This window comes from Halobacteriovorax sp. YZS-3-1 (genome assembly GCF_047084945.1).
In the GTDB taxonomy this organism is placed as follows: domain Bacteria; phylum Bdellovibrionota; class Bacteriovoracia; order Bacteriovoracales; family Bacteriovoracaceae; genus Halobacteriovorax_A; species Halobacteriovorax_A vibrionivorans.
The window spans coordinates 1-115,343 of sequence record NZ_JBKIYI010000001.1; the positions used below are offsets into that span (position 1 = coordinate 1).

The 115,343-nt window shown below is 35.1% G+C and carries 112 protein-coding genes, 1 tRNA gene and 1 other RNA gene (1 of these 114 running past the window's edge); 27 read left to right on the top strand and 87 right to left on the bottom strand.

Features of this window, described 5'->3' with window-relative positions; genetic code table 11:
* Window positions 1-94: 94 nt before the first annotated feature.
* Window positions 95-170, bottom strand: a tRNA-Ala gene (locus tag ACMAZI_RS00005).
* A gap of 176 nt (window positions 171-346) precedes the next feature.
* Between ACMAZI_RS00005 and ACMAZI_RS00010 the strand changes: the two genes are divergently transcribed.
* Window positions 347-922, top strand: coding sequence for a peptidylprolyl isomerase (locus tag ACMAZI_RS00010; protein WP_114706221.1), 576 nt, complete (start codon window positions 347-349; stop codon window positions 920-922).
* Window positions 923-979: 57 nt separating this feature from the next.
* Here the strand turns inward: ACMAZI_RS00010 and ACMAZI_RS00015 are convergent, their stop codons facing one another.
* From ACMAZI_RS00015 to ACMAZI_RS00055, 9 genes are all read right to left on the bottom strand, one after another.
* Entirely contained in the window at window positions 980-1,162 is a 183-nt protein-coding gene (locus ACMAZI_RS00015) for a hypothetical protein (protein ID WP_114706220.1), read from the bottom strand.
* A 17-nt stretch (window positions 1,163-1,179) separates the two neighbouring features.
* Entirely contained in the window at window positions 1,180-1,464 is a 285-nt protein-coding gene (locus tag ACMAZI_RS00020) for a cytochrome C oxidase subunit IV family protein (RefSeq protein ID WP_158536808.1), read from the bottom strand.
* Between the two features lie 19 nt (window positions 1,465-1,483).
* Window positions 1,484-2,170: an SCO family protein gene (locus ACMAZI_RS00025; protein ID WP_114706218.1), complete on the bottom strand. Its 687-nt coding sequence runs from the start codon at window positions 2,168-2,170 to the stop codon at window positions 1,484-1,486.
* A 21-nt stretch (window positions 2,171-2,191) separates the two neighbouring features.
* Entirely contained in the window at window positions 2,192-3,070 is an 879-nt protein-coding gene (locus ACMAZI_RS00030; protein ID WP_114706217.1) for a c-type cytochrome, read from the bottom strand.
* A 10-nt stretch (window positions 3,071-3,080) separates the two neighbouring features.
* Entirely contained in the window at window positions 3,081-3,650 is a 570-nt protein-coding gene (locus tag ACMAZI_RS00035) for a heme-copper oxidase subunit III (protein ID WP_158536807.1), read from the bottom strand.
* 17 nt (window positions 3,651-3,667) lie between these two features.
* On the bottom strand, window positions 3,668-5,407 hold the full coding sequence (locus ACMAZI_RS00040; RefSeq protein ID WP_114706215.1) for a cbb3-type cytochrome c oxidase subunit I: 1,740 nt from the start codon (window positions 5,405-5,407) through the stop codon (window positions 3,668-3,670).
* 29 nt (window positions 5,408-5,436) lie between these two features.
* A complete protein-coding gene (locus ACMAZI_RS00045) occupies window positions 5,437-6,243 on the bottom strand; it encodes a cytochrome c oxidase subunit II (RefSeq protein ID WP_114706214.1) in 807 nt (268 codons plus the stop codon).
* Between the two features lie 77 nt (window positions 6,244-6,320).
* Complete coding sequence (cyoE, locus tag ACMAZI_RS00050; RefSeq protein ID WP_412474015.1) at window positions 6,321-8,072, bottom strand: heme o synthase; 1,752 nt, start codon at window positions 8,070-8,072, stop codon at window positions 6,321-6,323.
* Window positions 8,073-9,065: a COX15/CtaA family protein gene (locus ACMAZI_RS00055; RefSeq protein WP_114706212.1), complete on the bottom strand. Its 993-nt coding sequence runs from the start codon at window positions 9,063-9,065 to the stop codon at window positions 8,073-8,075.
* Window positions 9,066-9,125: 60 nt separating this feature from the next.
* On the opposite strand from ACMAZI_RS00055, the gene ACMAZI_RS00060 reads away from it, so the two are divergent.
* From ACMAZI_RS00060 to ACMAZI_RS00070, 3 genes are read left to right on the top strand one after another with little or no spacing between them, the layout of a single operon-like run.
* The gene (locus ACMAZI_RS00060) at window positions 9,126-10,220 is read left to right on the top strand and encodes a tryptophan 2,3-dioxygenase family protein (protein ID WP_114706211.1); all 1,095 of its coding nucleotides are present in this window, start codon (window positions 9,126-9,128) and stop codon (window positions 10,218-10,220) included.
* A 1-nt stretch (window position 10,221) separates the two neighbouring features.
* Window positions 10,222-11,364, top strand: a complete 1,143-nt coding sequence (locus tag ACMAZI_RS00065; protein ID WP_120404074.1) for an aminotransferase class V-fold PLP-dependent enzyme — start codon at window positions 10,222-10,224, stop codon at window positions 11,362-11,364.
* 8 nt (window positions 11,365-11,372) lie between these two features.
* Window positions 11,373-12,164, top strand: a complete 792-nt coding sequence (locus ACMAZI_RS00070; RefSeq protein WP_114706209.1) for a hypothetical protein — start codon at window positions 11,373-11,375, stop codon at window positions 12,162-12,164.
* On the opposite strand, the gene ACMAZI_RS00075 is transcribed toward ACMAZI_RS00070, so the two are convergent.
* The 8 genes from ACMAZI_RS00075 to ACMAZI_RS00110 form a co-directional block, all read right to left on the bottom strand.
* A complete protein-coding gene (locus tag ACMAZI_RS00075) occupies window positions 12,136-12,669 on the bottom strand; it encodes a DUF420 domain-containing protein (RefSeq protein ID WP_120404073.1) in 534 nt (177 codons plus the stop codon). The two genes, ACMAZI_RS00070 and ACMAZI_RS00075, sit on opposite strands and share 29 nt — an antisense overlap.
* On the bottom strand, window positions 12,656-12,937 hold the full coding sequence (locus tag ACMAZI_RS00080; RefSeq protein WP_162929484.1) for a hypothetical protein: 282 nt from the start codon (window positions 12,935-12,937) through the stop codon (window positions 12,656-12,658). The genes ACMAZI_RS00075 and ACMAZI_RS00080 overlap by 14 nt, the downstream gene beginning before the upstream one ends.
* Before the next feature lie 53 nt (window positions 12,938-12,990).
* Complete coding sequence (locus ACMAZI_RS00085) at window positions 12,991-13,629, bottom strand: heme-copper oxidase subunit III (RefSeq protein WP_199506617.1); 639 nt, start codon at window positions 13,627-13,629, stop codon at window positions 12,991-12,993.
* Between the two features lie 17 nt (window positions 13,630-13,646).
* The gene (locus ACMAZI_RS00090) at window positions 13,647-16,475 is read right to left on the bottom strand and encodes a c-type cytochrome (RefSeq protein WP_114706206.1); all 2,829 of its coding nucleotides are present in this window, start codon (window positions 16,473-16,475) and stop codon (window positions 13,647-13,649) included.
* A 30-nt stretch (window positions 16,476-16,505) separates the two neighbouring features.
* Complete coding sequence (locus tag ACMAZI_RS00095) at window positions 16,506-17,582, bottom strand: hypothetical protein (protein WP_205570963.1); 1,077 nt, start codon at window positions 17,580-17,582, stop codon at window positions 16,506-16,508.
* A 31-nt stretch (window positions 17,583-17,613) separates the two neighbouring features.
* On the bottom strand, window positions 17,614-18,396 hold the full coding sequence (locus ACMAZI_RS00100) for a cytochrome b N-terminal domain-containing protein (RefSeq protein ID WP_103218399.1): 783 nt from the start codon (window positions 18,394-18,396) through the stop codon (window positions 17,614-17,616).
* A gap of 29 nt (window positions 18,397-18,425) precedes the next feature.
* On the bottom strand, window positions 18,426-18,923 hold the full coding sequence (locus ACMAZI_RS00105) for a ubiquinol-cytochrome c reductase iron-sulfur subunit (RefSeq protein WP_114706205.1): 498 nt from the start codon (window positions 18,921-18,923) through the stop codon (window positions 18,426-18,428).
* Between the two features lie 116 nt (window positions 18,924-19,039).
* On the bottom strand, window positions 19,040-19,912 hold the full coding sequence (locus tag ACMAZI_RS00110; protein WP_120404071.1) for a HEAT repeat domain-containing protein: 873 nt from the start codon (window positions 19,910-19,912) through the stop codon (window positions 19,040-19,042).
* Window positions 19,913-20,002: 90 nt separating this feature from the next.
* Between ACMAZI_RS00110 and ACMAZI_RS00115 the strand changes: the two genes are divergently transcribed.
* The gene (locus ACMAZI_RS00115; RefSeq protein ID WP_412474014.1) at window positions 20,003-20,548 is read left to right on the top strand and encodes a hypothetical protein; all 546 of its coding nucleotides are present in this window, start codon (window positions 20,003-20,005) and stop codon (window positions 20,546-20,548) included.
* 98 nt (window positions 20,549-20,646) lie between these two features.
* Here the strand turns inward: ACMAZI_RS00115 and ACMAZI_RS00120 are convergent, their stop codons facing one another.
* Complete coding sequence (locus ACMAZI_RS00120; protein ID WP_114706202.1) at window positions 20,647-21,972, bottom strand: hypothetical protein; 1,326 nt, start codon at window positions 21,970-21,972, stop codon at window positions 20,647-20,649.
* Complete coding sequence (locus tag ACMAZI_RS00125; protein ID WP_412474013.1) at window positions 21,973-23,154, bottom strand: thiolase family protein; 1,182 nt, start codon at window positions 23,152-23,154, stop codon at window positions 21,973-21,975. It abuts the gene before it with no gap.
* Between the two features lie 82 nt (window positions 23,155-23,236).
* Here ACMAZI_RS00125 and ACMAZI_RS00130 point away from each other — a divergent pair, with 82 nt between their 5' ends.
* Together ACMAZI_RS00130 and ACMAZI_RS00135 are read left to right on the top strand one after the other, a co-directional pair.
* A complete protein-coding gene (locus ACMAZI_RS00130; RefSeq protein ID WP_120404068.1) occupies window positions 23,237-23,662 on the top strand; it encodes a hypothetical protein in 426 nt (141 codons plus the stop codon).
* Window positions 23,663-23,680: 18 nt separating this feature from the next.
* A complete protein-coding gene (locus ACMAZI_RS00135) occupies window positions 23,681-24,112 on the top strand; it encodes a FliG C-terminal domain-containing protein (protein ID WP_114706199.1) in 432 nt (143 codons plus the stop codon).
* Here ACMAZI_RS00135 and ACMAZI_RS00140 read toward each other — a convergent pair.
* The 7 genes from ACMAZI_RS00140 to glmU all read right to left on the bottom strand — a co-directional run bounded on the left by ACMAZI_RS00140 (window position 24,107) and on the right by glmU (window position 33,628).
* Window positions 24,107-24,484, bottom strand: coding sequence for a hypothetical protein (locus tag ACMAZI_RS00140; RefSeq protein ID WP_114706198.1), 378 nt, complete (start codon window positions 24,482-24,484; stop codon window positions 24,107-24,109). The two genes, ACMAZI_RS00135 and ACMAZI_RS00140, sit on opposite strands and share 6 nt — an antisense overlap.
* Window positions 24,477-24,920: a Crp/Fnr family transcriptional regulator gene (locus ACMAZI_RS00145; RefSeq protein WP_114706197.1), complete on the bottom strand. Its 444-nt coding sequence runs from the start codon at window positions 24,918-24,920 to the stop codon at window positions 24,477-24,479. The genes ACMAZI_RS00140 and ACMAZI_RS00145 overlap by 8 nt, the downstream gene beginning before the upstream one ends.
* Window positions 24,901-25,809 carry a hypothetical protein gene (locus tag ACMAZI_RS00150; protein ID WP_412474012.1) on the bottom strand — a complete coding sequence of 303 codons (909 nt, stop codon included), beginning with the start codon at window positions 25,807-25,809 and terminating at the stop codon, window positions 24,901-24,903. The genes ACMAZI_RS00145 and ACMAZI_RS00150 overlap by 20 nt, the downstream gene beginning before the upstream one ends.
* Entirely contained in the window at window positions 25,806-28,055 is a 2,250-nt protein-coding gene (locus ACMAZI_RS00155; protein ID WP_412474011.1) for a hypothetical protein, read from the bottom strand. The genes ACMAZI_RS00150 and ACMAZI_RS00155 overlap by 4 nt, the downstream gene beginning before the upstream one ends.
* Window positions 28,056-28,072: 17 nt before the next feature.
* A complete protein-coding gene (locus ACMAZI_RS00160; protein ID WP_334677710.1) occupies window positions 28,073-30,310 on the bottom strand; it encodes an ATP-dependent helicase in 2,238 nt (745 codons plus the stop codon).
* Window positions 30,311-30,328: 18 nt separating this feature from the next.
* A complete protein-coding gene (gene glmS, locus ACMAZI_RS00165) occupies window positions 30,329-32,158 on the bottom strand; it encodes a glutamine--fructose-6-phosphate transaminase (isomerizing) (RefSeq protein WP_120404064.1) in 1,830 nt (609 codons plus the stop codon).
* An 81-nt stretch (window positions 32,159-32,239) separates the two neighbouring features.
* The gene (gene glmU, locus ACMAZI_RS00170; RefSeq protein WP_412474010.1) at window positions 32,240-33,628 is read right to left on the bottom strand and encodes a bifunctional UDP-N-acetylglucosamine diphosphorylase/glucosamine-1-phosphate N-acetyltransferase GlmU; all 1,389 of its coding nucleotides are present in this window, start codon (window positions 33,626-33,628) and stop codon (window positions 32,240-32,242) included.
* A gap of 206 nt (window positions 33,629-33,834) precedes the next feature.
* Between glmU and lon (ACMAZI_RS00175) the strand changes: the two genes are divergently transcribed.
* From lon (ACMAZI_RS00175) to ACMAZI_RS00185, 3 genes are all read left to right on the top strand, one after another.
* Window positions 33,835-36,258: an endopeptidase La gene (gene lon, locus ACMAZI_RS00175; RefSeq protein ID WP_114706191.1), complete on the top strand. Its 2,424-nt coding sequence runs from the start codon at window positions 33,835-33,837 to the stop codon at window positions 36,256-36,258.
* Between the two features lie 61 nt (window positions 36,259-36,319).
* Entirely contained in the window at window positions 36,320-36,715 is a 396-nt protein-coding gene (locus ACMAZI_RS00180) for a response regulator (protein WP_114706190.1), read from the top strand.
* Between the two features lie 30 nt (window positions 36,716-36,745).
* Window positions 36,746-37,072 (top strand): hypothetical protein, encoded by a 327-nt coding sequence (locus ACMAZI_RS00185; RefSeq protein WP_133296892.1) that lies wholly within the window; start codon window positions 36,746-36,748, stop codon window positions 37,070-37,072.
* Between the two features lie 2 nt (window positions 37,073-37,074).
* Here the strand turns inward: ACMAZI_RS00185 and ACMAZI_RS00190 are convergent, their stop codons facing one another.
* The 17 genes from ACMAZI_RS00190 to ACMAZI_RS00270 all read right to left on the bottom strand — a co-directional run bounded on the left by ACMAZI_RS00190 (window position 37,075) and on the right by ACMAZI_RS00270 (window position 51,349).
* Complete coding sequence (locus tag ACMAZI_RS00190; RefSeq protein WP_412474009.1) at window positions 37,075-37,287, bottom strand: hypothetical protein; 213 nt, start codon at window positions 37,285-37,287, stop codon at window positions 37,075-37,077.
* Window positions 37,288-37,434: 147 nt separating this feature from the next.
* Entirely contained in the window at window positions 37,435-38,505 is a 1,071-nt protein-coding gene (locus ACMAZI_RS00195; RefSeq protein WP_114706187.1) for a PQQ-dependent sugar dehydrogenase, read from the bottom strand.
* Between the two features lie 45 nt (window positions 38,506-38,550).
* Window positions 38,551-39,915 carry an aldehyde dehydrogenase family protein gene (locus ACMAZI_RS00200; RefSeq protein ID WP_114706186.1) on the bottom strand — a complete coding sequence of 455 codons (1,365 nt, stop codon included), beginning with the start codon at window positions 39,913-39,915 and terminating at the stop codon, window positions 38,551-38,553.
* 89 nt (window positions 39,916-40,004) lie between these two features.
* Window positions 40,005-40,190, bottom strand: a complete 186-nt coding sequence (locus ACMAZI_RS00205; protein ID WP_114706185.1) for a hypothetical protein — start codon at window positions 40,188-40,190, stop codon at window positions 40,005-40,007.
* A gap of 152 nt (window positions 40,191-40,342) precedes the next feature.
* On the bottom strand, window positions 40,343-41,329 hold the full coding sequence (locus ACMAZI_RS00210; RefSeq protein WP_412474008.1) for a hypothetical protein: 987 nt from the start codon (window positions 41,327-41,329) through the stop codon (window positions 40,343-40,345).
* 176 nt (window positions 41,330-41,505) lie between these two features.
* Window positions 41,506-41,700: a hypothetical protein gene (locus ACMAZI_RS00215; RefSeq protein ID WP_114706183.1), complete on the bottom strand. Its 195-nt coding sequence runs from the start codon at window positions 41,698-41,700 to the stop codon at window positions 41,506-41,508.
* A gap of 13 nt (window positions 41,701-41,713) precedes the next feature.
* Window positions 41,714-43,345 (bottom strand): RHS repeat domain-containing protein, encoded by a 1,632-nt coding sequence (locus tag ACMAZI_RS00220; protein ID WP_114706182.1) that lies wholly within the window; start codon window positions 43,343-43,345, stop codon window positions 41,714-41,716.
* 90 nt (window positions 43,346-43,435) lie between these two features.
* Window positions 43,436-44,326, bottom strand: coding sequence for a type II secretion system F family protein (locus ACMAZI_RS00225; protein WP_114706181.1), 891 nt, complete (start codon window positions 44,324-44,326; stop codon window positions 43,436-43,438).
* 16 nt (window positions 44,327-44,342) lie between these two features.
* Entirely contained in the window at window positions 44,343-46,589 is a 2,247-nt protein-coding gene (locus ACMAZI_RS00230) for an ATPase, T2SS/T4P/T4SS family (protein ID WP_334677716.1), read from the bottom strand.
* Entirely contained in the window at window positions 46,589-48,073 is a 1,485-nt protein-coding gene (locus ACMAZI_RS00235; RefSeq protein ID WP_158536806.1) for a pilus assembly protein N-terminal domain-containing protein, read from the bottom strand. Before ACMAZI_RS00235 ends, ACMAZI_RS00230 begins: the two co-directional genes overlap by 1 nt.
* A gap of 41 nt (window positions 48,074-48,114) precedes the next feature.
* Window positions 48,115-48,930 (bottom strand): Flp pilus assembly protein CpaB, encoded by an 816-nt coding sequence (gene cpaB, locus ACMAZI_RS00240; RefSeq protein ID WP_114706178.1) that lies wholly within the window; start codon window positions 48,928-48,930, stop codon window positions 48,115-48,117.
* Window positions 48,931-49,033: 103 nt separating this feature from the next.
* Window positions 49,034-49,549, bottom strand: coding sequence for a hypothetical protein (locus tag ACMAZI_RS00245; RefSeq protein ID WP_114706177.1), 516 nt, complete (start codon window positions 49,547-49,549; stop codon window positions 49,034-49,036).
* Window positions 49,550-50,071, bottom strand: a complete 522-nt coding sequence (locus ACMAZI_RS00250; protein ID WP_412474007.1) for a hypothetical protein — start codon at window positions 50,069-50,071, stop codon at window positions 49,550-49,552. It lies immediately after the preceding gene.
* Window positions 50,064-50,372: a hypothetical protein gene (locus ACMAZI_RS00255; protein WP_114706175.1), complete on the bottom strand. Its 309-nt coding sequence runs from the start codon at window positions 50,370-50,372 to the stop codon at window positions 50,064-50,066. Before ACMAZI_RS00255 ends, ACMAZI_RS00250 begins: the two co-directional genes overlap by 8 nt.
* On the bottom strand, window positions 50,342-50,848 hold the full coding sequence (locus tag ACMAZI_RS00260) for a prepilin peptidase (RefSeq protein WP_114706174.1): 507 nt from the start codon (window positions 50,846-50,848) through the stop codon (window positions 50,342-50,344). The genes ACMAZI_RS00255 and ACMAZI_RS00260 overlap by 31 nt, the downstream gene beginning before the upstream one ends.
* A 6-nt stretch (window positions 50,849-50,854) precedes the next feature.
* Entirely contained in the window at window positions 50,855-51,067 is a 213-nt protein-coding gene (locus ACMAZI_RS00265) for a Flp family type IVb pilin (RefSeq protein ID WP_114706173.1), read from the bottom strand.
* Between the two features lie 90 nt (window positions 51,068-51,157).
* The gene (locus ACMAZI_RS00270; RefSeq protein ID WP_114706172.1) at window positions 51,158-51,349 is read right to left on the bottom strand and encodes a Flp family type IVb pilin; all 192 of its coding nucleotides are present in this window, start codon (window positions 51,347-51,349) and stop codon (window positions 51,158-51,160) included.
* Between the two features lie 234 nt (window positions 51,350-51,583).
* Between ACMAZI_RS00270 and ssrS the strand changes: the two genes are divergently transcribed.
* Together ssrS and ACMAZI_RS00280 are read left to right on the top strand one after the other, a co-directional pair.
* Window positions 51,584-51,757: non-coding RNA, 6S RNA (gene ssrS, locus ACMAZI_RS00275), on the top strand.
* A gap of 79 nt (window positions 51,758-51,836) precedes the next feature.
* Complete coding sequence (locus ACMAZI_RS00280) at window positions 51,837-52,367, top strand: hypothetical protein (protein ID WP_114706171.1); 531 nt, start codon at window positions 51,837-51,839, stop codon at window positions 52,365-52,367.
* A gap of 2 nt (window positions 52,368-52,369) precedes the next feature.
* On the opposite strand, the gene ACMAZI_RS00285 is transcribed toward ACMAZI_RS00280, so the two are convergent.
* The 3 genes from ACMAZI_RS00285 to ACMAZI_RS00295 form a co-directional block, all read right to left on the bottom strand.
* Entirely contained in the window at window positions 52,370-53,350 is a 981-nt protein-coding gene (locus ACMAZI_RS00285) for a sugar nucleotide-binding protein (protein WP_133296891.1), read from the bottom strand.
* Window positions 53,351-53,447: 97 nt separating this feature from the next.
* On the bottom strand, window positions 53,448-54,281 hold the full coding sequence (locus tag ACMAZI_RS00290) for a flagellin (RefSeq protein ID WP_114706169.1): 834 nt from the start codon (window positions 54,279-54,281) through the stop codon (window positions 53,448-53,450).
* 243 nt (window positions 54,282-54,524) lie between these two features.
* On the bottom strand, window positions 54,525-55,373 hold the full coding sequence (locus ACMAZI_RS00295; protein ID WP_114706168.1) for a flagellin: 849 nt from the start codon (window positions 55,371-55,373) through the stop codon (window positions 54,525-54,527).
* A gap of 243 nt (window positions 55,374-55,616) precedes the next feature.
* On the opposite strand from ACMAZI_RS00295, the gene ACMAZI_RS00300 reads away from it, so the two are divergent.
* The gene (locus tag ACMAZI_RS00300) at window positions 55,617-56,609 is read left to right on the top strand and encodes a GNAT family N-acetyltransferase (RefSeq protein ID WP_412474006.1); all 993 of its coding nucleotides are present in this window, start codon (window positions 55,617-55,619) and stop codon (window positions 56,607-56,609) included.
* Between the two features lie 4 nt (window positions 56,610-56,613).
* Here the strand turns inward: ACMAZI_RS00300 and ACMAZI_RS00305 are convergent, their stop codons facing one another.
* Complete coding sequence (locus ACMAZI_RS00305; protein WP_412474005.1) at window positions 56,614-58,326, bottom strand: ABC1 kinase family protein; 1,713 nt, start codon at window positions 58,324-58,326, stop codon at window positions 56,614-56,616.
* 90 nt (window positions 58,327-58,416) lie between these two features.
* Between ACMAZI_RS00305 and ACMAZI_RS00310 the strand changes: the two genes are divergently transcribed.
* Genes ACMAZI_RS00310 through ACMAZI_RS00335 form a run of 6 tightly spaced genes read left to right on the top strand, consistent with a single transcriptional unit; the run spans window position 58,417 to window position 63,102 of the window.
* Window positions 58,417-58,908 (top strand): hypothetical protein, encoded by a 492-nt coding sequence (locus tag ACMAZI_RS00310; RefSeq protein ID WP_114706165.1) that lies wholly within the window; start codon window positions 58,417-58,419, stop codon window positions 58,906-58,908.
* Complete coding sequence (locus ACMAZI_RS00315) at window positions 58,909-59,208, top strand: hypothetical protein (protein WP_199506615.1); 300 nt, start codon at window positions 58,909-58,911, stop codon at window positions 59,206-59,208.
* 11 nt (window positions 59,209-59,219) lie between these two features.
* Window positions 59,220-59,696 (top strand): transcription elongation factor GreA, encoded by a 477-nt coding sequence (gene greA, locus ACMAZI_RS00320; protein WP_120404057.1) that lies wholly within the window; start codon window positions 59,220-59,222, stop codon window positions 59,694-59,696.
* Window positions 59,683-61,761, top strand: a complete 2,079-nt coding sequence (locus tag ACMAZI_RS00325; protein ID WP_158536805.1) for an ATP-dependent DNA helicase RecG — start codon at window positions 59,683-59,685, stop codon at window positions 61,759-61,761. The genes greA and ACMAZI_RS00325 overlap by 14 nt, the downstream gene beginning before the upstream one ends.
* A gap of 38 nt (window positions 61,762-61,799) precedes the next feature.
* The gene (locus tag ACMAZI_RS00330) at window positions 61,800-62,237 is read left to right on the top strand and encodes a hypothetical protein (RefSeq protein ID WP_114706162.1); all 438 of its coding nucleotides are present in this window, start codon (window positions 61,800-61,802) and stop codon (window positions 62,235-62,237) included.
* Window positions 62,230-63,102, top strand: coding sequence for an alpha/beta fold hydrolase (locus ACMAZI_RS00335; RefSeq protein ID WP_158536804.1), 873 nt, complete (start codon window positions 62,230-62,232; stop codon window positions 63,100-63,102). The genes ACMAZI_RS00330 and ACMAZI_RS00335 overlap by 8 nt, the downstream gene beginning before the upstream one ends.
* On the opposite strand, the gene ACMAZI_RS00340 is transcribed toward ACMAZI_RS00335, so the two are convergent.
* Complete coding sequence (locus ACMAZI_RS00340) at window positions 63,088-64,317, bottom strand: TIGR04552 family protein (RefSeq protein ID WP_158536803.1); 1,230 nt, start codon at window positions 64,315-64,317, stop codon at window positions 63,088-63,090. The two genes, ACMAZI_RS00335 and ACMAZI_RS00340, sit on opposite strands and share 15 nt — an antisense overlap.
* 44 nt (window positions 64,318-64,361) lie before the next feature.
* Here ACMAZI_RS00340 and ACMAZI_RS00345 point away from each other — a divergent pair, with 44 nt between their 5' ends.
* From ACMAZI_RS00345 to ACMAZI_RS00365, 5 genes are all read left to right on the top strand, one after another.
* The gene (locus ACMAZI_RS00345; RefSeq protein WP_412474004.1) at window positions 64,362-64,880 is read left to right on the top strand and encodes a phosphatidylglycerophosphatase A; all 519 of its coding nucleotides are present in this window, start codon (window positions 64,362-64,364) and stop codon (window positions 64,878-64,880) included.
* Between the two features lie 179 nt (window positions 64,881-65,059).
* Window positions 65,060-66,172, top strand: coding sequence for a recombinase RecA (gene recA / locus ACMAZI_RS00350; RefSeq protein WP_114706159.1), 1,113 nt, complete (start codon window positions 65,060-65,062; stop codon window positions 66,170-66,172).
* 69 nt (window positions 66,173-66,241) lie between these two features.
* Entirely contained in the window at window positions 66,242-66,817 is a 576-nt protein-coding gene (locus ACMAZI_RS00355; protein ID WP_334677725.1) for a regulatory protein RecX, read from the top strand.
* Window positions 66,795-68,516, top strand: a complete 1,722-nt coding sequence (locus ACMAZI_RS00360; RefSeq protein ID WP_334677727.1) for an ABC transporter substrate-binding protein — start codon at window positions 66,795-66,797, stop codon at window positions 68,514-68,516. Before ACMAZI_RS00355 ends, ACMAZI_RS00360 begins: the two co-directional genes overlap by 23 nt.
* Before the next feature lie 145 nt (window positions 68,517-68,661).
* On the top strand, window positions 68,662-69,060 hold the full coding sequence (locus ACMAZI_RS00365; RefSeq protein ID WP_114706156.1) for a hypothetical protein: 399 nt from the start codon (window positions 68,662-68,664) through the stop codon (window positions 69,058-69,060).
* Here ACMAZI_RS00365 and ACMAZI_RS00370 read toward each other — a convergent pair.
* Window positions 69,057-69,302 carry a hypothetical protein gene (locus tag ACMAZI_RS00370; RefSeq protein ID WP_120404052.1) on the bottom strand — a complete coding sequence of 82 codons (246 nt, stop codon included), beginning with the start codon at window positions 69,300-69,302 and terminating at the stop codon, window positions 69,057-69,059. The two genes, ACMAZI_RS00365 and ACMAZI_RS00370, sit on opposite strands and share 4 nt — an antisense overlap.
* 419 nt (window positions 69,303-69,721) lie before the next feature.
* On the opposite strand from ACMAZI_RS00370, the gene rpoZ reads away from it, so the two are divergent.
* A complete protein-coding gene (gene rpoZ, locus ACMAZI_RS00375) occupies window positions 69,722-69,934 on the top strand; it encodes a DNA-directed RNA polymerase subunit omega (RefSeq protein WP_021267614.1) in 213 nt (70 codons plus the stop codon).
* 50 nt (window positions 69,935-69,984) lie between these two features.
* On the opposite strand, the gene lon (ACMAZI_RS00380) is transcribed toward rpoZ, so the two are convergent.
* The 20 genes from lon (ACMAZI_RS00380) to ACMAZI_RS00475 all read right to left on the bottom strand — a co-directional run bounded on the left by lon (ACMAZI_RS00380) (window position 69,985) and on the right by ACMAZI_RS00475 (window position 94,459).
* Window positions 69,985-72,471 carry an endopeptidase La gene (gene lon / locus ACMAZI_RS00380; RefSeq protein ID WP_120404050.1) on the bottom strand — a complete coding sequence of 829 codons (2,487 nt, stop codon included), beginning with the start codon at window positions 72,469-72,471 and terminating at the stop codon, window positions 69,985-69,987.
* A 15-nt stretch (window positions 72,472-72,486) separates the two neighbouring features.
* Entirely contained in the window at window positions 72,487-72,972 is a 486-nt protein-coding gene (locus tag ACMAZI_RS00385; protein ID WP_114706152.1) for a hypothetical protein, read from the bottom strand.
* Window positions 72,973-73,045: 73 nt separating this feature from the next.
* The gene (locus ACMAZI_RS00390; RefSeq protein WP_114706151.1) at window positions 73,046-73,729 is read right to left on the bottom strand and encodes a hypothetical protein; all 684 of its coding nucleotides are present in this window, start codon (window positions 73,727-73,729) and stop codon (window positions 73,046-73,048) included.
* 39 nt (window positions 73,730-73,768) lie between these two features.
* Window positions 73,769-76,315, bottom strand: a complete 2,547-nt coding sequence (locus tag ACMAZI_RS00395; RefSeq protein ID WP_412474003.1) for a hypothetical protein — start codon at window positions 76,313-76,315, stop codon at window positions 73,769-73,771.
* A 114-nt stretch (window positions 76,316-76,429) separates the two neighbouring features.
* Window positions 76,430-76,831, bottom strand: a complete 402-nt coding sequence (rpsI, locus tag ACMAZI_RS00400) for a 30S ribosomal protein S9 (protein ID WP_114706149.1) — start codon at window positions 76,829-76,831, stop codon at window positions 76,430-76,432.
* A gap of 15 nt (window positions 76,832-76,846) precedes the next feature.
* The gene (gene rplM / locus ACMAZI_RS00405) at window positions 76,847-77,284 is read right to left on the bottom strand and encodes a 50S ribosomal protein L13 (protein ID WP_114706148.1); all 438 of its coding nucleotides are present in this window, start codon (window positions 77,282-77,284) and stop codon (window positions 76,847-76,849) included.
* 238 nt (window positions 77,285-77,522) lie between these two features.
* Entirely contained in the window at window positions 77,523-80,372 is a 2,850-nt protein-coding gene (locus ACMAZI_RS00410; protein WP_412474002.1) for a POTRA domain-containing protein, read from the bottom strand.
* Window positions 80,360-84,310: a translocation/assembly module TamB domain-containing protein gene (locus ACMAZI_RS00415; protein WP_412474001.1), complete on the bottom strand. Its 3,951-nt coding sequence runs from the start codon at window positions 84,308-84,310 to the stop codon at window positions 80,360-80,362. The genes ACMAZI_RS00410 and ACMAZI_RS00415 overlap by 13 nt, the downstream gene beginning before the upstream one ends.
* The gene (locus tag ACMAZI_RS00420) at window positions 84,310-85,215 is read right to left on the bottom strand and encodes a hypothetical protein (protein WP_412475101.1); all 906 of its coding nucleotides are present in this window, start codon (window positions 85,213-85,215) and stop codon (window positions 84,310-84,312) included. The genes ACMAZI_RS00415 and ACMAZI_RS00420 overlap by 1 nt, the downstream gene beginning before the upstream one ends.
* Before the next feature lie 145 nt (window positions 85,216-85,360).
* Entirely contained in the window at window positions 85,361-85,933 is a 573-nt protein-coding gene (gene efp / locus ACMAZI_RS00425) for an elongation factor P (RefSeq protein ID WP_114706144.1), read from the bottom strand.
* Window positions 85,934-85,942: 9 nt separating this feature from the next.
* A complete protein-coding gene (locus ACMAZI_RS00430; RefSeq protein WP_412473999.1) occupies window positions 85,943-86,377 on the bottom strand; it encodes a type II 3-dehydroquinate dehydratase in 435 nt (144 codons plus the stop codon).
* Window positions 86,370-87,230 carry a tetratricopeptide repeat protein gene (locus tag ACMAZI_RS00435; protein WP_114706142.1) on the bottom strand — a complete coding sequence of 287 codons (861 nt, stop codon included), beginning with the start codon at window positions 87,228-87,230 and terminating at the stop codon, window positions 86,370-86,372. Before ACMAZI_RS00435 ends, ACMAZI_RS00430 begins: the two co-directional genes overlap by 8 nt.
* Entirely contained in the window at window positions 87,231-89,036 is a 1,806-nt protein-coding gene (gene pilQ, locus ACMAZI_RS00440) for a type IV pilus secretin PilQ (RefSeq protein WP_412473998.1), read from the bottom strand.
* A 68-nt stretch (window positions 89,037-89,104) separates the two neighbouring features.
* Entirely contained in the window at window positions 89,105-89,551 is a 447-nt protein-coding gene (locus ACMAZI_RS00445; protein ID WP_412473997.1) for a hypothetical protein, read from the bottom strand.
* Window positions 89,544-90,200, bottom strand: coding sequence for a type 4a pilus biogenesis protein PilO (pilO, locus tag ACMAZI_RS00450; RefSeq protein ID WP_412473996.1), 657 nt, complete (start codon window positions 90,198-90,200; stop codon window positions 89,544-89,546). The genes ACMAZI_RS00445 and pilO overlap by 8 nt, the downstream gene beginning before the upstream one ends.
* On the bottom strand, window positions 90,200-90,832 hold the full coding sequence (locus tag ACMAZI_RS00455; protein WP_412473995.1) for a PilN domain-containing protein: 633 nt from the start codon (window positions 90,830-90,832) through the stop codon (window positions 90,200-90,202). The genes pilO and ACMAZI_RS00455 overlap by 1 nt, the downstream gene beginning before the upstream one ends.
* Window positions 90,829-92,001, bottom strand: a complete 1,173-nt coding sequence (gene pilM, locus ACMAZI_RS00460) for a type IV pilus assembly protein PilM (protein ID WP_412473994.1) — start codon at window positions 91,999-92,001, stop codon at window positions 90,829-90,831. Before pilM ends, ACMAZI_RS00455 begins: the two co-directional genes overlap by 4 nt.
* A gap of 63 nt (window positions 92,002-92,064) precedes the next feature.
* On the bottom strand, window positions 92,065-92,838 hold the full coding sequence (locus tag ACMAZI_RS00465) for a prepilin peptidase (RefSeq protein WP_412473993.1): 774 nt from the start codon (window positions 92,836-92,838) through the stop codon (window positions 92,065-92,067).
* Window positions 92,838-93,605, bottom strand: a complete 768-nt coding sequence (locus tag ACMAZI_RS00470) for an ABC transporter permease (RefSeq protein WP_412473992.1) — start codon at window positions 93,603-93,605, stop codon at window positions 92,838-92,840. Before ACMAZI_RS00470 ends, ACMAZI_RS00465 begins: the two co-directional genes overlap by 1 nt.
* On the bottom strand, window positions 93,602-94,459 hold the full coding sequence (locus ACMAZI_RS00475; RefSeq protein ID WP_412473991.1) for an ABC transporter ATP-binding protein: 858 nt from the start codon (window positions 94,457-94,459) through the stop codon (window positions 93,602-93,604). Before ACMAZI_RS00475 ends, ACMAZI_RS00470 begins: the two co-directional genes overlap by 4 nt.
* 47 nt (window positions 94,460-94,506) lie before the next feature.
* Here ACMAZI_RS00475 and ACMAZI_RS00480 point away from each other — a divergent pair, with 47 nt between their 5' ends.
* Window positions 94,507-95,166, top strand: a complete 660-nt coding sequence (locus ACMAZI_RS00480; RefSeq protein ID WP_412473990.1) for a hypothetical protein — start codon at window positions 94,507-94,509, stop codon at window positions 95,164-95,166.
* Between the two features lie 31 nt (window positions 95,167-95,197).
* On the opposite strand, the gene ACMAZI_RS00485 is transcribed toward ACMAZI_RS00480, so the two are convergent.
* The 15 genes from ACMAZI_RS00485 to ACMAZI_RS00555 form a co-directional block, all read right to left on the bottom strand.
* Window positions 95,198-95,821, bottom strand: coding sequence for a type IV pilin protein (locus tag ACMAZI_RS00485; protein ID WP_412473989.1), 624 nt, complete (start codon window positions 95,819-95,821; stop codon window positions 95,198-95,200).
* A 199-nt stretch (window positions 95,822-96,020) separates the two neighbouring features.
* Window positions 96,021-97,235 (bottom strand): type II secretion system F family protein, encoded by a 1,215-nt coding sequence (locus ACMAZI_RS00490; protein ID WP_120404033.1) that lies wholly within the window; start codon window positions 97,233-97,235, stop codon window positions 96,021-96,023.
* An 8-nt stretch (window positions 97,236-97,243) separates the two neighbouring features.
* The gene (locus ACMAZI_RS00495; protein WP_120404032.1) at window positions 97,244-98,383 is read right to left on the bottom strand and encodes a type IV pilus twitching motility protein PilT; all 1,140 of its coding nucleotides are present in this window, start codon (window positions 98,381-98,383) and stop codon (window positions 97,244-97,246) included.
* A gap of 22 nt (window positions 98,384-98,405) precedes the next feature.
* Window positions 98,406-100,082, bottom strand: a complete 1,677-nt coding sequence (locus tag ACMAZI_RS00500) for a GspE/PulE family protein (RefSeq protein WP_205570962.1) — start codon at window positions 100,080-100,082, stop codon at window positions 98,406-98,408.
* Window positions 100,083-100,156: 74 nt separating this feature from the next.
* Window positions 100,157-100,837, bottom strand: coding sequence for a hypothetical protein (locus tag ACMAZI_RS00505; protein WP_412473988.1), 681 nt, complete (start codon window positions 100,835-100,837; stop codon window positions 100,157-100,159).
* Window positions 100,830-101,750, bottom strand: a complete 921-nt coding sequence (locus ACMAZI_RS00510; protein WP_114706128.1) for a bifunctional riboflavin kinase/FAD synthetase — start codon at window positions 101,748-101,750, stop codon at window positions 100,830-100,832. Before ACMAZI_RS00510 ends, ACMAZI_RS00505 begins: the two co-directional genes overlap by 8 nt.
* A complete protein-coding gene (locus ACMAZI_RS00515) occupies window positions 101,737-103,395 on the bottom strand; it encodes a BatD family protein (RefSeq protein ID WP_114706127.1) in 1,659 nt (552 codons plus the stop codon). The genes ACMAZI_RS00510 and ACMAZI_RS00515 overlap by 14 nt, the downstream gene beginning before the upstream one ends.
* On the bottom strand, window positions 103,395-105,170 hold the full coding sequence (locus tag ACMAZI_RS00520) for a VWA domain-containing protein (RefSeq protein ID WP_412473987.1): 1,776 nt from the start codon (window positions 105,168-105,170) through the stop codon (window positions 103,395-103,397). Before ACMAZI_RS00520 ends, ACMAZI_RS00515 begins: the two co-directional genes overlap by 1 nt.
* Window positions 105,170-106,159 carry a VWA domain-containing protein gene (locus tag ACMAZI_RS00525; protein ID WP_114706125.1) on the bottom strand — a complete coding sequence of 330 codons (990 nt, stop codon included), beginning with the start codon at window positions 106,157-106,159 and terminating at the stop codon, window positions 105,170-105,172. The genes ACMAZI_RS00520 and ACMAZI_RS00525 overlap by 1 nt, the downstream gene beginning before the upstream one ends.
* Complete coding sequence (locus ACMAZI_RS00530) at window positions 106,149-106,913, bottom strand: hypothetical protein (RefSeq protein WP_412473986.1); 765 nt, start codon at window positions 106,911-106,913, stop codon at window positions 106,149-106,151. The genes ACMAZI_RS00525 and ACMAZI_RS00530 overlap by 11 nt, the downstream gene beginning before the upstream one ends.
* Window positions 106,910-107,755, bottom strand: coding sequence for a DUF58 domain-containing protein (locus ACMAZI_RS00535; protein ID WP_114706123.1), 846 nt, complete (start codon window positions 107,753-107,755; stop codon window positions 106,910-106,912). Before ACMAZI_RS00535 ends, ACMAZI_RS00530 begins: the two co-directional genes overlap by 4 nt.
* A gap of 1 nt (window position 107,756) precedes the next feature.
* Complete coding sequence (locus ACMAZI_RS00540; RefSeq protein ID WP_114706122.1) at window positions 107,757-108,704, bottom strand: AAA family ATPase; 948 nt, start codon at window positions 108,702-108,704, stop codon at window positions 107,757-107,759.
* Window positions 108,694-109,872, bottom strand: coding sequence for a class I SAM-dependent rRNA methyltransferase (locus ACMAZI_RS00545; RefSeq protein ID WP_114706121.1), 1,179 nt, complete (start codon window positions 109,870-109,872; stop codon window positions 108,694-108,696). The genes ACMAZI_RS00540 and ACMAZI_RS00545 overlap by 11 nt, the downstream gene beginning before the upstream one ends.
* Window positions 109,872-110,654, bottom strand: a complete 783-nt coding sequence (locus ACMAZI_RS00550; protein ID WP_114706120.1) for a hypothetical protein — start codon at window positions 110,652-110,654, stop codon at window positions 109,872-109,874. Before ACMAZI_RS00550 ends, ACMAZI_RS00545 begins: the two co-directional genes overlap by 1 nt.
* Window positions 110,655-110,694: 40 nt before the next feature.
* The gene (locus tag ACMAZI_RS00555) at window positions 110,695-111,996 is read right to left on the bottom strand and encodes a hypothetical protein (protein ID WP_412473985.1); all 1,302 of its coding nucleotides are present in this window, start codon (window positions 111,994-111,996) and stop codon (window positions 110,695-110,697) included.
* Between ACMAZI_RS00555 and ACMAZI_RS00560 the strand changes: the two genes are divergently transcribed.
* Window positions 111,995-114,334: an endonuclease MutS2 gene (locus ACMAZI_RS00560; RefSeq protein ID WP_412473984.1), complete on the top strand. Its 2,340-nt coding sequence runs from the start codon at window positions 111,995-111,997 to the stop codon at window positions 114,332-114,334. The genes ACMAZI_RS00555 and ACMAZI_RS00560 overlap by 2 nt on opposite strands.
* On the opposite strand, the gene lepB is transcribed toward ACMAZI_RS00560, so the two are convergent.
* The gene (gene lepB, locus ACMAZI_RS00565) at window positions 114,331-115,056 is read right to left on the bottom strand and encodes a signal peptidase I (RefSeq protein WP_120404023.1); all 726 of its coding nucleotides are present in this window, start codon (window positions 115,054-115,056) and stop codon (window positions 114,331-114,333) included. The two genes, ACMAZI_RS00560 and lepB, sit on opposite strands and share 4 nt — an antisense overlap.
* A protein-coding gene (locus tag ACMAZI_RS00570) for a penicillin-binding transpeptidase domain-containing protein (protein ID WP_114706116.1) crosses the window boundary here: on the bottom strand, window positions 115,057-115,343 show its 3' portion. The gene runs 946 nt beyond the window's last position; only the last 287 of its 1,233 coding nucleotides appear in the window; the start codon falls outside the window, past its right edge; its stop codon occupies window positions 115,057-115,059.

Genomic DNA, 115,343 nt, shown 5'->3' on the forward strand with positions numbered 1-115,343 from the left:
AAAACTTTTTTTGGATTTCTTCTCATCTTGATTGCTACCGAAGCAGCAAATCTTTTATACTATATTCAAATGTTAAAGAGCCTCTTGAAATAAATGGTGGACATGACAGGAGTCGAACCTGCGACCCCCTGCGTGCAAAGCAGGTGCTCTCCCAACTGAGCTACACGCCCACAAGATTTCGCATCAACTGTTTTGCAGTGATGTTTGTCGTTCATCTCTCAAGGTGAAACGTAATTTATGTCTTCTCGTTTTATATGTCAATACACTTTTTTCTTTTTTTTAACTTTTTTTTGCATTTTTTTTTATTCCCTATCATAATTTCATATATACAAGGAGTTTCTCAATAATGGCTATTGCAAAGTTTGTAAGAATAACACTGTTTCTATGCTTTATTTTAGGTTGTACTAAAAATACAGAGCAAAACCCGCAAGAAAATACATCGGACAAAAAGGTCGATGTCTTTAAAATAAAAGTTGATCGTACTGGATTATCTGAATCTGAAGGTATTATTAAGACTTCTCATGGTGTAATCACCTTTAAATTCTACCCGAAAGTGGCTCCTAATACCGTTGCACGCATTATTCAACTTATTCAAAGTGGTTTTTATGATGGTTTATCTTTTCATCGTGTTGTGCCTGACTTTGTTATACAAACTGGTGACCCGACAGGTACTGGTACAGGGGGTTCCGGCCAAAAGCTACAAGCAGAATTTAATAAATTAAGTCATGTTAAAGGAACAATGGCCATGGCACGTACTTTAACAGATGAAAATAGTGCCGACTCGCAGTTCTACATTGCTTTAACAGCACTTCCACACTTAGATAAAAAGTATACTGTATTTGGACAAGTTGTTGATGGATTAGATGTTTTAGATAAAGTCAGAAAGGGCGATAAGATAATTAGTATCGAATATATAGAGTAAAGTTTTTAAAAAGAAATTTATGCATAAAAAAAGCCTACTGATTAGTAGGCTTTTTTATTATTTTCCATGTCTCTTTTTATCTTTTGTGTAAATGAAGGTTTTTAGAACTAATAGCATAAGGATTAAAAAACCAATAATCCAAGTAGTCTTTGCAGTGAATTGGCCATCTTTTACTGGTAATGGTTCTTTCTTACTTGCTTGTGTTTCAGTCGTTGTATTCGTATTTGTATTTTCAGACATACAAACTCCTTTTTGTCCTATCTAAACATTGATTCTAAAATAAGTACTGTCGCATATACACCAGCTGAAATTGGAATAGCTGCGATAAAACGAGTCCACTTTGTTTCTTCGTTTAAGTGCATGAAGTAATAAGCAACAAGAAATGCTTTTCCGAATGCTAAAAGAATTAAAGCAGAGTCGCGGTAGATCTTTGCAATATTAGTCATACCAGGAATGATAAGTTCTACAGCAGTTAGAAACGCAAGTACGAAGAAAATAAAGATATAAAGTTTCTTATGTGAATGATGTGCACCTTCGGCCATTTTATTCTCCATTTTTATATTAGTTTTTTGAATATTCTTTTCTATTTACTAGTAAGCCAACATCGATCATTAATTTATTAATGTCTTTCTTTGTTGAATCATAATAACCTCTGACGTTTCCTGTTCCATCAACTAGAACTAACTTCTCAGAGTGTGCAATATCAAACATTGTAACAGTTTCACCGTTAACATTTCCTTTAACTTCTTCCATCTCACCCATGGCAACTCCGAAGCCATCAATAATTGTAGCTTGAAGGTCTTTAGTTTCACCAGTTAAGAATGTCCAAACATAAGGATTCGCTTGATGTTTTCTTGCATATTTAAAAAGAGTTTTTGGTTTGTCAGTATCTGGATCAACAGTAAAAGAAACAAGAGCAACTTTTTGTCCCAGTCCTCTTACTCTTTTTTGAATCTTTTGCATTTCAGCTGTTAATCTCAAGCAACTTGAAGGACATGTTGTAAAAATAAAGTTTGCAATATAAACACGACCTGCAAGTTCTTTCGAACCAAATGTTTTTCCAAAACTATTCACAAGTGAATAGTCTGGAAGCTTCTTTAAGACAGGCAGCTCTTGTGGTAACTCTCTTGTTACCGACTTAATAACCGGAACAGAGAAGAAATAAAGAACAAATACTAACCAAAATGCTTTCTTTGAAATAAGCACTTCGAATAAGTTATTTGATCTTTTTATACCTAGAGTTGCCATCTTATCGATTCTCTTTTTTTGTTATTGGTTTTTAATACGATCCATTAACTCTTTACGAGCATCTGTATTCTTTAAACTCTTTAAGTAATGAACGTAATGAGCAACTGCCCAAATTTGATCATCAGTTATTGTTCCCTTCCAAGCGGCCATTGCTGTACCACCAACACCAGCAGCTAAACGTAGAGCGATTTCTTCAACAGTATCTGCTGAACGAATTGAGTTCCAAGTGAATTCAGGTGGAAGTGATTTAAATCCCCATTCCGTTTCTTGAAGCTTAACTTGGTAGTCAAGTTCAGTGAAGTCATCTTCCCCCATTCCAGTAAGCTCTGCTAGCTCCTCTTTTGGAACATAAGCTCTGTGACAAGACCAGCACATTGCATCGGCGTGATATACTTTCTTACCTTCCTCAATGGCAGCTTCTAAGTGAGCTACACCATATGGATTTTTAGTTAAAATAACTTGCTCACCAAGCTTCTTATCTTTACCTTCCCAAACATCTGGAGCAAATGTCTTGATGTATTGAACTACTTCAAACATTTGATCTTTTGTAAGGTCCCAAGGAAGCATTGCTGTTCCATGTAGTCCTTTTTCAAGGATTGTATAAAGATGTTTATCATGTGGAAGTTCTCCTGATGGAACAAGACCAAATTTAAAGACACCTTTTGTAAAGTCACGCGGTGGAACTTTCATTGACTTAGCTGCAACACCTTTTCCATCACCGTTAACACCGTGACAGGCCATACAGTACTCAGTATAAATTTGTTTCCCTCTATTAAGAACTTCACTCTTAACATAGAGACCACCTGCGAATACTTTATCTTCTTTAAAATGGTTTTCCTGGCATGAAACCAAAGATAAAATTGTAAACATTGCTGTTAAAGTTAATGCCATTTTCTTCATAGCTATCCTCTTAAAATACAAACATAACGATAAACATTACTAACCATACGACACCAAGAAAGTGCCAAAACTTAGATACATTCTGTACCCAAGTTATTTTCTCAACACTGTAACCTTTTGCAGCTACAGGAAGTAGAAATAATAATGCAATTAAACCTGCAACAATATGCGCAGCATGTGTCCAAGTTAATGCATAAAATAATGATGGAAAAACACCGCCTGAGGCGTGTAATCCCATTGCGGCCATTGAGTTCCATAGTTGTAACTGTACAAACATAAACCCAAGTCCTAATAAGAACGTTAAACCAAAGTAAGCTCTCATGGCCTTAAGGTTCTTTTTTTCAAAAGAAGACTCAAAAAGAACAAGAGTTGCAGAACTTAACGCAATTATAAACGTACTCACCATTGGAATTGTCAGAGGGATTCTCGGCATTCCCATTGGTGGCCATACATCAACAGTAAAGCGATATACAGAATAGCCAAGTAACATCGAAGCAAAGAGCATCGTAAAAGAAACAAGGATAACGATCATCGCAATTGATGATGTTAACTTTCTTGCCTCAATGTCTTTATTCGTCATAACCTGGCTCATTCTAATTATGCCTCAACTATTTCTTCAGTTTGGTATTGGAAATCCTTACCTTCTGGAAGATTAGGGTTTCCTAGCTCGTGTGGCCCACATTTAACAACAGGAATTTCCTTGAAGTTATAAACCGGTGATGGTGATGGGATAGTCCACTCAAGTGTACCTACATTCCATGGGTTATTAGGTACTGGCTCTTTTTCTTTCTTAAAGAAAATTGTGTACACAAAATTAATAACAAATGGAATCTGCCCAAGCCCCATAAGTAGAGCTGAGTAAGTAATAAATGTATTAATAGGAATCATTTTTTCCATGAATTCATATACGAATGGATTGTATAGACGTCTGTGCATTCCAGCGTAACCAACAATCATCATTCCCATGAAAACACCATTTAGACCAATCATTGTGATCCAAAAGTGTACCTTACCCCAGAATTCATTTAGGAATTTACCAAACATCTTTGGCATCCAGAAATAAATAGCAGCGTAACCACCAAGTAGAACCGAAGCGGCCATAGTGTAATGGAAGTGACCTACTACGAAGTAAGTATCGTGAAGGTAAAGGTCAGTTGTAACTGTAGCTAGGTATAGACCAGTTAAACCACCAAGACCAAATACGAATACAACACCTAGAGAGAAAATCATTGGTGTATCAAATCTAATTGACCCTTTCCAGATTGTTCCTAACCAGTTAGCAAAGAAAATTGCTGATGGAATCGAGATCGTCATTGTAAGAGTCATAAACGTTTGAGTTAAAAGTGGACTCATTTGAGTCGTATACATATGGTGACCATATACAAGCGTTGAAAGTATTGTAATTGAAGTCATTGAAAGCGCAGTTGCTTTCGCACCAAATGCTGGTTTTCTTGCAAAGAAAGAAAGTAAATCAGATACAATCCCCCAAGCAGGAAGAATAAGAATATAAACTTCAGGGTGACCAAAGATCCAAAAAACGTGTTGGTAAAGAATTGGGTCACCTGTCCCAGTTGTTGCTGCTGCACCAGCTAGGAAGAATGTCGTTCCAAATACACGGTCAAAAATAAGAAGAAGTAGACCTGCACCAAGAACTGGTAAGAAGATCGCGTTTAGAATAGCTGTAAGCCATAGACCCCAAACAGAAAGTGGCATATCAAAATATCCCATACCTGGAGCTCTAAGAACGATAACCGTAGTAATATAGTTAACAGCACCCATTGTTGAAGAAACACCCAGTAGGAAAAGCGCTAAAGACCAAAGAGTTTGACCTGCACCTGGTGATCCTATCAGTGTTGATAACGTTGGGTATGAAGTCCAACCACCTGCAGCTGCACCTAATGGTAAACATAAAGATGCCACAAGAATTAATGCAGAAGCTGCTGCAATCCAAAAAGATAGCATATTAAGTAGTGGGAAAACCATATCTCGCGCACCAATCTGTAGAGGAATAAGGTAATTACCAAATGCCCCAATAAGAATAGGTGTAATTGCGTAGAAAATCATGATCGTACCGTGCATTGTAAATAACATCGCGTACGTATCTGGTGGAACAACTCCTCCCGTTGAAGGGAAAAGAAGGTGACCAAGTACTGGGAATGCCTCTCCTGGAAACGCTAGTGTCCAGCGAATCATTAGGGCCATCATCCCACCTAAACCTAGACCAATGATTCCATACCAAAGAAATTGCTTTCCGATCACTTTGTGATCAAAAGAGAAAATATACTTTGAGATAAAAGTCTTTGGCTCTGAGTGAATATGTTGCTCGAAAAATGCCATTTTATATTCTCCTAAAAATTATTTTAAAATTAATACTGCCACTTCCAACCCCAGAATAATTCAGGGTTTTCAGGATCATTCTCTTGAAGAGCTTTCTCTTGTGCTTCTGCAAGCCATACTGCGAAGTCTTCTTGTGAATAAGTAGTCAGAGAAGCTTTCATTCTATAGTGATATGTTCCACACATCTCTGCACATGCAATATCCCAAGTTCCCGCTTTTGTAGGCTCCCACCACATACGAGTTAAACGACCAGGAATAGCATCAACTTTACGACGCGCATTTGGAAAGTATAGAGAGTGAATTACATCTTTAGAAAGAACTTGAATAACAACCTTACGATCAGTAGGAAGTCTAAGATCATTTAATTGCACAACATCGTCTTCTGTGTTGAAAACGTTATCTGCACCGGCATATCTAAAGTGCCATGCCCACTGCTGCCCAAGAGCTTGAATTCGAAGTGGATTCTCATCAGCTTTTGGCCACTTTGCAAAAACGTTTACATAATCATCGTTTGAAATTCTTGTAATGTTCATATCGATTCCTAGGAATACCGATAGACCAATTACAGTCGCAATGATGATATGAATTTTCTTGTTTCCGTAAGTGTAATACGGCTTCGGGTGTCTCTTAGCTGCGTATTTATAAGAGAAACCAAAAAGACCAATACAAACTAATGCAAAGAAAAATAAGTTCATATAAGTCGTGTAACCAAATAACCAGTCAATTAAATGACCGTTAACTGAGATGTCTTCTGGAGGAGTCATTCTCTCCCAAAGACTCATCTGCTTAGAAGTTGTGCTAACAACTGCAGCATAAACAGGTGTCAAAAATCCCATAGACCTTCCTTCTATTGAAATACCTAATTAAATTGAATTGCTAAATTTTAACCCTTTTTTATAACATTTTCCACGATTTAGCTAAGGAAAATCATCAAGGATAACAAGAGAGGTAAATAGATTATAGAACCCCAAAAATATTGTCGGGCCCAAGCCACATAACTCTCCTCGTCATCAATGAAAAAACTTTGCAAACTTTGAGCAAAAAATAATCCATTAACAATTATCGAAGCTATAAAAAAGTTCTTTGAATTGAGATCGAAAAAGTATCCGCTGACAGCAGATAGTGCTAACAAAAATGTCCAAACAGCAATACAGATCTTCATCTTAGTAATTGAATAGAAGTGAGGATAGACCTTAATATCACCTTCAGCATAGTCTTGTTTATGATAGATTGAGATGGCCATGAAGTGTGGGATCTGCCAAATAAATAAAATTGTAAAGAGTAAAATGGCAAGGCCATCAATCTCACCAGTGACAATTGTGCGGCCCATAACTGGTGGAATTGCTCCCGGTAATGCCCCTACAAATAACGCGGCAGGACTCTTTCTTTTCATAGGTGTATACACATATAGGTAAGAAAAAAATGCCAACGCACCGAGCAATGCCGTCGCAGTATTAACAAAAAAGTACGTTGCGAGAAAACCAACTATAAATAAAATCCATCCCTGAATAAGAGCATAAATCGGCTTTACTCTTCCAGCAGGTAGCGCTCGATCTTTAGTTCTAACCATATTGGCATCAACATCAATTTCCATATAGCAATTAATAGTCGTGGCCGACATTACAATTAAAATCGAAAAGACTAGTGCATTAACTAGATAGAAAAAGTCGATATACTCACCAGTTAACAAGATTCCAGAAATGATTGTCGAAACGACTAATAACCCAAGCCTAGGCTTCGTGAGGCTTAACATATCACTTGCAAATGTATGCTGGTATCCACCAAGATTTACTTCTTCGAACTTTTTAAACCATTGAAATAAAAAGATTAAGTTTAAACTTATTAGTACGGCCAATAACAAGTGAAGAACTTGGAAGTAAGTCGTATCAGTTAATAAGAACAATCTCTTTGCATTAAATAAATGGATTAAAAATAAGATAACTAAACTTGAACTTAAAAATGAAAATTGCTTAAAAGCTCTCCCATGGAGACTCAGTGCAGTCTTAATAATACTAAATAGATAAACAATTAATGTAAGTAAGAAAAGTATCCCTAGATACTTATGTAGCGAGTGAATTTGGGCCGCTACAGTACTAGGCCAAAACTTAATACCATTTGCTGTATTACAAAGAATATTAATATTCTCACCCATACCACAAACATCTTTTGTTGCTGTTTGGTGAATTACACCGCCAAAGAAAAATTGTACCAATGCAATTAGGAGCATTACAAAAACAAAGTCTTTAGCTTTGGGATTATAACTGACAATTTTTTCACTGATTTTTTCAATATCAGGAACAAATAGCTGAGCAAATATTGCAATATATGCAAAACTTAGCATTAAGTGAAAAACACTAACTAATGTAGGTAACTTATAGATAAAATTTATACCACCAAGAAGTGACTGAAGAATAAGTAGGAATAAACCTAAACGAACTGCTCTCTCTTTTGGTTTTTTTATAAAAAGAATCGTATTTAAAATAATGATGATTCCAGCAAAAATTCTATGGAGAATCGGATATATTGAGGCCTTATCAACAGTTGGTGCATAACAAATAGGCCAAGAAGTACACTCTAAACCAGTAAAGTCTGCACTAACGAGCCCACCAATAACAATTAGCCCTAAAGTCAGAACAATATTGATAAAGGCCAAAGTACGAAACACTTATACACTCACCTGTTTTGCTTTTTTTAAAATTACGATTAACTCATATATAAAGTATGTGAGTAAGATTGCAAAGAGTAGGTGTATAGGCTGAGCTACGGCCGGAAATGCTAAGTATGCTAAAATTACACCCGCAGCAACCACTCCTATCAGCGTTAACATGATAGAAATACACTTTCTTTGGACAAATGCATGGTCTTGAAATTCCTGCATAATTCTTCGCAGAGTATATGAGAAGCCTAAAAGTATTAGAATCGAGAATGAGCGATGGATATAAAAAATCATATCAAGTCTCTCAAGCCAATTAGTACGTGCTAAATTTGGCTCAGTATTTGTGATCACATCAATCTGCTCTCTTACCTGTGTCCCTAGGACAACCTGGATTACGAGAAAAGTAACTAAAACCCATAAATAATCTTTGTACTTATCAACATTATAATTTCGTTCAAATGAAATTGGCTTAGTTTCATATTTCAGCTGTGCCAAAGCAAAGGTTAGAAAGATTGTCAGTAGCATATGAACAGTGATGACATTTGGATGAAGATGAGAGCGGACAACCATTGCTCCGACTCCTCCATTTAAAACAACTAAGAATAAGGAAAGTCCTGCAAGCCAGACAACTTTCTTATTATCCTTCTTATAGGCAAAAGATAAGACGAATAAAATAATTGAAGCGATACCAGTCCAAACTCCGGCCATACGGTTGAAGTATTCCGTCCAAGTATGTACAGGATTAAAAACTGCAACAATTCGTCCTGGTTTAGAAAAACGTGTACGATAATCATCAGGAAGTTGATCAACACTAGTAGGTGGAATGACTTTTCCAAAACAGGTCGGCCAATCAGGGCATCCCATACCTGCACCAGTACTACGAACCATTCCTCCAATGAAAATCAATGTAAAAACGGTGATTATGACTATAGGCAAAAACTTTTTAAATCGATTCTTATCCATCATTATGTCTTCTACTTTTACAACTTCTTTACCCAACATTAGCTATCAATAATTTCCAATTTCGATGGGATAGGATAGTATTTCTCTATAGGAGTCAATATGCACAAAAATCAAGGACCTGTCTATTACGGTGACTATTTAGAATTAAATAAATTACTCGATACTCAAAATCCTCTGTCAAAAAAATATGGTGACGAGGCCCACGATGAAACACTATTTATACTAGTGCATCAAGTATATGAATTATGGTTTAAACAGATTCTACACGAGCTCAACTCAATAAAGAAAATTTTCTCAGTCGAAAAAGTTCAAGAGTCAGTACTTTCAACGGTATCTTCTCGATTAGAAAGAATTAAAAAGATTCAAACATTACTACTTGGTCAATTAGAAGTCATGGAAACAATGACTCCGATGGACTTCCTTGAGTTTAGAGAGCTTCTTGTTCCAGCTTCTGGTTTTCAAAGTGTTCAGTTTAGAGAAATTGAGATTTTACTTGGGTTATCAACAAGTGACCGTAAGGAAGTGGATCGAGAATACTTTCTCGGTCGATTAAATAAACAAGATCAAGAAAGACTTTTAAAAATCGAAAAAGAAGACACTTTATTTTCAGCTCTTGAAAAATGGCTAGAAAGAATGCCATTTACTTTTAAAGAAGATTTTGATTTTTGGAAAGAATACCAGGCTTGCGTAGAGGATATGCTCTGTGGGGATGAAATTACAATTTTTAGTAATGTTGCAAATATGACTCCTAAAGCACTTGAGATTCAAAAAGCAAATCTACAAAGTACGAGAGAAACTTTTGATACTCTATTTAATGAAGAAAAATATGCCAATCTTGTCAAAGAGGGCAAGCGTAGACTCTCACAAAAAGCAACTCTTAATGCTTTATTTGTGCTTCTCTATCGAGATGAGCCTATTCTAACACTTCCATATACAATACTTTCCCACCTAATGGATATTGATGAGAATTTTACAACGTGGAGATATAAGCACGCATTAATGGCCCACCGAATGCTAGGAACTAAGATTGGAACAGGTGGATCATCTGGACATCAATACTTAAGAGATGCCGCTGAAAATAACAGGTCATTCATTGATTTATTTAATCTTTCAACATTTTTAATTCCAAGATCTCAAAGGCCAAGTCTTCCACAGGAACTGCGAGACGAAATGAACTTTAATTATAAGGACTAGAATGTATAAGAAATACTTTTCAAAATTTCTAAAAGCAAACGAGGGAAAGCTTCACTTTGCAGCACATTCACATCATTACTGGCCAAATGTCACGCGAGAAGCACAGATTCAGTATTGGGATGACAGTGCAAAGTATGCAGACCATAAATGGGGAGAATTTTTCTCAAACACATTTCGCGAGCTTCAAACGAGATTAGCTGAAATATTAAACACATCAAGTCCAGAGCAAATTACATTTGCACCTAACACACATGAACTGACATATCGCTTATTATCTTGTTTTCCTAATGGAGCAAAAATCCTAACAACAGATAGTGAGTTTTATTCATTTGACCGACAGATCAATAGGCTTGCAGAAGAAAATATTGTATCAGTTACGAAAATAAAAAATACAAGAGATAACTCTTTCATAAATGACTTTATCAAAGAAGCAAACTCTAATAAATACGACCTGATTTTTATTAGTCATGTCTTCTTTAATTCTGGTTATGCAATTCCAGATTTAACGGAGTTTATTAACGAAATTAAAACCGAAGCACCCATTGTTATCGATGCCTACCATGGATTCATGGCATTGCCGACTGACTTATCGGCCATTGAGGATCGAATTTTCTATATGGCCGGCGGTTATAAATATTGTGGTTCAGGAGAAGGATCTTGTTTCTTAATTTCACCAAGAAACACGAAACTTAAACCCAAGAATACTGGCTGGTTTGCTCAAATGGGAGAACTAACAAACTACAAAGAAAATGAAGTTCCTTTTAGCAATGAAGGGTTTCGTTTTGCAGGATCCACAATGGACTTCTCTGCTCTTTATCGAATGAATGCAGTTTTACAACTTTGGAAAGAAGAGAATATTTCAGTAGAACAAATTCATAATCACGTAAAAACAAATATGAATGAGTTTCTCAATCTTATTTCTGATACTGATCTATCTAAGAACCTTATCCCAATGGATACAAGGGGCCACTTCCTGGCCTTTGAGTTTCCAAACTCTAAAGAATGCGAATCTTTTGCTCAAAAACTGAGAAAAGAAAGTATTGAAACTGATTACCGACAAAATATTTTAAGGTTTGGCTTTAGCATTTACCAAGATATTGATGATATAATAAGGGCTACAAATATTATTAATAATATCAAATAGGTTGATTAATGAGTACAAAAGAAAAAAAGAGCCATGAAGAACTTGGCTCAGGCGCATCTGACAAAAAGGGTATTGCGAGGTTTTTTGAGAATATCTTTAGAAAAAGTAATGCCATTGGATATGTCGTGGCAATGTTACCTCCGGCAATTACTTATGTAATTTGTATTACACTTGCATTAACTCCGGGCTATATATTTCTTACTGAAACATATGCCATGGTTGCCAATAGTAATATCCTTGTACAAGGCCTTTCCATGTCCCTTGCTTTTGTAATGTCATACGGGGCATATACTATAACGCTGATCTTTATTGTTCCCTTCTTCAATTGGCTCTATCCATTAAAGATGAAGCCATTTAAAGGAAGTTGGATCTCTCTTGAAACTCTTCCTTGGTACTATCACAATGCCTTAACTCAACTTGTTCGCTATACTGTTTTAGACTTTTGGCAAGCGACTCCAATTATTATTCTCTTCTATCGAATGATGGGAATGAAAATAGGAAAAAATTGTGTCATCAATACAACAAATATATCTGACCCTGGCCTCATCACTCTTGAAGACTATGTAACAATTGGTGGCTCTGCTACAATTTTTGCTCACTACGCGCAAGCAGGTTATCTCGTTATTGCTCCGACAGTAATAAAAAGAGGTGCAACAGTAGGACTGAAAGCATCGATCTTTGGTGACACCGTTATTGGTGAAAAAGTTCTAGTTGCCCCACATGAAGTGGTTCTTCCAAAATCACGACTTGATATTGAAAAACGTAGAACGACTAAAAATTCAGATACTTTAGGAAAATAAAAATAAGAACACCTGTTACTGAAACATAAAGCCAAATGGGTAAAGTCCACTTTGCCCATTTTCTATGACTTAAAAAATTTCCAGAAAAAGCATTCCAAAGAGTGATTAAAATCATTGGTAACATCACAATACTCAGAAGTACGTGAGATATGAGAATTGCAAAGTAAATTGGCCTTACCATTCCCTGTGCGATGAATTTCGTATCACCATGATAGTGATGATAAAGTAGATATGAAATCAGAAAAAGTGCTGATGTTACGGTCGCACCTGACATACTCTTTATATGAAGGGAAACCCTCTTTGTTTTAACAAAGTAATATCCCATACAAAGTAATGTCGCCGAAATTGTATTTAAGATAGCGTTTACAAATGGAAGATGATCTACCCACCACAATTTTACGGCCGCTTCTGGTTTGAAATAAATAAACCAAACAAGAAAAAGCGCAATAAAGCCGCTTAAAATAAATAGAAGTGTATAAATGAAGTTGCTGTTATTCTTCTTCATTGGCAATAGCAACTTTTGAATTTTTGCGATACTTGTAAATCGTTTTATAGAGAATAAAAAATGGAATATAAATTAGCCCAATAAATATAATTAAAATCCACACGAGACGAGCATCTTTTGGATTATCCATCGAACCAGCACAGCCTGGACATGCCATCACATAATCAGAAAATAGAACGACTATTAGTATAAGTAAGGGAACGATAAATGCTTTCATATACTTGACCTTATACTCTTTTCGATTGATTTCGTCTAATATTTTGGCCAAAAACAAAAAGGCCCCAGATTAACTGGGGCCTTTTTTTCATATATTCTAATTAATTAAATTAAGTAAATGAACGTGAATACTAGAATCCAAACAAGGTCAACAAAGTGCCAGAAAAGACCACAAACTTCAAGTAGTCCATAATCACCTTTATCAAAACGACCTCTAAGTGCTAGTACATACATATAAATTAGGTAAATAACCCCAGAAAGTACGTGAAGACCGTGGAAACCAGTAATAGCAAAGAATGTTGATGAGAACAGGTTATTTCCGTGCTCATATGTTGAGAAAGTCATTCCCATATCAGTCATTAAGTGAACATACTCATATGCCTGAATACCAAGGAAGATAACTCCACCAATAATCGTTGCTAGAAGCCAATTTCTAATTTGCTTAGGTTGTCTCATTTTTACAGCATCAATTGCCATAACCATTGAAACAGAAGAACAAATAAGAATAAATGTCATAATCCCTGAAAGGTGAACACCACCAAGTGCTTCAACAGGATTTGGCCAATGCTTAGTTGCACGAAGTACAGCATAAGCAATTAGTAGACCTGAAAACGACATGGCATCTGTTCCAAGAAACAGCCACATACCAAGTTTATTAGGGCTAGCCTTACCGAATTGTGGATCATCAGGGTAAGCAATTACACCATCATGAACTAAATCTTTTGTATTAGCATGTCCTGCCATTTGTTAACTCCCTTTACCTATTTACTCTGCTTCTTGTGCTCTGGTGAGTAAAAGTCACTTCCTAATTCTAAAACGTATTTAGTAACAGCTTCAATTTGTCTTTCAGCATCTCCATCAAGAAGATCTGGATCAGCTGCCATACCTTCAGGCCAGAAAGAAGGCATTGTTGTACCAGGCATAATTTGGTCTGGTCCTCTTAGCCATTTCTTAATCCAGCTCTTTCTAAGTCTTCTCTTAGCGTAGCGAAGATCTGGAGCTAGTGCTTCATCATTATTGAATCCTTGAGTGTGACAAGATGTACAAGCAAGGTCATTAAATAACTTAACTGCAGCACGTCTTTCTTCCTTGCTTTCCCAAACAACTTTCTCATTCTTATCAAAGAAAGGTTGATCAGCTTTTACACGGAACATATCAACGAGCTTTTCTTTTTCTTCATCAGTAAGATCAAAAGAAGGCATTCTTACATCAACAAAAGGTCTAATTGGATAAACATTTCCTAAGAAGTAATGGAACCAATCAGCTTGTACACGATGTCCTTGCTCAACAAGTCTTGGAGGTGCAGCATTTACATCATCGTAAATCTCTAGCATATCTCCAAATCGTCCATCAATCTGGTGACATCCAATACAGTTGTATTTAACAGCAACTTTCATACCTTCGTTAACAACAGTTTCATCAGCATCGTATCTCTTAACACCCTTAAGTGGGATTTTTTGATCAACCATACCAATTAGAGCAGTTGTAATTGTTGCGGCCTCTTCTTCTTTCATGTGGAATTGAGGCATTCTTAAAAGATCTTTGAATGGCTTATCAACACCGTTATCCCATCTTCTTGGGTTTAGTAAGTGTGCCTTAATCCAAGCTTCTCTAGAGTGCTCAACTTTCTCATGAGAGAAACCAAATTGAGTTAGAGGCTTAGAACCAATTTTACTTAATTCAGGACCAATAGGAGCTCTTCCATCAAATCCTTTAATGCTGTGACAAGAGTAACAACCGTACTTACCAACTGAACGACGACCAAGTTCCATTGTTCTTTCATGATCACTCATTGTCGCAAGTTTTGCTTTTGCAACTTCTACAGTGTCAAACGCTGAGAAGTAAGTAACAAGCATTTCATCTCTTGCTTCTTTATCCATTTTTGCAAACTTAAGCTTTTCAAATTTTTCATTCTTTAAGCTCATTAAGTAAGCAGTAATATCATTTGCTTCTCTATCAGTAAGTCTGAAAGAAGGCATGATTGTATCTGGTTGGAAGTGGCTTGGTTTTTTAAGCCATGAAACCATCCAGTTAGCATCTTTAATCTTAGAACCGATTCCATCTAAATATGGCCCTTTATGAGCATCAATTTTTTGAGACTCAAGTGGGAAGTCCTTAGCGCCGTGACAAGATAAACATCCAACAGAACCAACAAGTTCTTTACCACGTTCTTTATTACCACCAGTGTATTTCATGAATGGCTTGTAACTCTCTGATTGCTCATAGATAAGTTCGGCCATTGCATTTACTTCTGCAATATTCTTCTTTGTAAACTCTGGTGTTGAGTTATTATCATTTTGGAAGAACTGAGGCATTTTTGCATGCTTATTGAATGCCTTTGGTTCCCATACCCAATTTTTAAAGAATTCTTTATCAACTTTCGCTGCAATCTTCTCTAAACTTGGACCTGGTTTTCTCTTATGCTCCCAACCTTCAATTTTGTGACAAGCATAACAACCAAATTTTTCAAGGTTACGACGTCCTTCATTAAGAGTCGTTGCTTGTGGAATATATTGAACATCTGAGTGACATTTAACACAACCAGCTTCATAGTCACCACGTCTAAACTGAACGATTGGGACTTTGTGTGGCTCATGCCAATTATACTTAGCAATCCATTCTTGTTTTTGCTCTTCTGTAGCAGGCATGTGAGCTGCTGCATTGAAGTCATTAACTCTATGACCTTCACCACCGTGACAAGCTGTACATCCAAACTTCTTCATTGGGTGCTTACCTTGTGCACCAACCATTAAGTCTAAGTTAGGGTGTGTCTTATGTGGGTTTGGTTGATTCTCGTAACCAGGCTTATCAATAAATGTGTGACAAGTCATACAACGGTCAACTTTAGGAACCTGTTGAAAGAAACGATCATCTGTAATGTTTTCAAGTACAACTTGTTGAACCTTAACTGTTGGGTCCATAAAGTCGATAAATGGTAAGTTTCTTAAAGCGAAAATAGGAGTTACTTCTTTTCTAGCTTCAGCTTTCTTAAGAAGTTCTTTACGTCCTACGATACTATTGATCTGCTTCTTAATTGATTCAATATCTGAATTAAAAGAAGCAGCTTTTCTCTTAAGAGCTTTTTCACTTGCTTGAAGTTCTTTCTTGCGATCTGTAGATGCAGCAAATAACTTCTTCTTTTCCTGAAGTTTTGAATATAACTCACCAGCATTTGGAGCGTGCTCAGCATGAGCAACACCATAATTAAATGCTAAGGCAGCAACGTCAGAGTTAAGACGACCATTAACAATCTGTTCTTTCTTAATCTCTTTTTCAATTTTATGAAGTTGTTCATTTACTTCAGCAATTGTTTTTTCTTTTTCAGCAACTGCTTTCTTGGCTACTTCAAGTTCTCTTTCTAAGATCTCAAGTTTTTCTTTTGAAATCTTTGCTTCTTCTTCAGCAATGTCTTTAGCAATCTTCTCTTTTTCGATCTTCATTGCTTCGACTTGAATAGCTTTCCAAGGTCTTAAGTAATCATCGAGAAAAACCCAAATCACAGTGACCAAAAGAACTAGTGAAAAGATCGCGAAGATCTTATTCAGTTTTTTCATATCATAGGCCATGCCTGGCTCATGTTTCTTTGACATTTTTATATACCCTTTATTACTTCTTCTTTCTTACAGGTTAAGTTCCCACTCAGGCAGAGCGATAATATATTTCAGACTAAATAGCCATCTCAGAACCATCTTAATTGGTAGTGATGTCATACCTAGTACTAGAATAATGAAAATATAATATCTAATCTGACCAGTGTTTTCGATAATCTTCTTCCCGTACTTTGACTTAGCAATTGCAACTGGAAGTACACAACAGTAAACAAGAGTTAGGATAATCCCTACAATCTCTCTAACAATAATATTTGAAGGCATTGGTGTATTTAGCCACTTAAGCCACACAAACTCTGAAAGGTTAACGTTGTACTCAGAAACAACTTTATGGAAGTCCCAGTACTCAAATGGACCATAGAATGTCCAGTTTGGACCACGTAAGAAAGTACCAACGATAATTAGATACATCCAAAGAACAATCCAACCATAAAGGAATCCCCACATAGCAATTGGTCTTTCTTTAATTGTGAAATAACCATTACCTTTAGGGTTTGTATCAATATATGGAATTGCAATAAGTCCAACTAGAATAAGTCCAGGAAGCACAACCCCTGCCATCCAAGGATCAAAATATACAAGCATTTCTTGTAGACCAAGGAAGTACCAAGGTGCTTTTGCCGGGTTTGGTGCCCAAGTAGTATTTGCAGGTTCCTCAAGAGGTGCCTTGAAAACAATCGCCCATACAACTAAGAAAATTGTACAACCGATCATACACATAAGTTCAGTGAAAACTAAGTTAGGCCATACCCATACTTTTTCTCTATTTTCTGGAAGTGCTTCAATTGGACACTCACCATTTTCAATTCTCTTATCATTCTCAGCGGCTCTATAAAGTGCATACCAAGTAAGCCAAGCAATAAGAACAATAATAATGTTAATAGGAATGTTATCTGGCCAAAGAATAATTGCTCTAAAGTTCGCATCCATACAAAACCAAACCGTAATTGGTGCAGCTGCGATTAACGACCATTTAGCAAACTTTTTACTTCCAACAACACGATAATATTTCATCATGAAGAAGAATAAGACCGACACAATCGGGAATGATCTAATCGGATCGGCTAGCCAGTTGATAAGTTCTTTCATTTATATATCCCTTTCTCTCAAAATATACTTTCTAAAGTGGTGCTGAAATCCCACCGTCTTTTCTTACACGCCAGAAGTGAACTGCAATTAGAACACCTACAACAAGTGGAATGAATACACAGTGAAGAATATAAAATCTTAATAGCGCCGGCTCTCCAACGAAACGTCCTGCTAGAAGCTGGAAACGAACGTCGTTTTTATCAGAAACCATTACGAAGTCACCAATTTGTGCTAACGCAGCACCTGGACCACCATGCCCTAGGAATGGAGTTGCTTTGGCCATGTTTGAACCAACGGCAATCGCCCAAATCGCTAGCTGATCCCAAGGTAGAAGATACCCAGTGAACGATAGAAGAAGAGTTAATACTAATAGAATAACACCAACACCCCAGTTGAATTCTCTAGGTGGTTTATATGAACCAGTCATAAAGACTCGGAACATGTGTAGCCACACAGTAATAACCATGGCGTGGGCACCCCATCTGTGAATCTCACGCATAATCCCTAAAGGCACGTGCTCTTTAAGTGCGATAATATCGTTATATGCGTACTCAGCAGTTGGTCTGTAATAGAACATTAAAAGTACACCAGTTACAGTAAGTGCTAAGAAAATAAAGAAAGTAAGTCCACCCATACACCAAGTATAACCAAGTTGAACCCCTGATTTCTTAAGTTTGATTGGGTGTAAGTGTAAAAACACGTTACCAGCAACTACTGCTGCTCTATTTCTTGCGTTTGTCGGAGGACCGTGTCTAAAGATTGATTTCCAGACTTGAGTCTCTCTAATGTAATCAACAACACCTCTTTTAGCCATTGTTATTCCTTCCTATATATTTAACTAAATTAAACCTTTAAAAAACTTTGAGGGTTATCCCACTGACCTTTTTCATAACGGAAGATCTTAGTTTTATCGACGATGATTTTCCCTTCAGCATTCAGTGAAATTTTATATCTTTCAAGTGGTCTTGGAGCTGGCCCTTCGAAGTTAATACCATTTTGGTAATAACCAGAACCGTGGCATGGACACTTAAATTTTAATTCAGCAGGTAGCCAGTTTGGTACACAACCAAGGTGCGTACAGATATTTGAAAGTGCAAATAAGCGCCCTTCCATTTTAACAATCCAAACACCGTAACCGTTCTTCCAACGCTCATCAACGCCTTCTTCGTAATCGTTAGGTCTTCCGGCAACGAAGTCCATTTCTGGTTCAAAGTTAACGTTCGGGTAAGTGTAGCGGAAAGCTAATGTTAAGAAACCTGCGATTGCAGAAGTAAACGCAACCCAACCAACAGTTACAAAGCTAAAGAACTCTCTTCGGTTTAGCTGTTTTTTTTCAGACATTTTTAGAAACCTCTATTTCTTATTTATTCAAAAATGCACTAATTTAAGTCGCAATGACTCAAATTGTGATTCATAAGTTACTGCAAATTCAATTTATTCTTTGAAGGATGTTATCACTATTTCAACGAATTTAAAACTTCCTTTGCAAGGCTGACAACTTTTATATCCTTCTCAATATTTATCATTTTTTCAACGCTTGGCGACATTTCGTTCCAACCGTACTTTTTCAACGCAGTGAGTACATTATATTTAAGGCCACGGATCTCCTGTACAGTTAATCTTTTGCCTAAAGACTCATCATTTAGCATTAAAATCTCATTGATCGTATTTTTCGCTTCATCGTTCTTATACGCGATTAATGCTGTAGCTGCGGCATATCTAACAGTAAAACCGAGCTCACTTTTAAGCTGATCAACAAATAAATTTTCTGTATCTTTCACTTCGTGAGTAGCAAGAGTCAGTATCGTCACCTGAGTTAGCGCCGCATCATCTCTTCCTAGAAAAGACTTTACGAGATCCCAGTTAAACAAAATCCCCTTAGGCATTTTTGACAGTGCCACCATTGCATGAAAATTAATTTCAGGATGATTTTTATCTTTTAAGGCACTTTCAAGTACAGGAAGGCCTCCTTCATTACCAAGGGCCCCAATTGCCACAACAACAAAGTCACGAGTTCTTGGATCAACACTAGTTCGATAAACATCTTTTAGATTTTCTACAACCCATGGAATATCTTCTTCTTCAATTGCTCCAGCAGAAATAACTTTTGAAAGCTCTAATGCTGCAATCCACTTATTACCAAAGGTTTTCGACTTCATCTCATGGACAAGATCTTTATAAGAGTGATCATTTGAAAGCATCTTAGTCACACCAAAAATAATTAATGCTCCAACTAATACGATTGCAATAGGCACCATTAAAGAGCCCATTACCGGATTACTTTCAAGAAGTTTTTTATCTAGTTTATTACTTTGATTTTTCTCGCTCACGAAGAAATTGCCTTATAGTAAATGTTTTATTAAATATGAAATAAGAATTAGCAAATTAGAGTATAGTTGACAATTATAAAAGGTGAAATTATGGCCTATCTATTAAGAGCACTGATCGTTATCATGGTTGCCGCAATCGGCCTAACTACTTGCGTAGCACTAGGATTTATTGATGTGGGTATCAGTCACATAAAGTTGGCCATTCCAGCCTACCTTTATACAATCTTCGCACAAGCATTCGTAATGTTCTATTTTATTGGTGTTTCGAGACTTGTTAATAATATCAATCTGATTATTACAAGTGAAAAAAATCTCCATGAGCTATTTGATGACGCACCGGCAGACCTAACTCCATATAAAGATAAAGTTAAACGCTATGTTCATAAGGCCGACCTGGCCAAGAGACAAACTATTCCTTGGACAATGCTCATGATCATTCTAGGAATGATTGCATTTTTCCTAGGTGGTGCCCATGACACTAATATGGTGGAAAAAACAACTCACTCAGGTGTTGCGTATGGGTTTATTGCCTCAATGCTAATTGGGTTTGTTAGGCAATGGTGGTTCCTTGGTCAGACTCACCAACTACTTCGTGAAGTAAAGACATTGTTTAGCATTCCAGATGGTCAGATGTAGCGCCACTTTTCTTTAGCTAAAAAACTAGTCGAGAAGAGTGCATTTATGCACGACGGTTCGTCTCAAGGCCAATGGGAAAGTTATCGAAATATAGACAGCTAGATTGTCTTAAGCCAAATAAATACCTTATTTTTACCAGGTGGATTACGACGTGTTCTTGTACGAGATTCATAAATAACAACAGCATCATCACCTTTAACTTGTGCCATGAAATCTTTTAAGTGAGATCTGGGAACATAGAGGTTGTAATAAAAACCACCAGGAACAGCGAGGCCAGGCTTTACGTTATCGACTTGTGTAACTTTATATAGATCTAAAAGTCTTGATAATCTTCGACGAGTTTCATCAGTATCAGCAGAGTTCATCATCACTCGATATACTTTTGTATTACCGTAGCGAGAATCACGATAACCACCACCTTTAATATCTTCTTCAAAAGACGACTGCTCGCGATCAGCAGACGAGATATCTCTTGGAAGTGTATCAATTGATGTTAGAACAACTTCTGATTCAACTTCATCACGTTCTTCGTCTTCTAATGTTTCACCAAGAAAGTTTTCTGAATCATCAACATTTTCAATATCTTTAATATCTAATTCAAATTGTGCAATCTGTTCTTGATCAGCGATTGTTTCTTCTGTGAATTTTAAACCTTCATTTTCCCAACGAAACTGTGGTTCATATACACTAATTTTATCCGCTAGATAACTTTCATAAGTTTTATTCGCATACTCAATGGCCCAAACAAGAAAAATAGCAATACCGACAAAGGCAAATATCTGTGCCATGGTTTGAATTTTTGAACTTAAGTTATCTCTTAACTTAATACGTGAAAGATTAAAGTTTCTAACTTTGAAGTCTTTTTCCATCTTTCTAACAAAGTATACCCACTCTTGATAAAGAGTTACCTCCATCGATGTTAGAATCTCATGGTTATGACTTCCTGAAAAAGTGAGATCCACACCGAGATCATCGACTAACTTCTGAACTGTTGTAGATTTATTGCTTGAAAGGATATCGTTAATTGTAAAGTTACGGTTTATATACTCTTCATGTTCAGGAAAAACTTCAACAAAGAAGCTTCTTAAAAGAATTGCAATATCTCTTTCATTTTGGTGAAGGTTTTGTGCAAGCTCTTCAATTGTAATTCCACGTGAAATAAAAACATAGCAATTAAACTTATCTCTAAGCCAAATAAACCATGATTCTAGAGGTCCTACATTTATATTTTCGATTAAATAAGTGAAGCGCTTAGAGATTTGAAATAATGTTAAGTCCTCATCAAAGAAAGCCTGCCAAAATCTTTCAAAATCCTCACGGTACTTACCTTGCCACGTTACATTTTGAATATCGAGACAAAGCCAGTCACGAAAAGCTACATAATCATTATGAAAGAATTTTAATTCTTCACTTACCTTATTCATCTATACTCTTTTGATAAGGATACCAATTCCTTGGCCACCACCAATACATGCACTTGCAATACCGTACTCTTTATTTTCAGTTTTTAATTGGTGTGCGAGTGTTGTTGTAATTCTAGTTCCAGAAGCAGCAAGAGGATGTCCTAGAGCAATTGCTCCCCCCCAGATATTTACTTTACTCACATCTAATGAAAGTTCTTTTAAACAAGCTAATGTTTGTGCAGCAAAAGCTTCATTAATTTCAAATAGATCAATCTGTGATTGTTCCATTTTATTATTTTCTAAGATTTGATTAATTGCTGGAGCTGGGCCAATTCCCATAATTGTCGGATCAACTCCAACGACTGCACCATCAATAATTTCTGCAATAGGTTTTAAACCATGCTCTTTTACAAAGTCTTCACTAGCAACTAAGGCCACAGCAGCACCATCGACAATTCCGGATGCAGAACCAGCAGTAACTAGGCCATCTTTTACAAAAGTTGAACGCAGTTTATTCATATCGGCCAAAGACGCATCAGCTCTTAGGTGTTCATCTTTTGAAACACTTCCCTTTCTGATTTCTACTTCACATATTTCTTTTTGTAAGTGTCCATCGTTATAGGCATCAGCTGCTCTTTGGTGAGAAAGTAGTGAGAATTCATCACAATCAGCTCTAGATACTTCATATTTACCACCAAGGTTTTCTGCCGTTATCCCCATTGGACAACCAGCATGTTGGTCAGTTAGAGCATCGAGTAACATATCCACATTCTTAAGTGATCCGTATTTCGTACCAAAACGTGCACCATATGTTAGATGAGGAACCATCGACATATTCTCAGTTCCACCGGCCAGTACACAATTAGCTTCATCTAATTTAATTAACCTAGTCGCATCTAAAATTGCCTGAATACCCGAGCCACATAGTCGGTTAATAGTAATTCCAGGAGTCTTTTCATCACATCCTGCCTTTAGGGCCAAATGTCTTCCACCATACATAGTATCAGTTGACGAAGGGACGACATTACCGAGAATTACCTGATCAATCAGCTCGGCCTTAAGGCCAACTTCGCTAAGTAGTGAATTTGTGGCAGACACTGCTAAGTCCACAGGCTTAATATCTTTTAATGAGCCACCAAATTTACCAAATGGTGTTCGTTTTCCCTCTATTAAAAATACACGACGGCCTTTATTTAAGGACATATTTGCCTCCATTCACTTACGGTTAAATCCTTTATAAAATATATTAGGACGCTTTTAGGTCCTAGTCAAAGAAGAGTATATTATGTCTACAGAAATTAACCGTCAGCAGCTCGAAAGATTCAAGCAACGAGAATACAAGAGACACGCCCATCAATTAAAGAAGGCGAAGATCGAGAATAATCGTGAATATGAAAAGACTGAGAAAAAGCATCTTTCAGACATTAAAAGACTTAATAAACACTATGAAACTGAGATCAGTAGTCTTGAAAATAAGACGGAACTTAAATTAAAACAAATTAGAGACAAGCAATCTGAACTTGTTAAAGAAGAAAAAGAGCGCATGGAGCTTGAGCTTAATAATATGAAAAAGTCCCATGAAGCAAGGGTTGCAGAATTAAAAGAAACCCATGACAATCAGATTTCGCAAATGACAGAGTCTCACCGCGATACACTTGAACAAGCTCGCGAAAAATACATGAAAGAAAAAATGAAATGGGAAGAGGCTTAATCTCCCAAAGGAAACTAAATGGAAGCTAGCAAAGAAAATGGTGGAGTATTCATTAACGGTAAAGCTCAAATTATTGAAATGCTCAAATTTATGGGAGCAGAAGAAAGGGCAACGTTACTTAAAAATATCCAGATGAGAAATCCTACGCTGGCCAAAGAGCTATATGCTGAAAGTATCACATTCAATACTATTTACTCATTGGATGATATTGATTTAGCACAAGTTCTAAAGTTTATTAAGGCCCCAATTCTAGGTGTTGCACTTAAAGAGTGTGAAAAAACATTTCAGAAGAAAATTCTTACACTTCTTCCAAGAGAAAGTGCTGAAGAGGCATACTCTTACCTTGTAAAAAATCTTGGTGGAAACGAAACAAGAGATATTCAAAGGGCCAGAAAAAGAGTTACTGATACAATTGTTGCTCTTAATAACCGTGGAAGACTTAGCCTATAAATCACACTTATAATTAATTTTTCGATCATCAATACGGGGACAATTTTTAAGGTTGTCCTCGAATTTCTCTCTTAATTCACTCGTATTTAATTGTAGCTCCAACAACTCGATTTGAAGAAAAATTCCATCTTCACTAAGTTGCTCTAAACATTTTGCCTTAACAGAATACTCACAATCAGCAGGGTTTACTTTGGCCAGGGTTTCAAGTGCTTTTTTAAGACGATTCGAATCCCCTGCTTTCTCTTTTATCCAAGTATCGATATCGTCACGGATACCATTACTATTTTGATCAACACCACCTTGCCAATTAGTCTCTTCTTGCTGACAGCCTAAAAGAAAGACGAATAAAATTCCAATTATAAACTTATGCATTCATTAACTTCCTAAACTTGGCCTCTGCTTCATCATCAAACGAAAAATCACTACTTTTAGCAGTATCAAAAATCTTATGTTCAGCAAGAATATTTACAGCGCTATCTAAACGATCAATAGTCGTATTAATAATTTTCTTAAGCCATAACTCATTATTATCGATAATTTTTGCAACCTCACTAATCGGAATAGGCATAAGTTCCACCTGACCAACAGTAAAGGCTGACTCATCATATACACCGCGATTTATTCCACCTGAAACTCCAAGAAAGTCACCATTTTTATGAATTCCAGTTGGAACAAGACGTCCATTATGATCTTTTACAGTGACAACTGTACCAGACTTCACAAGAACAATATAATCCGCTTTTTGCCCTTCTTTAAAAATCAAAGACTCGGCCTCTAAAGTTGATAATTCATACGAGGTAAGTTTCATCTATTGCTCCAGAAATGGCCGTTCCATAACGTAGGCCGTAAGTTGAAAATTTTATTTCTTTTGGATTGATCTTATTTAAGATTGTTTGAGAACAAATCGCTCCAGATTGAATTGTCTTAGACCTTTTACCTAAGAAAGAAAACTGCTTTCCTAGTGCCTTTGCATCAACCAGTTGTATACGATCCACACTCTCATTAAAGTCAGCAAGTGCTAGTGAAAAATTATTAATTGCATCGTTTGAAAATTCATTGGCCCCAGAAAACATAAGAGCTAAGCTAGTTAATGTTCCCGCTACTCCAATAACATCGTAACCACTATAATCTTCAACATTATATTTTTCGAAAATAGCATCAAGGTTCTTTTTAAGTTCCCCGTCTTTGATCCAATCATCAACTCGTACTGATCCAATTGGAAGTGAGACTGTTTTTAATATTTCAAAAGGTTTTGGATTAATAAGTATTAACTCACTTGAAGCTCCACCCACATCTAAGATAAGTTGTACCTTCGATTTTGATTTCATCATTTCATTTATTCCAAATGCAGTGTAATAAGCCTCACCTTCACCAGAAATAATTTGAATCTCTAAACCTAATTCTCTTTTTACTCTTGAGAAAAATTCTTGCGCATTTTTGGCAACTCGAGAGGCCTCTGTTGCAGTAACGATTATTTTTTCGCAACCAAGAGACTTACATTTATCTTTATATTCACTTAAGGCACGGAATGTATCTTCCATAGATTTATCTTGGAACACACCATTTTTATCCAGTCCTCTACCAAGTGCCGTAATAGTTGAAACTTCTTCAACGACTTCTTTCGTCTTTGTATTTAAAACTAATAGAAGAGTTGAATTTGAACCAATATCAATTGATCCAATTAGATCTTTACTCATTGAAATAAACCTTTAAATAATTCTTTTACTTTCTTTTTGTTCTTTTTAAGAATCTTATCTGATTCTTTCTTTAATAAATTCTTACCTGCATATTCAGCAAGCTTCTTTACTGTATATTCGTAATCATTTCTTAATTGGTAACCAACTCCCTCTAAACGAAAAGGAATACTAGATGTACCATAATCTCTTTCAAGATCATGCTTTAAATCTGGTTTATTAATAACAACTTCTCCAAGTAGTTCACCAGTCGTTTTAAAGTCTATCTTTCCTTTACCTCTTAGAACGTAAAGGCCATCATCTACAATCACTCGATATTCTTGAATTTGATGAAGACGATCGTCAAAACGTCCTTTAAATGATATCTCATTTATTTTCCCATCAATTTGGAAATCATTCTTTGCTATTTTTTCAACTTTTGAAAATAAACTGGTTAAGACCTTTGTCAGATTTATTTTATTAAGTTTTGCCTCTTTAACTCTTAAATTAACATTAAAGTCGTATTCTTGGTCCTTAGTCTTTCCATCAATAGCACCGCTTGCACTTCCTTCTATTGAATCAATTATATTTTCAGGGATAAAGAGTGCTGCACTTGAAATATCAACGTTCTTAAATGAGCTTTTGACTTGTGAAGTTTTTGAATTCTCTTTTATTTGAGAATCATAACTCAGCATCAAGGGAGCAATTCCAAGTTTTAACTTATTAGATCTGATCTTTAATTGTTTCCTATTAACACTAAGAGAAATTTGCCCATTTATAGGTGACTCTCCTAAGATTACATTTGAGAATCGAACTTTGGACTTTAGTGGAAATTGAGTAAAAATTTCTCCTTCAGTATTGGATAGTGACTTTTTACTACTTGTCTCACCACTCTCATCTTTATCTGTCTCGGAGCTTTTCTTTTCTTCCTCTCTCGGTGTGCTTTGTATCTGTGTAGGAATAACAACATCTTTTAAATGAACGTTTACAATAGATGTTTTTAAATAATCAAAACGATCAACTCCAAGTACATATGGTGTTGACTGGCCTATTTTTGCACTTCCCTCTAAAGCTTTGACCTCAATTGCAGAACGAATCTGCTTATTATTAAGATTATTTTTTACATCTAATTTCAAAGGGATATTATATGCAACGACATTTCCATTTATTGAAGTTGTAATATTTGGATTGAGCTTATTATTTTGACTACTTAATTTTCCTTCAACCTTAAGTCTTCCATCATTAATTAAAATGTCGAGAGTCGTTAAATCGATAAAGTAAGAGATAAAGTTTTTTAAATCTGTATCGAGATTTAGATTATGTAAAAATAGTCTTCCATTTTTTAAGTCATAATCAAGTTTAGATTTCATAAATTGCTGCTCTTCAAGTGCAACAGCTAATTCCGATGATAACTGCTTATCTTTTAGGCCACCATTAATCGTTAAAAGTATTTTATTTAAAGGCTTAATAAATAGATTCGACTTTATATTTGTAATCGAGGCTTCGGCATTAAAGTCTAATTTCTTTTCTGTAAGCCACTTATCAAGCTTCGACTCCCCTAAGATTGCCAGATTAAAAGACATTGCATTTTGCTTATCTTTTAAAAGGTCAAAACGAGACTTGAGCTCGAACGTTGTTGTCGTATTTAGACCGACATCTCTAAGGGCAAAACGATTAATAAGAACTTCACCGTGATCACCATCTCTAAGAGCATAGTTTGCCTTAATATCATTGATATTTAAGTTGATACTTGCATTTGCAAAGAAGCCTAATGCTCCAAACGAGTCATTACTATCCTTACTTTCTTCTTTTGATGAAGCTTTGTTGCTTGCTTTATCTTCTGTTCCAAATTTAACAACTTCTTTCTTCTCTAAGGAGTTTTCCCAATTGGAGCCCTTTTTAAATTCAATATAGCTGACTTCTGGTTTGTTGATGTTAATGGAAATCGTTCCATAACCTAAAAGCATCGTCCAAAAAGGAACTTCAACTTGTAGATTATCAAATGAACTCAAAGGAAGCTTTCTTCCAGCATGAGGGTAAAGTATTTCTACTTTTCTAATATTTACCTTAGAAGTTACTCCTAGCGAGTAATCAAGAGATTGCGTAAAAACTTGTGCATTAGGAAGGGCCTTTTGTAATTGTTCAGTAAAGACTTGCCTAATAGCATCTGGTTTCAAATTCCTCTTTGCCACAAAGAGAATAATCGCTGCAAATAATACAGCGGCTCCTAAAAATAAAAAAATTATTTTTAATGGTGACTTAGTTTTCACATACCCTCCAATGGTATTTAGATTAAAGTCAACGGTGCGAACTTTGCCATAAACTTCTTCTGTGCACCATCATTAAACTTAATTGTTACTTTTTCATCCCCACTTGGCCCAATACAATCTAAAACAGTACCTTCACCATAGAGGGAGTGAACAATTTTTGATCCTTTTGGATAAGTGGCCTTCTTTTCTTGCATTTTTTTTGATGCCGATGAATCCACTCGATAAACCGGCTCATCATCATAAACAGGATCACATAGATCATCCCAATCATCTTTTTCATTGGCCTGGGTTCCACCACCAATTTTTCTCCAAGTATAGTATTTGTTTGGGATCTCTTGGATAAAGCGACTAAAACCATTAAACCTTAGCTGACCAAAAAGCATTCGCCCTTGAGCAAATGTAATATACAAATGTTTCATGGCACGAGTCATGGCAACATAGAAAAGTCTACGCTCTTCTTCAATTGCAGCCTCTCCATTTTCCATTGATTGATAACTAGGAAATACAGTCTCTTCGACTCCTGTAACAAATACGTATTCAAACTCAAGACCTTTGGCCCCGTGAATAGTCATTAAAGAAACTTCCCCCTGATTCTCCTCTTCTTTTCCAACAACAGAGTTATCTAGAGTAATCGTTTCAAGAAAAGTACCAAAGCGACTTTCTGGGTTCTGGTCTTCAAATTGAGTAAAAGCACTACCTAGTTCTTCAAGGTTCTCCATTCTCGCCTGAGACTCATAATCCTTTGATGCTCTTAGCATCTCCCAATATCCCGACTCGTAGAGAAGTTTTTCATATACTGTTTCAAGTGGTTCACCTTGATCATGAGCTATCTTAGCTTCAGTAATTAGGTGAACAAATTGTGACATTGAGGACTTAACACGAGATGATAGACGAATATGTTTAAAATCTTCAGGGTTATCAACAATTCTATTAACAACTTCCCAAAGAGAGCTATCTGTCTTGATTGCTTCTTCTTCTATTTTCCTTAAGGTTGTTGCACCAATACCACGTGTTGGTACGTTTATAATACGACTTAAAGCAAGCGAGTCCTTATCATTAACAAGTAGCCTAATATAAGCAATAAGATCCTTAATCTCTTTTCTTTCATAGAATTTGATTCCACCAACAACTCGGTATGGAATATTAGATTTTCTTAAAGCATCTTCAATCTGGCGAGACTGAGAATTAGTACGATAAAAAACAGACATTTCATCATAACTAGCTCCATGCTCATTATGAAGATTAATGATTTCTTCTGAAACAAAGTCTGCTTCTTCACGATCACTAGAACATTCAATTATGTCGATAGAGTCTCCTTCCGGATTATCTGTCCACATACTCTTTCCCTTACGCTGGGTATTTCGGGAAATAACTGCTCCAGCTGCTTCAATAATATTCTTTGAAGAACGATAGTTTTGTTCAAGCTTTAGAATTTGAGCATCGCTATAGACTTCTTCAAAGTCTAAAATATTTCTAATATCTGCTCCACGCCAAGAGTAGATCGATTGATCCTCATCTCCAACGACACAAATATTTCGCCTTTTCTTTGCAAGCTTTGTCACAAGATCAAATTGCGCGCGGTTTGTATCCTGATACTCATCCACTAAGATATAACGAAAACGATCCTGATAGCGCTCAAGAACTTCAGGAAATTTTTCAAAGAGCTGAATAACTCCACCAATTAAACCACCAAAGTCAGTCGCATTGGCCTTATGAAGCTCTTTCTCATAATCAAGATACATGTCATAGAAGATGTCATCATCTTCAACTTCATAATCTTTATCTGAAATATCTCTATCTGGATAATGACCGTGATTTTTCAAGTCCTCAATGAAGTACATTACTTCAAATGGAGATGTTTCTTTTTGAGAGATACCACGGCGATTTAGAATTGCTTTAACCACGCTCTTTTGTTCGGCCGTATCGTAAATTGTAAAATTACGACTTAGTCCTAAGTAATTGGCCTCTGCTCTTAGAAGTCTTGCACAAAAAGAGTGAAATGTTGTTACTTGAAGTGCCCCAACATCACAACTAACATCGCGGCCGACACGGTCACGCATTTCCTTTGCTGCTTTATTTGAGAAAGTTAAGGCCAATAATTGAAAGGGAGAAATATTCTTCTCTTCTAAAAGATACGCTATCTTCGTTACTAGAGTTCTCGTCTTTCCAGACCCTGCACCAGCAAGGATCATCATTGGGCCATCAATCTCTTTAACAGCTTGTCGTTGTTGAATATTGAGGTGATCTAACTTCATTCAAATTCCTATTTCGTCTTACTCAACTGTAACTGACTTCGCCAGGTTTCTTGGCTTATCAATATCTGTACCTAAATTTTTAGCAATGTAATAAGCTAACAGTTGGTTTACAACATTTACATATAAAGGAGCTAGGTCTCCTAGTCCTTCAAAATCTAATTCAATATAATGATCTGATACTTCTTTAAGCTCGTAACGATTCTTAGGACCAATTGAAACGATAAGCCCCTTACGTGCTTTAATCTCTTGAATATTTGAAACCGTTTTTTCAAATAATTCTTCACCCACGAGAGCAACATTTACTTTCTCTTCATCAATAAGAGCTATTGGCCCATGTTTTAACTCACCAGAGGCATAGCCTTCAGCGTGAACATAAGCAATCTCTTTAAGCTTAAGTGCCCCTTCCATAGCGATTGGAAAATATGCTCCACGACCAGTATAGAAAAATCCCTTGTGCTTATAGATTGCATCCGCAACATCTTTAATTGGTTTTGTATTATCAAGTAATTGCTCAACTCTCTCAGCTAATAAGCTGTATCGAGAAGCTAAAGTATTTCTTAGTTCATCATCAATTCCACCATGCGCTAGAACTTCAGAAAGAGTTTTTCCTGTAAGGACTTGTTGAGTGAATGCTTTTGTTGAAGCAACACCAATTTCAACACCTGCACGAATCATAAGATTTACATCACAATCACGATATAGAGTTGAACCTTCTGTATTAACAATAGAAAGTGACTTAAGGCCCTTCTCCTTACACATTGATTGGGCAGCAAGAGTATCTGCCGTCTCCCCTGATTGAGAGATAAACATTGCTAACTCTTCTTTATCTAGTATTGGATTTCGGTAACGAAACTCACTAGCAATATCAGCAAAGCAGCGAACGCGGTTTTTTGATTCAATATAGTCTTTAATCACTAAGCCTGCATAAAAGGCCGTACCACAGGCAGAGATATTAACTGCTTTCATAGGAAGCTTTGTCGCTTCTTCTAAGCTTTCTTTCCCTTCACCTTGAAAATAATATTGAGTTAGTGAGCGGATTAGTTCAGGCTGCTCATAGATTTCCTTAAGCATATAGTGCTCAAAGTCACCTTTAGAAGCTGGATCATGATCAATCGTTTGCTCTTTCGACATATAGCGATGACATTTCTCACCACTAAGCTCATAGAAGTTTAGTAGTTGATTATTTTTAACACTTAAATGACAAAGAACACCGTCTTCTGGAAAATAGATACGTGTTGCCATACCAGCAAGAGCATAAGGGTCACTTGACACAAAAACTTCCGAGTTTACTTCATTACTCCCACATACCAGAGGTGCACCTTTTTTAATTGCAAAGATCTCATCTGTTTCGCGGTTTAAAACAACAAATGCAGAGAAGCCTTCAATTCTTTCAAATGATTTTACAATCGCCTCGCGAATCGGAGTTCCCTGGCGTTTATGATAAATAAGAAGTCCTAAAAATGTTTCAGAGTCAGTTTCAGATTCAAAATAGATTCCTTGACCTTTAAGTTCTTCACGAATTTCAGATGCATTTTCAATGATTCCATTGTGAACCATAGCAATACCATCTTTCGTTGAAACGTGAGGGTGAGCATTGTAATCGGTTACTCCACCATGAGTGGCCCAACGTGTATGACCAATGCAAGATCTGGCATGGATATCCTTACCTTCAAGCTCTGCTTCAAGATTTTGAATTTTTCCTTCTTTCTTATAAACGAGTAGTTCATTATTTTGGTTAATAAAACTAACTCCAGCCGAGTCATACCCGCGATATTCTAGTCTTCTAAGTCCTTCTAGAACAACGTCAACTGAATTTGATGGCCCTAAATGCCCAACAATTCCGCACATAGTCACTTCCTTATATGTTTAAAACAATACTAATTAGGAAAAGATACCATTTTGCAGGCGAAATTAAAATTTTTGGATGACTTATTTATCTGTTTTTTTCTTAATGAAACGCTTTGCCATGCCTTCTTTCGTCTCTTGACGCCCTCTAGCAATAGCAAAAGATCCATCAGGCATACTTTTATTGATCGTTGAGCCTGACGCAACATAGCACTCTTTCCCAATTTCAATAGGAGCAATCATTTGTGTATCAGAGCCGATGAATGAACCATCACCGATAATTGTCTTATTCTTATTGGCCCCATCATAATTACAAGTAATGAATCCACAGCCAATATTTACACCATCACCAATTTCAGCATCTCCGACATAACTTAGATGAGACACAGCAGACCTCTTACCAATATTTGACTTCTTTACTTCAACAAAGTTTCCAAGCTTTGCCCCTTCACCAATATTACTTCCAGGCCTAAGTTGTGCCATTGGTCCAATTGAAGCACCTTTTGAGACCTTTGAGTCAGTAATATATGAATTGGCCTTAATAATGGCACCGTCTTCAATAATTGAATTCTTTATTGTCACGCCTTGTTCGATAATAACATTCTTACCGATTACTGTTTTGTCATCGATAAAAGCATTTTGAAATAAATGTGTTCCTTGACCAATATTTTTTGAATAACAATATGTATGTGAAGGATCTGTAAAGCGCACTCCTGCTTCTAGCATTAAGTAGCGAGCAATTGAGCGTCTCAAATAAATATCCGCTTGAGAAAGTTGAATGAGGTTATTTACTCCTAGAAACTCACGGGGCTCTTCAAATAATAATGGTGTAACATTTGCTTCCGGAGAAAATGTATCAGTTAAATAGAATTCACCTGATTTATTATCATCAGATAAATTAAAAATATGATCCATTAAATAAAGTGTTTTAAAGATATAAAGACCAGAGTTAACTTCATCAATTTGTCTTTGATCATCATTTGCATCTTTTTCTTCGACAATTTGAAAACCTGTTCCCTTGCGAATGATTCGGCCATAGCCAGTTGGGTTATCTGCCGTAAATGTTGCACATACTGCATTTGAGCCTTTTTCAATTTCTTCAATTAATGAACTAACTGTTTCTTTTGTGATTAAAGGAGTATCTGCACAAGTTACAATTGTATAATCATAACCTCGAGAGTTTTCAAAGTCCTTCAAGTAAGTCTGTACAGCATGGCCAGTACCTAATTGTTCCTTCTGATATACATAGTTGATATTTTCAAATTTCTTATTAACATGTTCTTCAACAAGTTCACGTTGATGGCCCGTTACTAATGTGATGTCACCAAAGTCTTTAAATGTATCGATTACATAATCCACTAATGTGTTTTCGTGAAGTGGCGCTAGTGGTTTTGGGATGTCCATCTTAAGTCTCGTTCCCTTACCTGCAGCAAGAACAACAATTGCAACTTTTTTTGATGAATTATCTGACATATTTAATCTCCTAATAACCGACTATAACGGTCCACTTACTCTTTATGGAATTACAACACATTAACTAAATCATAGCAAAAAAATCAGTTAAAAAACTCAAAAAAATCACGCATTTTCGCTCTTTTTATTAAAGAGTTTTTTTTATTGCCCGATGTTATTTAAGAACATATTGCCTATATTGCGCCGACCTGTTGGAGGAAAGATTTATGGTTACAAATTACGAGGGTGAGAACATTGAGTTTAAGGAAGAATTGGCCCTCTTACCAATCCGAGACTTAGTTATTTATCCATTTATGATTTTACCTCTATTTGTTGGTAGAGAAGCATCAATCAAAGCTATTGACCATGCTATTAATCATTCAGATAGATTAATATTATTATCAAGCCAAAAAGACATCGTTGCAGAACATCCAGCCCCTGAAGAAATTTATGAGCTAGGAACAGTTGCCATGATCATGAGAATGAGAAAGCTGCCTGATGGACGTATTAAAATTTTAGTACAAGGTCTATCTAAAGCGAGAATTACTTCTTTTGAACAACAGTCTCCTTTCTATGTTACAAAAGTTGAGAAAGTTGAAGATGTTATCGCTGATAATGCAAATATTGCAACAACTGCTCTTATGAGAACAATTAAAGAGCAGCTTGAGAAAGTTATCCAACTTGGAAAAGTTCTTTCTCCAGATATTCTAATGGTACTAGAAGATATTACAGATCCTTCTAGACTTGCAGACCTTATTGCATCAAATCTAAACCTCCATGTTTCAGAAGCTCAAACAATTCTCGAAACACTAGATCCAGTTGATCGCCTACATGCAATCAACGATATTCTAAATCGTGAATTAGAGATTCTAATGATGCAACAAAAAATGAAGAACAATACTTCATCTGAATCAACAAACCAAAGAGATGTTTTCCTTAAAGAACAGATCAAGGCAATAAAGTCAGAACTTGGTGATGGGCAATCACAAGAACAAGATGAATTCGCAGAGTTTAAAAGAAGAATTGATGAAGCGGGTATGCCAGAAGATGTCTTAAAAGAAACAATGAAGCAATTCACTAGACTCGAAAAGATGCACCCAGATTCATCAGAAGCTAGCATCATGAGAAATTATATTGAGTGGATGTGTGATCTTCCATGGAATAAAAAGTCGCAAGAGCACATTGATCTTAATGCAGCTCTGGATATTCTAGACGAAGACCACTTTGAGCTTACTAAGATTAAAGAAAGAATTCTTGAGCACCTAGCAGTTAGACAACTTAAAGGTGATGATATGAAAGGGCCAATCCTATGTTTCCAAGGTCCTCCTGGTGTTGGTAAAACATCACTTGGGAAGTCAATTGCTCGTGCAACAGGAAGAGAGTTTGTTAGAATTTCTCTTGGTGGTGTAAAAGATGAAGCTGAAATCAGAGGTCATAGAAGAACTTACGTTGGAGCAATGCCAGGTCGTTTTATTCAAGCGATGAAGCAAGCAAAAACTAATAACCCTGTCGTTCTACTTGATGAAATTGATAAATTATCAGGTGACTACAAAGGTGATCCTTCAGCAGCACTTCTTGAAGTACTTGATCCTGAACAAAATGTTGAGTTTAGAGATCATTACTTAAATGTACCATTTGATCTTTCAAATTGTATGTTTATTGCTACTTCAAATATGCTTGAAAATATTCCTGGTCCACTTAGAGATCGTATGGAAGTTATTAACCTTTCAGGTTATACAAGAGAAGAAAAAGTTGAAATTTCTAAGAGGTACATCATCCCTAAGCAAATGGATGAGAACGGTATTAACGATGAGCACGTTGTCTTTACTGATGAAGGTGTAGAAAGTGTAATTGAGCACTATACTTCAGAAGCAGGTCTACGTAATCTTGAAAGAAGAATCGGAACTCTTTGTCGAAAAGTTGCAATGAGAATTGCAAAAGGCGAAATGGCAAAAACACATATCGTAAAAGATACTGTTGTTAAATACCTAGGTCCACCTATCTTTGTAAAAGAAGATCATAAAGAAGATGATGAAGTTGGTGTATCAACAGGACTAGCTTGGACATCTCATGGTGGTGAAGTTCTCTACATTGAGACAACTAAGATGAAAGGACAAGGTCTTACTCTTACAGGTCAACTTGGTGACGTAATGAAAGAGTCAGCAAAAACGGCAATTAACTACATCCGTTCTCGTGCACTTTATATGGGAATTGATGAGGATATTTTTGAAAACCATGAATTTCATGTTCACTTACCAGCTGGTGCAACTCCAAAAGATGGACCAAGTGCCGGTATCACACTAGCAACAGCACTTGTATCTAATTGCACAGGTGTTCCAGTAAGTCGTGATGTAGCAATGACTGGTGAGATTACTCTTACAGGAAAAGTTCTTCCAATTGGTGGCCTAAAAGAAAAGGCCCTAGCTGCTCTTAGAATGGGGATTTCTACAGTAGTTATTCCATGGGGTAATAAAAAGGACTTAGTAGATATTCCAGAGAACCTAAGAGAGAAAATCAACTTTGTACCTGTTAAAACTATTGATGAAGTACTCGATATAGCTCTTGTCGGATGGCATGAGTACAAAAAAGAGGTTCATCAAAAAACAGAGAAAAAACATCAAGAAAAAACAATGGCCTCAGAGGCTGCATAGAAAAGAGGGCCTAACTGGCCCTCTTTTTTTTTAAGTAAGTATCACTTAAAATGAGAGATGTATGGAAAAAACAGATCTAAAAATAATGATTGTGGATGACTCAGAGATGGCAAGAACATCAACAAAAGATATTCTTGAGCAAGAAGGTTATGAGGTCGTTGCCACTGTAGGAAATGCTCAAGAGGCCCTTAAATTGTCTTTTGAATTAAATCCAAACCTCTTCATAATTGATGTCGTTATGCCGCAAGTAAGTGGACTTGAATTGGCAGAGTCAATCGTTAATAACTTTATGGATGCTAAGGTAATTATGATGTCCTCTCTTGATATTGAAACTGTATGTATCGACTCAATATCAACTGGTGCACAAGACTTCTTAGTAAAACCTTTTAAAAAGGAAGATTTACTGAAGTCTGTTGAAAAAATGATGCACGATATGATCCAAGAACAAGCGAGCTAGAAGATGATTCGTTTTGCAATTTATTTTACAGTGAGTTTTTTAATATTGGCCTTTCCTGTAAGTCAGAAGAAAACAGTCTTTGAATCAATCAATAAGCCGCTGCGCCCTTATACAGAAAAGGTTTATTCTACGATTTCTTTTTATTTAAATACAAGCCTATCAGAAGGCAAAGAAATGACAGTTAAGTTATTTAATAACACTGCTAAGAAAGTTGATTATGTAAAAAGAGAATCTTCAGGTGTGACAAAGGAACAAATAAAGAGAGCTGAGGACCTCGACGCTCTTGATGAGTATCAACATGGTGAATACACTGTTGAAGAACGCGAGGCCCTTTTAAAAGTATTACGAGATAATTAAGCTTACTGACTAGTTGCTGAAGAGTTATCACTCTCAATAACACTACCAGCAGATTTCGCAATTAACTCATCTATTTCTTTCATTTTTTGCTTTAAATCTAACCCTCTAGTTAAACAAATTGAATCATCAAAAGTTTCTGTTGGTGTCTCACGTGGTGCAGACAGAACATAACTTGTTAATAGTGATAAAATTGATACTAAAAATAGCTTTTTCATAATACTTCTCCTTTGCTAGTCACTAATATTAATGCATAACATGTGCCAACTTAAGAGATAGTAATATTAGATACTTACAGACGTAAAAGCGTAAAAAAGATAGACATATTTTCATAGGTGTTCATCTTTTAAACAACTCATAAGTCTCTAGTTTTTAAGTACTTTCAATATCTTCCCAGAATCTGTGGTGAGGTAGATTTCTCCCGCTGGAGAGACCCTTATTTGCCTCATTCTCTCGTCTAAGTCCTCTAGATAGACTTCTTGCCTAACCACTTTATCACCCTCTAAAACAAGCCTTCTGAGGTGTTCGCTACCGAGGGCCGCAAGTAAGACATTTCCTTTCCAATCTTTATATTTCTTACCGTTATATATGGTCATACCAGAAGGAGAAATACTTGGTGTCCAATAGACTATTGGTTGCTCCATACCGGCCTTTTTTTCCTCTCCTATACTAGGTCCCCAGTATTCTTTACCGTAGGTAATGATTGGCCATCCATAATTGAGCCCAGGCTTGATTAGGTTTAACTCATCTCCACCACGAGGACCAAATTCACAGCTAAAAATTCTCTTATTAGCATCCATAAAGATCCCTTGAGGATTGCGATGCCCATAGCTCCAAATCTCTTTTAATGCGCCCTTTGTTTTTTCAAAAGGATTTCCTTTAGCAGGACTTCCGTCGAGATTTAACCTAAGGATCTTACCATTGTGATAATTAAGTTTTTGAGCATAATCCCTTTCACCTCGATCACCAACAGTCATAAATAAATAGTTATCTTTGAACTGTAAACGTGAACCAAAATGTCTTGAAGTATCACTATATACCTTAGTTTCAAGTAGTACTTCTGGGCGAGATAAACTCTTATCCTTGTACTGCGCTCTAGCAAGAATCGTCGCAACCGTTTTACCGACCTTTCCAGAATAGGTGTAATAAGCATAAGTTTTTTCACCGATATTCTTAATGACGATATCAAGCATCCCACCTTGCCCTGAAGCAACTACTTTAGGTGCTGTTAAAGACTTCGTCTCTTTAGTAAGAAAGTTGTGATATTTAATCTTACCTTCTCTTTCGGTGAAAAGAATTTCATTTTCATTAATGAATGTGAGACCCCAAATGATTTCATTGGTTTTAAAAACTTCTTTTGCTTTAACATTGGATTTAGCAAAGGAGTAGAACGGATTTAATAAAGTGATAAAAATAAGGAATGCTAGATTTTTCATAAGAAAATTCTAGCATGCGATTTCCAATAAATAAGTAAAATAAATTTAACTGATTAAGTTCATCAACTTTCTAATAAATGATTCTTTCTTACTATATGGTGGATAGCGTAAGTCATTTTCTAAGAAAAAGGCCCTATTCATAACAGACTTGCGATGAGAGAAGAGTTCAAAAGAGTGCTTCCCATGATAAGCTCCCATTCCTGACTCACCAACACCTCCAAATGGAAGTTGGTCATTTGACAGATGAATGATCGTATCATTAATTACCATACCACCACTGCTAATTTCATTGATGACACGATTCTTTTCACTTGTTTTATCAAGAAATGCATAACATGCAAGAGGCTTATCATGTCTTTTTACGTAAGCGATTGCTTCATCAAGATTATCGATATTCACAAGAGGAAGGATTGGTCCAAAAATTTCATCCTGCATAATTTCACTTGATTCATTTGCTTTTATGAATGTCGGTGAAATATATAAATCGCTCTTATCAACATCTCCACCAATAAGTACGTCATCTTTTTTAACAAGAGCATTTAAACGATCAAAATGTCTTTCATTGATGATGCGTCCATAGTCAGGACTATTCTTAACATTGTCGCCGTAGAATTGGACTAGGTACTTCTTTGCTGAATTAATAAATTCGTCTTGATCCTCTTTGCGTAAAAGAACATAGTCAGGAGCAACACAAGTTTGACCTGCATTGAAGAACTTACCCCAAACAATTCTTTTAGCCGCTAAATCAAGATTCTTAGTTCCAACAATTGCTGGAGACTTACCGCCGAGTTCTAGTGTTAGCGGTGTTAAATTCTTAGCCGCTGCGGCCATGATAATACGACCGACATGGCCATTTCCTGTATAGAAAATATAATCAAATTTTAAATTTAATAACTCAGTCGTTTCATCAACACCACCTTCAACAACAGCAGCGATCTCGCTATCAAGGGCACTTGATATGAGTTCATTTAAGATGCTAGAAGTATTGGGGGCAACCTCAGAAGGCTTTAGAATAACTTTATTACCGGCTGCAATTGCTCCAATCAGAGGAACGATGGCCAATTGAAATGGATAATTCCACGGAGCGATAACTAGAACCTGCCCATAGGGCTCAAAATGAATACGACTTTTAGCAGGCATAAAAGGTAACGGTGAACAAACCCTACGTGGCTTCATCCACTTTTTTAGCTTCTTCTTTACAGTTTTAATTTCGTGTAAACAAAAATCGATCTCAGATAAAAAAGACTCAAATCGAGGCTTTCTCAGATCAGCTTTTAATGCATCTACGATTCTCGGCTCTAAGTCCTTTATCCTCTCTTCTAAGGCTTCTAAGACTGATATGCGATCATTATAACTAAGTTCTTTTCGCCCTTTCTGAGCTGTGTATATCGTTGCTATATTATTGTCCATGGGCCAAGTATACTAAAAAAGCCTAGTTCGTGACTAGGCTTTTTATAAGGAGTGTGGGTAAATTTTTGAGTTTGGTTTTGTTGTGCTTCTTACTGTCCTGTTGCAGAAGATGAAGATGAAGAAGTCGAGCCTGAAGCTGCTGGAGCTGCACTCTCAACGCTTGCAACGCTATCACTACTTGCATACATTTCATCACAATTCGTTTCAGTCTCAGATAGAGCTAATACGTTTGTGGCACTTAAAACTAATAAAAATACTAATGTTAACTTTTTCATAATTCCCCCATTATGGTTGTGTGTTTCTATGTCTTATATAGAGCAAGGGTGATGCCAAAAACACATATGTAATTTTAAGTACTTACGTAAGGAAGTTTTGATATATTTTGTACACTGATCATAAATTAGACATCAATTTGACTATATGGCACCTAACGCATTGATTTTAGTTTTGAGATTAATCTCTTGGATTGCGCCTTATAATTGAGTGATGGCAATGGCCCATAAAGCTCTTCTTCAAGGCTAGCTCTAATGGCCCTAAGAATCTTATCAATATATTCCCTCTTTTGATGTGAATTAGTTGGCCACAGATTTGAGCCAATATATTGTCGAACTAAATAGAGCTTAGCATGTGGGCTTTGTTCATTTTCTTTTGAGAGCTCTACATCCACTTGATTAAAAGATCTCGCAACTACCACTTCTTTTTCTAATTTTGAATACTTTGGATGATCGACGATTTTCACAAGAAAGTCTTTATCATTATAATTATATACAGTAATGACATCGGCCAAGAGCTCCTGGTATGGTAACATTAAGTTAAAAAATCGCTCATAATTCTCATTATTCCTCTTACTTTTTAATTCTTTCATTTTCTTTGCTGTTGTAAGAAGTTCATTTTGCAATGAAATTCGCTCACTAACACTTGTCTTAGGGTCTTTAATTAATAAGCGTATTCCAAAAGCACGTATTTTAAGCTTTGAAATTTTCTTTTGTAATTGAAAAAGATTATTAAATGAAGGTAGTTCTTGGGCGAGAAAACTTGATAAAATTGCATGCCCATACTCATGAGCAACAATCCCTACTGTCGCTTCATTACTGACGAAATGATAGTCTCCAGCTTTATTTTGGCGAATAAATTGTTGTGGAATCTCAAGGTTTGAGCCCAAATCAAAAGAAGCACTAAAAGAACGATCACTTAAAATAATATTGACCACTGCATCCACAGAATTAAAGTCATTTATATCTCTTAAAGTGCCAATGACATCTTGGTAGAACTCACAGTTCAACTTGCCAATATTTGAAATAAATACTTTCTCTTCAACATATAAACTATCACTATCACGGCATTCAATTTTTTCAAGAGCATATAATTGCGTACTTAGTAGAGAGATAAGTATAATGATAAGTTTATTTTTCATTATATATACTTAACATGCTTAGAAAGGCTATTTTTAAATACTATATAATATATACGATATCGAAATACGTTTATAATTTAGTCAGCTATTTCTTGTCGACAAAACAAGTCTTTAGCAAAAAAAAGGCCCTCTAGTAAAGAGGGCCCATTAATTATAATAGATTTTAACAACTTCTTTTACTGACCATCACCTTTCGCAGATGTATCTGTTTGAGAACTTTCTCCAGACTCAGAGTCAAGAGTTAAGCAGTTATCACCACTTTCACACTTAGCCTCGTTATTATTTGCATCACAAGGAGTTGAACTTTCTGACATTTCTGCTTGTACAGAAAGGGTACCCATAAGAAATAAAACCATTAATAACTTTTTCATATATTCCCTCCAATTACATATTTAAGTTAACACCAGCAGGCTTAACAATTGCTAAAAGTGATTGGAAGGCCCTTGTTACTTGTAAGGCCATCTTATGTCCTGCTTTAGACTCTACTTTTAAAATTTCGCCGTAGTTATCATATTTAACATTGATCTTACCAATTTTATTCATAGTAATCTCAACTGGCTTACCTTGAGCATTGTATTGGAATTCAAGTGCTCTTTTCTTCTTTGTTTTCTTATTGTAGTCCATCATCTTAGAGATACGACCTTTTGAATCATAAAGAAGAACAACTGACATACCTTTTGAGTTGTTAGCTTTCTTTAGGTTACCTTTCTTATCATAATCAAATTCAGTCCAACCTCTTGAATTAACAACTTTTGTAATCTTCTTAAACTTCTTGTGGTAATCAAGTTCTACAAAGTCACCTCTTGAAGAGCTCTTTTTAACAAGTAGTCCATCTTTGTTATATTCAAAGTTTGTAACATGCTTTCCTCTTTTAATTTGCTTTGGAAGAGAACAACATTCTGTATAAATTGTTTCAGTCTTAAGTCCATTAATTACAGTAAGAATACGGTAAGTGTAATGAGACCCGTCTGGTTTTTTCTTAATTTCATACTCATAACGGTTTACAACTTCTTTCTTAGTTGGTGACTTCTTTGCAACTAAAGTCCAGTAATGGAAATCTGGATTCTTTGGATTACTTTCATATGAATACTTAACAACCTCACCACTTCTTTTTGTAAGTTCTTTTACAAATTGTGTTTTCTTTTCATAATCAATTTTTTGGAAAGTACCATCTTTATATGTAATCTTCGTCATGTTGTGATTAGCATCGTAATCATATTTAAAGTTGTTTCCAGAAACATCTTTTGCTTCTTTTAAGTTATAAGCTGAATCATAAGTATAAACAGTTTTCTTTCCTGCACCTGATTCAACAGACTTTACAAGTCCATTCGGGTACCATTTAAAGAAAATCTGCTTTGCCATTGAATCTTTAATTGATTGAAGAGTTCCAGCTTTTGAATAATCAAGTCTTACAACATAACCATTCTTATCTTTAACTTCGATAAGCTTACCATCTTCATTAAAATGGTTCTCTTTACCATCATTATACTTTCTAATATAACCCTTTCTAGTTTTCACAACCTTTTGAAGACCGCGAACATTCGAATAAAGTTCAGTTCCTACAGCAAGGTTTGAAGAAACATTGAATTTCTTAGCATACGCTTGTCTTAATTCAGCATCATTTGTTAGCTTCTTAACAAGAGTACTTGCAACTGTAGTTGAAAGGGATGTTTTCTTTCTCATCACATCCACAATCTTTTGTGCTGCTGCTTTAGGATCAACGGCCTGTCTTGGTGTGAAGCGTGTTTTTGCACCTGACCCATTTTCATGAATCGTTACTGACCCATCTGCCGAAACAACTAAATGTGTTTCATAGTCAGAACCCCAACCATAACCAAACCATCCCTTTCCAGGAGATTTTGAATTATAAGTTCTTTCAATAACGAGATCGTTCCCACCACCAGGCACAATAATGTCCGTGTACGTGATGTAGAAGTTTCCGTTCTTCAAGTTCACACCAGCAATCGATGCCAGCGAAAACAAACATAGTACTAATAACTTTAAACTGATTCTCATGACGTATTTCCTTTTTGGTTTTAAAGAATCCTAAATTCTCTCCCTAGATATATCGGTATCCAATAACCAAAACTTAAACATATATTAACTTTATTCCTTGATTTTTACGATTTGGAGGATAATGTAGGTCCCAATACCGTCTAAAATACATGCGACTACAAATAAGACAATCCCTATTGGTGTCGAAAACATCTTCGGTAATAGACTTGGGTCATTTGATGAGAAAATAGCTAGAATGACAAAGGGCATGGCCGCAATAGTCAGTCCTTGGAACTTTCCCTGGGCCGTAGCAGTATCAATTTTCTGCTTTAAACGAATCCTTTCACGAATAACAGAGACGATAGTGTCAAAAACTTCGGCAAGATTACCACCTGTTTCGCGTAAAATATTAACACTTGAAACGAACATATCATTGTCTTGTGTTGGTACTCTAGCTGCCAAGTTTTCGAAGCACTCCTCTAAAGTTACCCCTACTCGGTTCTGTTGAAGGATAACACCGAACTCTTGAGAAATAGGTGGTGGCATCTCATCCACAACCATTCCTAAGGCCTGTGGAACAGATAAACCGGCCCTAAGACCATTTGATAAAAGCGTTAGGCCATCGACCATTTGATTTTGGTAATCTGTAACTCTCTTATTGACCATATAGTCAACAATTGGCTTTGGTGCCTTAAATCCGATAAAACCGAGGATTAAACCTACAAATGCACCGATTCCCCATTTTCCAAAAACACCAAAAATAAGTAATGTCAGTGTTCCAAGTCCAAAAGATAAGGCCAAAAGAGCATATGTGACATGCTCAGGTTTTACATCAATAAAGAGTAATTCAAACTTTTCTAAAATATATGTACGCGTTCCGAAAGTCTGCTTCTCGATGAGGTCAAAGATCCCAACTGAATAGCGGTAACAAAATAGAAAGAAGATAAGACCTATGAAGGCTATCATTCCATTTCGACCTAATAATTCAATAAAGAAACTCATTGTTTAAACCTCTACCTTAAGCTTTCTTCTTCACCGGTGGGACACCTGGACGCTGTTGTGGTTTACCTTGTGGTGGTCTTTGCCCTGGCTTTTGTCCCTTTTGTGGTGGACGATTCCCAGGGGCCTTTGGCGGTGCTGCCGGCTTTTGTCCTGGCGCTCCTCCACTAGGAGTATTAGAAAATAAACCTCGTGGGATATTATAACCTTGTCTTTCTAGTGTTTCGATAAACTTAGGAATAAATCCTGTTGCTTGATGGGATCCAATAATCTTCCCATTCTTATCAATATCTTTTTGTTGAAATAAGAAAATATCTTGTAGTGTTACGACATCACCTTGGATTCCTCCAATTTCTGTAATATGGGTAATCTTTCTTGAACCATCATCAAGTCTTGATGCCTGAATAATAAGGTGAACTGCATTAGCAATCATATCGCGAATGGCCTTTGGCGTAAGTCCTGCTCCTGCGTATTGAACAAGGGTTTCAATTCTTCCAATACACTCTCTTGGATTATTCGAGTGAACCGTTGTAAGCGAACCATCGTGACCTGTCCCCATGGCCTGTAACATATCAAGAGTTTCACCACCACGACACTCACCAACGACAATTCTTTCGGGACGCATTCTCAGACACTGCTTAACGAGACAGCGAATATCAATTTCACCATCACCTTCAAGTGACGGAGGTCTTGTTTCAAGTCGAACAACGTGCTCTTGAGGAAAACTAAGCTCGGCAGAGTCCTCACAAGTAATAATACGCTCGTTTGCTTGAATAAAACTTCCTAAAACATTTACAAGTGTCGTCTTACCAGAACCGGTACCACCAGAGACAATAATATTCTTATGCCCTTCAACGGCAATTCTCATAAAGTCGGCCATGTTCTGAGTAATCGACCCGTATTGCACAAGGTGCTTATGAGTTAGCCTTTCTTCAGGGAATTTACGAATTGTAATACAACACCCATCAATGGCAGAGGGAGGGATGATAGCGTGAACCCTTGAACCATCATGTAATCGAGCATCAACATATGGAGTCTTCTCATCAATACGACGACCAATAGGTGCTACGATTCTTTCAATTACATTTAGAACTTGTCTATCATTGGAAAAGGTCACTTTTGAAAGCTTAACCTTCCCATCTTCTTCATAATAAATTTTACTAGGGCCAACTACCATAATCTCAGAAATAAGTGGGTCAGCAAGGAGATCCTCTAAAGGACCAAGACCTAGGGCCTCATCCAAAATCTCCTTAACAATACTATTCATTTCATCGCGATTATTAACAATTCCCTTTGTATCTTCTTTGCCAAGAAGCTCAATAACAATCTTCTTTGTTTTTTCTTTTAGAATAATTTTAGCTTTAGGATCGTTATCATCATCTTTTGAGAGATCCATCTCTTCGACAAGGGCCTTATGAATTCGAAGTTTTAAATCTCTCCATGAATTGGCCTCTGCACCAGTTGCTGAACGCTCTTTCTTTACACCCACACCCGATGGTTTATTTAGCTTAGCAAGCTGATTGAGAATTCCCTTACCATTAATAGTACGAGTTAACTCGATAATACCTTTTGCAAAAGCACTATTCTTTGCTGCCAGCATGATTGGCTTCTTTTGATTTAAGGCCATTGCACAAGTTTGATCATCTTTTGGAACTTGAGCTAATACTGGCCTTCCCACAGACTTACCTGCAACATCAGCAGAGACTGGATGACCTTTTTGTGCCTGATTAAAGACAAAATGAATCATCTCTTTTGGAAACATCATGGTAATCAGTTCTGAAACCATGCGCTTTGTTTGATTAAGTGCTAAAAGATCCGGTGTAATAACCACAAGGATCATTGTAGCGTGCTCTAAAGCTTTAGCTGTTAAATCATTAATCTCAGTTCCCACATCAATTATCGTAGTGGGATACATATTTTTTGCAGCTTTTAACACCTTACCAGCGTTATCAACACTCATCCCTTCGGTTGCAACGGGATCATTTGGCAAACCAATATAATGAACACCACTTGGATGCATATTAACGAATGGTTGGAAGGAGCGAGGATCGATATTCCCATTAAAACTGAAAAGATCTTTTAAGTTCTTATTAGTCTTTATTCCAGTTAGAAGATTTAAATCTCCACTGGCCTTTTGATCGAAGTCCAATAAAAGTGTTTTTGAGCGTTTTTCACCACTAAAAGCAAATGCTAAATTCGTGGCGACCTGTGACTTACCGACACCGCCTTTACCACCAATAACTGCTATAATATGACCTTCGGCCATTATGGCCCCCTCTTTCTAAACTTTCTTTTTATATCCTCAGTTCCAGTTGATGCACTTTCAATAATCTCAGGAGTAATAAAAACAACAAATTGTTCCTTTGACTTTGAAACATCTTTTGAACGGACAAATGAGAATAATGAAAATGTCTGAACTGATGAGTCAGAGTCATCACTCTGAGTACTTGAAACACCATCTGGAGGATCTTTATCGTATTCTGTTGCTGTCTTATTAATGGAAATACCACCTACAACAGCTGACTCTCTTGATTTAACAATTAACTTTGTATCTAATGAATTTGTTTGTTTATCTGCACCTTGTGAAGAAGAAACACCTAGGACAATATCGAGATTGATCTTCTCTTCTTGAAGAATCTTTGGTGTTACGTCTAAGTTAAAGCCAGCTTCAATTACTTTTGCCTGTTGAAACTCTCCAGTACCTACCGCAACATTTCTTTCTGAACCTTTAGAGAGCTTGGCTTTTTCACCATCTTTTGTAATCACCATTCCAGATTGAACAATACGTGCATATCCAGCGGCCTTAGCAGAACTTAGCTTAGGAAATAATTGATTTATTGTTCCACCGAAGTTTCCACTTGAAGAAGTTGTAATTGTTCCCCCGTTTTCACCACGGCCAAAAATAATCTGACCACCAGTGGTTCCAACGCTTGGATTCCACTTAAAGCCAAAGACTCGATTATAATCTTTAGACAACTCGACGAATTGAGCTGTAATCTTAATAAGCTTTGAAGGCTGAGGTGGTTGTGGTTTTCTATTAATTGCAAGAAAGTTTTTAATAATTTCATCACGACCCAACTGTTGAACCGAGTCAGTACGTCTTGCTAAACTCTCGATACGATCCGGTAAATAAGTGGCCGCAATTTTCACTGCAAGAGCACTTTCTTCTTCTGAATTTACAATCCCTTCAAGTAGATAAGAGTTATTAAAAAACCTAACTGTTACATCTTTTAAATTATTACGACGTAATCCTTCTTGCATTTCTCGAGAAATAATCAAATAGGTTTGAGGTGAAACTTCAACTAAGTTTTTCACATCAGGGTAATCTTCTAATACTTTTACAATTCGACCAATATCACCTGGAACAATGATCTTTCCTTCAACAAAGACTTTTCCACCACGAAGGTTAATTTCAAGCCCTTCAATTGGCCCTAATTGCTCTTTAATTTCAGAGATAAGTTTTGACTTTTCTGTTGCTGTTACCGTAACAAGGTATCTCTTTTTGATAGCACCAAGGCGATCTCGAACTGTCACGGAAGTAATACCAGGGGCTTCACCTTTTAAAACAAGCTCACTAGTTCCTGCTGCTGTATTTACAGGTTGTACTTTTAAGATTCTTTGATTTGCAACTTGAACACTTCTTGAAGTAATACGAAAGTCTATTGGAAGTACTTTATCAATACCCAGAACAACTTCGACTTTTTCTTCTTGTACACCAATACCTGAAGAGCTTTGCTGCGCAAAACTCATAAAAGTCATTGAGAATATGATTAAGATTTTAAATATATACATTAATTTTTCTTCTTATACTTTTCATTAAAGTAAGCTCTTGCCTCGTTACGATCTGCATCTGATAAAATATCGTATAGCCTTGTTCCTTCAATTAGTTGTTTCTCTCCATCATTAATATTTCTTAAAGTTAAGATCGGTTTATTTGATTGGAAGAGATAAAGGTGTGTTAGCTTTTGTGCTTGGAATGGACTTAATTCAAGCGTTACTGTTGTATAATTTGAATAAGTATTAAGCTTCATTTTTCGAACGACATCGGCCGTCTTTACACCAATGAGTGGAATATTATTAGATACACTTTTACCTGTTGATAGAACTCTTACATCTTGTAGAATCGTTACAATTTTTTGACGATCCATTCTCGCTCCACCAGTGTAATCCATCGGTGCAAGTACATCGACACGATCACCTGGACGAATAAGTTTTCCTACAGAACTTCTTTCATCAACTTGGAATGCGATGGCCCTCATACCAACAGTAACTTCTCTAGAAAGTCCAGTACTCTCTCCTGGATAAGTTACACGAGGTTTTGTGATTTGCTCCCCTTTTAAAATAGGAACAGTGGCAATTGTATTTTCAATTTCTTTAACTGTTTTAAAACTTCCGGGTGCTAAGAACTTCTGAGGAACAGTTACAATCGAAACCTTCGTTTCATCTAGTAGATCGAACTCTCGAATATCTTCTTTTGCAACGAGAACAGAACTCATTGTTCCGTACTTTTTAATTAGCGCTGACTGCTGGTCTTCAATATATGTATGGACCATAAACATTGCGACCATTGCAATAACTAGGGCCAGGGTAAAAGCTCTTGTATTCATAAAACATCCTGCTTTACTTAGTTAAGTAATCAGTTAATATTTTATCAAAAAACAAGGAGTTGGTGGCCAAGAGGCATTTTTGGCTACTTCAAGTGAGGTAATTCTACTTGAAATTACACGACGAATTTAGTGTGGCAATACCAGGATCTGTATTTCTAAATAAAACATCACCTGTTTTATTAAATGTTTCTCCGCAAACACCAAATAAAGTGAACACTTTTATACATGTCGTATCCTCTGGATCACCTCTATCTTGACAATTTTCCTCAGCTGCTGGGGCCCATGGCAGTGTTGGGATTTGAAAAGTAGGAGCTATCGGACTTTCTCCACCAGCGCCACCCATTTCATCACTCCAACCAATCATAAAGTTACCAAGTTCACTTAATGTTCCATTTAGTCGATTAATATCGAAATTTCCGGATGCATCAGAATTTCCTCGCATAATATAGAAAGTATAAGTACGAGCTGCTTTATTGTGATTAATTGCAGTGTTAATGGAGTTACCGATTGTGATCATCATTACAACTAGGTAGAGAAGGATAGGAATGAATATCATGGCCTCAAATAATGCCTGACCTTCTTCATTGTTGAATATGTCTTTGTAACTATTCTTCTTCAATTAACATCCATTATCGTAAATTGTTGTCAGTGTACTTGAACAATTTCCAGCGCCACTTGCTGTCGTAACTTCCGAAAACGACTGACAAACACGCACTAGGCATTCTCTAATGGTGGGCTCTTTTCCCAAAAATGATTCAATACGAAAGCTCATATCGATATCACCAGTTAAAACCTTCATTAGAGAAAACTTTGTTTTATAATCTAAGTAAGTACCTGTTAAAAACCAGTCTGTTGTTTGTTTAGAGTTGAACTTTAAAGCACAGTCAGGACCACAATTAACAACATTATAAGATTGAAAAACCTGGTTTGCCTTTGAGCGTGCTAAGCTATCACCAGGTATCTTATTATCTGCAACAAGGTATGCACGAGAGGCCATAAAATTTGCATATTGTAGTAAATAAGAATGCGTAAAGTTTAGGCCAATTTTAGCAAACACAAAGAAGAAGGCGATCACAAAAGTGAATGTCGATAAGAATTCAATCGTCGACTGACCTTTATTATTCTTTGATAACTTATTCATTATAAGGCTCTCTTGGTGAGAAGAAATGCGTCTGCCCTTTTGCTTCATTATAATATAATGGGTGTCTTGGATTTGAGTAATTACTTCCATAACCATCTACAGTTCCCTTCGTTCCATAACGAGCAGAGTACTCCATTGATCTTGCAAGTGTCCCAAACATACCTTCACCAATCATGTCCTGAAAGGCATCACTTTTAAATATTGTCATGGCAAAAGTCGTGACGACAACAAAGAGCAGAATATACTCTACTGTTGATTGCCCCTTCTTATTTAGAAGTAAATGAGTTCTTTTATTTTCCATCCTAGAAAAATCCATGAAACTAGTATAACAGGAGCAAATGCAAATTTCTTCCCAAATATACGTTTTATCTGAAACAGGTTACCTTCTTTGAAAGCCTTTACTATAAAATCCCAATTCTTGAGTATATTAGTAATAAATACGGATAGCCCCACAATCACTGTAACAACGGCCAAAGAGATGAATGCTTGTTCTTGAATTTCAACAGGAATAATAAGAAACAAACTTGCTAGATATTTCGAGTCTCCCCCTCCCATTATCTTTAAAATAAAAAGAAGAAAACCGGCACAAAATATCCCCAATGGAAAAAGAAAAGTTTGAACACTTAGGTTATAAGAATTTGGAAAGAAGAATAACAACACAATAAAGAGAAAGATATTACCAATTGACCATGCATTGGCTATTTTTCTTGATTGTATATCAATATAAGAAATATAAATTAATTGAACGAGAAGAAAAATAAAAACACTAACTGGCATATCGAATTACTCATTTCCATTTACAAAAGGTGAATGCCAGCAACCTCTTGGGCATGCTCCAGTAGAGAGTTCTTGCGATAAATGAAATGCAAAACTTTTAAAGAAGCCAGTAGTATACGTACCAATCCCTCTTGCCATAGCAATAGAAATTCCCGCAAAGAAAGCTAAGATAAATATATACTCGATTAAAGCCTGACCGCTTTGTGACTGACGTAACATACTTAATATTTTACATTAAGTACGACTTTGAAGTTGGTGAGAAAGATTTTCCTCCGCTCCCTAGAAGAAACTGGGGAGCGGGGAAATATATTAATTACCGCCTTGGAGATCTTGCAGTAGATTAGATGTATTACCAAATACACCATCTGTAAGCTGTTCAATCCCTTGAGAAGCTTTCTCTCTAAACTTCATAACTAACATCGCAGCAACAGCAACAAGTAAGATATACTCTGTTGATGTTTGACCTTCTTCGTCTTTAAGAAACGCTAGTAAGGTTTTCATTGTTGCACTCCTTTCAATTAACCCCAAACGTGGGGACAAAACTCAGTAACTATCTCAACTTTTCGGCTGAAATGGCCCAGAGCTTTAACTTTTCTTAAGTTTATTTTAACACCTCGCATTCACAGAGCCTAATATTTTAGGTTTATGTTCATAAATAACTGAAAATACTATCGTCAAGGTGATTTAAATGTGCCTATTTCTGTTGCCGTTTACAAATTTCGGGTATAATTTATGGGTGAGCTAGATGGGCATCTATAAAGTTGTTTCGCCCTACAAAGCTTAGAAAGGAAGCGGTCACTGGTTACGGTGAGCAGGCCCATGAATCAGTGGGAAGCCTAAAGTGATTATCACTGCATCCACCTGTCACATGACGGGCGGAAACTTTCAAATCGCTCATCTAGCTCATTCACATCTCCAAAATGCCCTTTATTATTACGCATTTCAAAAAAATCTTTTCAAATCGCCAATATCTAGTAGAATTTAAGTTATGGATATTACAAAATTCGAAAGAAACACGGAAGTATCAACGAAATGGATCGAAAATCTCGCTCTTGAAGAGATCAATATGGATGAGAGCGGTGTCGTAAGTTTCAATGATCATTTAAACCCAGCTTTTCAGCTAGAAGAGTCATCTGTTAATTTTATGAATAAATTAAGAGATCTCTTTGAGATCTATGTCCATAAATTCAATGAATATCGTGGTGACACTAATACGATTAAAATCTTTAAGATTGCTAATACGATTAATGACTTCATGATCTATCGCAACTCACTACGTCTTATTTTTGCTAGAAAGTCTGATGATTTAATTTCAATTGGGTTCTTAGCAAATGGAAAAGACATCTTTAGTGCCAGAATGAGTGAATCGCAAAACCACGGAGCAGGAAATCTTCACGAAATTCGCGCTCATATTGGTCCTTTTAATCAAATTACATGGCGATTTGAGAATGAAGAAGTTAATTGTGATGCATTAGTGAAGCACTACCTTAGTGAATTCATAAAATTATCTGCAAGATAGACTTAAATATAGTTGATTGAATCCTTAGACTCTGATGCTTCTTTGTTATCAGCAAGCGTTCGCATTTTTTGCGCAGAATACTCAAGTGATTCTTCGACCGTTGGAAGTCTTAAGTGAAGATAGCCTTCGGCATTGGCAATATTCATATTAAAGTTTAGATAACCACTATGATTATCTCCAACTTTAGCACTGCTCATAATCGGATAAGGCCATTTTCCTGAACTAATTAACTTTGCAGGTTCGTGAAACTTTTCACAATATAGCTTTCCAAATGCATAGGTCGACATAAAGTCAGATGAGCTTATTTGCAATAATCTATTTTTAAGCTTTCTTTCAATACAGATTTTTATAACCATCCCTAAGTAGTCCACATCGAGAAAGCCTGTCTTAACATAATCATCGAGTTCAAACTCCTCTCTCAAATGTAGCTTATACTGTATCTTTTCAAAGAGATTTCTTCGAGTGTGCACGCCACCACGACCGTATAATCGACACACGCGAAAGATTAAATAGTTTAAAGATGATTTTTGAATATAAAACTCAGCAGCTGCTTGAGTCTTTCCATATGTAGTTGTCGCATCAGGAATATCAAGTTCCATATATTCATCAGACTCACCAGAGAAAACAAAGTTGGAAGAAAGATAAACAACTTGAGACTTATAGCGCTGACAAGAATCTGAAACGTTAAATAGACCACTCGTATTCAATGCGTCGGCACTTCTTTCAGAAAGTGCGCAATCTACAATTGACGACTTCCCTACAGCATATATAGTGATATCTGGCTTAAAAGTATAAAGGACAAGTTGAACTTCTTGCTTATTTAAAACATCACAAGGCAAAGTCGTAATTCCCCTAATTGATACGGGGTTTTGACAATATGTCCCCACGACTTTGTAGTCTCTTTTAAAGAATTCCGCTAAAGATGATCCTACAAAAGAAGAGATCCCAAAGATTAGAATAGTCTTAGGTTTAAGTTCACTCATAGTCTTTATTATAAGGGTAAGATGAAAAAATTGATAAGTAGAAATAAGAGGAGGCAACTATGTCCTATTCAGGACCATAGTCGCCTATATGATTGATTTATCCAATTAGTTTTAATGCCACATTCGGCACTTGGTTTGCCTGTCCAAGAACAGAGGCTCCCGCCTGAATAAGGATGTTATTTTTGGCCATATCTGCTGTTTCCTTGGCCACGTCCACATCTCTTATTCGCGATTTAGCTGCACTTAGGTTCTCATCGCTAATTCCCAAGTTGTTAACAGTTGACGAAAGTCGGTTTTGGAGCGCACCCATATTTGCACGCTGCCCGTTGATTTCAACCAACGCATCATCAAGTTTCTTAAGAACGGATTGAGATCCTTCTTTAGTTGCGATACTGTCAGCGGCAAGCCCAAGAGCGGTAATTGTTGCGTCTGATCCTGCTGCGTCGTACGTGAGTCGATCGAGCGTTGGATCATTGTGAATCCCGACTTGAAACTCAAGTCTACCACCTGTTCCATCCAGTAGCTGAACTCCGTTAAAGTTAGTCGACTTAGCAATTCTGTCGATCTCTTCTTTAAGCTGTTGGAATTCGATGTCTGAAAATGATCGTTCAGTATCACCGATCGTGTCAGAGGAAGTCTGCACTGCAAGCTCTCTAAGACGAATGATAATATTTGATACTTCATTTAATCCACCTTCTGCTACTTGGACAAGAGAGATAGCATCGTTTGCGTTTCTCTTTGCTTGCCTCATACCTCTGATCTGTGCTTTTAAGTTTTCACTAATTGCCAGTCCAGCGGCGTCATCACCGGCCCTCGTAATACGTTCACCTGATGATAGTTTTCTTAAGTTATCTCCAACTCTTTTATTTGTAAGTGACATTGCTCTTTGTGCTGCGATTGATGCCACATTTGTATTAATTCTGATTCCCATGATTAGTCTCCTTCAATCATCATATAAACCTCCTGTTTGATAATTGAGCGTCCAGCTCAATAAATTCGTTAATAATTAAATAATGCTTCTACGGATAAACCAATCATTCCTCTTGTATTGTATTAACAAGCAAATCAAGGTTGCAGTCTGTCATTGCTTTTACTTAGCTATCCAGTAGTTTGCATATTGACTCCGTTTAAATTAGTTTTTAATCACTTTGCCATCCGGCGATCTCAGGGATTATTACCCTTGAGATGCTGCCTGGATTAAGCTTAGTGCACTATTTGTACTTGTGTTCGCTTGCGCAAGAACCGAAGTACCGGCAGTCATTAAAATATTTTGTTTCGTTAAGTTTGCAGTTTCTGCTGCGACATCTGTGTCTCTTACACGAGAATTTGCTGCACTTAAGTTTTCAATCGACGTTGCGATATTGTTTACCGTTGATTGAAGTCTGTTTTGAAGGGCACCAAAGTCTGCTCTAATACCAGAAACTGAAATAATTGCTTGATCGATTGATGATAGAGAGTTCTGTGCAGAAATCTTATCAGCAACTGATGCAAGGTTAAGACCTAGGGCAGCGACGTTAACATCTGCTGATGAAGCGTCGAATGTTAGACGGTCAGATATAGGGTCATTACGCGTCCCGATCTGAATATCAAAAACTGCACCTGTACCATTTAGTAGTGGTACTCTATTGAATTCTGTTGAGTTAGCAATACGATCAATTTCTGATGTAAGTTGCTCAAATTCAACGTTAAGAAACTTTCTTTCTGTTGAACCGATAGTATCCGAAGCGGCTTGTACAGACAGTTCTCTAAGACGGATTAGGATGTTTGAAACTTCCCCTAAAGCCCCTTCAGCAATTTGAACTAAAGAGATCCCATCTTCTGCGTTTCTTTCTGCTTGTCCAAGACCTCTAATTTGTGCCTTTAAGTTTTCAGAAATCGCTAGACCTGCGGCATCGTCACCTGCTCTGTTGATTCTTTGACCTGATGATAATTTTTCTAGAGATTGTTGCATACCAAGACGTGTTCCACGTAGGTTCCTCTGTGCGTTTAGAGATGCAACGTTCGTGTTAATTCGTAGTCCCATTCTATCCTCCTTGACTGGGTACCGACAAGATTCCTTCCTGTCAGTCAGCTGAAATCCATACAGCTGTACAATTGTTACAACTCCTTATCGCTAGAAATATGAAACTCTTTAGAAAAAATTTGTCTAATTCTTATACGAACTTTTTTGCCTAGTTAGACAAAGAAGTCAGTATTAATGGGCATCAAGAAAAGCGGAGTATTTCACTCAACATCAATCTTCAAAAAAAATGTAAAATAAATAGACATGATTTTCACGAATTTAAAGAAACATTCACAGTACAAGAGCGAAGTTCTAAATGAAATCGAAGATGCTTTTCAATATAATGAAGAGAATTCTTTCGCTATCGATTTTCATCAACTTATAAAAGATAGTAATCTTGAAAATTGCCACTTACTTCTAAATGATAATAGAGAGCTGATTGCTCATATTGGAGTTCGTCCCGTAACACTACATTATAATGATGCAAATATTAATGTACTTCTTCTTGGAGGAATCTTTACAAAGAAGGAATTCCAAGGTCAGGGGCAATTTAAGAAGTTATATGAATATATATGTAAGCTATATAAAGATAAGTATTCAATGATTATTCTCTGGTCTGATAAGAATGACTTCTATCAAAAGCTAGGCTTTCGCCAATTCGGACTCACTTCTGTAATAGGAGAAAAGACTGTTACTGAAGGAGAGATTATCAAAAGAGGTTATCAAAAAGACAATATTGCAAACTATAGTGATTCTCAACTAAGTCAATTAAATGAATTATATAATCAGTCTTATAAGAATACGATATCAATAAAAAGAACACTTAATGACTGGAGAGATATCAAGCAAATATCTTCAATGAAGCTATTTAGAAATAAAGATAATAATGAATATTTATTTTTTGAGAAAGGACAGGACTTAAAAGGAATAATTCATGAAGTTTCTTTTTCTTCTAATAAAAAAGAATTAAAGAAATTTAAGCCTCTCCAACTTCTTAATCCAAGCACATTGGATGAAGATTCTTTCTTTATTCATCTCGCTTGGGGAAAAATTATTAATGAGGATATATTTTCAAAGTTTATCCACAAGTTAAGTAAAGGGTCTATTGAGATAAAAAGAGATGAGCTTAAAATCGAAATGAGGCCTTATCAAATTGATCAAAATGAAATCTTAACAATCTTATTTGGACCAGGAAAAGCTCAAGAGATTGGCCATCTATTACCTTCTATTTACATAACTGGTGCTGATAGTATCTAAACTATTATCGATGCCTTAGTGAACCGTAGCCAATTGAAAATAATGAAGCGGCCCATAAAACTAACGTAATCGTTGGATAATCTAAGAGGTCACGATTTGTTAAATAATGTTGGGACACAAAACTTTTACCTGCAAAAAAAAGAATTCCACCTAGTATGTAAAATGACAAAAGGCGTACTGAACTAGCAACAGATAGAATTGGTTTCCAAATTCCTTTATGTCTAACTTTAATTGCGTAATTATTTTTAGAGAACTCTTTTAAAAACCATTTGAAGTGACGTGGTATCACTCGCGAAGCTCCTAAAAGATCTTTTGCGATCCACATCCCATCTTCAACAAAACTTTCTGTTGAGAAGCTTTCTTGAATGATCTCATTAATATCTCCCTCTAAAAGATTAAAGATATCAAAATCAAGATCTAATGACTTCCCTACACCATCTAAAGTTATTAATGCTCGGAAGACGACAAACCACTCTCTTGGTAAAAAGATATGATATTCTCTTAAAGTTGTAATTATGGAACGAATGATAAGAGCAAAGTTTGTTTGCTGAATTGTTAATCCAATCTGAGGACCAATTGCATTCTTTATATCGACAATTAATTTATCGACATCTGGCACATCATTATAAATAGCGACATCTAAAAACTCATAAACGAGATTTTCAAAATTCTGCGTTAAGATAGCATAAATAATTGCAATAAAGTTCTGACGGCCTGTTTTTGATAAACTCCCAACTAGTCCAAAATCAATCAGTGCAATTTGATCATTTTCTAAAAAGAAGAAATTCCCACCATGAAGGTCAGCATGAAAGAATCCTTCGTTAAGAAAACAACGCATAAAGATACTTAAACTTTCATCTATTTTTGGCTCTAAGCGAGAGATGTGCTTCTTTATTTCAACTGAGTCACTAAAAGATATCCCCTCTATCAGCTCCATTACAAGAAGATCTTCAGATGTGTACTCGTTATAAACTTTTGGAAGATAGAAAATTTCTTTCTCATCATATTTAGCAATAACTTTCTTAAGCTTCTGACAATTTAAGGCTTCAACATTGAAGTTTAATTCACTTTGTAATGAATATGAAAAATCTTCTAAAACATTTGAGAAGCCCAGAAACTTAATTTCATCTGTTGCTCTTTCTGCTTGATTGGCCAGAAAAATAAGAATTGAAAGATCTGTTTCAATTAGCCTATCAATTTTTGGTCTTTTAACTTTTAAAACAACTTTTTCGCCTGTTAAAAGCTCAGCTTTATAGACGAGACCAATAGAGGCCGTTCCAATTGGTTTATCTTCTATTGACTTAAATATCTCCTCTACTTTCTTTCCAAGAGACCTTTCGGCTTCATCCTTTACACTTGAAAAAGGCAGAGGCTTAACTTGATCGCGAAGCTTTTTCATATGTTTGATAAAGTCTTCATCAAATATATCTTCACGTGTACTTAATAGTTGTCCAAATTTAACAAATGCAGGTCCTAACTCTTCAAAACACAATTTCAGGCGATATCCCATAACATCGCCCCAAGAATTATCATGTTCTGGTAATTGTTTTATTTTTTCACTTTTTTTAGGAAATACAAAATTTGGAATAATATTTAGAACATTCTGTGAAATAAATTCATCTAGTCCATTCTTAGCAAAAACTGTTGCAATCTCTCGTAATCGAGAGATATTTCTAATGGTTTTAGTAATCTTAAAACTAGTTGTAATTAGCCCCACACAATATCCTTTCTTAAAATTATAGTATTTTATCACGCTAACGACAAAAGGTGCATAGCCCTATTGCCAGAAAAATGGTAAAAATATTACGTGAAACATATACTACTCACTATATTTATACTTTTTTCAACGACTTCAATAGCAAATGATGAGACCTGCTCTCGCATTGCAGTAATTAATCAACAAGAAATTCTTATTGACCCAAGCTCTTCTCTAAAGGGAGAAGGGTTAAGATATCACTTAGAAAAAGATAAAGTTGCACTAACTTACTTGAATGACTATCAAGATGCACAAGAGGATATTTGGCGCCCTGCGATTATGGGAACTGTTGGAAGTGGACTGATTCTTTCAGCTTTCTTAACAAATCCAAGTTCTAACACAAGGCGCAGTCTCATTGCTTCTGGAACTGTCATACTTATGTTAAACTATCTCTTATCAAAGACCATTCAAACTGGTAATGAAGAGCTTCTGTATCGCAGTATAGACGAATACAATAAAAGACAAGAGCCTAAAATTTATTTAAAGTCAGATGATCAAATCAATTCACCTGACGTATATATAGAGAAAAGCTGGAGCTTTTGAATGTTAACTAATAGTAATGAAGTAACTTGCTATGCGTGTCAAAAAGTAACAGGACTTGAAGCGGGACAAAAAATCTCACTTAAGGAAGAATGCCCGTATTGCTACGCAAGCCTACATTGTTGTAAAATGTGCAAGTTCTATGACAAATCAGCATATAATGAATGTCGTGAATCAAGCGCAGACCGTATTGTAGAAAAAGAAAAAGCAAACTTCTGTGACTACTTCATTTTAAAAGGTGGTAGCGATAACGGAGATGGAAAAGATGATCTCCTTGCTGCCGCAAATGCATTATTTAAATAAAGGATTAACTAATGGCCAATCAACAACCAATTACAAAACAAGGATACGATGCAATTCAAGCAGAACTTGATCAACTTATTAAGGTTGAAAGAGAAGAGCTAAAAACAACAATTGCAGAAGCTCGTGAACTTGGAGACCTTAAAGAAAATGCAGAATATCATGCAGCAAAAGAAAAGCAGGGTGTTGTTGAAGGTCGTATCTCTCAACTTCAAGGGATCCTTGCAAGTAGCGAAGTGATTGATCCAAGTAATGTAAATTCAGATAAAATTGTATTTGGTGCGACAGTAACAATCCTAAATATTGATACTGATGAAACTGTTACTTATAAAATTGTTGGTGAGCCAGAATCAGATATGAAGAAAGGCCTAATCTCATACAACAGTCCACTTGGTAAGGCCCTTATCGGTAAAGAAGAAGGCGATGAAGTCGTAGTTCGTGCACCAAAAGGAAATATCGAATACGAGGTGGAGTCAATTGAGTATAAGTAATAACTCACTCTATACCAAGATTGCCGACCTCTATAGCAAGCCGACTAAAACACTCGAAGCGCTTAATAAGAAAAATATTACCACAATAAACGATTTGCTTTGGCTTCTGCCAAGGCGGATCGTCAAATTACCTGACCTCGCTAAGTTTCAATATGCCAATATCGGTGACTTCTTTCGAGGTCGTGGTGAAGTTGTCTCAATACAGGCCAGACCAAACTTTAAAGCACGTGGAAAAGGTCGCGCTGTTTTATTAAATATTACTGTAACTGTTAAAGATGACCTCAGTGAAAACTTTATTACCTTGAAATGGTTTAATGCATATCAATCAATCCAAAAGAAAATCGAGTCATTAAAACATTTTGAATTCCTAGGTGTTGTTTCAGTTTTTAATGAAAGTTTGCAAATCGTTAATCCTGAAATATTTGATATTGGAAAGTCTGATTCCGAAACTGGTCTTAGAATTACATATCCGACAATTGACAGTATAAAGTCACACCATATTCAAAAAGTATTTGATAAAATACCAAAAGGTTTCTGGGATAAAATACCAGAAATTATTCCAAGCTCAATTCGAGATAAAAAAGGACTACTCTCTCGTAGCCAGGCTTTTAAATATCTTCATGGAAGAGTCCCTCCAAACGAGTGGAGCCAAGAAGAATTTGATCGCGCAAAAAGATCTATCATCTATGAAGAGTTTATTTATGATCAATTGAAAATTAAACTAAGAAAAAATAAAAGAGATCAGCTAAGTCGTGAATACATCGATATTTCAAAAGAAGATATTGAAAAGGCGAAAAGCCTTTATCCGTATCAGTTTACTGAAGACCAAACAAAAGCATTGAATGATATTATAGTAGACTTTAAGAATTCAACGCCCTCGATGAGACTCATCCAAGGGGATGTAGGTTGTGGTAAGACGACCGTAGCGGTGGCCAGTGCATTTTTAATCTTAAAGTCAGGTGGCCAAGTCGCACTAATGTGTCCTACTGAAACCCTTGCTCTTCAACACTTTCGTGAAATAGAAGAAATCCTAGGCAGTGAGTTTAATGTTGAGTTATTAGTTGGAAGCACAAAGGCCAGTAAGAAAAAAGTTATCAATCAAAAACTAGCAGATGGCGATATTGATATTGTTATTGGTACACACTCTCTCTTTCAAGACAGTGTAAGCTTTGCGAATCTTGAATTAGCTATTATTGATGAACAACATAAATTCGGTGTTGAACAACGTATTAAATTAATGAAAAAAGGTGAAAATCCACATTGTATAATCATGTCTGCAACACCTATCCCGAGATCATTGAGCCTCACAAAATATGGTGACCTCGATATCTCAATCATTAAGACAATGCCAAAAGGTCGAAAAGGCCAAAAAACAAGAATCGTTACAAATGAAAACCTCAAAAATTATTTAAGCTTTGTAAAAACGAGACTTGAAATGAAAGAACAAGTCTATGTTGTTGTTCCGGCCATCGAAGAATCAGAAAATGAAGATATAAGAAACCTAGAACATACTTTTGAACTTTATAAAAAATATTTTCCAGACTTTCGAATTACTCCACTACATGGACGAATGTCACCTGATGAAAAAGAAGAGGCCATAACAAAGTTTAAAAAGCATGAAATTGATATTTTAATTGCGACATCTGTTATTGAGGTTGGAATTAATATTATCAACTCAACGATTATGGCAATCTTAAGTCCAGAACGTTTCGGATTAAGTAGCCTACACCAAATGAGGGGAAGAGTCGGACGTGGAGATAAACCAGGATTCTGCTTTCTTGTTACAGATCGTGAAGTATCACCTGAAAGTATGCAAAGACTTCAAGTCATTGAAAAGTATACCGACGGTTTTAAGATAGCTGAAGAAGACTTAAAGATTCGAGGAGAGGGCGATCTCTTTGGACAGGAACAATCCGGAGTGGTCACTCAAAAGAAATTAGCAAATATTGTTCTCAATCAAGATATTCTCTATGAGGCAATTGAGGATATTAAGAAGTATCCAGATGAGTTCAATGGAGTACTTAACTCAATTGAAGTTGACGAGAAAGTCTTTACTACAATTTAATTTTCGCATTTTTTCACGTTACAGGATAAAATACTTTTATGATACATATCCAAGTCCTTGATAGCCAAGACTTACTATCAATTGGCCATTATACATTGAATCTACCACGTGTTTTTATTGGAAGCTCAATTCATAATAATATTCCCATCGAAGACACTACACTAGATCTCTACGTTGGCGTCATAAAACATATGGCAAACTCACTTACATTTGTTTGTGCGCAACCTTTTAAATTAAATGAGAAACGTATTGAAGGCATTGTTAAATTAAATAAGAATGACATCATTGAAGTTCAAAATCTAAAATTTAAAATAGTCGACTTTGATGAGAATAAACATAATGACCACGAAGATTATTATCAATACTTAGAAGATATTAAGCACAAGGATCCAAAAAAGTATAAGTTGATACAAGCACTTGAACAACACTACATAAAGTTAACAGGACAATACGACAATGACCTCTTGGATGAATAAGTCTAAATTTCTAAATATTGATGAAAGTACAAAGATTCAATACTGGACAAATTTTGAACCAGTCGAAGGAGAAAAATATCGAGATGTCATAGTCTTCAATTATGGCCTTGTCTGTAATATTCGTCATTTTGAATATCAAATCGATTTCTTTCACAACAAAGGATATAAGATCCTATTGCATGATTATCGCGGTCATTACGAATCAGAGACGAAAGAAGGTATCGAAACAATTACATTCGAAAATATTATTAGTGACTTAAATACATTGATTAATCATCTAAATATTGAAACGACAATCCATGTCGGACACTCAATGGGTGTTAATGTAACAATTGAATATGCATTCAAGTACCCTACAGAAGTTAAAAAGATGATTTTAATTTCAGGAACAATCTTTCCTCCACAAGATGTTATGTTTGATTCAAATCTCGTTGATATATCAGAGCCATATATTAAAGAGATTAAAGATAAATGGGAAAACCAATTCAAACTTATTTGGAAAAATGCATATCTCAATCCTCTCGCAAAATTTATGGTTTGGCGCGGAGGATTTAACACAAAGAAAACGAATCTCGACTTCGTTCAGTACTATATGAAGAAATTAGGGCAGCTTTCACCAGATATATTCTTTCAATTACTTGATGAAATGAGAGAACAAAGAGTTATTAAGGATCTTGAACAAATTAAGACTCCAGCCCTAATAATTGGCGGAGATAAAGATAAAGTCATCCCAAATTACCTTCAACAAATTCTACACAAGGGCCTAGCTAATTCGGAATTATATATCATTAAAAATGGAAGCCATGTGCCGCAAGTAGACTTCCCAGAATTTATAAATGAGAGAATAGAATTATTCTTGGATTAAGCCTTTATGTAATAAAAGCTTTTTAAATACTCGATTCATTGCATAGATTTTTTGAGCTTTCTTATATTCAGAATGAGATGCTTCCCCTTCTGAATTAATTTTATAAGATGCTTCATCTACGACCTGAACTTCAAATGGATAAAAGAAACGTACATCTCGAGAAAGAGATGAAAAGTCTAAACCTAATAGTTCTTTAGCAACTGCAGAGTCTTCGTCCTTGGCCATTTTTCTTAATTTAAAAAACTCCGCAAGGAAAGGATTCTTGTATTTGATCAATTGGCGACAAGTGAATTGTACTGAACGATACTTAGCAGATGAGTGAAGATTATGTTCACTTTCAATATTTTCAAAGCTGCATTCATCAATTTCTCGATTTACAGCAGAAACAAAGCGCTCCTCTGAAAGATTATTCCTAAGGGCCATTTTTACTAAGCTTGAATATTTTGATCTAAATAAACTAATATCAAAAATAGTATTTAGAGATCGAGAAGGCTTAATATTATGTGGTGTAATGATGTAATTTCTAATTAAAAACTGAAGAACCTTAATAATATCTAATTTATTCTTCGTAACAAGTCTTACACCAACTCTATCAAAAAGTTCTTCTGCAACATTTTCTGCTTTATGAAGTAACTTGATAATAACACTATCACGAGATTTCTTTGACTTAGTTTCAAAGTCTACAAGTGGGATCGAAATCTCACCGGACTTTAAGTAAAGGTTGTTGTCGTTATCACGATGTAAGTAGCGATAAAACTTATCAAAGATTTGTGTTTGAATTTGGTTGAAGTAATTTGAACGTAAATCTTTGTCAGCATGAAGTATTGTGTGCATCACTTTTAAAACAATCTCTGCCCATAACTGTTCTTCAACTGTATGTTCAGAATTACCTGTGGCCATTAAGAAGAGACCACTAATATCAGTAACTGTAAAAAGTGATGTTGGAATTTCAAGATCTAGGCCGTCAGGGCTGCCATCTTTTAGGAAGTAACGCTTTATAAATTGAATCGCCTCTTGAAAGTTACCAAATAACTCAGCACGTGCGACAGGATTATCAGGATCGAGTCCATAACCTTTTAAGAATTTATTAACTTCAGTAATATCATCTAGCTTCGCTACAAAGAAATTTGAATCAAGAGCAGAACGGCCACCAACGACAACGTCGAAGACATCCCAATCAAAAATATAATTTTTTAAATAATCTGGTCGATTCATAAAGTTTCTTTTCTCTAAGTGTTGAGTAATGCTACCATAAGGCCATGAATACAGAAAATCAGCTAAAAAATACAAAAAAACTGACATTTAAGTCACTAACTGATCTTAGAATCGTATTTCTTACATTCTTTGGAACTGGACTCGCTCCAAAAGCACCTGGTACAGTAGGAAGCCTAGCAACTATTATCCCATTATATTTTGTTGGGAAATTAAATGCACCTTTCTTTTTCTTTATTCCATTTCTTATACTGCTTACAATTGGTGCCGTCTTTATTACATCAGTAATTGAAAAAGAATATGACTGCATTGACCCATCATGGATTGTTATTGATGAAGTTATTGGTATTTGGATTGCGTCATTATTTATTCTTGAGCCAACTTTTGTAAGTTACGCATTTATTTTTATCTTCTTTCGTATATTTGATATTTGGAAACCTTGGCCAGTTAGAGTCTTCGATGATCGTAAAGACGCTCTAGGAACTATTCTTGACGATGCCGCAGCGGGTCTAATGGCAGGTGCTCTTTATATTCTTACTTTCAAATTGTTAGAAATTTACGCTTGACTTACGCAAAACTTACGCTAAAAATATAAATAAGCAAAATGTAAAAAACTAGAATTAGCTTTTTGGAATTGTTTTGATTTCATCAACTTAAAAGAAAGTTAAAACAAGCAACTTTTGCATTAGCTGATAGCAGATTAATTTGGTAGAAATAATTCTAAATACAAAAACACGGAGAGCTTATGGCGACAACATCAACTGACAAGAACAAGCAAAAAGCACTAGATCTAGCACTTTCAACTATTGAGAAGCAATTTGGTAAAGGTGCCATCATGAAACTTGATAGTGAAAACGGACCAGAGAAAGTTCCTGCAATTCCTACAAGCTGTCTAGGACTAGACCTTGCACTAGGTGTTGGTGGTGTACCTAAAGGACGTATCATTGAGATTTATGGACCTGAGTCATCAGGTAAAACAACTCTTACTCTACATATTGCTGCTGAAGCACAGAAGCAAGGTGGAACAGTTGCATTCATTGATGCTGAACACGCACTTGATACAGTATATGCTCAGAATCTAGGTGTTGATATTCCAAATACATTAATCTCTCAACCAGATAGTGGTGAGCAAGCATTAGAAATCACAGATATGCTAGTTCGCTCAGGTGCAGTTGATCTTCTAATTGTTGACTCTGTTGCGGCCCTTACTCCACGTGCAGAACTTGAAGGAGATATGGGAGATTCACACATGGGTCTTCAAGCTAGACTAATGTCTCAAGCACTAAGAAAACTAACAGGATCAATTAATCGCTCAAATACGACAGTAATCTTTATTAATCAGCTTCGTATGAAGATCGGAGTTATGTTCGGTAACCCAGAAACAACAACTGGTGGTAACGCTCTTAAATTCTACTCTTCAGTAAGACTAGATATCAGAAGAACTGGTGCTATCAAAAATGGTGATGAGGTTATTGGTAACAGAACGAAAGTAAAAGTTGTAAAAAATAAAGTTGCACCTCCATTTAAAATCGTTGAATTCGATATTATGTACGGGCAAGGTATTTCTCAAATGGGTGACCTACTAGATCTGGCCGTAGCGAATAATATCGTTGGAAAAGCAGGTGCATGGTTCTCTTACAATGATGCAAAAATTGGTCAAGGTCGTGAGAACTCGAAGCAGTACTTAGCCGACAATCCAGAGATTGCTCAAGAAATTAAAAATAAAATTCTTGTTCTACATGGACTGATTAAAGATAACTCAGTAGTTGATGAAGCAACTGGTGAGATTATTGAAGAAACTCCAGTAGAAGAGAAAAAGACTAAATCAAAGTCTAAGTCAAAAAAAGTTGTTCAATAATTAAAATATAGCCTCTTAGATTTCTATCCTACAGAATTGTAGACAGTGACCTAAGGGGCAACTTTTTAAATGACTCTAAAAGAAACCATCGAAAAGCTTCCCTTTAATAATGAAGATTATATTCTTGCAGAAGATGAAAGCAAGGCCGATTTAACTCGTTCATTTAAAAGAGCTTATCATTACTGCATCTGGTTACTTTCAAAAAGAGACTATTCCCGCTTTAAACTTTCCCGTAAATTATACGAAAAAAAGTACACTCCATATGTAGACGAACTCCTCGACTTCCTTGAAGAGGCCAAATACCTACAAGAAGAACAATATATCCGTACCCGTATCAAAACCTTCATGTACAAAGGTCAATCTAAGAGAAATATAATCAATAAGCTAAGAGCGGAAAGATTAAACGTAGAAGGTCATATCATCGAGGAAATATTCGAAGAATATCGATACACAGAAAATAATCAGCTTCGAGAATTAATCCATAAAAAGATTCGATCTAAAGGCATTGAAGCCTTGGAAGATTTTAATTTTAAACAAAAGCTGATACGCTTTCTTTTGTCAAAAGGGCATTCATACGACAAAATAAAAACAGAAATAAATTATGTCCAAAACGAGGAAAGCAATGCGCAAGATTACCCTATTTAGTACATTACTAATACTTGTAACACTCACTCTTACATCATGTCGTGTTTCAAAAACTGATAAGAATACACTTAGATTCCCACTTACAGAATCTATCTCTACAATTGACCCAGTAAACGCATATGACTCTGTTTCAATGTCAGTGGTTTATCAAGGTTATGAACAATTATATGAATACCACTATCTCAGAAAACCCTTAAAGCTAGTTCCTCTTCTTGCTGAAGATATGCCTCAAGTTTCTGAAGATGGCCTCACTTATACAATAAAGATCAAAGAAAATATCCAGTATCACGATCATCCAGCTTTTAAAAAACCAAGGTTTGTTAAAGCAGAAGACTTTATTAACCAGATTAAGCGACTAGCCTTTAGGCCATACCGTAGTAATGGTTGGTGGTTATTTGATGGCCGTGTCGTTGGCCTTAATAAATTTAGAGAAGAGGTCGGAAGTGATTTTAGTAAACTCCTCTCAACAGATGTTGAAGGATTGAAGGCATTGGATGAGCGCACTCTTCAAATCAAATTAGTAGAGCCATATCCACAAATGTTAAATGCATTGGCCATGAGTTTTACTTCGCCAATGCCAGCTGAAGCAATGAAAGAAGAAACTTTTATTGATGAACTTATTGGTACTGGCCCTTATAAATTAGATAAGTGGTTTCGCGGCTCAAAGTTATTCATGAGTCGATTCAAAAATTACCATAAGGAATTCTACCCTGGAAAAGGTGATCGCTTCGCCCACAGTAAAGAATTATTAGAAGATGCCGGGAAACGCCTTCCATTTATCGATAAAATTGAATTTCATATAATTAAAGAAGCACAAACTCGATGGTTACAATTTATGTCTGGTAATCTCGACTTCCTAAGAGTTCCAAAAGATAACTATCATTCACTAGTATCACCTAGTGGAGAGCTAACTGAAGAGTACAAAGATAAAGATATCACACTCGACATCTTCTCTTCATTCACTTACTGGTGGTTTTCTTTCAATATGAAAGACCCTATCGTAGGAACTAATAAGAATCTTCGTTTGGCCATTGCTCATGCAGTAAATATTGAAAAGTATATTAAAACATTTACTAATAATATCGGACTGAAAGCTAACTCAATTTATCCTCCAGGTATTCCAGGATACGATCCATCTCGTAAGCTTCCTTATAGTTACAATATTGAAAAAGCTAAAGAATACTTAAAAAAAGCTGGCTATCCAAATGGAAAAGGTCTTCCAACACTTGTTTACGACACGAGGGCCTCTTCAACGACTCAAAGACAAAGGGCCGAATTATTGAAACAAGATCTGGAAGCAATTGGGATAAAAATTGAAATCAAACTCAATACATTTCCTGCTTTTCTAAAAAAGGCCAAAGAGGGGAAACTCCAAATTTGGCTTGATGGTTGGACTCTCGATTATCCAGATAGTGAAAATGTTCTTCAATTACTAACAACACAAAACCAAGCACCAGGGCCAAATGTATCTAATTATTCAAATAAAGAGTTTGATAAGAAGTTTGAAAAAATAAAGGTACTCTCTGACAATGATCAAAAGTATCACTTGATGGCCGAGGTTGAAGAAATTGTCCTCGAGGACTTACCATGGGTACTTCTCTACTACTCGAGAGACTATATTGTTTATCATAACCGACTAAATAACTTCAGATATAATGATCTCGTGGTTAATAAAGTTAAATACTTAAGATTGAAATAATTAAGTTCGACATAATTCCGGGGGAATATATTTCCCCCGGTCCTTCTCCTTCCCTTCACTATCATTTTTTTCCTCTAATTTCCGAATAGTAGATCAGTATGCTTGTAAAAAAGTATATGACTGCAACAACAAAGGATAATTAGTTATGAAGACTCTTGCTCATTTCATACTTGTCGTCATTGGATTAACTCTACAAATCCAAGTCTGTGCCAATGATTATATGATCTACTCTGTTGAGCACGAATTACCAATGACCAACGATGTGTCTGAAATTCAAAAAAATTATTATGTTAATATCGGAGAGAAACAAGGTATCAAAAACGGTACTCTCTTAGACGTTTACAGAATTATTATTCTCAACGATCCTTATGATAAAGAAAGACGCTATCGTCACAAAATGAAAGTAGGTCAACTCGAAGTCATCCATCATGATGGAGATACTTCAATTGCAATTACAAAGAATTTCAATAGCGAAGAGAAGCGCCCTATACTTGAAATATCTTCATTTATGGTTGGCGACCAAGTAAGTGTGAATCTGAATTAAATGCTTTTAACGTTTGATCTCTCATGAAGGATAAAACGACGTTTTTTAACCAATTCAATTTGATCTTTAATGGCCTTTAAAGCTTTCTTTTGACGACGGATTAAGTCTTCATCTGCATTAGAAGATTCCATAAGCCTTAGAACCTTTGCGGCCATTCCATCTGCAACAGCTAACTTATTTGATATCTCATGTAAGAACTTTCTTTCTTCAAGGGCAAGTTCTAAAACTGTATTTTCATCCATATCTACTCTTTAAAAAACTTATAACTGACAATATCGCCATAAAGTATATGAGAGTCTATCCTATTCACCACAATCTTAAAAATATAATAGCCGATTGCCAAATTAACTTTTTCATCTTTAAAACTCAGCTCGATTCGTTTCAATTTATGGCCACAGCACACGCCATTGAATTTCTGTTTGAAAAACAACGCAGATGGTCTCACTCTTATGTTTTCTGTAAATATAAATATTTGATTGTTCATACCCAATTGATATGCAAAAGGACGATATTTCACAACCAACATAAGTCGCTGAAATCACGTAATGCATCGTAATAATACTTTAAATATTTTAAATATTTACGTCCAGTATCTAGACAAAAACAGCACTTTGTCCTATAAAAATAACTTAAGTCACATTTAATTTTTCGGAGTGCACAAATGGCAAGAATTACAATTGAAGACTGTTTAGAAAAAGTTGAGAACCGTTACGAGTTAGTTCACTTAGCAGCAAAGCGTGTTAAGCAATTAAGAGATGGTGCAGACCAACTTGTTAAGAGCAAAAACAAAGATGTTGTAACAGCACTTAGAGAAATTGCAGCTGGAAAAGTTAAGCATGCTCCAGTAAGTGAATACGATTCAGACGAATTTTAATTTATATTTAAATTTCATAAAAAAAAAGCCTCTCATGCGAGAGGCTTTTTTTATTTCTTAAACTTAGGTTTAAATTTTGGGAGTGCGATCTTCAATACTTCATCAAAGTGCGCTACTGGATAAAACTTCATTCCTTTTCTATGTCTTTCAGGAACTTCTTTTAAATCCTTTTCATTATCAATTGGTAAAATAATATTTGTAATCCCTGCTCTTTTTGCAGCAAGAACTTTTTCTTTAATCCCACCAACTGGAAGTACTTTACCAGTAAGAGATAACTCTCCAGTCATGGCCAAGTTACTTTTCACTTTCACATTATGAGCAAGTGTATAAAGAGCTAAGGCCATTGTTATACCAGCACTTGGTCCATCTTTTGGTGTTGCACCGGCAGGTAAGTGTAGGTGAACTTCTCTTTCAGATAAAAAGTCTTCTAACTCTTCTTCATTTTCATCGGATGCCTTTCTCTTAGGCTTCATCTTAAAAAATTCATCCATTTCATTTTGAAGAAGTTGTTTAACATAACTATAAGCTAGGTTAGCAGACTCATTCATAACATCACCAAGCTGGCCTGTTAACTTGAAACCTTTTCCATTTAAAGAAAGTGTTTCAATATAAAGAATATCACCACCATAACCTGTCCACGCAAGTCCAGTCGTCATACCTGGAGATAATTTCTTTAGGGCCTTTTCACTCTGATATCTTGCTGTTCCTAAAATATCTTCAAGTTCAGCTGGCTTAGGTGCAAATACCTTCTTTCTCTTTGCATTTACTTTTTCTAAAGCTGCACGTCGACAAAGTTTAGCAACCATTTGCTCCATAACACGAACACCAGGCTCGCGGGCATAATCTTCAATAACCTTCTTCAATGTTGCTTTACTTAAGTTGATATCTTTCTTCTCAAGTCCATGTTTCTTGATCTGCTTTGGAATTACCCACTTAGTTGCAATGGAGAGCTTCTCTTCCATTGTATAACCACTAAGCTCAATGATTTCCATACGATCCAATAATGGCTCAGGGATATCACCGATATAATTTGCAGTAGCGATAAATAAAACCTTTGATAAATCAAAAGGCACATCTAAGTAATGATCAATGAATGTATGGTTCTGCTCAGGGTCTAGAACTTCTAAAAGAGCTGACGCTGGATCACCTTGGAATGATTGTCCAAGCTTATCGATCTCATCTAGCATAATAACAGGATTATTCACTTCGACACGCTTCATCGCTTGAATTAAACGACCAGGCATTGCACCAACGTATGTACGTCTATGTCCCTTAATTTCTGCTTCATCACGCATACCACCTAAAGAGAAGCGATAAAACTTACGTCCTAATGATTCTGCAATACTTCTTCCCATTGATGTTTTACCAACACCAGGAGGACCTGCTAAGCACAGAATAGTACCATCAAATTGAGGCTTAAGCTTACGAACAGCTAAGAACTCCATGATTCTTTCTTTCGCTTTTTCTAGTCCATAGTGATCTTTTTCAAGAATCTTTTGGGCCTTTGGCATATCCACATGGTCATTTGTCGACTTTGACCATGGTAAATCAACAATCCAATTTAAATATGTACGAGTTACGTTATATTCTGGAGATGAATCAGGAATAACCTCTAATCTTTCAATCTCTTCATTAACAGACTTTAGTACATCTTCAGGAAGCTTTGCTTCGATTATTCTCTCTTTAAGTTTACTAATATCACGTGCTTTATCATCTTCTTCAAGACCTAGCTCCGCCTTAATTACTTTTAGCTGCTCTCTTAGGAAATACTCTCGTTGATACTTATTAACTTTGTCGTTAACTTCATCAGAGATTTTCTTTTGAATATCTGCAACATCTTTCTCACGTTTTAAATAAACAAGTAACTTACCAAAACGTTTCTTAACAACCAGAGTTTCTAAAAAGTCTTGAGCTTCAGGAATATCAAGAGATAAGGCAAATGCAACGAGGTCAGCAAGCGCCCCCGGTGAAGATGAGTTAATCATTGCTAACTTCATTTCTTCATTGAAGTAAGCATTTACTTCACTAAGTTTCTTTACCTGATTAATGATAGAACGAGTATATGCATCAAGTTCCTCATCCTCTTCTAAGATGTCATCAAAGACTTCATACTTAGCTCTAAGTAATGGTGACTCTTCATAAATATCTGAAGCACGATAGCGTTTGATACCATGAACCAGGACATTAACAGAACCATCAGGAAGTTTTAATCGCTTAACAACCTTACAAAGCACACCTACTTTATAGATGTCCTTTGAAGTAATTTCACGAGTATCAATTTCATCCTGAATTGTTGGATCTATTTCGCCATCATCATTTTTAAGATCATTCTTAACAAGGTTTAGAGCAAGATATCCACTTTTAATAAGATACTCATCTAACTCTGCAGTGAATTTATCTTCTGTTAAAATAATCGGTGCAATCATTCCAGGAAAGATTGGACTATTCATAATTGGGATAATCACAACATCTTCTGGAAACTTTTCCTCTCCTGAAGAGTCTTTTATTTGTACATTATATTCTTCGTATTCATTCATATTTTTTCACACCATTTATTTTTTAATATCAATAACCAGACGACCTGGATTAGTTAAGGTAAATACATCAATTGAATGTTGGCCACTAATAACGAGCTCTGCTGAAAGAGTATCATCTCCTACTGGGTAGAAATCAACTTTCTTAACAAGCTTAGATGTTCCAAAAGAGCCAACTTTCTTATCTAGTTTAGTTTTAAAGAAATCAATATAGATTTTATTTTCTTTCTCACTCTTGTAACCATATACACGAGGAGCCTCTTTCGTCTTAAAATCAAACACAAGTCTTTCATAACCTCGACTTGAACCATTTCCATGTCTAATTGATTTTAGAACAGAACTCGTATTGCTATTTGTTGAATGGAAAATTCCTTTCTTAAAGAAGATTGATCTCTTCTTTTCTGGAATTTTTCGAATTCTCTCATTTAATAGGTCTTGTGAGTTTGCCGTGTTTGAGATTGAAAAAATTGAAATTAGTAAAAGTACTTTTAAAATATTCATCATATTTACCTTCCATGGGATAACTACTTAAAATTTTACTAAATTGGTCGTGAAAAAAGAATAGTAAATTTCAGAATTAGGCTTTTGTTTTTCTTAAGTGTGCTGCACCAAGCAATCCAAAAATAATAACAAGCCAATATACAGGAATTTTATATGCGGTATTCTTTGATTTCTCTTCATTGATTGAGGCGATTCGACGGCCTGACTTTTTATTCTTATAAATATCCTTATCAGAACCAAGCCCTTCTAAACTCTCTCCAAAGACTGTACTTACCCATAAACTGAAGGTGCTTAAAGAGTTTGCACCAAATGTATCATTTGCTGGAAACGCCTGTGAGACAACCTCTTCCTCACCTTCTCGCCCTATGACAGTATAGACACCGAGGCGATCATAAAAAGGATAGAACTCTTGCTCACCTTTTACGAGAAGAACTATATAACGACGACCTTTTACAAATCGAGGCATATTTTCATTTGGATAGTTGATTCCTTGCCACTGGCCACCATTGTAGACAAAATTAAAAGAATTCTTACTCAATTGTTTTCTATTTCCAAGCCCAACAGACTTTTCAAGCTTGAATGTGACATTGGTAACAATTTTTCCATTATTTAGCTTTTTCACGTAGCTATCTTGATAAACGCCCATGATAATGGCATTTGATTCAGATAGTTGTTTACTTAAAGGAATTTCAAATAACTCTGCACCATATGATGTCAGAGAAAAGATAGTAAGAAATAGAGTCACAAAGGCCTTTATCATACCAATCTTATCGGTTATTAAGCCTAATACTTTAACCTTTTAATCAAGCTTTATCTGGTTGAAATTACTGAAGATTTCGTGGTTATCTAAAATAATTAATGTATTTCCTTGATCTGTAAGTCCTTGAAGAAGTTCACAAATAGAAGTTAGCTCATTCATTGATAAACCATATGAAATATTTGTTAGTACGATAATCGAATCACTAACCTTCTTATCAATGGCCTTTAATAGCTTCACTCTTAAACGTTCACCACCTGATAGCGAGGGTATTGTTCGATCTAATGTTAGATAATCAAGATTTAGTAATTTCAAATAACCAAGTGTTCTTTTTATTTTTGGTGTAGCTGGTATTGTCTCAAATAAAGTTGATACAGGAGTTTCACTCGCTTCAATGATTGTATATTTACCATCTGTAATTGAGGCGTAAAACTTCTTTAAACCAGTTCCACCACACTCATCACAAGGAAAGCTCACATCTTCAAGATATTGCATATCAATCTCTTGAACACCTTTTCCTTCACAAACACTACATTGACCAAGTTTAGAATTCTTAGAAAAATGCCCTTTTTCTAGACCTAAGGACTTTGAAACAGGAAGTTTAGTGAAATAGTTTCGAACATTACCAGTTAAATCTAATGTCGTTCCTACCGTTGAGCGACTTGTAGATTTTTCAATTCGAGTTTCATAGATATGAATATCTTGAACTTCATTTGTGATATCAATTGAACCGATCTCATAATCAGTCTCAAAATTATATTTTTCTTTAAATAACTCTTCGTTTAATTCATTAAATAGTGCATTTATAATTAGTCTTTTATCGAAAGATTCAACATTCGTTAAAACCTGATTGATTGTGCCTAATTTGAATTCTATCTTTTTATACTTTTTGTCCTCAAACTCAATATCTTTAAAAGTAAGCTTTCCACTCGGTTTCGTCTTCTTTAAGATTAATTCTTTTTGTTTCTTTGATTTACCTTTAATCTCTACAACTTCACCGCCAAGGTGCCCTGCTCCTGGACCAATATGAATCGTCTTATCACTTCCATTTTGTAAATAAGTACTATGTTCAACCATTACTACAGTATTATTTCTTGAAAGATTTTTTAGATATTTTAAGAGAACTTTTTGTTCTTCAATAGTCATCCCAAGACTCGGCTCGTCAAGTACAAATAAAGAACCACTTCCTTTAAAACTTAAGTAACGAACGAGTAATGATTTTTGATATTCACTTGTTTCTAATGACTTTAATTTTGTCATTAAGGGAAAATCCCCCAGACCTAATTCAACTGCAACGGCCAATTTATCTTTAACTTTTTTAATAATATTATTTTCATCAAGATGTTTTAATTCGATTAATAATCCCTCGACTGTAAGAGATAATAAATCACCATAAGTAGATATATTCTCAACTTGTCCACAGTGGGCCATTGCACTTTGAGAAAGTCTTCTCCCATAACAAATATGACAGACTTTTTCACTTTGCATCTTTCGAAGAAAAATTCTAGCAGATCGCTTATAACGTTTTTCCTCTAAAGCATAAAGAAAGTTTAGAACGCCATAGAATCTTCCACCACCATTTAGAAGAAGATCTTCAACCTGATCACTTACATCACAATAACGTTCATTATCACTAACACCAAGCTTCTTTATTTCAGTTATAAAAGTCTTGTAGTAGGCACTATATTTAGAATAATCTAAGAAAGTAATTGCACCGTCTTTTATCTTCTTTTTGGGATACTTTACAATTTTATTAACATCATAACTTAGTGTAGATCCATAGCCCTTACATTCAGTACAGGCCCCTATTCCGTTGTAAGGAAGGAGATCACTAATCTGTCTTGCACTCTGTAATCCCTCTTCATCACATTTTGGGCAAAACTCTTTTGCGTTTAAGCTGAAGTGATGTAATTGATCATCTCCAGTGAAGTATACACTTAATTGCATAACTGCCGAGTTCTTAATAAGCTCAAGCCATTTCTTTTTAAAATTCGATATTTTATTGGGCTTAAGACGAAAGATTTCCCATTGGGCATCCTCTTCATTAAATTCACGAATTAACTGCTCATTAGAATTAAAACTTCTAGCAGGCATTCCTGATATACATTCTTGATAATGATCCTTACCGATAAGGATATGTAAGACTTTTGTCTTATCTGAAATTATTGATTCAATCTCTCGTATTGCTAAATCTAGCCCATCAATAAATTCTTCATTATGAATTAAACACTTTGAAGATTGTTGATCAAAATATAGTTGTGCTAGTTCGTAGCTGATTTCAAGTTGATCGGCCAAGTTGAGTCTTGAACCCACGATAGGATTATTTTGAGCAAGACTCCACACTGGCAATACTGGCTCAATTAAATCGACTTCAGCACTTGTTGGAACTCTTTCAAAAAAGTTCATTGAAGATGGCATTGAATTTAAAAATCGTCTTTTAGACTCATTGGCCAGCGTATTGAATACAAGTGATGATTTTCCTGAGCCAGAAACACCTGATACACAAGTAATCTTATTAATAGGAAACTCGACATCTATATTTTTAAGATTATTTGTACGTACACCTTTGAGTTTAATTGATTTTGCCATATGGACTTATAGCATATTTGAGTTCTTTTTGAATATTATACAGTTAACTATAAAAAAGAAAGGCCCTCTGAATAAGAGGGCCTTCTGTATATTCGAAAATTTGTAAGATAAATCTTAACGCTTCGAGAATTGGTACTTTGCTCTTGCACCTTTCTGACCAGCTTTTTGTCTTTCAACTTTTCTTGGATCTCTTGTAAGAAATCCTGCTGATTTAAGCTCGCCTCTAAGCTCTGCATCAATCTTAAGGATTGCTCTTGCAATACCAAGACGAACAGCACCGGCTTGACCAGTAGTTCCACCACCAGTTACGTTAATTTTAACATCATACTTATCTGCAAGTTTAAGTAGGTTTAGTGGTTGATTAACAACATATCTGTCAGTACCTTTTGTGAAGTACTCTTTGATATCTCTATTATTAACAACAACTTTACCAGTCCCTGCAGCCATATAAACTCTAGCAACTGAAGATTTTCTTCTACCAACTGCTTGTGAATCCCAAGTTTTTCCTTTAGCCATAATAATAACCTCTTACTAGAATTTGTATTCTACTGGGTTTTGAGCGCTATGTGCGTGCTCAGATCCAGCAAAAACCTTAAGTTTTGTTAGTTGTTTTCTACCAAGTGAGTTCTTTGGAAGCATACCTTTAACAGCGTTCATAAGAATCGCTTCTGGTTTTCTTTCAAGTTGCTCTTTAGCAGTTCTTTCTCTAAGTCCACCAGCATAACCTGTATGTCTGTAGTAAACTTTATCGTTCCACTTATTCCCAGTAAATTTAACTTTTTCTGCGTTGATAACAACAACAAAATCACCAGAATCTGTATGAGGAGTGTACTTCGGTGAGTTCTTCCCTCTTAATACATTAGCGATTTCAGTTGCTAAACGTCCAACTACCTTATCAGTAGCATCAATTAAGTGCCATTTTTTGTCAGCATCTGCTGGCTTTAACACAAATGATTTCTCAGTGTACATAGTAACCTTCCACTTTAATAATGTTAAAAATCAATAAAACGTAAACGCATCATCAGAATAAAATGATTTGTTTACAACACTTAGGACCTATAAAGGCCCATAATTCCGTTGTTTGTGGGGTAACGGGTTTCGGCAGATATTAAACAATTTAGACCAATAATACAATGGGTAAATGTTATTTTTTTTGGCCATGCGTAATATTTTCTTCGGCTATAAGTTACTGATTTTAAATGAATGGCTAGAATTGGCCAATTGTTATGTGAAAACGGCCAAATGAATCTCCACCGATTCGATCTAATTTAACACCGTAATCAAAATCTAGTGAACCAATTGGGGTGAATAATTTGAAACTTAGGCCAACAGATTTTAATAATTCAAATTCATCTATTTTATCAACAAAAACGCGACCTGCGTCAAAGAAGATAGCAATAGCAGAATAGTCACCAAGATAATAACGAGGCTCTACTCTAAAATTAAATAAATAAGCATTACCTCTTACAGTGGTATCTGTAATATAAGAATTATCTGATAATCGTCCACTTTCAAAATCACTATATCCTCTCAGAAAGTCTCGTCCAATTAGTCTAAAAACTTTTAAAGGTGGAATATAACCTGAAGTTTGTGGCTTACCATCAGCATCGATAATTATATTTCCACTATCATCAGTAATAAGATCATCTGAAAAGTTATGTTCATATCCAAGGGTAATTGATGTCGCTAGAGTAATATCACCCAATGGAATATAATTATAATTTCTAATAACCGCCTTATTATAGTTGATTGTTAGATCATTTTCTTTTTGAGAGCCAAGATACGGATTTGCAAACTCCCATGAGAAGTTAAACCAAGAACCTTTTCTAGGCATTGATGAGTTATCTCTAAAGTCTAGAGTGACTTCAGGTCTTATGGCCCCAATATAGTACTTATCTTCATCAATCTCATCTGTGGCATCAAATTGCCTAACATTATCAAACTCGTATGTGAGACTAGTAGAGAGCACATCAGAGAATTGCTTATAAAGTTGAGGGGCAATACTGTAAATATCGGCATCAAAATCTGAATAGCGCTTTCTTTCAAACTTAACTGTTGTTTTAAAAGTTAGTTTGGAGCCCAGCCAATCATAGAAGAGATATGGTTCGATGAATTGAAACTGCACGAGTCCCTCAAGTAACTTCTTTGACTCATCAAACCTTCTCTCATCTAAATAGTCAAAATCTGTTCTCCAGTTTGTTTGTGCTTTGAAAATAACAGATCGATTCATCCCTTGGATATTATTGTAGGCAATCATTGTCGAAAATTTAAAACCGAGATCTGTTCGGAAGCCAGGAGCAATTTCTGCTTGTCCAAAGTCCTTTTCAGTAACTTTTATAACAAAATTTAAATACTTTTCACTTTCCGAAACTTCTTCACCAACAAATGATGAGATATTAACATTTGAAAATAGGCCAAGCTCTCTTAAGCGATTAACAAACTCATTCATCGCCCTTGGTGTGACGAGATCCCCTCTTTTAAGAGGTAGCTCTCTTCTAACGACAACATCCTTTGTCTTCGAATTACCTGTAACGATAACATTTCCAAGATATGTTTTAACTCCAAGTGAGAACTTTAAGTTAAGCTCAATCTCATTAGTAGCGGAATTTACGGTCACAATCTTCTTAGGACGCTTTTCTAAATATGAGCTGAAATAAAACCCTCGACTTTTTAGTGTATTAATTGCAGCTTTGAGATCCTCATCGATATGAACAACATTAAATGGTTTTCCTATCTTATTTTTAAGTGCATCCTTGATAAAATAGACTGCTTCTTTATCATCAACACCTTCAATATTTATTTTACTCAGTCTATATTGTGCTGACTCAGAAATTGAAAAGGACACAATGGCCGAATCACCACCATCAATGAAGTCAATTTTAGGTTTTTCAATATTTACAAATATAAACCCATCTTTAACATAGATCTCTTTAATTTTTTCAGAAGCATCTTCAAGACCTTTCTCATGTAAATAATCGGCTTTTAATAAATCAGAATTGCTCTCAGAATAAGCTTTTTCTAATTCATCGAGACTTTTAAAATTATTGCCAGTGAAATTAACTTTAGCTATTTCAACTTTTCGGCCTTCATCTATTGTAATGTAAAAGTTTATAACACTATTACCAAATCTGTCCTTACCTCTAGCTTCGTTAATTTGAGATTTAGCATAATAGTATCCATTCTCACGATAAAAATTAACTAAGTGTCGATTCAATGAAATGTCATCAAATCGGCCTTTGTTATTCTGAATATACTTCTTAACATGATTAAAAAGTTCGTTGTGACTTAAGCGTTTATTATTATAAAAACTAATCCCAAAACGATGACCTAATTTTATTTTAAAAACTAATTTATAGTTTCCAGTATTTAAGACATGTAATTCTTCTTTTACATTTGATAACCAAAAGCCTTCAGTGATTAAAAGGTTTCGGTACTCCTGTAACATCTTCTTATAATTTGTGAAGTCGAGAGAGGATCCTTTAATCCTATTCCAAAACTTTTTAGCTTGATCAAGATTTGCACCATCAATCCCCTCAAGACTAATTATTTCTAAAAGCCTTATTCCACTCTTATTTAAATTAATTTCTAAATTTAACCCATCTTCTGTAAGTTTAGTTTTAACTGTTCCAACTTTTGCATCTTTCTTAAAGAACGACTCACCAATTTTTTCAAGTCCTTCTTCGACTTTAATAGCATCGTAGTAATCACCTTCTTTTAGTGTAAATTCATTTTTTATACGACGATTAAGGACGGAATCAGTTCCAACAACGTTTAGTTTAGATATTTTAGGCTTAGTCACTGCGACAATTTTCAGATTGCTATTTTTTATTTCATAAAAGAAAGACTTATAATATGGCTTACTCAATTCAAAACGTACCGCTGACTCAATCTCCGAACGAGTTAAGTCTTTACCTTCGTATTTCTTGAAGCTTTCAATAATAAATAGACATTCCTCGCGACCAGTACAATCGACATCGACATTGTCAATATGAATCGTCTTAGCAGCAAAAGTGCTAAAACAAAACAATGTGAATATGAATAATTTTAAAATGACCATTTATATTTTATATCGGCTCCAGCTGAACCATCTGTCCTTTCTTTATTATTTGTATCATCTTCACTTTCAAAAATACCTTCAATCGAAAGCTTATCACTTATACTATAATCAACATTAATAGACTGTCTTGTATTCTCACTATCAAAGGTATTTGAAAACTTTAAGTCAATATTTTCGTTAACCTTTTTAGTAATCTGTAACTTAGTAGCAGTTTTAACAGATTGTTCAGACTTTGTAGCTTCCTCAATCGGGCTATCAGAGCTTTCAGAAAATTCAGGAAGAACACTAAGTTTTAATCCAAGAGCAGAGTCAAGTCCTTCATTAATATTTAATTGATCCACTAAGAAGGTTCCAATACCAATCGTTGTTAAGTTAGTTCGTTGACTGTCCTCTAAGTTCTTCGAAAAGTCTGAAGTTACTCCTAAAGTGAGAAGAGAGAATATATTATCGCGAGTTAAATATGGATTAGACTCTAGGTTAATTGAAATATCCTCGACAGAACCGGTAATTCCCATTTCAATATCATATTGTCCAATTGTAGAGTTTGCCAAAAGATTTAAAGTTATTGGATCGAGATTTTCTTGTCTTGTAAAATAGACTACGCCTTCCGATAGGATAAAGTCATTACCTCTAAATTTAAACTTACTGACTCCAGGAACTATAATTAGCTGTCCTTGCATTTCAGGATTATTGAATTGTCCTTTTATGGAAAGATCACCTGCAACTAAAAGGTCAGCAAGTCGATTACGTACACGCACAGTTTCTTTGATCTTTAGATCGATATCTAAGTTAATCAAGTCGGGAATACCCCTCTTTGTTTGGGTAATATACTTATTTAAGCTTTTGTTATATTCAGATGTGGATTTAAAGTCATTGAACTCATTTTCAACAAGACCACCGTTTACAAATACATCTCCCTTAACAAGGTATGGAAAACTTTTACCTGAAAAGCTTAACTTTCCGTCTGTATTTATGAGAGATCGAGATTCAACTTGATAACCAACATCACTATAGTCAGCGTTTAAATAAACTTCAGGGAACGGGAAATTCGCCTTAATATAACCTGAAAGATCAAATCGTCCTGAACCTAATTCACCACTTAATGAATTTATTAGGATCTTCTTATCACGATATGCACCGATACCATTTGCATTGGCTATCTCTAATGGGATGGATTTTAACTTTAGTCCAAATCCAGAAGTAGAAAAAGAATGAGAGATATCGTAATTTCTTCGATTACCATAAATAATACCCCTTCCTTTAATATTACCTAGTATTCGCTCAATCTCACTTGTGAGTAATGTTAAATAGCTTAAATTTATATCAAGTTCTTGTATAAGTTCAAATCGACTGTCAACGTTACCTGTTCCTGTGACATAGTAGCGTCCCCCCGAACCTTCTAGTAGAAAGTTTAACTTTTTAATTTCTGATTGTTCAATTTCAATTTGCGTCGGTCTTCTTAAGGTAAGATCTCTTCCGTAATTATTCAGATGAAATTGATTAATTATAGAAGTTGCACTAACTGGCATATCAGAGTTGAAGTCGTATGAAATTTGACCGGCCATTTGCATAAAACCATTTAGTTGATTGTTAAATGCATTATGTTCAGAAATAACACTTAGAAAAGTTCTTAAATTTGGAATATCGACGTCGTAGTTAAGATCAACTTTAGGGTATTGTTTACTAAGGTCTAATATTCCTTCTAGATCAATTTCTCCATTTAAAAACTGAGAATCAAAATCAATAACACTATCTGTGAATTTAAATTCCAGCTCTGAAGATCCAATCTCCTCGTTACCAATTTTAGTTCTAGTTAAATATGCCGATCCATTCCCTTTAAAGTTCTTACCTCTTTTGGCATTTAAATTAATTGAAAAATAGCCATTATATCCTAGACCGATATCTCTATATCTGAAGAAGTCATTTAACTTAATAGGAGTAGTTACAAGATTGACTCGATCAAAACCTTTATCATAACGATAGGCAAAATCAGATGACAAACTCGATACCCCTTTCTTTAGGAATAAGTTTTTAACATCAATTTGATTTTTATCAACGGCTATTTCTATCGCGAAATTATCCATTGCTTCGTTATATAAGCTCACTTTTGAAGAAGTTAGATTTGCAGTAGTTTTAATATTATTGAAGCTACCACTGATATTTGCATTACCATTAAAAATTCCAGCAAATGGTTCTACATATAGTTTTATATCTTTCCAGATTGGATCTAATCTTCTTTTAGAAGTAGCAATATCTAATTCTGTAAACTTCAAATCAAGATTAAGTAACTCTTTTGGAATATCGACAAAGCCCATTAAATCAGTTTTTCCACTGACATTATTTGAAATACTATCAATGAATATCTTATTGCTATTTATTGAATAACGAGCTTTAACACTTGATGCTCCTTCAAATAAATAGTCATATACTTTAAGGTTATTAACATCTTTAGATGTGACATCAATAAAGACTTCGTCTTTACCGCTTATTCTTATATCAATATCACCGCGGCCACTACCAATTGCGCCGACCTCACCACCGAGGTCTGATAATTCAAGGCCTCGTCCCTCAACATTAAAGTCGACAGCTTTTCCTTTAATAGTTCCATTCGCTATGAGGTGCGATTTATTAATATTTGCATCAATTTCTATTGCAAAACGATTATCAATAATAATTGATAAAGAATTAATTTTCCCTTCTTTCATATTAAGAATATTTGTATTCGATGGCCTCAATGAAAGATTAGTAAAACTTAAGCGCCTTAAAGAATCTGCTGTAATAAATAAGTCGCCACTACCATTCATCTTTAAATTTACAACGCCGTTAATTCGACCTTTTAACATTTCCAGATCATCACCTAAAAAATATAGAATATCGTTGAGATGAAGATTACTTAATTCAACACTTGTATTTGTTGCTACAACTTTCTTTGATTTAAAATCTAAGGTGAGATCATTTAATAACTTGAATGTTCCTTTATTCACTGAACCTTTTAACTTTCTAAGCACAAGAGATTTATTATGATAAGTGAAATACGTATTTACTTTCTCAGCAATAGCGTAATCAGAGCTAATGTTGTCACCAACGACACTACCGTTGACGTATAGCCCTTCAAGACTTAAATCACCCGTTAGGTCTGCCTTTCCTTCAATTAGCCCATTAAGATTTAGATTATGTTTTTTAAGTAAAGAATAGAAACTGTCAAAGTTTACACGATATTCAATATCTGCATCTATCTTTCGCGATTTAAATTCATACTTACCTGTACCAGTAATTTTTGAGTCCTTAACAAATACGTATGCATTCCTTAGCCTAATACTTTCTTCAACAATCTCGGCATCAAGAAAAAGGTTATCGACAGCAAGGCCGTTCCAATAAAATCGCTCAATATCAAGAACAATATCAAAGCTGCTCTCATAAGGACTTATTGAAAGAAAGCTTATTGGAATATTCACATCAGCTTGTTCAAGATAAAAATCAGAGTTCATAATTTGTACTTGATTGATTTGAAACGGAAGCTTCTTAGTAATCTGAGTCAATCTTTCAAAATGGCCAATGTCATCTTTTTCGTCATTTTCTTTTTCTGTATTAATTTGATTTAAAACAATATACCCATCATCAAAAGACACACGACTAAACTTAATCTCAGATGAGAATAAACTCATAATAGAAAAAACAGCTGACACATCCTTAACCTGTATCTCAACTTCATCTTTAACGACTAGATTTACATTGTTTAGTATTGTTCTCGGAGGAAAGAAGCCCCCTGAAACCTTTGAGAATTTCAACTGGATATTTTCATTAGAGATTAGATTATTATTTATATACTCACTCAAGATAGTGGAAACATATTGAGACTGAATAAAATTCCAAGCACCGACACCAATAATTGTGAAAACAATGGTAAAGACAATGAGGAATTTATTCATTACTTTCATTATTTTAGAAGATCTCCTACATTACGATAACCAGGATGGAGACGGTTAACGATTACGGCAAAGAAGTAAGACCTTTCAAATGCACCAATTTTTTTATAATTATACGAAATCTCATAGAGTGTATTTACATATTCCTGCTTGGTTTCACATCCTTCAACCAATTTCTCACGAAGAGTGGCAATACTTCCAAGAAAGTCTTTCTTGTCTTTATCAGAAGAATCCATATGTATATTCACTTCTGTTGTTGATTTCTTTGTATTATTTTCTTTTTTCGTTATCTTCTTATAAACTTCGTGATCTTCTAAAATTGAATTGAATGAGTCTACAAACTCTTGGTCATTAGTATTAAGTGCATAATTATAAAATAAATCCTTCCACTCATTAGATTCAAAGATCACTGGAATAACTTTGAAGATATTTTCAATGAAGTTTAAAGGATCAAGTAGTTCGACCTTGTCCACAAGAGTCTTTCTAATATTTTCAAATTTTAAATATACTTCAGGATTTGAAATTGCAGTATTAATTGAAGTACTTAATCTGTCTTCATTATCAAATTTTAAAAAGGTTAAACTATTTATCAAACTCTCTAGTTCAACAGTAGTTGAAATACCAAGCCTTTGAAATAATTCTTTTAACTCAATGAGACGATTAACTTTTTTTTGATTAAATAGTTTATGGAATAATTTCTCTTGTAACTTATCTAAACGATGTAGTTTACCTAATTGATTTGCATAAATAATTTCAACTAAACTCTTTAAGTAAAAATTCTTATAGATATTGAATTCTTCTATTGGAATCTTTTTATAGTTTTTTAAAATTGAATCGATCCATGAATTGAATTCAATCGAATTTTTCAATAGAAGACTCTCATTCAATTGAATGTGAAATTCCGTTAATTTAGACACTCTACCTCGGCCAAAAGTTTTACTAACTACCTAAAATTATTATATCAAATTATAAAATTTAATAATATTAAGCGTACTTTTTACCTTTTAAAATGGGGGGAAATCAAAGAAAAAAGGGCCATAAAAATGACCCTTTATAAGAAAATTATTTGTTTACTCTTTCCACGTAATCTCCGCTTCTCGTATCAATTTTTAGGATCTCTCCTTCTTTGATAAACAGAGGTACATTTACTTGAAGACCTGTTTCCATAACGGCCTTTTTAAGTCCACCTTGAGCTGTATCACCTTTAAGACCAGGGTCTGTTTCTGTAACTTTTAATTCAACAAAATTCGGTAATTCAACAGAAATAGGCTTACCTTTATAATAAAGTAGTCCTACTTTAATACCTTCTTGTAAATAATTAGCGGAATCATCGATATATTCACTAGCTACATGAATCGTTTCATATGTAGATTGATCCATGAAATTGAATCCATCTGGATCTGCATAAAGATATTCTACTTCTTTTTCATCTAGATCTGGCTTTAGTGCTCCAGTAGCAACACCTGATTTGAAAGTTCTCTCAATTACTGCACCAGTTTCAAGATTCTTAATTCTTAACTTATAAAAAGCTGAACCTTTACCTGGATTTGTGAAATCACACTTGATGCAAACATATGGTTTGCCATCGATTTCCATTTTTAAACCTTTTCTAAAATCAGTAGTTTGATACTCCATAAAAACCCTTTAAATTAGTTGAGATAAAATAGCGAGAAAATAACCTTTTTCTTTTAAACCTTCTATCACAGCTGTTGAGGATTTTGCAGTAATTTTATTACTTCTAAACTCCTCTCGTTGATTAGTATTAGACAAATGTACTTCAACAACCGGGCACGAGAGAACGCGCAACGCGTCTAAGATTGCGATACTTGTATGAGAAAAAGCAGCTGGATTAATGATTACTGCTTTGTATGAAGCATTTGATGCTACTTGGATTTTTTCAATAATCTCTTTTTCACCATTACTCTGAAACCATTCGACATCAACCTTGTGGCCAGCATTTTCAAGTCTCTTATTAGTTAAGTCTTCAATTTCTGAAAGACTATACTTACCATATATATCAGGTTCTCTAGATCCGAGAAGGTTCAGATTAGGTCCATTTATTACTAAAAACTTATCCATTTAATACTTCACTACTTCTTTTTTTGATATATGAATCAAAAAGATCAAAGGCCATTGTGAGTTTATCTAACTCTTGCTTTGGCTTACTTTCTAATTTTTTCGCACTTGCTTCAAAAGCGGCCATTAAACTATCATGGCCAGTGCTAGCATCGTTTTCATGCTGAAGCTCATCAAGTCGCATCTTGATTTTTTGGTCATCTGGATTTTCTTGAAGTGCTGAACTTAAAACTTCAATTGCTTTTTGTTTTGCACCTTGTTTCAAGTACAAATCAACTAAAGTGTGGCTAAAGAATTGAGGTGTATTTGTTTCTTGTACTTCCTCAATAACTTCTTCAACTTCTGGCTCTTCTTTAGGTACAAGACTTAAAGTATTCCAGCTTTCGATCTCATTATCGAGATTGGAAATATCAAAAGTCTGCTGAGTAAGATCCTCTTCTTCTAAACTATCAAAGTTGTCATATTTTGAAACAAATTCACTAGCTTCCTCATCTCTTGGAGAGATAAATAGAACGCGCTTATAGGTATTTAAAGCTTCAAGAATGAAATTTCTACGAAAACAAACTTGTGCAAAAGTTTTTAAGAACTTTAAGTTGTCACCATTAAGATTCAACTGAGGCTTTAGTGTTGTATAAGCTTCTTCGAGTTCATTTTCTTCAAGTAGGATTTGACCATAAATAATAATCGCTGCACCGAAATTAGGATGAAAAGAAATTCCTCTTTTTAAGATTCGTAATGCTTCATCAGTCATTCCAACTTTTCGATAGATTTCAGCAAGAGGAGCAAAGGCCCTCGAACGAGGGTCTTTATCTAATTGAGTTTTATATTTTGTTATAAGAGTTTTATAGTTTTTCATTTATAAACTACTTGTAAGTCCTGCACGATCCTGATTAATTACACGAGGAGTCATGAATATAACAAGCTCTGTTTTTGAAATTTGTGGATTATAAGGAGTTCTAAATAGCCAGCCAACAATTGGCATATCTTTTAAATAGGGTACACCTGAATGAGTTTCAATTTTTGTATAGCTATAGAGACCACCCAATACAATCGTTGATCCATTTTCAACAAGTACGTTTGTCTTTACTTCTCTTTTAGCCTTATCAGGCGGTGCTCCCGCTGCAGGGGCCGTTCCGAATTGCTCTTTCGATAACTCAACAGTAAGATCAATTGCACCATCATTTGAGACTTGAGGTGTAACTGCTAAACTTAATTCAGCTGTTGTTTCTTTAAATGTAATTGATAAGTCTTCTCCTGCTCCAGTCCTTTCTTCAAACGATGTAGTTTCAGATGAAATAATCTCTGCTTTAACATTGTTTTTGGCTACTACACGTGGAGAAGCGATAATCTTACCTTTTGATTCACTTTCTAGTAGCTGTAATTGAAAATCAAGATTAAATAACCTTCCAAACCTTGATATACTTAATCCCAATAAATTTCTAGCATTTGTACCTGATGCTGGTGCACTAGAAAAGCTCAGCCCAGGTCCAGATATTGCAACGTTACTGGCCGTTCCAGTTAACTCTGTTGCTTGAGGGACTTGTCCGACAGGGTCATAACCAAAGTTGAGTCCATTTTGAAGACCAATCTGTTTTTGATAGCCTTCATTTACTTCAACAATTTTGGATTCAATCAACACTTGAGGTGTTTGACGATCTAGTATATTGACAATTTTTGCAATTTTTTCTGTTGTCTCAAGTGTATCAGTAATGATTAAATTATTTGTTCTATCATCAGCGATTATCGAACCCCTATTCTCTGTAATATAGTCTTTCAGTAAACTAGTTAGATCCTTAGCCTTTGAGTAAGAAATTGGTAATATTTTAGTTACAAGAGGTTCAGCAACTTCCTTTATTTGACTTGCTTCTCTTTCTCTTCTCTTCTCTTCTGTTGCCTGTGATAACGTTTTGATCGTTAAGATTGCTCCATTTTTTTCAGCAACTAATTTATTAATTGAAAGAACGGTATCTAAGGCTTGATCCCAAGGAACATTCACAAGATTAAGAGACAGTGGCTTGAGCTCAGCAACTTCATTTGTCATGATGATATTAAAACCTGAAGCATCTGCAATTAAATCTAAAATAGAATTAACCTGCATGTCTTTAACATTCAAAGTGATTTTATTACCAACATATTTCTTTTGACCAGAAAGAGTTAAGTTCTCTAATATATCTTCAAGACTTGTTGATTTTGGCTTCAACACCTTTACAGATTCTTTCTTTTCTATTTCTTCGACACCCACAACACGATCATCATCCCCTGAAACACTTGCAAATGCACCATATCGATTTTCAAAGATAATGCTAGCATTCTTTCCTGAAGTTTGTAATTTAGACCTGACATTGTCTCTAAGTTGTACTATTACTCTAATTCGATCTCTATTTCCTGGTTGCTTAAAAGCCGATACAAAAACGACGCTTCCAGAAAATTCAGAAGTATCAAAAGCCCTTAAGACACGATCTATTGAAGTAGCATTCTCGATATCTATAACAACTTGCTTGTCTTTAACAATTTTAAATTTGTTTATTTTAAAGTCGTCACTATCAAAGCTAAAATTTAAATAACTAAGATCATTTTTTTGTTGAAAATCAATTTTATCTAAGCTTGCACTGAAAGCACAAAACGAAAACAAAAATAGAACTGCATAGATTATTTTCTTCATTTTTACTCATCCTAAGTAAAATAGTTATATCATTATCTTATCATAAATCTTATTTTTGGAAAGTTTTATCAATCTGATAGTGGTAGTATCGTTTCTAAGTACTCTTCCTCGTCATATACATTAATGATTTTCTCAACTAATACTATACCACCAGGTAAGATTGCCTTAACCTCTACCTGATCTGGACCTATCTTCATCCCTTCTCTAATAACTACCACATCGTTTTTATTATCACCGTTATTATTGTCACCAACTTCTTGAATTAAAGCTCGTGGGTTCTTTCCCATATAAATACCAGTAACTCGAATTTGATCTATTCTTAAATTACTAGTATTTAATTTATTAGAAAAGCCTTTAAACTTTTCACGACGCTCTCTCTTGCTTCCAAATTTCCTTCGATACTTAACTTTAAAAGGGTCCCTAATATTTTTTGCATTATTTAGATCTAAAGCTTGCCCAAATGACTCAGAAAAAGACAAAACTATAAATATAGAAGTAATTATATATTTAATCATCTTTTTTCCTTCTTCTTTTTTTACTAGTCTCGTTTTTAGAGTTCTCTATAATCTTTTTCTCTATCTCTTCGATACCACGACTCTCTCTATGATTAGAGTTATAGATATAACTTTCAATCGTTGCAGAAAGGTTAATAATTTCATATCTAGACTTATTAATTTTTGAGATTTTACTTAAGCTTATATCTCTAACATTTAGAATCCTTTCCTGCTTTGAAATATTCTCAAGTAACAAAAGAAATTGTAAATATGTTCCCTTTCCTGAAAATGTATAAAACTTAGTAATGTAAAAGCCATTTTCCTCCTGGCCACTTGGAATGATTTGTGATTCTTTTATTTTTAAAGATTCACCTAATCTCTTTATTAGATTTATACTTTCATTATCACTAATATCTCTCGGTAGCTTCTTTTGTGTCTCTTCTAATTTCTGGGCAACTATTTCAATTTCTTCTTTTTTTCTTTCAACGTCTTTTTCATATTCCTTAAGCTTTTTAAGTTCTTTTTTCTTCTTATTAAGACGAACTTCAAAGCTGCTCACCTGATTCTCTAGAGATTCTCTCTCCAATTGGACTTCATTATATGCTTCATACGTAAGAAATAATCCATATACAACAAAGAGTAAATATAGTTTATTAACTATGGATAGCATTAATTCAATTCTCCATATGACTGAATTTTACCCTCTATGGTAAAACTTTGTAGAGTGACTTTTTCTCCATACAACTCATCCTGTATTTCTTTGAGCTCTTTCATACCAAAGGTCTCGCCACTATAATTACCTCTTGATATAAAATACTCTAGTTCTTTAACGTTATTAACGAAATCACCAACAGAAGAAAACGATATAGACTCACCCTCAATTCTAATAACCCTATCTTTATTTATCGTAAGCATATTAAACCAAATATCATCATTGAGAGCATTTGAAAGCCCCCTTAGGACTTTATATGGATTTGATTTTTTTGACATTACTTTGGCGACAAGGTCTTCTCGAGATTTTAGTTCTTCAATTCTTTTCGTAAACGCATTCATAACTTCATTAAGTGAGCCATAAGAGTCTACTTGTTTTTTTATTTTATTATATTGTGTTCTAACTCGTTGAATTTTATCCCTTACATCTTGGTTTTCCTCTTTAAAACTAGGAATAACATAACTAGTTAAAACAAAATAAATTACATATCCAATAATCAAAGACTTCTTATTAACTTGATTAAGATCAATTCCTAATACAACAGGTAATTCAAGAGGTTTCTTTTTTTCCAATAAGTTAATTTCTATCATCTAGGAAACTCCCTTATCGCTAAACCAAATGCAACGACACCTTCATGTGCCATATCAGTTAACTCTTCATCAGAGAACTTACTTTCGTCAAATTCAATTTCATTGAAAGGATTTAAAACATTTACATCAACTCCAAAAGAAGTTCTTATCTCCTCTAACAAGTTTGGAAGTCTCACAGAACCACCAGTAACGGTAATATCTCTCAAGGAATCGTCTGAGGTAGCATTTATATAGAAATCATGTGCTTTTTTTAGTTCATTTACTATCGATGTATTAATTTCATTAATAATCATTAAGACATCATCAGGGACACCGCCCCCAGCAGACATCTTTTTCAAGTCTTCCGCTTCAGCAAATTTTACACCTAATTGTCTCTGAATCTCCTCAGTGATACTAGCTCCACCAAGAATAATCTCCTTCACAAAGACCGGTACACCTTTTTTTAGAACAGTGAATATGGTCGCCTGTGAACCGATATCGATAAGAAGTCTCGAGGGTATTAAAATTTTGGTTGAAGTCCCTGCAGACGTTCCTTCAAAGACTTCAGATTCTTCATCCTCAAGTTCATCATCGTTTTCTACCGCTTCTTCACCTGCTAGTTCAAAAATATTAGTAATTGCAAGAGGACATAGATCGACAACTTTAACGACTTTACCTAAAGAGGTTAAAATGGAACGAAATGATTCAAGTACATCTTTTTTTATGGCGCAGACAATTACATCTAAACCACCACCTCTATTCTCACCGATTACGTACCAATCAATATTACATTCTTCGACAGGAAAAGGTAGATATTGCTCTGCTTCCCATGTAACTTGATCTTCTAGCTCTTCATCCTCGCCCCCGGCAAGCTGAAGCTTTTTAATAACTGTATTAGGACCAGATAGGCCGAGACAGATATATGGCTCAGTGATATTTGCTTCTGCAAATGCTTCACTTAAAGCATCTTTTAATGCTTCTTCATCTTGAATTTCATCTTCAATAATCGTTGCTTCAGGAAGAGGGACTGATGCGTATTTAGTTAAGGTATAAGTATCGTTCTTTGTCGTAATTTTACTTACCTTAACTGAACTTTGACCAATATCGACACCTATTAATTCCTTTGGAACTAAACCGACCGCCTCGCGTATTTTGAATATAACATCCTGTATCTCTATATTTTTATTCATCCATGACCTATAAAAGTATTATTTTATTATACTCTGCACAGTCCAGTCATTTCAAGAAGTTATTTAAAAGAGTACGACCCTCAGCATCATTTCAAAAATGTGCGGAAGGAATATTTGTATCACTGCAACAAGAATTATAAATGGGCCAAAAGCAATCGCTTGGTCTCTTTTAATAATTTTAAAGATTAAAAGAGGTAGCATTAGTACACTTCCAGAAACACAGGCAAATAACATATTGTGAATGATTCCCAAAGGACCTAGATAAATTCCTAATACCCCAAATAGCTTGATATCACCACCTCCAAGGCCGACAACACCTCTTAACTTGTAAAATATAAAAGTAATTAAGTAAGGTATTGCAAAACCTATTACTCCTCCAAGAAGCCAATGCTGAATGGGAAAGAAAAATATGGCATGTATAAAGAAAATTACACCCAAATAGATATTGATTGAATCAGGTAAAATCTGATGTCTGATATCAATTACAAAATGAACTAACAGGCAACAAGCTATAGTAAAAAAGAATAAATAGGATGTAATTGTATGGAGTGAAATTTCATTTCCAAAAAGCAACAAAGAAATCACAGCTGTTAATAACTCTATGACTGGATACTGTAAACTTATCCTTGATTTACAGCTTGCACACTTACCTCTCAGTAAAATGTAACTTATGATTGGAATATTATGATACCACTTTAACTGAAATCCACATTTTGGACATCTTGAGCGATCAACGAAGAATTTCTCACCTTTAGGCAATCTTAAAATAAGCACATTAAGGAAACTTCCAACCATTGCACCAAAAATAAAAGCATAAACTTTATACAAGAGAATCATTAAGTTAACTCTTTGTTTTTGAATATTATCGCATTTATAAATGAAAGAATTAAAATATATGAAAAACCATATGAATAACTATGAATAACCTGCTCCGTAGAGATTAAATCACTATTAAATACGAAAGGCTTAAGGTTTAAAAGATTCAAATCAGGTAAAAAGGTTTTATAAGCATTTATGATATATAATAAACCTTCCCTATTTTTAACAAATGTTAATTCGGATATATGAGTTACTGCATGGCCAATAAAGTATATTACGATTGTATTAATTACACTTAATGCTCGACTAGTAATCAAACTAAAAAACAACACGATTAAAAATAGTAAAACAGATTCTATAACCCCCAATACAAGTGCATTAAGAATAATAGAACTTATCGTACCCCCTCGAGATAAATAAACGATTGTCGATATACCGAATATAATTAAAGTACTCAGAGAAAGAACACTTGTAACACCTAAAATCTTCCCCAGTAAAAACTGTATACGCGATATTGGTCTTGAAAGAGCTATATAAATAGTACGTGATTCAATTTCCTGTGATAGAACATTAACTCCTATGAACACGGCCAGTATATTTGAAGCGAATGCCGCTCCTCCTAACCCAAAATCAATTGATACTCTAAGAACGTTTCCATACGAGAATTCTGATGTCACATAATTGAGAACTAAAATCAACAGACTTATCCAAGCTGTAATATAGAGAACACGACTTTGTATGACATCTTTGAAAGTAAATTTTGCGATTGTTAATATATTCTTCATTTGTTTAACCGATATACAATTTCTTCAAGTGACGATAAGTTTTTCTCTAACTTTATAACCTCGCCACCTTTTTCTAAAATACTCTTCAATCTAAATTCTTTAGAATTTGTTTCTATTTCGATATTGTGAATTTGTCCTTCGAGACGGTATGTTAAATTATAAATGCTGTCAGTATTCTTTTCTATTAGATCTTGAATACTTCCATTGTAAATAATTTCACCATTTTCAAGTACAACAACATCATCACAAACTTCTTGGACATCAGAGACAATATGGGATGAAAAAAACACTCCAACGCCATGTGCGTTAACATCTCTTATAACTTCTTTAAACTCCTTACGACCGATAGGGTCTAATCCAGATAAAGGCTCATCTAAAATAATTAGTCTTGGTTCATGAATTAGAGCAGAAACAAAACCTAAACGTTGTAACATTCCTTTGGAGTACCCCTTAATTTTACGATCTAGCGCAAATTCTATTTCAAGTTTACTTGCCCACTTCTTAGTATTTTTTTTAATCTTCTCTTCTGATACCCCTTGAAGCTTTCCACAATAGTCAAGAAACTCATGGCCAGTTAAATTTTGATAATAAAAAGGTCTCTCCGGCATATAACCTATCAACTTCCTTATGCTTTCATCATTCCAGTCGATCCCTAAAACCTCAACACTTCCAGTATCTGGTTTAATAAATCCTAGGATTATTTTAATAAGGGTTGTTTTACCTGCACCATTTGCACCAAGAAACCCAACGATTCTTCCTGACTTCAGTGAGAAGCTAGCATCTCTTATTGCAACAAAGTCTTTCGACCAAAAATCTTTCTTAAATGATTTAGAAATATTTTTACAAGTAAGCATAAGCCCCCTTTATTAATTCAATATTCATAGTATAATCATCGCTAACAATGAAGAAAACATCTTTACTCAACATTTGTAAAATTAGTATTTCAATTATAGCACTTATTTTAACAAATAAATTCATCTCATATAATAAACCTATAAACCCTGAGATATACTCTACTCTTAACTCAGACTTTGTTAAAATTATTTCCTTTGGAAACTATCGATTTATTTCAGGATTCATATGGGCTAAAACACTATTAGATGCAGATATTGAGCATATTAGTCCTGGAGAAAAGTCTTGGCTATATTATCGTTTTAAATTAATTTCAGACCTAGACCCTACTTTTTACGAGAACTACTTACATGGTGGAGTATATTTATCAATTATAAAAGATGACATTTACAGTGCAGCTGAAATATTTGAGAAGGGACTCTCTTTTTACCCTGATGATTTCCAATTACTTTACAATGCTGCTTTTAATTATCATTTTCAAATTCGAGACTTTGAAAAATCGCTGAAATATTACCAACGTATCAAATCACTACCAAAGGAATATCATTTTAGAATATTACCAACCTTAATTAAGCAAGCACAAGAAAGAATTTCTTCAAAGGGAACATATTTAAGAGTTCTTTATGAAAAACTTGATTCAACTAAGAATCCGAAAGAGAGGAAAGCAATACAAAAAAAAATAAGAAGAATAAAAAAAAGCCAGCTATAAGCTGGCTTCTGTCTTTTAACGTTCTCTTATATTAATAACCGCGATTAATCATTTTTAGTTGCTTGTCTTGATCAATTGCCCACTTGTCAGCGTTACCAATAGCAGCTGTATTATCAGAATCAATATAACCAACAGCACCAGCTACGAAAAAACCACCTTCATCATTAACCCCTGGTTGCGTAAGCCCATCACCACCAAGGTCACCAGCTGTAAATGTAACTGATGACAGTTCAGATACTTGAGTTCTCTTACCACCAACTGTTTTAGCGGCACCTACGCCATATTCATTATTAGAACAAACACCACCATTTGCAGTAACAATTCCATTTGGAGTCGTTGTAGGTGTTGAAAAACCTAATGAATAATAATTATTACCTGTACCCGCTGCAGCAGGCCCATCCCAAGTTCCATTAGGTGATACATAGCCAGCATCTCCTAAACATGATCCAAATGAGTCGTAATCTGTTTGAAGAGCTGCCATTGCAGAATAAATAGAAGCGAGCTGAAGCTTAGCCTCTGAAGTTTTTGTTTTTGCTTGGTACTTCTTAAAGTTTGGAATTGCTACCGCAGATAGAATTCCGATGATGGCAACAACGACCATCAACTCAACCAGGGTAAACCCCTTCGAGTTTTTTAATTCCTGTGTAAATTTCATTTCTGTTCTCCTCGTTAATCTAATTTAGATAGATTAATAATGTTTATTGAGTTCATGAATGGAATTTAGACCCATTTTATCCCTCAGTATAACTTTACGGTATAACTAAAAAAAATCTTAATTTTATATAATATCAACAACTTAAATAGTTAACATACCAATAAATATTAACTAATTTGCCCACAATTCTTGTCTTTTACTAAGCTCCTGCTGACATAAACATTGGCAAGTAGATTGCGATCATAATTCCACCAATAATCCCACCTAAGACAACAAGCACTAATGGCTCAAGCATCTTTGTTGCTCCAGTGATGGCCTCATTAACCTCGTCCTCAAAAACATCAGAAATTTTTGCTAACATTTGATCAATTGAACCTGTCGATTCACCAACTTTAATCATTTGAGCAACCATTTCTGGAAAGTAGTCAATCTTACTTAATGGTTCAGTTAACGTCTTACCTTCAACAACCTTTTTTCGTACTGTTTTGATATCATTTGAGATAACACTATTATCAATCGTTTCAATACAAATTTCTAAGGCATCAATAAGGGCCACACCTGAACCAAGTAGAGTTGCAAGCGTTCTTGAAAACTGAGCAAGACTTCCTTTAATAATTACATTTCCAAAAGCTGGAACATTCATGGAGAACTTATCAAATAGAATCTTTCCTTGTGGTGTTTTCACAAAGTAGGTAAAAAACATTGAAGCAGCAATTCCAAATAAAATCATTTTTCCAGAATATTCTCCGAAGAAATCAGAGGTGTCGATGACAAACTGAGTAATCCAAGGAAGGGCCTGACCAGTATCTGTTAGCATCGAAGTAAATTGAGGAACAACATAAGTGATAAGACCCCAAACAACGAGAGCACCGATGCCAGAAACAATTAATGGATAACTCATAGCAGATTTAATTTGCTTTTTAATCTTCTCTTGTTTTTCTAAATGTTCTGTTAGCTTTGATAAGATTTCATCTAAGATACCACCAACTTCACCTGCCTTAACGAGGTTACAGTAGAGATTATCAAATCCTTGCTGCTTACGCATACTTTCAGCAAGCGTATTACCTTCAGCAACATCCGTTGCAATATTTTTAATAGCATTTTTAAGAGCTGGATTTTTTTCAGATTTGTAGATAATTTCTAATGATAAAATAATCGGTACACCTGCATTAATCATAATTGATAAACGCTTAGTGAAATTCATTAATTCTGCTGCACCAAAGGCCGAGCCTATTCCCTTTTCGATTAGCCAAGCATTGATATCAAATTCAAGAATTGATGGTGGAATAATTTTACGGACACGATTACCTTGAGCGCGCAAACGCTTCTTTGCATCTTTCTCACTATTGGCCTGAATTTGACCATTAGCTTTCTTTCCATTTTTATCGAGTCCTTCCCATTTATATAGTGGCATAACTTACTCTATCTCTCCTTAATACCAAGTTGTGGACCTAGCTCTTCTGGGTTTGTTGAATAAGACATTGCTGTTTCAACATCAATGGCACCTGAATCGACATGCTTCTTTATGGCCTGGTTCATGGTTGTCATTCCCGTTTTATCCTGTCCAATTTGCATCTGAGAATAAATTTGGTGCATCTTATCTTCTCTAATTAGATTTCTAATGGCAGAAGTTGGTCTTAAGATTTCAAGGCAGGCCACTCGACCTGGCTCATATGTTTTTGGAATCAGCTGCTGAGAAACAATCCCTTGGAGAACAAAAGATAAAAGAGTTCGAACCTGATCTTGTTGATCAGATGGGAAAACGTTAACAAGACGATTCATTGTTTGAACACATGAGTTTGTGTGAAGAGTACCAAAAACTAAGTGACCAGTTTCTGCAATTGTTAAAGCCGCTTCAATTGTTTCAACATCACGCATCTCACCAACGAGCACAATGTCCGGGTCTTGTCTTAATAAACCCTTTAATGCATTTTCAAATGAATGTGTATCTCGACCAATTTCTCTTTGGTTCACAATACTCATTTTATGTGGGTGAACAAATTCAACAGGATCCTCAAGTGTAACAATATGTGCAGGCTCAATTTCATTGAGACGATTAATCAGTGCCGCAAGTGTTGTTGACTTCCCGGAACCAGTTGGACCAGTAACGAGGAAAAGACCATTAGTTACATCTGTCATCTCCATTAATACATTTGGAAGATTTAGAGCTTTAAAATCTGGTACAGCACTTGGAATTAACCTAAAAACGGCCGCTACACCACCTTTAGAATAAAATATATTCGCACGAAATCGAGCTAATCCTTTAATCCCAAAGGCCAAGTCGAGTTCTAAGTTCTTTTCAAATTCGTTTCTTTGCTCTTCTGATAAGATTTGATAGATCAAAGCTTTACTTGTCGAGGCATCGAGAGCCGGAAGCTTTACCCTAACAATATCACCATTTACTCTCATTGCTGGAGCTGTTCCCGGTGTAAGGTGTAAATCAGAGCCACCGTTATCGACCATTAACTTAAATAGTTGCTGAATCTTTAGCGATTCTGTAATTGCAGCACCACCTGCATGTGTTTCGGTCTGAGTTTTTGTTTGTGTACTATCGTTACTCATCTTTTGGTTCCTGTAGTTCCTACTATAGTTTATCGATACTTGAGTTTTTAACTGCTTCTTCTAATGTCGTTACACCCTCGGCTACTTTAGTAAGAGCCGACATTCGAAGTGTTTTCATACCGTCAGCAATGGCCTGTTTTTTTAAGTCATCAGATGAACAGTTTTTTAAAACTAGCTCACGTGCACCTGGAGTCATTTCTAAGACTTCATATATTGCGACACGCCCCTTATATCCACTTCCATCACAAAACTCACAGCCTTTACCTTTGTAGACTTTTAAATTCTTTGCAGAGTTCGGGGTAACACCACAGGCTATAATTTCTTCAACGCCGACTGATTCATCAACAGCTTTACAATTTTCACAAATCTTTCGACAAAGTCTTTGAGCGACAACCACATTCAACGAGCCTGTAATAAGAAAAGGCTCAAGTCCCATATTTAAAAGTCTTGTAACAGTTGATGGTGCATCGTTTGTGTGTAGAGTAGAAAGAACCATGTGCCCAGTTAGTGCTGCTTCAATAGCGATCTCACCAACTTCTTCATCTCGAATCTCCCCAACCATGATAATATCAGGGTCTTGTCTAAGGAAGGCCTTAAGAGCGCGAGCAAAGTCTAAACCGATGTCTTTTCGAACGTTAACCTGATTAATCCCCTCTAAGTTGAACTCACAAGGATCTTCAGCTGTTGAAATATTTTTCTCAATACTATTAAGTTCTGATAGTGCCGAATAAAGAGTTGTTGTCTTACCTGAACCAGTTGGCCCTGTTACTAAGCACATCCCATATGGCTGCCTGATCCCCTCAAGAAAAACTTCTAATTGCTTTGGCTCAAATCCGAGTTTTGTCATATCAAGCTGAAGGTTTGATTGATCGAGAAGTCGCATTACAACTTTCTCTCCAAATAAAGTTGGAAGCGTTGAAACACGATAATCGATTGGGTTCCCATCGATCTCTAATTTAATACGTCCATCTTGAGGAATTCTTCTTTCAGAAATATCTAACTGACTTAGAATTTTCATTCTTGAAACCAGTGGCATAAGCATCGACTTTGGAGGCTGTGCGTATTCAATTAGAGAACCATCAAGACGGAATCTAATTCTAAAGTTATTCTCATAAGGCTCTACGTGAATATCTGAAACCTTTTTAAGATATGCCTCTGCTAAGATCTTATTAACAAATGAAATTACATCTTCACCAATATCTTCTTCTTTAACATTCTCATCACCTTGAGCTTGATCGGCCCTAACTTCTCTAACTGTTTCAAGAATTTCATCAATTGATGCGGTAATATTTTGGTAGAGAGCTTTCCATGCTGATAATGAGGTAAGGACAAACTCGACATTGGATTGAATATCTTTTTGAATTTCTGCTCTAACTTCTATTAATGAAGGATCAAAAATAGCAACAACAAGAGAGCCGGCCTGTCTTTTTAAAGGAACAATTCTATACTTTGTTGCAACACCCTTCTTAATCATTTGAAGAGTTGATTCCGGAACCTTCGTCTCTGAAAGGTCAACATATGTAAGGCCACTATTTTCTGCAACGGCCTTTGCAAACTTCACATCATCAAAGAAGTTAAACTTTAATAAATCTAACTCAGAAACAACGCCAGGATTCTTATTTGCTGAAAGAGGAACCAAGTCTTTTCTTGGAACCATTCCAGTTTTTGCAATAACTTCGAGGAATTCTTTTCTTATCACTTTACTTTACCCAGTATAAATTTCTTTGAAAATTAACTACTTACAAACAAATAATTATTAACTATTTGTTTATATTATAACGTAAAGTTCCAAAATTTTTTTGCGGCCACTGCCTGTAGGTAAAGAAGTTCACTTCCATCAATATAAGTGAGTTTATTTGTCAGGGAAGACTCATGGAATGAATGTTTATAATTCATATCCCAGAAAATAGTATTTTTTGATAATGATAAATTAAAATGAAATGCTCGTGCACAACAATTAATTATCAACAATTTATCGAGGTTAAATTCTTGTTCAAAATTGATATCATTCAAGTTTCCATCAACACTTCTAGAGTACTGAACATAATCTATATTTAATTCATCAAATAAGACATTAAACATCTTTGCCATTGTTCCACTTCCAAGAACAACAACTTCTCTCTCATTATAGTTTTCTCTTAAAAAGATTTCTTTTGCCGCTAAATAGTCAGTATTTGTAGCAATATACTGACTTCCTTCTTTTTTAATGCAATTTATACCGCCAATCTTTCTAACGGTAGTATCCATTTCCACAGCATTAATGAAATGAGTTTTATAGGGTGCAGTAATAGATAGGCCCATTTGCTCTTTAAAAATTTCATCAAGAGAAGGAATTGATTGAGGCTTTGCTATATCGAGAAGAGTATATTCGACTTCATTATTAAAAAGTTCAGCATAAATATCCGGAGATTTAGAATGATGAATACTTTTTCCTAAGAGAGCGAGTTTAATCATTAAAATATTCTCTTGTTTTATCAACATCTAAATTAATTTGCTCAATGAGATCGTTAACAGAATCAAACTTCTTTTCATCGCGAAGCCTTTTAATAAAAGATACCTCGATCTCGTTACCATAAATATCATTATCAAAGTCAAGGATATGAGTTTCGACAAAAACCCCCATACCATCAGTAAAAGTTGGATTATGACCAATATTAGTAACGGAATACCAAGTTGACTCACCAAATTTTGTCTTTGTTATATAGACACCGTTTTTTGGATATCGACGATATCTATCAAGATCGAGATTAGCTGTAGGAATGCCGATTTGACGTCCTCGTCCAGCACCTTTAATGACGCGTCCTCTTATAAAATAGTCGCGTTTTAGATACTTTCTAACTGATTCAACATCTCCATCAGCAAGGGCCTCTCTTACAATTGTACTTGAGACCTTTCCCCCCTCAACATCAAAAGAGCACAAAACTATCACTTCTGTATTAATATCTTCACAGTATTTTTTTACAAAACTATGATTACCCTTTTTTTGTGCACCAAATGCAAAATCGTGCCCAAGATAAAACTTAGCAGGGGCCTTTGCATTAAAAATAAACTCATCCAAAAAGTCCTTTGGTGGCATTAGAGAAATATCTCGATTAAATTCAATTTCAAATAAATAATCAATTCCTAATTCAGATAAAAGTTCACGCCTTTCTGAATAACTATTAATTAGATAATGCTCCTTGGGATTTAGGATCTGAATTGGGTGAGGTGTGAATGTAACAACAACTAATTTTAAGTTGGAGTTTTCGCACTCGTCCTTAATATTTCTTATAACTTTCTGATGGCCACAGTGGACACCGTCAAAATTACCAATAGTGACAGCATAGTCGAGTTCATTTAACTCATTCAAAGATTTAATTACTTTCATTTGATTCTCTTATTAGTTCGTTCCAATATTTCTTTTCGAACTTCAATGGAAGCTTTGCACCCTTGTATTCGTTTTTACTTGCGTTCTCAACTAAATTACTAAAATAAGTACGAGCTTCACTGCTTAAGTTTGAGTTCTCAATCTTATCTCCCAGACTATCACCTGACTTATTATTTGAATAGGTACAGATATAGTGAAAGATTTGAGAATAAACAAAGTTTTTCTTAAGATCATTAAGAGGATCTCTCTTAAATAATCTAATATATGGAAAAGCGGTTAAGGCAAGTATAAACACAGCAATCGCTCCGAGTGAATAATTTATAATTGTCCAAATGTTGCGTTTTTGTGATGGTTTAAACACAGGTGCCATAACATTTTGTTGAATATTCTTTTCGACAGTGCTTCTAATATTTTCTTTTGCTTCTTTGGCTACAGTTGTAGCTTCTTTTGAAGAAATATTTGAAGAAGATGTTCCCGAACCAATAATAGAAAGAGCATCAATTTCTAACTTCGTCGTTTCAAATTGATGTGTTAGTGGATTAAAAATAGATAATTCCAATGAGTTTTTTGGAATATCTTCGGAATATTTTGCAAGATATGTGTAATCAAAACGTTTATTCTTATCAAGAGGTGTTTTCTCAATCATTTCTGCACGGGCCTCAAATACTTCAAAAGCATCTGAGCTAATTAAACGAGGTGCTTCAAATTTCTCCAACGCACCGTCACCGACAACGTTTAACCTAGCCTCTAAAACATCATTTACAACAACCTTAGACTTATTAAAGCTCAGTTCAAAGCGATGTTGTCCAACAAGGCCAGTAAATGATTTTGGCATATTTTCTGTAGGTATTGGGATCGATTTAATTTTAACGCGATCACTTCGTATAACCTTTGTTTTATAAGTTGCGCTTGAAAAAGAAAATGACATTCCAAAAGCATTTCTTCTTCTACTTTTATAATCAGGATATTGAATTCTTAACTCAATTGGATCAATTGAAAGATCACCTGTTTTTTCTGGATACAATACTGACTTATAGACTAGTAACCTTTTATATACTTCACCTTGTATACTGACTCTTTCTACATTAGTGCGAGGTAATTCGAATCTCTTTAAAAAACCTTTTTGTACTGGGAACTTTACAAATTCAGGGTTTGTAATCTCACCCTTAAAATATACATAGTAATTTAAATCAATGCGCTCACCAACATAGGCTTGTGACTTATCAACCTCCGCTCTAACAAAATAATCTTGTAGGGCCGCTCTTTGCCTTAAAATTCGTACAGAGAGTGAGCGATGCTTTACAACGCTTCCACCTAGGTCGACTTCAATATCTTTTACAACAGTAGTACCAGGCTTTCTCGCTCTTATTTCGTAGACATAATTATAGATCTTCTTCTGGATCATTTTACCGCCAGCAAAAATCCCCTTAACCATCATACGGCTTGCATCATTAGTGTTATCAGAAATTATCTCTCCATTATTAAGTTTGAAACTTACATATGGCTCAACATTACTTTGACTTTCAAAAGAAATCGTTAACTTGAAGGAATCTTCTAATGCTACCTGACTTGAATTTACTTTTGCTGTAATTGTTTGTGCAAAAGTAGATAAACCAAGAAGTGAAATTAAAATCCATTTTATCATTACCAGTCCTTACGATTATTATCACCTTCAGATGAAGTATCTATAAATTTCTGTTGCAACTGAGCGTCATCATTCATAATTTGCTTAAAAACACCATTGGCCTTACGCATCTTCTTTTTACGTTTTGCCTGACTCTCAATCTGCTTCCATTGCTGCTGTTTAGTTTTTTGTTCTTTTTTATTACCATTTTTAGAATCTTTCTTTTGACTCTGCTGCTTTTTTTCTTGATCCTCTTTACCTTGACCAGACTTCTTATTTTTCTTCTCTTGACCTTTATCGTCTTTATTTTGCCCCTGCTTTTTCTTCTGCTCAGAGTTCCCGTTATTGTCTTTATTCTGATCCTTATTCTTATCTTTTTGATCCTTATTCTTTTTATCTTTCTTATTTTTCTTATCTTGTTTCTTCTTTTGTTCTTGTTTTTTCAAAGCCAACTTAATTTGCTCAGTAATTTTCTTTTTTAAATCATTGTTTTGAGTACGTGTACTTATATAATCAAATAAGTTTAAAGAGTCCTCGAGTCGATTGTTTTTGAGTAAAGCTGTAGCGTAGTTAAAAAGGTCTTCATCCTTCTCATTCTCATAATTACTTAATGTTTCACTATAAATTTCTACGGACTGCTCTTGACCATTCTTCTGCTTTAAATATAGTTCTGCTAGCTTTAACTTTTCGTTATGAGTAATTTCTCCTCTACGCATTTTTTCAACTAGCTCATCTTGATAGGGGTTCGGCTGCGCTGCTAGATCTTCTTGATTTGCAAATGCTTTATCTTTCGAGCCAACAACAATTAACATTATGAAGATTGCTGTCATTGCATTAAACATTTTAAAGCGACTTAGTATCACGAAGATAACGTATGAAATAATAGCGCTAATAATAATCCAATACCCCAATACAGGACGAGATCTGAAACTTCCTTTAGAAAAGGCATTTAAATGTACATTTTTAAAAAAGTCCAATATCTCTTGAGTTGGTAAACTGTATGATTCGATAAACCATACTTTTGAATACTTTGATTTCTCTACTAAATCCTCAAAGAAAGTTTTATTTAATTTTGATACGATTTCAACATTGTTATGTTTTTTATATCGTCTAAAGTTTCCACGCTTATCACGAACAGGAATTTTACCACCATCCGGTGTTCCGACACCTACAATTCCAAGGCTAATTTCTTCAGGGATTTCAACATCAATGCTTCCATGTTCTTCGCCATCAGTAATTAAGAGGATATTTCCCTTTGTGTACCCATTAGAAGTTTTAAAGTATTGAAATGCTTCTTTTAGAGCTAAACTAACATTTGAGCCCCCATCTGGTGCTGCCGACAACATTGTTTCAAGACGCGACTCAAGTATGTCTAAATCATCAGTAAATGGAACAATTTTTCTTTGAATATCAGAGAATATACTCAATGATACTTGGTGGCCAAAGGCATTCTTAACAAAATGTTTTGCAATAATAGCTGCCTTAGAAATTCGATTAGGCCTTACATCCTCTACAAGCATACTCATAGAATTATCAATAAGTATGAGTGTTCGTTGATTTGGTATATTAGATTCAACGATTTCTTCAGGACCTCTAAGATCACCTACAGCAAAAGCAAAAATAAAAAATGATAAGAAATAGAAAATAATTGAAATTTTTTGTCTTTTCTTGATTTTTAATGACCAAATAGACTGCACTAGTTTAGAAAACTTATTTCTAATTCGTAGTGAAATCAATGAAAAAATTGCTACAACCACAACTGAAATCACTAATAATTTAATATTAACAAATTCCATTACGCAACTTCCCTATATCCAATACGTCGAATGGATTCAACAAAAACTAATAAGAAGAATCCGGCCATCAGATATTTATAGTAGTCCTCTTTATAGATTATTCGTCCTTTAATTTCGAGGCCTTTCCTTTCAAGCTTATTAATTTCAGATAAAACTTCATTAAGAGAGTCATTGTCTGATGCCACAAAGTCTTTTCCACCAGACTCTTGTGCAATCTTGCGAAGAGTTTCAAAGTCCATACTTTGGCCTGGCATATTTTGATAACGTTTACGTCCATATGCATCTCTACCAACAGGTAGTTTTGCATTAGGATCACCACCAATACCAATTGTATAGATCTTAATTCCAAGCTCTTTTGCTTTTTCAGCAGCCTGCATAGGTGACATTAGACCAGCATTAGCACTACCGTCTGTTAGAAGAACAATTGACTTATTCGCCGCTATACTCGTCTCAGATCTTGCAAGTGCCAGACCTAAAGCGTCTCCAATATTTGTACCAGAACCTAAAAAACCAATTTTAATTTGTTCTATTGATTGCTCCACAAGCTTTAAATCAGTTGTAACAGGAATTAGAGTAAAGACCTTATCTCCAAACATAATAATTCCAATACGATCTACTGGCGAGAGCTCAACGAACTTTCGTATCTGTTCCTTAGCTGCTTCCAAGCGATTTGGAGGAAAGTCTTCTGCGAGCATCGAACGTGAAACATCCACAACAAAATAGATGTCATTAATTTCTTTTTTTACATTACTCTTACCCATCGGGGTTTTGGGCCCCATTAGAGCGAAGCTAATAAGAAGCCAAGAGATAACACCAAGAACTAACAAGATACCTCGCATAATTGAGAAGACATTTTGTGTACGATATTTTGGAGGTAGAATTAACTCCCCTTTTCTCATGACACTGAAGAAGTCTAAGATCCAAAAGAGTAATCCTACTAGACCAGCAATAAATAAATATTTATTTTGAAACACGTAACTATCTAACAACAATATTCTCCTTGGCCTTACGATGGGCCTCCTCTAATGTTATTAAGTCACTCTGATCCCAATCCTTCTTATACTGAACTTTATTAGTTAAGTTTAAATATTCGACATAAGCATCTTTATTAGAAAATATTTCATAAAACTTATGACGATTTGAGTATATATACTCGTGACCTTTACGATCTGATACCTTTTTAAATTCATCGACAATATTCTGCCAATGCTTTTTTTGAGCATTCTTTGTTTGAATCTTACGAAAGAATATAAAGATTAAAATAAGAACAACGATTGCAGTTATAGAAATTAACAGAATAATTAAAGGACTTAACTGGCCAGGCACACTCTTATCAAAAACAAAGAAGTCCTGTCTTGAAACCGGAGTATTAGAAAATGATATAGCAGAATAATCCACAGCGACTGCCATACCGCGATAGTCCCAAATCTTTGGAAAGTTAGGCTTAGGTTCGCTTATTAGCACACCTCTAGCTTCAACAATATAATACTCTGGATTTTCTTTTAAAATAAATTGCTTCTTTATTTTTAGGATTTTAATCATGTCCACAAAGTTTCTAGAAAGTAATGATTTTTTAATATCCTGATCACTTACTTCACTAATTGGATGTAGCATGATTTTAAAGTCTTTTATTTCACCAACATCCCATGAACTCTCTTTATCGATAAGCTCAAGTGTTAGCTTTGTATCAAGTGCAAACGTAGACAGAGACAGAATAGAAATAATAAGTAAAAGAAATCTCATAGCATCTCCTTTACAAAAACATCTAAATAACGATCACTAACATCAATATCTTTCAAACGAAAATCATAATCTAACTTTTCATTTTTCCCTTTAAAGCGAGTATTAACTCGTCCACTCCCCTTTCCTGCGATTCGTCCAACTAGAGTAAATCTAAACTCATCAGAAGTATCTAAGGGAGTTAACAGCCTGAAGGCATGAACGTGCCTTCTAACCGTTAACCTCTTTAAGGTCTCAGGAGAAAGAAATTCATAGAAGTCACTTAGTATAACGACCTCTCTTTTTTTATAAAACTCTCTTACTAACTCTTTATCAAATTTTGCGAAATTTCTTTCTTTTTGATTCACAAGAAATTCCGTATTCACTTCACCATTTTCATCAATAACTTTAGATTTTCTCAAGCTGTCGACAAATGCGACGAGGCCTGCTTCTCCTCTTTTCTTTTGAACTCTTACAACTTTATCGTTTAAACAAATTATTGTTTCAATATAGTCATGTGTTTTTTCTGAAAGTAAGTATAAAAGGCTGATAATTTCAAAAGCCGCCTGTATTTTAGAGACGCCATTATGACCAATTACCATTCCGGGACTACAATCTAATAATATTGTTATTTCAACATTTCTTTCTTCTTCAAATGTCTTAATATATGGTGTATTCGTTTTTGCCACCATCTTCCAGTCTATAAAACGTACATCATCACCATGAACATACACTTGATGTTCTTTAAACTTAAGCCCCGTGCCTCTAAAGTGAGACTTAAGCATTCCAATAGAAAAAGAATTGGCCCTTTTAAAAAGACTATTCTTCATTCCTTGGACAATTTTATGTACTTCAACTGATTTCATATTAAATCATCTTTTGTGCGATCTTAACTGCAATATCCCTTGCGTTTTGGCCATCAATAGTGGCTTCATAAGTAAGAATAATTCTATGCCCTAAGACAGAGGCAACAACTTTCATAATATCATCTGGTGAAACGTAGTCTCTTTGGGCCATAAAGGCATTAAATCTTCCAAGCTTGTGTAGCCAAATTGCTGCACGTGGAGAAGCACCTGCCTGAACCAACCCTTTAAAGTCAGGAGAAAAGTGCTGATCACCAGGTCTTGTTGCTCTTACAATCTTTACAATTAAGTCTTTCATTTTATCATCAACATATACTTTTTCGACTTCATCTCTAATTGAAAGAATGTCATCTGTTGAAAGAATAGAAGCCATTTCATCTTTAATTTTTTCCATATCAAGAATTGATTTTTCAGCTTCAAAGTCTGGATAATTCACTTGTACCTTCATCATAAAACGATCAAGCTGTGCTTCAGGAAGAGGATATGTACCCTCTTGCTCTATCGGGTTTTGCGTAGCAAGAACGACAAATGGGCTCGATAGCTTATGTGTAGAATCTCCAATTGTTACTTGTTTTTCTGCCATGGCCTCTAATAAAGCCGATTGTACCTTAGCAGGGGAACGGTTTATTTCATCTGCGAGTAAAAGTTGTGTAAAGATTGGGCCAAACTTAGTAGAAAACTCTTCTTTTTGTTGAGAGTAGACCATAGTCCCCACTAAGTCCGATGGAAGTAAGTCTGGTGTAAATTGAACTCTTTTAAATGTTAAATCACAGAGCTTACTCATTGTAGAAACAGAAAGAGTTTTACCAAGCCCAGGCATACCTTCAATTAGTAAATGTCCTTCACAAACAAGAGCTGCGATAATGCTATCAAGCATTTCATCTTGTCCATAAACAATACGTTTTGCTCTGTCTAAGACACTTAGTACTTTTTGTCTTGAATTATCTGTCATTTCTATCCACCTTATATGCTAAATATTTTATGTAATTTGATCTTGAATCTAAATTTGATATTGGGTGATCAAGCCCTTGAATACCTGTATCAATTAATTTTACACTTACCCCTATTTTATTAGCAGCTTTCAGAACACATTGATCTAATTCACTCATACTAATATTTTGGGTACATGATGCAGCGGCAAGAAGGCCACCGTTTTCAATTATTTGAAAAATTTTGTTATATAATTTTTCATAACCTTTAAGTGCAGCTTTCTTATCTTTATAGTTCTTACTAAATGCTGGAGGATCACAAACGATAATATCATATTCATTACCGCTATTTATTGCACCATCAAGAAACTTAAATACATCACTTCTAATAAATGTTCCCTTGCCCGAAAAATTATTAAGACTGAGATGCTCATCGACGACACCTTGCATATTTGCCTGATCAACAAAATCGACTTTTGAAACATTTGCTCTAAGTAGATGCAGTCCCCAAGAACCAACATATGTAAACAGATCTAAGCCTTTCTTAAATGATTGCCCAGTTCTTATCGTTAGCTCTTCAAATTTACGACGATTTTCTCTATGATCGTAGTAGTAACCTACTTTTTGCATCAACTCTCTATCGATTTTATATTTAAATCCATTTTCAGTTACACTTATAACTTCAGGCAAATCATCTTTTTTAAAAGTGGGAAGTTCTTCAATCTTTCGATATGTTTCGTTATCTAGAAGTAAAACATCTTTATCAATCAATTCATTGAGATATGTCTTTATATCATTTCGAAACTGATCCATTCCTGCTGAGTTAATTTGTAAAATAGCACAGTTTTCATAGGAATCGACAATAACACCAGGCAGACCGTCTGCTTCTCCGTAAATGAGTCTCGAATCTAGAGCATAGCCAATCTCTTTTCTATAAGAAACTGCATTGTTAATTAAGTTCTTAATTAAGGATAAGGGGTCATCTTGTGAATACTTATAAACACATATATTTTTTTTACGAGAAGAATTTGGATTAACAAAGCCTATGTACTTAGCTTTATTAAATTCAAAGAAGCACCATTCACCAGGTCGATAAGATTTCAAACTATCTTCAATATCATTTTCAGAAAGCAGTATTACTTTTTCTTCAAACCGAAGATTTATTTTCTTCTTTATATTTATTGTTCTCATTATTCAATACCCATAAACTTCTTAGCTTTGCCTGTATTGATATGATAATTATTCACCTTCAAATTCATTTTTCCAAGATCAATCTTCTTATCACCGTTCATGGCATAAGAGACTGTATTAATTTCACTTGGAAGACCAAACGTATTCACTTTATCGTATTCAATTTCAATTTCTTTTTTAACTGAAGACACCCCACGACCTTCACTAATAACGATTTGAGAAACAACACTCTTGCCTTTGGCCCACGACTTTTTAGAGTATGAAAAAGCGGTTGTAGTGATAAGGTTTGGGCTCTTTGTTTCAATTGATTTAATATGACCACTTGAATAAAACGATACAGCTAAGTCTAGTAATTCTTTTTTTGACTTCACCCTAATATATCGGGCCGACTCTTTCGTATCTTTTTTATAAACACTTGATTCTAAAGCAGTTGTTAAATCTTTAGCTAAAATCAACTCAACATATGGCTTAACCTTAGCAATTAGTGTTTGCTTTAATAAATCAAATCCTTTCTCAGGTAGTCCTTCGACTCGAACACGTATGTTATTTGGAAATGACCAATACACTCGATAGTAGACATCATCCGGTACCAATGCCGTATTCGACTTAACGTAACTTTCCAAGTTAGGTTCCCTAATATCAAAGAATAGATCTTTAATTTCACCTGCTAGTGGTGTGTAGGTTCTTAATTTATGGTCTTCAAAAATTTTTTCGTTATTTGAAAAAACTGAAGATACAGATAGAAGTAATACAACAATTAGCGAAATATTAAATTTAAGCATAAAACGTCCTTTTAAGCTATTTTAAAAGGGACATACAGCATTACCAACTAGTTGAAATTATTTCCTTCCAATTGACTTTTGGAAGTATTAAATGCTTTTCTTTCTTATAAATGACCTTACCTTGTGCTCCCTTGACTCCTTTCAAGTTTTCTACCTGAGTAAAAATCACAGGTATTTGATCCGCACCAAATTCACTGTACTCAGCAAGCATTGAAGCAAGGACACTATAAGTATCAAAATCAAAGGTATCAGCATTTTTCGCAATTAGGTGTGCACTTTTATCACCATCTAGGTGAAACCACATATCTCCCTTAGTTGACCATTTACTTCTGATATAATCATTTCCTCTCGTATTTAGGCCAATGGCGATTGAGATTTCTCCCCACTTTACAATGACATGATCATCCGACTTTTTAGGTTCATTACTACTTTGTGCTACTTTCTTCCATATTGGAGTATTTACTTTTTCCTGAACAAAGGTTTGTTTTTTATTCTCTAATTCTTCGATCACATCTTGTAATCTCTTAGTGAGAAACTCCTCACCTTTTTTTAATTTCTTTATCTTAGTGAAAACACTATTCTTTTTTTGATAATAATTTGCACTATAATCAAATTTAACTTTGAAGTTCTTATATTTAAAAACGTGACCTGATAAATCTAAGTCATCTTTAATTAATTTTTCTTCGATTTCATGTCTAATTTTACAATTCTCTAGGTCTTTAGAGATAAGAGACTTTTTACGTAGTAGTTTCTTATTGTAACCAGTTTCAACTTTTTTATTAAAGACATCATTCGCTTCTAGAACAAGTTTTGATTCTTTAATGTTCTTTATATCTAATTGTTTACGCCCTATTTCATCAAATAAATCAAAGTCAGACTCTTCATTAAACTCAAGTTTCTTTTGTGAAATCCATGGAGAGAAGTGCATCCATTTGTTATTAGATTGATAAATATATGAGAAATATAGCTGTCGGCCTTTCCAAAATAACAATAGCCTAGATTTATCTAGAAACTGAAAGGATAAACACTTATCAAGTGTATCTGCTTCTATTTTAACGAGTCTCGCATTTCTTATATTTGATCTTAAAAACTCGAGGAACTGATCTCTTTGGATACGATATTCTGAAGGTATAGTTTGAATCGTATCCCAAATCCCACAGTATTCTCCACCTCTGCCAATCGTTATACAAAGGTTTCTTCCCCTAAGCCTAAGTTGAAGTAATAGCAACTTGCCTGATGAAAAAATCTTTTGGATTTTAGGACATGTTGATTCCCCATTTTCCATAATTTGCTTGTTAATTTTATCGACATTTTGTCCAAGCTCTGAGAAATTTAAATTCATGAATAATCCAACTATTTTGTCACAAACGCTTAGTAATATTGACTGGAGTAAAATTGCTTCAGAAATTACAACGTATGCGAAATTTGATACCAATAAAAACATTATAGAACAAAACCCAAAGGTTTACGAATTAGAATCCCTAGCTTCTCACTTTTCTAATTTAAACGAATTAATTAAAAAGATTGATGAGGTAGGAAGTTTACATGAGATATTCTTTAGCAATCTAAGAGATAATCAAGAAAATCATAACGCGCTTAACTACATCTCAAAAGGCGGCGTTGCAACAATAGATCAACTTAACTTTTTAGCAAATCTTATTGAGAATCTTTTTCCAATTAAGCGTACACTTAACTTTGGAGACTATAGAGAAATCCTTGAAGGTTTCATTAATAAAACTCAACGCCTAAAAAGTAAATTCATCAATCCATTTAGAAAGTTTGTTGATGCCGATGGTAGCGTACACCTTGAAAAACATCCAATTATTGCACCTTTAATTCAGGAACAAATATCACTTGAAAGAAGAATACGTGAAACGATTAACTTTATATTAAAAGATGAAGATATCTCTAAACGTCTACAAATGGATACATTTGACATAATAAATGAAAGATTTGTCATTCCTATTAGAAGTGATTCTTACCGAAGTGATATTGGAAGCATTGTCGCTCGATCATCAACTGGAAATACACTTTTTGTCGAACCTGTATCGACGAGAAAAATGGCCAACGAATTAATCGAAATAAACTCCAAGATAGATTATGCACTATCTCAGATCTGTAAAGGCTACTCTGAACAAATTAGTAATGATATTCAAGTTATGAAAGATATTTATTCTTTCTATATTTCACTTGATTATACAAATACATTAGCAAGTTATTCACATGCAAAAAACTTCTGCTATCCAGAAATCAGTGCTGATGGTGAAACCATCATTACGGACTTCTATCATCCTTTAATCGATGAGTGTGTCACAAATAGTATTGAACTAGAAAGTAATCATAAAGGCATAATTATTTCTGGGCCTAATACAGGTGGAAAGACAGTAAGTATTAAGAGTATTGTCATATCTCATCTATTTTTTAAACTTGGGCTTTTCATTCCTGCACAAAAGGCAAAGCTACAGTACAAAACAGATATCTTCTATTTTGATAGCGACTATCAAGATCTTGAGATGGGACTTAGTTCTTTTGCTGGTGAAGTTAAAGTCATTCTCGGTATGCTTGAAAATATTCAAAATAACTCACTTATTGCCGCTGATGAGATATTTAATTCAACATCTTCAGATGAAGCATCTTCTCTTGCATACTCTATAATTAACTATGTTACACATGAGCTTGGATGTGATGTACTTATTTCAACTCACCACCAACTTTTAAAAACCAAAATGCAAGACAATCCAGACTTCCTTTCGGCCCATGTTGGTTATGACTTTGAAAAGAATTGTCCGACATATAAACTTGCTATGGGGACCCCTGGCTCATCAATGGCCCTTGAAATCTTCAAACGCTTAAGTCATGAACATTCAATCCCTACAAAAATTCTCGATAATGCTAAGAAGATGTTAGATACAAAGTATGTAACATATGAAAAGTTACTACAGGATTTATCTCGTAAACAAGAAAAAATCGATAAAACACTACGTGAGAATAAACAGCTCAACTTTGAATTAAAAAATCAAAAAAAATCTCAAGAAGGTATTCTCTTTCTCGAAAAGCAGAGAGCTTTTGATAATTATGAAAAAGAGATACGAAAAATCATTAAAGGCCTAAATGACGTTAAGGCTAAAAGCCTAAGCAATGAAATTACTCATCTAAGTAAACAGTTTGAAAAGCTAAAGCCTGATCATGACGAGAAGAAAGCGAAAGAAGAAGTACGTACCGTAGCAAAAGAGGTCAAACAGGGGCACCGCTATTTTTGCGATCGCCTAAACACAACATGTGTAGCTTCTGAGGTTAAGGGTAAGAATTGTATTGTCGAGGTCAATGGAAAAAAAATAACAGTTCCTAAAAATTCTCTCTTTGATCAACAAGGTATTGATCGCAATAAAAAGGCAAAGCCTAAGAAAGAAGTACAAATCAATGTCTTCAAAACAATTAATTATACAACTGAAGTTAATTGTCGTGGAATGAGACTAAGTGAGTTTCAACAAAAAGTCTTCTCTTGTATTGATGATTTAAGAATGGGTCATATACCATATCTAATCATTGTCCATGGCCATGGAGATGGAACACTTAAGAAATGGCTTAGAAATGAGATGAGAAGGCACAAAGACTTAACTTGGACACCTGATGAAGGCAATGACGGCGCAACGAGAATAGACTTGGTAAACAATAATTAGTTTATTGATTTGAAGATTCGATCAAAGTTTATTGTCATTTGTCCTGAATAACTATCTTGTTTCATCGAAAACCACACAAAGAAGGCGCGACCTCTTATATTTTCAAATGGTACAAAACCCCAAGCACGAGAATCTGAGGAATTGTCGCGATTATCACCCATTACAAAATAATGGCCTTCGGGGATTTTAGTTTTTTTGAAATTTAATTTATAGATATTATCCATATCCTTTTTAACAACAAATTCTTTATCATTGACTGTTGTTTGAAAATATTCATAATTATCATTATTTTTTGTGGCAATTAATTTCTCAGACATTTTTTGACCATTAATTAGAACTTCCTTATTTTTAATTTCAATAGTCTCACCTGGTAGGCCAATAACTCTTTTTATGTAATTTATTTTCAAGTCATTTGGATACTTGAATACAATGATATCCCCTCTTTCAACTTCATTAGTACGAAAGAGATAAGTAGGTGTTAAATTAATATTTCCAAGAGCGATATCAGAAAATGGAACTTTCAATCCATATTGAAACTTTTTTACAAGGATGAAATCTCCAATTTCTAAGGTTGGTATCATTGACCCAGAAGGGATTCTATATGGTTCAAATAAAACTGAGCGAAAGATTAAAAGTGAAATGATTATAATGAATGAATCGCGAGTCATCTTAATAAATGTCCTCTTACGATTTAAAATCTTCTCTTCTATCAATTCACTCACTTACTTAAGCCCTCTATAGTATCTTGAGATTATTTCCTGTGCTAATTTTGTGGATTTAACATACCACTTTTCATAGTTAATAATCATAACACAAACAGAGATACCCTTGTCATTATTATCCTTTTTAGGTTTTGCATAAGAAGTAAACCAGTCTCGCTTTCCATAGGGGAATCCACCTGTAATAGAACCTGTTTTACCTCCCATTTCAAGCTTGCTTGAAAGGCGACGATTCATATAACGTCTAAAGGTTCTTCTTGCTGTACCCCTTTTAATCGTTCCCTGCATCA

What these genes read in the sequence shown, in the direction of transcription:
- ACMAZI_RS00295 (WP_114706168.1), bottom strand. Translation starts at nt 55,373, where the DNA reads ATGGGACTACGAATTAACACGAACGTTGCATCTCTAAACGCACAGAGG.
- ACMAZI_RS00390 (WP_114706151.1), bottom strand. Translation starts at nt 73,729, where the DNA reads ATGATAAAGGCCTTTGTGACTCTATTTCTTACTATCTTTTCTCTGACA.
- ACMAZI_RS00430 (WP_412473999.1), bottom strand. Translation starts at nt 86,377, where the DNA reads ATGGATAAGTTTTTAGTAATAAATGGACCTAATCTGAACCTTCTCGGA.
- glmS (WP_120404064.1), bottom strand. Translation starts at nt 32,158, where the DNA reads ATGTGCGGAATTGTTGGGCATTTAGGGCCATCAAATTCAGTTGACGTT.
- greA (WP_120404057.1), top strand. Translation starts at nt 59,220, where the DNA reads ATGGCCAATCAACAACCAATTACAAAACAAGGATACGATGCAATTCAA.
- ACMAZI_RS00490 (WP_120404033.1), bottom strand. Translation starts at nt 97,235, where the DNA reads ATGCCACTATATAAATGGGAAGGACTCGATAAAAATGGAAAGAAAGCT.
- ACMAZI_RS00125 (WP_412474013.1), bottom strand. Translation starts at nt 23,154, where the DNA reads ATGTCCTTAAATAAAGGCCGTCGTGTATTTTTAATAGAGGGAAAACGA.
- ACMAZI_RS00260 (WP_114706174.1), bottom strand. Translation starts at nt 50,848, where the DNA reads ATGCCAGTTAGTGTTTTTATTTTTCTTCTCGTTCAATTAATTTATATT.
- ACMAZI_RS00220 (WP_114706182.1), bottom strand. Translation starts at nt 43,345, where the DNA reads ATGAGAATCAGTTTAAAGTTATTAGTACTATGTTTGTTTTCGCTGGCA.
- ACMAZI_RS00395 (WP_412474003.1), bottom strand. Translation starts at nt 76,315, where the DNA reads ATGGCAAAATCAATTAAACTCAAAGGTGTACGTACAAATAATCTTAAA.
- ACMAZI_RS00055 (WP_114706212.1), bottom strand. Translation starts at nt 9,065, where the DNA reads ATGTTGGGTAAAGAAGTTGTAAAAGTAGAAGACATAATGATGGATAAG.
- ACMAZI_RS00060 (WP_114706211.1), top strand. Translation starts at nt 9,126, where the DNA reads ATGCACAAAAATCAAGGACCTGTCTATTACGGTGACTATTTAGAATTA.
- ACMAZI_RS00150 (WP_412474012.1), bottom strand. Translation starts at nt 25,809, where the DNA reads ATGAGTAAAGATCTAATTGGATCAATTGATATTGGTTCAAATTCAACT.
- ACMAZI_RS00135 (WP_114706199.1), top strand. Translation starts at nt 23,681, where the DNA reads ATGGAAGCTAGCAAAGAAAATGGTGGAGTATTCATTAACGGTAAAGCT.
- ACMAZI_RS00210 (WP_412474008.1), bottom strand. Translation starts at nt 41,329, where the DNA reads ATGAAAAATAAACTTATCATTATACTTATCTCTCTACTAAGTACGCAA.
- ACMAZI_RS00230 (WP_334677716.1), bottom strand. Translation starts at nt 46,589, where the DNA reads ATGGCCGAAGGTCATATTATAGCAGTTATTGGTGGTAAAGGCGGTGTC.
- ACMAZI_RS00495 (WP_120404032.1), bottom strand. Translation starts at nt 98,383, where the DNA reads ATGAGTAACGATAGTACACAAACAAAAACTCAGACCGAAACACATGCA.
- cpaB (WP_114706178.1), bottom strand. Translation starts at nt 48,930, where the DNA reads ATGAATACAAGAGCTTTTACCCTGGCCCTAGTTATTGCAATGGTCGCA.
- ACMAZI_RS00515 (WP_114706127.1), bottom strand. Translation starts at nt 103,395, where the DNA reads ATGATAAAATGGATTTTAATTTCACTTCTTGGTTTATCTACTTTTGCA.
- ACMAZI_RS00415 (WP_412474001.1), bottom strand. Translation starts at nt 84,310, where the DNA reads ATGAAAGTAATGAATAAATTCCTCATTGTCTTTACCATTGTTTTCACA.
- ACMAZI_RS00030 (WP_114706217.1), bottom strand. Translation starts at nt 3,070, where the DNA reads ATGAAGAAAATGGCATTAACTTTAACAGCAATGTTTACAATTTTATCT.
- ACMAZI_RS00180 (WP_114706190.1), top strand. Translation starts at nt 36,320, where the DNA reads ATGGAAAAAACAGATCTAAAAATAATGATTGTGGATGACTCAGAGATG.
- ACMAZI_RS00190 (WP_412474009.1), bottom strand. Translation starts at nt 37,287, where the DNA reads ATGAAAAAGCTATTTTTAGTATCAATTTTATCACTATTAACAAGTTAT.
- recA (WP_114706159.1), top strand. Translation starts at nt 65,060, where the DNA reads ATGGCGACAACATCAACTGACAAGAACAAGCAAAAAGCACTAGATCTA.
- ACMAZI_RS00100 (WP_103218399.1), bottom strand. Translation starts at nt 18,396, where the DNA reads ATGGCTAAAAGAGGTGTTGTTGATTACATTAGAGAGACTCAAGTCTGG.
- ACMAZI_RS00355 (WP_334677725.1), top strand. Translation starts at nt 66,242, where the DNA reads ATGACTCTAAAAGAAACCATCGAAAAGCTTCCCTTTAATAATGAAGAT.
- ACMAZI_RS00225 (WP_114706181.1), bottom strand. Translation starts at nt 44,326, where the DNA reads ATGAGTTTCTTTATTGAATTATTAGGTCGAAATGGAATGATAGCCTTC.
- ACMAZI_RS00480 (WP_412473990.1), top strand. Translation starts at nt 94,507, where the DNA reads ATGAAGAAAACATCTTTACTCAACATTTGTAAAATTAGTATTTCAATT.
- efp (WP_114706144.1), bottom strand. Translation starts at nt 85,933, where the DNA reads ATGGAGTATCAAACTACTGATTTTAGAAAAGGTTTAAAAATGGAAATC.
- ACMAZI_RS00410 (WP_412474002.1), bottom strand. Translation starts at nt 80,372, where the DNA reads ATGGTCATTTTAAAATTATTCATATTCACATTGTTTTGTTTTAGCACT.
- ACMAZI_RS00015 (WP_114706220.1), bottom strand. Translation starts at nt 1,162, where the DNA reads ATGTCTGAAAATACAAATACGAATACAACGACTGAAACACAAGCAAGT.
- ACMAZI_RS00550 (WP_114706120.1), bottom strand. Translation starts at nt 110,654, where the DNA reads ATGCTTAAATTTAATATTTCGCTAATTGTTGTATTACTTCTATCTGTA.
- ACMAZI_RS00520 (WP_412473987.1), bottom strand. Translation starts at nt 105,170, where the DNA reads ATGGAATTTGTTAATATTAAATTATTAGTGATTTCAGTTGTGGTTGTA.
- ACMAZI_RS00545 (WP_114706121.1), bottom strand. Translation starts at nt 109,872, where the DNA reads ATGAGAACAATAAATATAAAGAAGAAAATAAATCTTCGGTTTGAAGAA.
- ACMAZI_RS00385 (WP_114706152.1), bottom strand. Translation starts at nt 72,972, where the DNA reads ATGATGAATATTTTAAAAGTACTTTTACTAATTTCAATTTTTTCAATC.
- ACMAZI_RS00330 (WP_114706162.1), top strand. Translation starts at nt 61,800, where the DNA reads ATGATACATATCCAAGTCCTTGATAGCCAAGACTTACTATCAATTGGC.
- ACMAZI_RS00365 (WP_114706156.1), top strand. Translation starts at nt 68,662, where the DNA reads ATGAAGACTCTTGCTCATTTCATACTTGTCGTCATTGGATTAACTCTA.
- ACMAZI_RS00065 (WP_120404074.1), top strand. Translation starts at nt 10,222, where the DNA reads ATGTATAAGAAATACTTTTCAAAATTTCTAAAAGCAAACGAGGGAAAG.
- ACMAZI_RS00265 (WP_114706173.1), bottom strand. Translation starts at nt 51,067, where the DNA reads ATGTTACGTCAGTCACAAAGCGGTCAGGCTTTAATCGAGTATATATTT.
- ACMAZI_RS00315 (WP_199506615.1), top strand. Translation starts at nt 58,909, where the DNA reads ATGTTAACTAATAGTAATGAAGTAACTTGCTATGCGTGTCAAAAAGTA.
- ACMAZI_RS00555 (WP_412473985.1), bottom strand. Translation starts at nt 111,996, where the DNA reads ATGAATTTAAATTTCTCAGAGCTTGGACAAAATGTCGATAAAATTAAC.
- ACMAZI_RS00290 (WP_114706169.1), bottom strand. Translation starts at nt 54,281, where the DNA reads ATGGGAATCAGAATTAATACAAATGTGGCATCAATCGCAGCACAAAGA.
- ACMAZI_RS00270 (WP_114706172.1), bottom strand. Translation starts at nt 51,349, where the DNA reads ATGAAAACCTTACTAGCGTTTCTTAAAGACGAAGAAGGTCAAACATCA.
- ACMAZI_RS00250 (WP_412474007.1), bottom strand. Translation starts at nt 50,071, where the DNA reads ATGAATAAGTTATCAAAGAATAATAAAGGTCAGTCGACGATTGAATTC.
- ACMAZI_RS00485 (WP_412473989.1), bottom strand. Translation starts at nt 95,821, where the DNA reads ATGAAATTTACACAGGAATTAAAAAACTCGAAGGGGTTTACCCTGGTT.
- ACMAZI_RS00205 (WP_114706185.1), bottom strand. Translation starts at nt 40,190, where the DNA reads ATGAAAAAGTTAACATTAGTATTTTTATTAGTTTTAAGTGCCACAAAC.
- ACMAZI_RS00115 (WP_412474014.1), top strand. Translation starts at nt 20,003, where the DNA reads ATGGCCTATCTATTAAGAGCACTGATCGTTATCATGGTTGCCGCAATC.
- ACMAZI_RS00530 (WP_412473986.1), bottom strand. Translation starts at nt 106,913, where the DNA reads ATGAGATTTCTTTTACTTATTATTTCTATTCTGTCTCTGTCTACGTTT.
- ACMAZI_RS00540 (WP_114706122.1), bottom strand. Translation starts at nt 108,704, where the DNA reads ATGACAGATAATTCAAGACAAAAAGTACTAAGTGTCTTAGACAGAGCA.
- ACMAZI_RS00535 (WP_114706123.1), bottom strand. Translation starts at nt 107,755, where the DNA reads ATGAAATCAGTTGAAGTACATAAAATTGTCCAAGGAATGAAGAATAGT.
- rpoZ (WP_021267614.1), top strand. Translation starts at nt 69,722, where the DNA reads ATGGCAAGAATTACAATTGAAGACTGTTTAGAAAAAGTTGAGAACCGT.
- ACMAZI_RS00010 (WP_114706221.1), top strand. Translation starts at nt 347, where the DNA reads ATGGCTATTGCAAAGTTTGTAAGAATAACACTGTTTCTATGCTTTATT.
- rplM (WP_114706148.1), bottom strand. Translation starts at nt 77,284, where the DNA reads ATGTACACTGAGAAATCATTTGTGTTAAAGCCAGCAGATGCTGACAAA.
- ACMAZI_RS00510 (WP_114706128.1), bottom strand. Translation starts at nt 101,750, where the DNA reads ATGAAAGTAATTAAATCTTTGAATGAGTTAAATGAACTCGACTATGCT.
- pilQ (WP_412473998.1), bottom strand. Translation starts at nt 89,036, where the DNA reads ATGAAGAAAATAATCTATGCAGTTCTATTTTTGTTTTCGTTTTGTGCT.
- ACMAZI_RS00475 (WP_412473991.1), bottom strand. Translation starts at nt 94,459, where the DNA reads ATGCTTACTTGTAAAAATATTTCTAAATCATTTAAGAAAGATTTTTGG.
- ACMAZI_RS00470 (WP_412473992.1), bottom strand. Translation starts at nt 93,605, where the DNA reads ATGAAGAATATATTAACAATCGCAAAATTTACTTTCAAAGATGTCATA.
- ACMAZI_RS00280 (WP_114706171.1), top strand. Translation starts at nt 51,837, where the DNA reads ATGGATATTACAAAATTCGAAAGAAACACGGAAGTATCAACGAAATGG.
- ACMAZI_RS00160 (WP_334677710.1), bottom strand. Translation starts at nt 30,310, where the DNA reads ATGAAGTTAGATCACCTCAATATTCAACAACGACAAGCTGTTAAAGAG.
- ACMAZI_RS00560 (WP_412473984.1), top strand. Translation starts at nt 111,995, where the DNA reads ATGAATAATCCAACTATTTTGTCACAAACGCTTAGTAATATTGACTGG.
- ACMAZI_RS00435 (WP_114706142.1), bottom strand. Translation starts at nt 87,230, where the DNA reads ATGAAAAACTATAAAACTCTTATAACAAAATATAAAACTCAATTAGAT.
- ACMAZI_RS00145 (WP_114706197.1), bottom strand. Translation starts at nt 24,920, where the DNA reads ATGAAACTTACCTCGTATGAATTATCAACTTTAGAGGCCGAGTCTTTG.
- ACMAZI_RS00085 (WP_199506617.1), bottom strand. Translation starts at nt 13,629, where the DNA reads ATGGCAGGACATGCTAATACAAAAGATTTAGTTCATGATGGTGTAATT.
- lon (WP_114706191.1), top strand. Translation starts at nt 33,835, where the DNA reads ATGGTTACAAATTACGAGGGTGAGAACATTGAGTTTAAGGAAGAATTG.
- lon (WP_120404050.1), bottom strand. Translation starts at nt 72,471, where the DNA reads ATGAATGAATACGAAGAATATAATGTACAAATAAAAGACTCTTCAGGA.
- ACMAZI_RS00070 (WP_114706209.1), top strand. Translation starts at nt 11,373, where the DNA reads ATGAGTACAAAAGAAAAAAAGAGCCATGAAGAACTTGGCTCAGGCGCA.
- ACMAZI_RS00105 (WP_114706205.1), bottom strand. Translation starts at nt 18,923, where the DNA reads ATGTCTGAAAAAAAACAGCTAAACCGAAGAGAGTTCTTTAGCTTTGTA.
- ACMAZI_RS00035 (WP_158536807.1), bottom strand. Translation starts at nt 3,650, where the DNA reads ATGACGAATAAAGACATTGAGGCAAGAAAGTTAACATCATCAATTGCG.
- rpsI (WP_114706149.1), bottom strand. Translation starts at nt 76,831, where the DNA reads ATGGCTAAAGGAAAAACTTGGGATTCACAAGCAGTTGGTAGAAGAAAA.
- ACMAZI_RS00340 (WP_158536803.1), bottom strand. Translation starts at nt 64,317, where the DNA reads ATGAATCGACCAGATTATTTAAAAAATTATATTTTTGATTGGGATGTC.
- ACMAZI_RS00360 (WP_334677727.1), top strand. Translation starts at nt 66,795, where the DNA reads ATGCGCAAGATTACCCTATTTAGTACATTACTAATACTTGTAACACTC.
- ACMAZI_RS00045 (WP_114706214.1), bottom strand. Translation starts at nt 6,243, where the DNA reads ATGGGATTTTTGACACCTGTTTATGCTGCAGTTGTTAGCACAACTTCT.
- ACMAZI_RS00120 (WP_114706202.1), bottom strand. Translation starts at nt 21,972, where the DNA reads ATGAATAAGGTAAGTGAAGAATTAAAATTCTTTCATAATGATTATGTA.
- ACMAZI_RS00445 (WP_412473997.1), bottom strand. Translation starts at nt 89,551, where the DNA reads ATGATTAAATATATAATTACTTCTATATTTATAGTTTTGTCTTTTTCT.
- ACMAZI_RS00505 (WP_412473988.1), bottom strand. Translation starts at nt 100,837, where the DNA reads ATGATTAAACTCGCTCTCTTAGGAAAAAGTATTCATCATTCTAAATCT.
- ACMAZI_RS00140 (WP_114706198.1), bottom strand. Translation starts at nt 24,484, where the DNA reads ATGCATAAGTTTATAATTGGAATTTTATTCGTCTTTCTTTTAGGCTGT.
- ACMAZI_RS00090 (WP_114706206.1), bottom strand. Translation starts at nt 16,475, where the DNA reads ATGTCAAAGAAACATGAGCCAGGCATGGCCTATGATATGAAAAAACTG.
- ACMAZI_RS00235 (WP_158536806.1), bottom strand. Translation starts at nt 48,073, where the DNA reads ATGAGTTTTGCGCAGCAAAGCTCTTCAGGTATTGGTGTACAAGAAGAA.
- ACMAZI_RS00455 (WP_412473995.1), bottom strand. Translation starts at nt 90,832, where the DNA reads ATGATAGAAATTAACTTATTGGAAAAAAAGAAACCTCTTGAATTACCT.
- ACMAZI_RS00075 (WP_120404073.1), bottom strand. Translation starts at nt 12,669, where the DNA reads ATGAAGAAGAATAACAGCAACTTCATTTATACACTTCTATTTATTTTA.
- pilM (WP_412473994.1), bottom strand. Translation starts at nt 92,001, where the DNA reads ATGAATAAAAATATAGAGATACAGGATGTTATATTCAAAATACGCGAG.
- ACMAZI_RS00025 (WP_114706218.1), bottom strand. Translation starts at nt 2,170, where the DNA reads ATGGCAACTCTAGGTATAAAAAGATCAAATAACTTATTCGAAGTGCTT.
- ACMAZI_RS00370 (WP_120404052.1), bottom strand. Translation starts at nt 69,302, where the DNA reads ATGGATGAAAATACAGTTTTAGAACTTGCCCTTGAAGAAAGAAAGTTC.
- ACMAZI_RS00040 (WP_114706215.1), bottom strand. Translation starts at nt 5,407, where the DNA reads ATGGCATTTTTCGAGCAACATATTCACTCAGAGCCAAAGACTTTTATC.
- ACMAZI_RS00020 (WP_158536808.1), bottom strand. Translation starts at nt 1,464, where the DNA reads ATGGCCGAAGGTGCACATCATTCACATAAGAAACTTTATATCTTTATT.
- ACMAZI_RS00335 (WP_158536804.1), top strand. Translation starts at nt 62,230, where the DNA reads ATGAATAAGTCTAAATTTCTAAATATTGATGAAAGTACAAAGATTCAA.
- ACMAZI_RS00465 (WP_412473993.1), bottom strand. Translation starts at nt 92,838, where the DNA reads ATGATTCTCTTGTATAAAGTTTATGCTTTTATTTTTGGTGCAATGGTT.
- ACMAZI_RS00200 (WP_114706186.1), bottom strand. Translation starts at nt 39,915, where the DNA reads ATGGACAATAATATAGCAACGATATACACAGCTCAGAAAGGGCGAAAA.
- ACMAZI_RS00345 (WP_412474004.1), top strand. Translation starts at nt 64,362, where the DNA reads ATGAATACAGAAAATCAGCTAAAAAATACAAAAAAACTGACATTTAAG.
- ACMAZI_RS00300 (WP_412474006.1), top strand. Translation starts at nt 55,617, where the DNA reads ATGATTTTCACGAATTTAAAGAAACATTCACAGTACAAGAGCGAAGTT.
- pilO (WP_412473996.1), bottom strand. Translation starts at nt 90,200, where the DNA reads ATGCTATCCATAGTTAATAAACTATATTTACTCTTTGTTGTATATGGA.
- ACMAZI_RS00255 (WP_114706175.1), bottom strand. Translation starts at nt 50,372, where the DNA reads ATGGAAAATAAAAGAACTCATTTACTTCTAAATAAGAAGGGGCAATCA.
- ACMAZI_RS00130 (WP_120404068.1), top strand. Translation starts at nt 23,237, where the DNA reads ATGTCTACAGAAATTAACCGTCAGCAGCTCGAAAGATTCAAGCAACGA.
- glmU (WP_412474010.1), bottom strand. Translation starts at nt 33,628, where the DNA reads ATGTCAGATAATTCATCAAAAAAAGTTGCAATTGTTGTTCTTGCTGCA.
- ACMAZI_RS00095 (WP_205570963.1), bottom strand. Translation starts at nt 17,582, where the DNA reads ATGAAAGAACTTATCAACTGGCTAGCCGATCCGATTAGATCATTCCCG.
- ACMAZI_RS00215 (WP_114706183.1), bottom strand. Translation starts at nt 41,700, where the DNA reads ATGAAAAAGTTATTAATGGTTTTATTTCTTATGGGTACCCTTTCTGTA.
- ACMAZI_RS00285 (WP_133296891.1), bottom strand. Translation starts at nt 53,350, where the DNA reads ATGAGTGAACTTAAACCTAAGACTATTCTAATCTTTGGGATCTCTTCT.
- ACMAZI_RS00195 (WP_114706187.1), bottom strand. Translation starts at nt 38,505, where the DNA reads ATGAAAAATCTAGCATTCCTTATTTTTATCACTTTATTAAATCCGTTC.